At 67.9% G+C, this 102,180-nt stretch carries 92 protein-coding genes and 1 riboswitch; of the genes, 50 read left to right on the top strand and 42 right to left on the bottom strand.

Annotation, left to right across the window (positions count from 1 at the left end; translation table 11 throughout):
* On the bottom strand, positions 1 to 1,136 hold a 1,136-nt coding region (locus tag ACIQ67_RS02175), incomplete at its 3' end, for a choice-of-anchor I family protein (protein ID WP_397532709.1).
* A 130-nt stretch (positions 1,137 to 1,266) separates the two neighbouring features.
* On the bottom strand, positions 1,267 to 2,631 hold the full coding sequence (gene radA, locus ACIQ67_RS02170) for a DNA repair protein RadA (RefSeq protein ID WP_397532708.1): 1,365 nt from the start codon (positions 2,629 to 2,631) through the stop codon (positions 1,267 to 1,269).
* A 192-nt stretch (positions 2,632 to 2,823) separates the two neighbouring features.
* Between radA and ACIQ67_RS02165 the strand changes: the two genes are divergently transcribed.
* The 4 genes from ACIQ67_RS02165 (at position 2,824) to ACIQ67_RS02150 (ending at position 7,464) form a co-directional block, all read left to right on the top strand.
* A complete protein-coding gene (locus ACIQ67_RS02165) occupies positions 2,824 to 3,735 on the top strand; it encodes a hypothetical protein (protein ID WP_397532707.1) in 912 nt (303 codons plus the stop codon).
* A 130-nt stretch (positions 3,736 to 3,865) separates the two neighbouring features.
* On the top strand, positions 3,866 to 4,942 hold the full coding sequence (locus ACIQ67_RS02160) for a hypothetical protein (protein WP_397532706.1): 1,077 nt from the start codon (positions 3,866 to 3,868) through the stop codon (positions 4,940 to 4,942).
* A gap of 580 nt (positions 4,943 to 5,522) precedes the next feature.
* The gene (locus ACIQ67_RS02155) at positions 5,523 to 6,509 is read left to right on the top strand and encodes a hypothetical protein (protein ID WP_397532705.1); all 987 of its coding nucleotides are present in this window, start codon (positions 5,523 to 5,525) and stop codon (positions 6,507 to 6,509) included.
* 16 nt (positions 6,510 to 6,525) lie between these two features.
* Positions 6,526 to 7,464 carry a hypothetical protein gene (locus ACIQ67_RS02150; RefSeq protein ID WP_397532704.1) on the top strand — a complete coding sequence of 313 codons (939 nt, stop codon included), beginning with the start codon at positions 6,526 to 6,528 and terminating at the stop codon, positions 7,462 to 7,464.
* Between the two features lie 40 nt (positions 7,465 to 7,504).
* Here the strand turns inward: ACIQ67_RS02150 and ACIQ67_RS02145 are convergent, their stop codons facing one another.
* On the bottom strand, positions 7,505 to 9,133 hold the full coding sequence (locus ACIQ67_RS02145; RefSeq protein WP_397532703.1) for an ABC transporter substrate-binding protein: 1,629 nt from the start codon (positions 9,131 to 9,133) through the stop codon (positions 7,505 to 7,507).
* 105 nt (positions 9,134 to 9,238) lie between these two features.
* Positions 9,239 to 10,066 carry a hypothetical protein gene (locus tag ACIQ67_RS02140; RefSeq protein ID WP_397532702.1) on the bottom strand — a complete coding sequence of 276 codons (828 nt, stop codon included), beginning with the start codon at positions 10,064 to 10,066 and terminating at the stop codon, positions 9,239 to 9,241.
* A 142-nt stretch (positions 10,067 to 10,208) separates the two neighbouring features.
* Here ACIQ67_RS02140 and ACIQ67_RS02135 point away from each other — a divergent pair, with 142 nt between their 5' ends.
* On the top strand, positions 10,209 to 10,838 hold the full coding sequence (locus tag ACIQ67_RS02135; RefSeq protein ID WP_397532701.1) for a LysE family transporter: 630 nt from the start codon (positions 10,209 to 10,211) through the stop codon (positions 10,836 to 10,838).
* 52 nt (positions 10,839 to 10,890) lie between these two features.
* Positions 10,891 to 11,799 (top strand): DMT family transporter, encoded by a 909-nt coding sequence (locus tag ACIQ67_RS02130; protein ID WP_397532700.1) that lies wholly within the window; start codon positions 10,891 to 10,893, stop codon positions 11,797 to 11,799.
* On the opposite strand, the gene arfB is transcribed toward ACIQ67_RS02130, so the two are convergent.
* From arfB to alr, 3 genes are read right to left on the bottom strand one after another with little or no spacing between them, the layout of a single operon-like run.
* The gene (arfB, locus tag ACIQ67_RS02125; RefSeq protein ID WP_397532699.1) at positions 11,762 to 12,172 is read right to left on the bottom strand and encodes an alternative ribosome rescue aminoacyl-tRNA hydrolase ArfB; all 411 of its coding nucleotides are present in this window, start codon (positions 12,170 to 12,172) and stop codon (positions 11,762 to 11,764) included. The two genes, ACIQ67_RS02130 and arfB, sit on opposite strands and share 38 nt — an antisense overlap.
* The gene (locus tag ACIQ67_RS02120) at positions 12,172 to 12,675 is read right to left on the bottom strand and encodes an acyl-CoA thioesterase (RefSeq protein ID WP_397532698.1); all 504 of its coding nucleotides are present in this window, start codon (positions 12,673 to 12,675) and stop codon (positions 12,172 to 12,174) included. Before ACIQ67_RS02120 ends, arfB begins: the two co-directional genes overlap by 1 nt.
* A 26-nt stretch (positions 12,676 to 12,701) precedes the next feature.
* Positions 12,702 to 13,805 (bottom strand): alanine racemase, encoded by a 1,104-nt coding sequence (alr, locus tag ACIQ67_RS02115; RefSeq protein ID WP_397532697.1) that lies wholly within the window; start codon positions 13,803 to 13,805, stop codon positions 12,702 to 12,704.
* 150 nt (positions 13,806 to 13,955) lie between these two features.
* Between alr and lplT the strand changes: the two genes are divergently transcribed.
* Positions 13,956 to 15,233 (top strand): lysophospholipid transporter LplT, encoded by a 1,278-nt coding sequence (gene lplT, locus ACIQ67_RS02110; protein ID WP_397532696.1) that lies wholly within the window; start codon positions 13,956 to 13,958, stop codon positions 15,231 to 15,233.
* A 129-nt stretch (positions 15,234 to 15,362) separates the two neighbouring features.
* Here the strand turns inward: lplT and ACIQ67_RS02105 are convergent, their stop codons facing one another.
* The gene (locus ACIQ67_RS02105; protein ID WP_397532695.1) at positions 15,363 to 16,289 is read right to left on the bottom strand and encodes a hypothetical protein; all 927 of its coding nucleotides are present in this window, start codon (positions 16,287 to 16,289) and stop codon (positions 15,363 to 15,365) included.
* A 262-nt stretch (positions 16,290 to 16,551) separates the two neighbouring features.
* On the opposite strand from ACIQ67_RS02105, the gene ACIQ67_RS02100 reads away from it, so the two are divergent.
* Together ACIQ67_RS02100 and ACIQ67_RS02095 are read left to right on the top strand one after the other, a co-directional pair.
* The gene (locus tag ACIQ67_RS02100; RefSeq protein ID WP_397532694.1) at positions 16,552 to 17,418 is read left to right on the top strand and encodes a DMT family transporter; all 867 of its coding nucleotides are present in this window, start codon (positions 16,552 to 16,554) and stop codon (positions 17,416 to 17,418) included.
* 33 nt (positions 17,419 to 17,451) lie between these two features.
* The gene (locus ACIQ67_RS02095) at positions 17,452 to 17,940 is read left to right on the top strand and encodes a glutathione peroxidase (protein WP_397532693.1); all 489 of its coding nucleotides are present in this window, start codon (positions 17,452 to 17,454) and stop codon (positions 17,938 to 17,940) included.
* Positions 17,941 to 17,957: 17 nt separating this feature from the next.
* On the opposite strand, the gene ACIQ67_RS02090 is transcribed toward ACIQ67_RS02095, so the two are convergent.
* Positions 17,958 to 18,635 (bottom strand): Crp/Fnr family transcriptional regulator, encoded by a 678-nt coding sequence (locus ACIQ67_RS02090; RefSeq protein WP_397532692.1) that lies wholly within the window; start codon positions 18,633 to 18,635, stop codon positions 17,958 to 17,960.
* 66 nt (positions 18,636 to 18,701) lie between these two features.
* Between ACIQ67_RS02090 and ACIQ67_RS02085 the strand changes: the two genes are divergently transcribed.
* The 6 genes from ACIQ67_RS02085 (at position 18,702) to ACIQ67_RS02060 (ending at position 28,242) form a co-directional block, all read left to right on the top strand.
* Complete coding sequence (locus ACIQ67_RS02085; protein WP_397532691.1) at positions 18,702 to 19,838, top strand: DUF2332 domain-containing protein; 1,137 nt, start codon at positions 18,702 to 18,704, stop codon at positions 19,836 to 19,838.
* 113 nt (positions 19,839 to 19,951) lie between these two features.
* Positions 19,952 to 21,268: a glutamate carboxypeptidase gene (locus ACIQ67_RS02080; RefSeq protein ID WP_397532690.1), complete on the top strand. Its 1,317-nt coding sequence runs from the start codon at positions 19,952 to 19,954 to the stop codon at positions 21,266 to 21,268.
* A gap of 81 nt (positions 21,269 to 21,349) precedes the next feature.
* Positions 21,350 to 22,543 (top strand): aromatic amino acid transaminase, encoded by a 1,194-nt coding sequence (locus ACIQ67_RS02075; protein ID WP_397532689.1) that lies wholly within the window; start codon positions 21,350 to 21,352, stop codon positions 22,541 to 22,543.
* Positions 22,544 to 22,789: 246 nt separating this feature from the next.
* A complete protein-coding gene (locus ACIQ67_RS02070) occupies positions 22,790 to 24,052 on the top strand; it encodes a D-amino acid dehydrogenase (RefSeq protein WP_397532688.1) in 1,263 nt (420 codons plus the stop codon).
* Between the two features lie 3 nt (positions 24,053 to 24,055).
* Positions 24,056 to 25,282: a hypothetical protein gene (locus ACIQ67_RS02065; protein WP_397532687.1), complete on the top strand. Its 1,227-nt coding sequence runs from the start codon at positions 24,056 to 24,058 to the stop codon at positions 25,280 to 25,282.
* Between the two features lie 218 nt (positions 25,283 to 25,500).
* Positions 25,501 to 28,242, top strand: a complete 2,742-nt coding sequence (locus tag ACIQ67_RS02060) for an EAL domain-containing protein (RefSeq protein WP_397532686.1) — start codon at positions 25,501 to 25,503, stop codon at positions 28,240 to 28,242.
* 31 nt (positions 28,243 to 28,273) lie between these two features.
* On the opposite strand, the gene ACIQ67_RS02055 is transcribed toward ACIQ67_RS02060, so the two are convergent.
* Positions 28,274 to 31,135: a TonB-dependent receptor domain-containing protein gene (locus ACIQ67_RS02055; RefSeq protein WP_397532685.1), complete on the bottom strand. Its 2,862-nt coding sequence runs from the start codon at positions 31,133 to 31,135 to the stop codon at positions 28,274 to 28,276.
* A 247-nt stretch (positions 31,136 to 31,382) separates the two neighbouring features.
* Between ACIQ67_RS02055 and dacB the strand changes: the two genes are divergently transcribed.
* Together dacB and ACIQ67_RS02045 are read left to right on the top strand one after the other, a co-directional pair.
* Positions 31,383 to 32,837: a D-alanyl-D-alanine carboxypeptidase/D-alanyl-D-alanine-endopeptidase gene (gene dacB, locus ACIQ67_RS02050; RefSeq protein WP_397532684.1), complete on the top strand. Its 1,455-nt coding sequence runs from the start codon at positions 31,383 to 31,385 to the stop codon at positions 32,835 to 32,837.
* Between the two features lie 62 nt (positions 32,838 to 32,899).
* On the top strand, positions 32,900 to 33,679 hold the full coding sequence (locus ACIQ67_RS02045) for a substrate-binding periplasmic protein (RefSeq protein ID WP_397532683.1): 780 nt from the start codon (positions 32,900 to 32,902) through the stop codon (positions 33,677 to 33,679).
* 21 nt (positions 33,680 to 33,700) lie between these two features.
* Here ACIQ67_RS02045 and ACIQ67_RS02040 read toward each other — a convergent pair whose 3' ends face one another.
* Positions 33,701 to 34,741 (bottom strand): LD-carboxypeptidase, encoded by a 1,041-nt coding sequence (locus ACIQ67_RS02040; RefSeq protein WP_397532682.1) that lies wholly within the window; start codon positions 34,739 to 34,741, stop codon positions 33,701 to 33,703.
* Between the two features lie 71 nt (positions 34,742 to 34,812).
* On the opposite strand from ACIQ67_RS02040, the gene ACIQ67_RS02035 reads away from it, so the two are divergent.
* Entirely contained in the window at positions 34,813 to 35,655 is an 843-nt protein-coding gene (locus ACIQ67_RS02035) for a hypothetical protein (RefSeq protein ID WP_397532681.1), read from the top strand.
* Positions 35,656 to 35,660: 5 nt separating this feature from the next.
* Here ACIQ67_RS02035 and ACIQ67_RS02030 read toward each other — a convergent pair whose 3' ends face one another.
* The 13 genes from ACIQ67_RS02030 to ACIQ67_RS01970 all read right to left on the bottom strand — a co-directional run bounded on the left by ACIQ67_RS02030 (position 35,661) and on the right by ACIQ67_RS01970 (position 51,882).
* Complete coding sequence (locus tag ACIQ67_RS02030; protein ID WP_397532710.1) at positions 35,661 to 36,263, bottom strand: M15 family metallopeptidase; 603 nt, start codon at positions 36,261 to 36,263, stop codon at positions 35,661 to 35,663.
* The gene (locus tag ACIQ67_RS02025; protein WP_397532680.1) at positions 36,263 to 37,162 is read right to left on the bottom strand and encodes a LysR family transcriptional regulator; all 900 of its coding nucleotides are present in this window, start codon (positions 37,160 to 37,162) and stop codon (positions 36,263 to 36,265) included. The genes ACIQ67_RS02030 and ACIQ67_RS02025 overlap by 1 nt, the downstream gene beginning before the upstream one ends.
* 151 nt (positions 37,163 to 37,313) lie before the next feature.
* Positions 37,314 to 38,072: a class II aldolase/adducin family protein gene (locus tag ACIQ67_RS02020; protein ID WP_397532679.1), complete on the bottom strand. Its 759-nt coding sequence runs from the start codon at positions 38,070 to 38,072 to the stop codon at positions 37,314 to 37,316.
* 277 nt (positions 38,073 to 38,349) lie between these two features.
* Positions 38,350 to 39,231, bottom strand: a complete 882-nt coding sequence (locus ACIQ67_RS02015; protein WP_397532678.1) for a hypothetical protein — start codon at positions 39,229 to 39,231, stop codon at positions 38,350 to 38,352.
* 413 nt (positions 39,232 to 39,644) lie between these two features.
* A complete protein-coding gene (gene speB, locus ACIQ67_RS02010) occupies positions 39,645 to 40,607 on the bottom strand; it encodes an agmatinase (protein ID WP_397532677.1) in 963 nt (320 codons plus the stop codon).
* A gap of 38 nt (positions 40,608 to 40,645) precedes the next feature.
* Positions 40,646 to 41,524 (bottom strand): N-acetylmuramoyl-L-alanine amidase, encoded by an 879-nt coding sequence (locus tag ACIQ67_RS02005; RefSeq protein WP_397532676.1) that lies wholly within the window; start codon positions 41,522 to 41,524, stop codon positions 40,646 to 40,648.
* Positions 41,521 to 42,474 (bottom strand): N-acetylglucosamine kinase, encoded by a 954-nt coding sequence (locus ACIQ67_RS02000; RefSeq protein ID WP_397532675.1) that lies wholly within the window; start codon positions 42,472 to 42,474, stop codon positions 41,521 to 41,523. The genes ACIQ67_RS02005 and ACIQ67_RS02000 overlap by 4 nt, the downstream gene beginning before the upstream one ends.
* Positions 42,475 to 42,499: 25 nt before the next feature.
* Positions 42,500 to 44,053: a glycoside hydrolase family 10 protein gene (locus tag ACIQ67_RS01995; RefSeq protein WP_397532674.1), complete on the bottom strand. Its 1,554-nt coding sequence runs from the start codon at positions 44,051 to 44,053 to the stop codon at positions 42,500 to 42,502.
* Complete coding sequence (locus ACIQ67_RS01990) at positions 44,035 to 45,171, bottom strand: acyltransferase family protein (RefSeq protein WP_397532673.1); 1,137 nt, start codon at positions 45,169 to 45,171, stop codon at positions 44,035 to 44,037. Before ACIQ67_RS01990 ends, ACIQ67_RS01995 begins: the two co-directional genes overlap by 19 nt.
* Positions 45,168 to 46,472 carry an MFS transporter gene (locus ACIQ67_RS01985; protein ID WP_397532672.1) on the bottom strand — a complete coding sequence of 435 codons (1,305 nt, stop codon included), beginning with the start codon at positions 46,470 to 46,472 and terminating at the stop codon, positions 45,168 to 45,170. Before ACIQ67_RS01985 ends, ACIQ67_RS01990 begins: the two co-directional genes overlap by 4 nt.
* A gap of 136 nt (positions 46,473 to 46,608) precedes the next feature.
* Entirely contained in the window at positions 46,609 to 47,499 is an 891-nt protein-coding gene (locus tag ACIQ67_RS01980) for an N-acetylmuramic acid 6-phosphate etherase (RefSeq protein WP_397532671.1), read from the bottom strand.
* A gap of 80 nt (positions 47,500 to 47,579) precedes the next feature.
* Entirely contained in the window at positions 47,580 to 50,402 is a 2,823-nt protein-coding gene (locus ACIQ67_RS01975) for a TonB-dependent receptor (protein ID WP_397532670.1), read from the bottom strand.
* A 184-nt stretch (positions 50,403 to 50,586) separates the two neighbouring features.
* Positions 50,587 to 51,882: a sensor histidine kinase gene (locus ACIQ67_RS01970; RefSeq protein WP_397532669.1), complete on the bottom strand. Its 1,296-nt coding sequence runs from the start codon at positions 51,880 to 51,882 to the stop codon at positions 50,587 to 50,589.
* Positions 51,883 to 51,981: 99 nt separating this feature from the next.
* Here ACIQ67_RS01970 and ACIQ67_RS01965 point away from each other — a divergent pair, with 99 nt between their 5' ends.
* Positions 51,982 to 53,664 (top strand): phosphoethanolamine transferase, encoded by a 1,683-nt coding sequence (locus tag ACIQ67_RS01965; protein ID WP_397532668.1) that lies wholly within the window; start codon positions 51,982 to 51,984, stop codon positions 53,662 to 53,664.
* Positions 53,661 to 54,359, top strand: coding sequence for a phosphatase PAP2 family protein (locus ACIQ67_RS01960; RefSeq protein ID WP_397532667.1), 699 nt, complete (start codon positions 53,661 to 53,663; stop codon positions 54,357 to 54,359). The genes ACIQ67_RS01965 and ACIQ67_RS01960 overlap by 4 nt, the downstream gene beginning before the upstream one ends.
* Here ACIQ67_RS01960 and ACIQ67_RS01955 read toward each other — a convergent pair.
* On the bottom strand, positions 54,319 to 55,020 hold the full coding sequence (locus tag ACIQ67_RS01955; RefSeq protein ID WP_397532666.1) for a substrate-binding periplasmic protein: 702 nt from the start codon (positions 55,018 to 55,020) through the stop codon (positions 54,319 to 54,321). The two genes, ACIQ67_RS01960 and ACIQ67_RS01955, sit on opposite strands and share 41 nt — an antisense overlap.
* 150 nt (positions 55,021 to 55,170) lie before the next feature.
* Here ACIQ67_RS01955 and ACIQ67_RS01950 point away from each other — a divergent pair, with 150 nt between their 5' ends.
* Positions 55,171 to 56,535 carry an MATE family efflux transporter gene (locus tag ACIQ67_RS01950; protein WP_397532665.1) on the top strand — a complete coding sequence of 455 codons (1,365 nt, stop codon included), beginning with the start codon at positions 55,171 to 55,173 and terminating at the stop codon, positions 56,533 to 56,535.
* On the opposite strand, the gene ACIQ67_RS01945 is transcribed toward ACIQ67_RS01950, so the two are convergent.
* Positions 56,502 to 57,464, bottom strand: coding sequence for a LysR substrate-binding domain-containing protein (locus tag ACIQ67_RS01945; protein ID WP_397532664.1), 963 nt, complete (start codon positions 57,462 to 57,464; stop codon positions 56,502 to 56,504). The genes ACIQ67_RS01950 and ACIQ67_RS01945 overlap by 34 nt on opposite strands.
* Positions 57,465 to 57,592: 128 nt before the next feature.
* Here ACIQ67_RS01945 and ACIQ67_RS01940 point away from each other — a divergent pair, with 128 nt between their 5' ends.
* The 9 genes from ACIQ67_RS01940 (at position 57,593) to ACIQ67_RS01900 (ending at position 66,110) form a co-directional block, all read left to right on the top strand.
* Positions 57,593 to 57,850 (top strand): hypothetical protein, encoded by a 258-nt coding sequence (locus ACIQ67_RS01940; protein WP_397532663.1) that lies wholly within the window; start codon positions 57,593 to 57,595, stop codon positions 57,848 to 57,850.
* Positions 57,847 to 58,224 (top strand): nuclear transport factor 2 family protein, encoded by a 378-nt coding sequence (locus ACIQ67_RS01935; protein WP_397532662.1) that lies wholly within the window; start codon positions 57,847 to 57,849, stop codon positions 58,222 to 58,224. Before ACIQ67_RS01940 ends, ACIQ67_RS01935 begins: the two co-directional genes overlap by 4 nt.
* A gap of 101 nt (positions 58,225 to 58,325) precedes the next feature.
* Complete coding sequence (locus tag ACIQ67_RS01930; protein ID WP_397532661.1) at positions 58,326 to 59,288, top strand: ABC transporter permease; 963 nt, start codon at positions 58,326 to 58,328, stop codon at positions 59,286 to 59,288.
* A complete protein-coding gene (locus ACIQ67_RS01925) occupies positions 59,285 to 60,112 on the top strand; it encodes an ABC transporter permease (protein ID WP_397532660.1) in 828 nt (275 codons plus the stop codon). Before ACIQ67_RS01930 ends, ACIQ67_RS01925 begins: the two co-directional genes overlap by 4 nt.
* Positions 60,109 to 61,098 carry an ABC transporter ATP-binding protein gene (locus ACIQ67_RS01920; RefSeq protein ID WP_397532659.1) on the top strand — a complete coding sequence of 330 codons (990 nt, stop codon included), beginning with the start codon at positions 60,109 to 60,111 and terminating at the stop codon, positions 61,096 to 61,098. The genes ACIQ67_RS01925 and ACIQ67_RS01920 overlap by 4 nt, the downstream gene beginning before the upstream one ends.
* Positions 61,095 to 62,102, top strand: coding sequence for an oligopeptide/dipeptide ABC transporter ATP-binding protein (locus ACIQ67_RS01915; RefSeq protein ID WP_397532658.1), 1,008 nt, complete (start codon positions 61,095 to 61,097; stop codon positions 62,100 to 62,102). Before ACIQ67_RS01920 ends, ACIQ67_RS01915 begins: the two co-directional genes overlap by 4 nt.
* Positions 62,103 to 62,146: 44 nt before the next feature.
* The gene (locus tag ACIQ67_RS01910) at positions 62,147 to 63,655 is read left to right on the top strand and encodes an ABC transporter substrate-binding protein (RefSeq protein WP_397532657.1); all 1,509 of its coding nucleotides are present in this window, start codon (positions 62,147 to 62,149) and stop codon (positions 63,653 to 63,655) included.
* A 7-nt stretch (positions 63,656 to 63,662) separates the two neighbouring features.
* Positions 63,663 to 65,174: an amidase gene (locus ACIQ67_RS01905; RefSeq protein ID WP_397532656.1), complete on the top strand. Its 1,512-nt coding sequence runs from the start codon at positions 63,663 to 63,665 to the stop codon at positions 65,172 to 65,174.
* A gap of 498 nt (positions 65,175 to 65,672) precedes the next feature.
* Positions 65,673 to 66,110, top strand: a complete 438-nt coding sequence (locus ACIQ67_RS01900; protein ID WP_397532655.1) for a hypothetical protein — start codon at positions 65,673 to 65,675, stop codon at positions 66,108 to 66,110.
* 316 nt (positions 66,111 to 66,426) lie between these two features.
* On the opposite strand, the gene ACIQ67_RS01895 is transcribed toward ACIQ67_RS01900, so the two are convergent.
* Entirely contained in the window at positions 66,427 to 66,822 is a 396-nt protein-coding gene (locus ACIQ67_RS01895) for a type II toxin-antitoxin system VapC family toxin (RefSeq protein ID WP_397532654.1), read from the bottom strand.
* Positions 66,819 to 67,064, bottom strand: a complete 246-nt coding sequence (locus tag ACIQ67_RS01890; protein WP_397532653.1) for a FitA-like ribbon-helix-helix domain-containing protein — start codon at positions 67,062 to 67,064, stop codon at positions 66,819 to 66,821. Before ACIQ67_RS01890 ends, ACIQ67_RS01895 begins: the two co-directional genes overlap by 4 nt.
* 349 nt (positions 67,065 to 67,413) lie before the next feature.
* Between ACIQ67_RS01890 and ACIQ67_RS01885 the strand changes: the two genes are divergently transcribed.
* Both ACIQ67_RS01885 and ACIQ67_RS01880 read left to right on the top strand, forming a co-directional pair.
* Positions 67,414 to 68,079 (top strand): hypothetical protein, encoded by a 666-nt coding sequence (locus ACIQ67_RS01885; protein ID WP_397532652.1) that lies wholly within the window; start codon positions 67,414 to 67,416, stop codon positions 68,077 to 68,079.
* 121 nt (positions 68,080 to 68,200) lie between these two features.
* A complete protein-coding gene (locus tag ACIQ67_RS01880) occupies positions 68,201 to 68,830 on the top strand; it encodes a PleD family two-component system response regulator (protein WP_397532651.1) in 630 nt (209 codons plus the stop codon).
* A gap of 25 nt (positions 68,831 to 68,855) precedes the next feature.
* Here ACIQ67_RS01880 and ACIQ67_RS01875 read toward each other — a convergent pair whose 3' ends face one another.
* The gene (locus ACIQ67_RS01875; RefSeq protein WP_397532650.1) at positions 68,856 to 69,230 is read right to left on the bottom strand and encodes a hypothetical protein; all 375 of its coding nucleotides are present in this window, start codon (positions 69,228 to 69,230) and stop codon (positions 68,856 to 68,858) included.
* A 149-nt stretch (positions 69,231 to 69,379) separates the two neighbouring features.
* Between ACIQ67_RS01875 and ACIQ67_RS01870 the strand changes: the two genes are divergently transcribed.
* The 3 genes from ACIQ67_RS01870 to ACIQ67_RS01860 all read left to right on the top strand — a co-directional run bounded on the left by ACIQ67_RS01870 (position 69,380) and on the right by ACIQ67_RS01860 (position 75,063).
* Positions 69,380 to 71,785 carry a penicillin acylase family protein gene (locus tag ACIQ67_RS01870; RefSeq protein WP_397532649.1) on the top strand — a complete coding sequence of 802 codons (2,406 nt, stop codon included), beginning with the start codon at positions 69,380 to 69,382 and terminating at the stop codon, positions 71,783 to 71,785.
* 174 nt (positions 71,786 to 71,959) lie between these two features.
* Entirely contained in the window at positions 71,960 to 73,522 is a 1,563-nt protein-coding gene (locus ACIQ67_RS01865; protein WP_397532648.1) for a methyl-accepting chemotaxis protein, read from the top strand.
* A 65-nt stretch (positions 73,523 to 73,587) separates the two neighbouring features.
* A complete protein-coding gene (locus ACIQ67_RS01860) occupies positions 73,588 to 75,063 on the top strand; it encodes a ComEC/Rec2 family competence protein (RefSeq protein ID WP_397532647.1) in 1,476 nt (491 codons plus the stop codon).
* A 430-nt stretch (positions 75,064 to 75,493) separates the two neighbouring features.
* On the opposite strand, the gene ACIQ67_RS01855 is transcribed toward ACIQ67_RS01860, so the two are convergent.
* The 5 genes from ACIQ67_RS01855 to ACIQ67_RS01835 form a co-directional block, all read right to left on the bottom strand.
* Positions 75,494 to 77,101 (bottom strand): methyl-accepting chemotaxis protein, encoded by a 1,608-nt coding sequence (locus tag ACIQ67_RS01855; RefSeq protein WP_397532646.1) that lies wholly within the window; start codon positions 77,099 to 77,101, stop codon positions 75,494 to 75,496.
* Between the two features lie 157 nt (positions 77,102 to 77,258).
* Positions 77,259 to 77,903 carry a histidine phosphatase family protein gene (locus tag ACIQ67_RS01850; protein ID WP_397532645.1) on the bottom strand — a complete coding sequence of 215 codons (645 nt, stop codon included), beginning with the start codon at positions 77,901 to 77,903 and terminating at the stop codon, positions 77,259 to 77,261.
* A 56-nt stretch (positions 77,904 to 77,959) separates the two neighbouring features.
* Complete coding sequence (locus ACIQ67_RS01845; RefSeq protein ID WP_397532644.1) at positions 77,960 to 79,165, bottom strand: TIGR04552 family protein; 1,206 nt, start codon at positions 79,163 to 79,165, stop codon at positions 77,960 to 77,962.
* Between the two features lie 135 nt (positions 79,166 to 79,300).
* Complete coding sequence (locus ACIQ67_RS01840) at positions 79,301 to 79,948, bottom strand: glutathione S-transferase family protein (RefSeq protein ID WP_397532643.1); 648 nt, start codon at positions 79,946 to 79,948, stop codon at positions 79,301 to 79,303.
* A 33-nt stretch (positions 79,949 to 79,981) separates the two neighbouring features.
* Entirely contained in the window at positions 79,982 to 80,977 is a 996-nt protein-coding gene (locus ACIQ67_RS01835) for an XdhC family protein (RefSeq protein ID WP_397532642.1), read from the bottom strand.
* A 267-nt stretch (positions 80,978 to 81,244) separates the two neighbouring features.
* On the opposite strand from ACIQ67_RS01835, the gene ACIQ67_RS01830 reads away from it, so the two are divergent.
* The 7 genes from ACIQ67_RS01830 (at position 81,245) to ACIQ67_RS01800 (ending at position 89,033) form a co-directional block, all read left to right on the top strand.
* Positions 81,245 to 81,715, top strand: coding sequence for a (2Fe-2S)-binding protein (locus ACIQ67_RS01830; RefSeq protein ID WP_397532641.1), 471 nt, complete (start codon positions 81,245 to 81,247; stop codon positions 81,713 to 81,715).
* A gap of 13 nt (positions 81,716 to 81,728) precedes the next feature.
* Positions 81,729 to 84,083, top strand: coding sequence for a xanthine dehydrogenase family protein molybdopterin-binding subunit (locus ACIQ67_RS01825; RefSeq protein WP_397532640.1), 2,355 nt, complete (start codon positions 81,729 to 81,731; stop codon positions 84,081 to 84,083).
* Positions 84,084 to 84,105: 22 nt separating this feature from the next.
* Complete coding sequence (locus tag ACIQ67_RS01820; protein WP_397532639.1) at positions 84,106 to 84,894, top strand: FAD binding domain-containing protein; 789 nt, start codon at positions 84,106 to 84,108, stop codon at positions 84,892 to 84,894.
* A gap of 279 nt (positions 84,895 to 85,173) precedes the next feature.
* A complete protein-coding gene (locus ACIQ67_RS01815) occupies positions 85,174 to 86,097 on the top strand; it encodes an AAA family ATPase (protein ID WP_397532638.1) in 924 nt (307 codons plus the stop codon).
* A complete protein-coding gene (locus ACIQ67_RS01810) occupies positions 86,087 to 87,307 on the top strand; it encodes a VWA domain-containing protein (protein WP_397532637.1) in 1,221 nt (406 codons plus the stop codon). Before ACIQ67_RS01815 ends, ACIQ67_RS01810 begins: the two co-directional genes overlap by 11 nt.
* The gene (locus ACIQ67_RS01805; RefSeq protein WP_397532636.1) at positions 87,298 to 87,855 is read left to right on the top strand and encodes a CoxG family protein; all 558 of its coding nucleotides are present in this window, start codon (positions 87,298 to 87,300) and stop codon (positions 87,853 to 87,855) included. Before ACIQ67_RS01810 ends, ACIQ67_RS01805 begins: the two co-directional genes overlap by 10 nt.
* An 80-nt stretch (positions 87,856 to 87,935) precedes the next feature.
* Positions 87,936 to 89,033: an acyltransferase family protein gene (locus tag ACIQ67_RS01800; RefSeq protein WP_397532635.1), complete on the top strand. Its 1,098-nt coding sequence runs from the start codon at positions 87,936 to 87,938 to the stop codon at positions 89,031 to 89,033.
* Positions 89,034 to 89,064: 31 nt separating this feature from the next.
* Here ACIQ67_RS01800 and ACIQ67_RS01795 read toward each other — a convergent pair whose 3' ends face one another.
* The 4 genes from ACIQ67_RS01795 to ACIQ67_RS01780 all read right to left on the bottom strand — a co-directional run bounded on the left by ACIQ67_RS01795 (position 89,065) and on the right by ACIQ67_RS01780 (position 91,414).
* Complete coding sequence (locus ACIQ67_RS01795; protein WP_397532634.1) at positions 89,065 to 89,664, bottom strand: lipocalin family protein; 600 nt, start codon at positions 89,662 to 89,664, stop codon at positions 89,065 to 89,067.
* Between the two features lie 76 nt (positions 89,665 to 89,740).
* Positions 89,741 to 89,935, bottom strand: coding sequence for a DUF2892 domain-containing protein (locus ACIQ67_RS01790; protein WP_397532633.1), 195 nt, complete (start codon positions 89,933 to 89,935; stop codon positions 89,741 to 89,743).
* A 115-nt stretch (positions 89,936 to 90,050) separates the two neighbouring features.
* Positions 90,051 to 90,731, bottom strand: a complete 681-nt coding sequence (locus ACIQ67_RS01785) for a Crp/Fnr family transcriptional regulator (protein ID WP_397532632.1) — start codon at positions 90,729 to 90,731, stop codon at positions 90,051 to 90,053.
* Entirely contained in the window at positions 90,731 to 91,414 is a 684-nt protein-coding gene (locus tag ACIQ67_RS01780) for a helix-turn-helix transcriptional regulator (RefSeq protein ID WP_397532631.1), read from the bottom strand. The genes ACIQ67_RS01785 and ACIQ67_RS01780 overlap by 1 nt, the downstream gene beginning before the upstream one ends.
* Positions 91,415 to 91,468: 54 nt before the next feature.
* Between ACIQ67_RS01780 and ACIQ67_RS01775 the strand changes: the two genes are divergently transcribed.
* Positions 91,469 to 92,020, top strand: coding sequence for a GNAT family N-acetyltransferase (locus ACIQ67_RS01775; protein WP_397532630.1), 552 nt, complete (start codon positions 91,469 to 91,471; stop codon positions 92,018 to 92,020).
* A 47-nt stretch (positions 92,021 to 92,067) separates the two neighbouring features.
* On the opposite strand, the gene ACIQ67_RS01770 is transcribed toward ACIQ67_RS01775, so the two are convergent.
* Positions 92,068 to 92,397, bottom strand: a complete 330-nt coding sequence (locus ACIQ67_RS01770; RefSeq protein ID WP_397532629.1) for a TfoX/Sxy family DNA transformation protein — start codon at positions 92,395 to 92,397, stop codon at positions 92,068 to 92,070.
* Entirely contained in the window at positions 92,394 to 92,783 is a 390-nt protein-coding gene (locus ACIQ67_RS01765; RefSeq protein WP_397532628.1) for a VOC family protein, read from the bottom strand. The genes ACIQ67_RS01770 and ACIQ67_RS01765 overlap by 4 nt, the downstream gene beginning before the upstream one ends.
* Positions 92,784 to 92,930: 147 nt before the next feature.
* Here ACIQ67_RS01765 and ACIQ67_RS01760 point away from each other — a divergent pair, with 147 nt between their 5' ends.
* From ACIQ67_RS01760 to ACIQ67_RS01750, 3 genes are all read left to right on the top strand, one after another.
* Positions 92,931 to 94,271 carry a M16 family metallopeptidase gene (locus ACIQ67_RS01760; protein WP_397532627.1) on the top strand — a complete coding sequence of 447 codons (1,341 nt, stop codon included), beginning with the start codon at positions 92,931 to 92,933 and terminating at the stop codon, positions 94,269 to 94,271.
* The gene (locus tag ACIQ67_RS01755) at positions 94,268 to 95,731 is read left to right on the top strand and encodes a M16 family metallopeptidase (RefSeq protein ID WP_397532626.1); all 1,464 of its coding nucleotides are present in this window, start codon (positions 94,268 to 94,270) and stop codon (positions 95,729 to 95,731) included. The genes ACIQ67_RS01760 and ACIQ67_RS01755 overlap by 4 nt, the downstream gene beginning before the upstream one ends.
* Positions 95,732 to 95,735: 4 nt before the next feature.
* Positions 95,736 to 95,898, top strand: a riboswitch (yybP-ykoY riboswitch).
* A gap of 29 nt (positions 95,899 to 95,927) precedes the next feature.
* Complete coding sequence (locus ACIQ67_RS01750; RefSeq protein WP_397532625.1) at positions 95,928 to 96,509, top strand: TMEM165/GDT1 family protein; 582 nt, start codon at positions 95,928 to 95,930, stop codon at positions 96,507 to 96,509.
* Between the two features lie 115 nt (positions 96,510 to 96,624).
* Here ACIQ67_RS01750 and glpK read toward each other — a convergent pair whose 3' ends face one another.
* Positions 96,625 to 98,205 carry a glycerol kinase GlpK gene (glpK, locus tag ACIQ67_RS01745; RefSeq protein WP_397532624.1) on the bottom strand — a complete coding sequence of 527 codons (1,581 nt, stop codon included), beginning with the start codon at positions 98,203 to 98,205 and terminating at the stop codon, positions 96,625 to 96,627.
* A 198-nt stretch (positions 98,206 to 98,403) separates the two neighbouring features.
* On the opposite strand from glpK, the gene ACIQ67_RS01740 reads away from it, so the two are divergent.
* Genes ACIQ67_RS01740 through ACIQ67_RS01725 form a run of 4 tightly spaced genes read left to right on the top strand, consistent with a single transcriptional unit; the run spans position 98,404 to position 101,943 of the window.
* On the top strand, positions 98,404 to 99,504 hold the full coding sequence (locus ACIQ67_RS01740) for an MlaE family ABC transporter permease (protein WP_397532623.1): 1,101 nt from the start codon (positions 98,404 to 98,406) through the stop codon (positions 99,502 to 99,504).
* A complete protein-coding gene (locus tag ACIQ67_RS01735) occupies positions 99,504 to 100,265 on the top strand; it encodes an ABC transporter ATP-binding protein (RefSeq protein ID WP_397532622.1) in 762 nt (253 codons plus the stop codon). Before ACIQ67_RS01740 ends, ACIQ67_RS01735 begins: the two co-directional genes overlap by 1 nt.
* Positions 100,262 to 101,296 (top strand): MlaD family protein, encoded by a 1,035-nt coding sequence (locus ACIQ67_RS01730; RefSeq protein WP_397532621.1) that lies wholly within the window; start codon positions 100,262 to 100,264, stop codon positions 101,294 to 101,296. The genes ACIQ67_RS01735 and ACIQ67_RS01730 overlap by 4 nt, the downstream gene beginning before the upstream one ends.
* Positions 101,297 to 101,322: 26 nt before the next feature.
* Positions 101,323 to 101,943 (top strand): membrane integrity-associated transporter subunit PqiC, encoded by a 621-nt coding sequence (locus ACIQ67_RS01725; protein WP_397532620.1) that lies wholly within the window; start codon positions 101,323 to 101,325, stop codon positions 101,941 to 101,943.
* A 113-nt stretch (positions 101,944 to 102,056) separates the two neighbouring features.
* On the opposite strand, the gene ACIQ67_RS01720 is transcribed toward ACIQ67_RS01725, so the two are convergent.
* On the bottom strand, positions 102,057 to 102,180 hold a 124-nt coding region (locus ACIQ67_RS01720), incomplete at its 5' end, for a transposase (protein WP_143329487.1).

The following is a 102,180-nucleotide window of genomic DNA, read 5'->3' as shown; positions in this document are numbered from 1 at the left end:
TTGGCGGTGATGCGCAGGCGGCCCAGGTTGGAGTCCAGGATCAGGTTCGCGGCGTCCGGGAACACGCTGGGGTCCAGGCCGGCGCTGCAATGGCTGCGCACGCGCGTCTCATCGCTGTAGCCGGGCCAGTCGGCGCGCGCCTCGCCCTCGTTGGCGGTGATCAGGTAGCGCTTGCCATTGACGCTGAACTGCGCAATCGCATCCGGCTGGTACATGCCCTTGACCGGGTAGTTGGCAATCTTGATCGCCGGCGTGCCGCTGTTGGTGTTGTTGCCGCCATCCTCGTCGCTGGCATCCAGGCCCATGCCGGTCAGGCTGTGGTCCTTGAAGCCCAGGGCCTTGATGGCGGTGACCTTGGCCGCGGCGATGTCGACGATGGCGATGGCGTTGTTCTCCTGCAGCGTCACGTAGGCCGTCTTGCCGTCGTCGCTGATGGCGATGTATTCGGGCTCCATATCCTGCGCGGCGTTGGCGCCGGGGCCGAAGATGCGCACGCCCTGGGCGCGCAGCGCGGCTTCCTGGCCGATGAAGGCCTTGAAGTCGGCCGTTACCGCCGTTGGGTTGTTGCCGCCGTTGACGGTGATGATGCTGATCGAGCCTTCCGGATCGACCGAGTCGGCCTGGCCATAGCTGTTGGGCTCGCCCTCATTGGCTACCAGCACCATCTTCCCGTCGGGCGTGAAGGTCAGCATGTCGGGCTGGGCGCCGACCTTGACGCTGCCCAGCAGGCGCAGGTCGGCGGCGTTGTAGAAGGCCACCGTGCCGGGGCTGGTCTTGGGCTGGGCCTCGATGGCCACCGCCACCAGGCCGTCATGCACCGCCACGCTGTTGACTGCCCCGCCCAATGCTGAGACGTTGATCGTGCTGATGCGCTTGGGCTGGGCCGGGTCGGACAGGTCCACCACGTCCAGCGTGCCGTTGGCGCCGTTGACGATGAACAGGCGCTTGCTGCTGGCGTCGTAGGCTGTGATCTCGGCCGCGCCCGCAGCGCCGCCGTCGAAGCCGCCGATCTTGGCCAGGCTGAGGCTGACCGGCGTCGCTTCTTCAATCTCGTCGTCGCCGCCGCCACAGGCGCTCAGCAGGGCTGCGCTGCCGAGCAGGGCGGCGCTGAGCAGGTGCAGCGGGCGGGGGAGCATCGGGCGGCGTGTCGATTGGGTAGGCATGGCGAGGTCGCGGTACGGCAGAGTTGAAGCAACCCGCGATGGTCAACGCCCGCCGTGACGGCGCTGTGACAAGACCTGCCAGCGGCCCTGCCGGCTGCTGTGCTCAGCCCTGGCTGCGCAACAGGGCGATGGCGTCCTCGATGCGCTCGACCGCATGCACGGTCAGTCCTTCGATGGCCTTCTTCGGCACATTGGCCTTGGGCACCACCGCCACGCTGAAGCCCAGCTTGGCGGCTTCCTTCAGCCGCTCCTGCCCGCGCGGCGCGGGCCGCACCTCGCCCGCCAGACCCACCTCGCCGAAGGCGATGAAGCCCTTGGGCAGTGCCTTGCCGCGCAGCGAGCTCTGGATCGCCAGCATCACTGCCAGGTCAGCCGCCGGCTCGCTGATGCGCACGCCGCCCACAGCGTTGACGAATACATCCTGATCATTGGTCTGCACGCCGGCATGGCGGTGCAGCACCGCCAGCAGCATGGCCAGGCGGTCGCGCTCCAGGCCCACCGACAGGCGCCGCGGGCTCGGCCCGCCGGCATCCACCAGCGCCTGCAGCTCCACCAGCAGCGGCCGCGTGCCTTCCAGCGTCACCAGCACGCAAGAGCCCGGCACCGGATCGCCGTGGGTGGAGAGAAAGATCGCGCTCGGGTTGGCCACGCCTTTCAAGCCCTTGTCGGTCATCGCGAACACGCCGATCTCGTTGACCGCGCCGAAGCGGTTCTTGATCGCTCGCACCAGCCGAAAGCTGCTGTGGGTGTCGCCCTCGAAATACAGCACCGTGTCGACGATGTGCTCCAGCACGCGCGGGCCGGCAATCGCGCCTTCCTTGGTCACATGGCCCACCAGAACCATCGCGCAGCCGGTGGCCTTGGCGGTTCGGGTCAGCTGCGCCGCGCATTCACGCACCTGCGCCACCGAGCCGGGCGCGGAGCTGAGCTGTTCGGAGTAGACGGTCTGGATCGAATCGATCACGCAGAAGGCCGGTGCCTCCGCTTCAATGGTGGCGAGGATCTTCTCCAGGCTGATCTCGGCCAGCACCCTCACCTGGCTGCCTGTCAGTCCCAGCCGGCGTGCCCGCATCGCCACCTGCGCACCGCTTTCCTCGCCGGTGACATACAAGACCTTCAGCCCTTGCGACAGCGCATCCACCGCCTGCAGCAGCAGCGTCGATTTGCCGATGCCCGGGTCACCGCCGATCAGCACCACGCCACCGGCGACGATGCCGCCACCGAGCACGCGGTCCAGCTCTTCCAACCCGGTGGGTGTGCGCTCGAAATCGCTCGCCTCGATCTCGCTGAGCGTCGCCACCGGCTGGCTCTTGGCCAGCGCCTGGTAGCGGTTCTTGCCCGCGCCGCCGCTCTCGGCCGGGCCTTCGATCAGCGTGTTCCAGGCGCCGCAGGCCGGGCATTTGCCCAGCCACTTGGCGCTGGTGCCGCCGCATTCGCTGCAGGTGAAGAGTGTTTTTTCCTTGGCCATGGGGGCGAATTGTGAGGCCGCGCGAACACCGGCAGCTGAGCCGGCCAGCGCTCAGCGATGCAGATGCGCCACTCCAAGGTGGGATGGCCCGACGAAGGCGATTTGAGCTAACGTCAATCCAGCATTCCCTCACTCAATCCCCTGATTCTTCTCTTGCGTATGCGTCTGCGTTCTTGGCTGGCAGTGAGCTCCGTGCTGATCCTTGTCCTGTTCGGGGCCATGCTGCTTTCTTACTTCCGCCCGGGCGTGGAGCTACGGTTCAGGGCGCCGGGCGACGCTGCAAAACCGGTCATGGCGCCCTCCGTGCTGCGGGCACCTTCGCCCGAGGCTCAGCAGGCGAGCAAGCCGCTCGAATCCAGTGCCCCGCTGGTCGATGCGGCCCCTGCTAGGGACTCGGAATTCGTGGCGGGAGAGGCCTTCACGATCGGCTCCGAGGGCTATGGGCCTCATATTGAGCGCGCTTGGCGGGACGGGGGTGCGCGCCAGGCGGCGGAGGCGGCAGAAATGCTGAGCACCTGCGGGAACAGTGCGAACACCCTGAAGGCAGCCTATAGCCTCCCGGATAGCTCCGGAAAGAGCGGCTTCGTCGAGCTCATGGAGGCCGAAGCGCGCCGCTGCCAGACGGTCACTGCAGCCATGCAACAACTGGAACAGCCGCTGTGGGCGCGTGCAGCTCAGGGGCGGCAGGCTGCGGCGGCTGCACGCAATTGGACCTGTTTGGTTCATCCGAAGAACCCTTGCAGCCTTGGCGATCCTGTCGCACCGGAAGTCAAATCTCAGGCCGTGACTCTGATGCAGCAAGCCTTGGATTTCGGCGACCGGAAAGCCTTGGAAACAGCAGCCTCTCACTCAGGCAAGGCCTTGTTCGCTGATCCGGTTCTATGGCGCGCTCACCAATTGGCTGTTGCAGAACTCGACCGTCGTGAAGGACGCAAGCCGACTCAGTCGATCGAATTTGAGTATGGCGGCATGCGTATGCGCACTGCGACGGCGCACGAGTTTCTCCTGCACAAGAACCTGGGGTTTTCTGCGGACGATGAAGCCAGGGCGGCTGCCTTGTCCAAAGCCATTGTTGACCGGTTTCCGCCTGCCAAGCGGCCGTGAGCTGCGGCACGTTCAAGCGGGGCTTCGGTTGATACGGGCTCTGGAAGACGATTCAGCAAAGTGCTACCTGGGCTGTGGGCGCCCAGGGGTAACCCTTCCTTCCTCAGCGGGGTGGTTGCGCGCAAGTCAGTTGGATAAGCTGACTGAGCCGTTGCGCGCCTGCGCTGCCAGCGACGTGCCGACGGGAATTTGCGACCTCATGAGAATGAAGAATACCTTTCGCGGTGCGACCTACCTGGGCCTGGCCTTGCTGCTCGCGGCGACAGTGATCGCCAAAGTGGCGGTTGAGCTTCTCAGCGCTGACGAGATTCGAGCGCCGACCGCTTCTGGTGCGGAGCGCGTCGTGTTGGCAGGCGTTGTGCCAGCGGGGGGCTCCTCGCCTATGCCGCTGAAGGCGCCGAGCACGGTTGAGACCCACTCGGTGCAAGGCAAGTCGCCCGCGGCACGCCCTGTCTCAGCTGCGGAACAGGCGGAACTCACCGCATGGCTTTCTTCGCTGACCAGTCTGGGGAAGGATGGCATCGGAGCTGAAGGCGTTGGGCCTCACATCGAACGTGCGTGGAGCGAAGGCGGAGGCAAAGAGGCCCTGCAGGCTGCGACGATGGTGCGGGCCTGTGGCCACATCGAGAGCTCGGTTGATTCCCTCTATCGGGAGTCTGATTCTTCACAGCCGCACTGGCGGGGGTACTTGGAGTCAAAGCTGGCTGACAGTCGGCGCTGCCAAACCTTGACTGATGAGCTGCGTCGGCTTGAAACCCAGTTGTGGGAGCGCGCGGCCAGGGACCGGCAGTCAGGGGCAGCGTCCTCACTGTGGTACTGCGTCCAGTCGGACGAGAGCAAGTGCGGCAAGCAGGAGCCGCCCACGCCGCAGCAGCGAGCGCAAGCCAAAGAATTGCTGCTGCAGGCGCTGGAATTCGGTGACCGGCATGCCTTGAACATGGTGGCATCGCACGCTGGCAAGAGCTTGTTCGTCGACGCGGTGCAGTGGCGCGCCCACCAGATCGCCGTTGCTGAGCTGGACCGTCGCGCCGGACGTGTGCCTGACCCACAGCTGCAGGGCGTGAATGATGGCGTGAGTTGGCGACTGCCCACGGCCAAGGAGTACCTCCTGCGCCTCAATCCAGGATTCTCGGAGGCGGATGAAAGCAAGGCCTCCGCCTTGGCCAAGGGAATCGTTGACCGGTTCCTGCCTGCCAAGCGGCCTTGAGCTGAAGCCTGGTCCGGCAGATTCTTCGCTCAAGAGGCTTCTTGATAGCGAAGGAGCAACGCGCCGAGGAACGGGGTGGCGTCACGGGACAGCTGCCACCCAGGGGCAACCCTTCCTTCCTCAGCGGGGTGGTTGCGCGGAGCTCGAATGGATAAGCTGACGGTGAAGTTGCGCGCCTGGGACTGTCACCTTGAATGACTAGGCTCAGCTTCGGATCTTTCCTGCTCAGAAATGTTGAACAAGGAATCCTTCAGGCTTTTCAGATGAACATGAACCAGCGCTTGGAGGAAACACTCCGTCGCCTGCGGGAGGCGCGAGAGCGTCAGAGGGCAGAGTGCGAGCAGGAGGCCGCGGTCTGTCGGGGAGTTGTCGATGGGCAGAACAGCGGTGCAGTCTCGAACTGTGCCCAGGTGAGTATCACAGTCGGGGTACCCTCCGCTTCGACTACGTTTACGCTCCCCGCGCCAGCCCCTATTGAGTCAATGTGTGTTTCTGGCGCAACGGCGGTGAAGAATTCCGGCTTGAACCAATGCGCCTCAGCTTACGGAAGCTGCTTGGCCCGAATCCGGCCGTGATGCCCATGCAAGCCGTTCGAAAAGTGGCGCAAGGGGCGGGGTTGTTCCTCGCGCTCATCGGCATGCTCTGGCTCTTCGACGGGCTCAAGGTCGAGGTATCGGGTCTCGGGGTGGCGGGTCAGGCACCAGCGGCGCCCTTGGATCGCGGCTTGCCTAACGTCGATGCTGCAGCGGGGCGGGATTCGCCTGAAGCTGAGAAGGCCGGGCCAGTCGCTGCGGGCGGTTCGTCTGCCCGGCCATTGCCGCCGAGCAACGATGAATTGGAATCCACGCGGGGCGAAGTCGTCACGATCGGCTCCGAGGGCTATGGGCCGCATATTGAACGCGCTTGGCGGGAGGGGGGCGCCAAGGAAGCTGCGAAGGCTGCTGAAATGCTGCGGACTTGCCAGTCAAGTGGCGATGCAGTGAAGCATTCCTACGCGCTGGAGACCAGCAAGACCAGTGGCGTTAGTGCCCAGGACAAGGTCGCATGGATTGAGTTCATGGAAAAAACAGCGCGTCGCTGCCAGACGGTCACCGAAGAGCTTCGGATGCTGGAGCAGGCGCTGTGGGTGCGCGCAGCGCAGGGCAAGCAGCCCTCTGCCGCTGCTTGGAATTGGCGGTGCTTGAGCAATCCCTTGTTTCGGTGCGGAATGTCCGGCCCGGCTACCGCGGAGAGGCTGGAGCAATCGAAAGGCTTGGTGCAGATCGCCATCGCCGATGGCGATATCGAAGCACTCAGGCTGGCAGACTTCGCGTCGCAACAGCCGCTGTTTGATGATCCTGTTCAGTGGCGGGCTCATCAGATCGCCATTGCTGAACTGGACCGCCGTGCAGGACGTGCGCCCAGCCCGCCGCTGCAGGGCGAACATGAAGGCGTGCGCTGGCGCACGCTGACGGCGCACGAACGGCTGCTGCAGAAGCACCCGGGGTTTTCTGCGGACGATGAAGCCAAGGCAGCCGCCTTGTCCAAGGCCATTGTTGACCGCTTCCCGCCTGCCAAGCGGCCTTGAGCTCGTGAAGCGTTCGATGCAGACCGCTGCCGCTGCCCTGCTGCTCATCGCAGCGGGGGTCCTTGCCTGGCGCAGCACGCTTGAACACCCGATGCCGCCAGGGCTGGCCGCGCGCTCGTCCGGTCTGCCACCAGCAGCGGCGGCTGCCAGCCAGGCAGCCGGGCATGAAGTCGACACCTCAGCACGGGCCTCCGTGGCGCGCGAGGCGAGCCCGGCACCGCCGGACCCGGCTGCAAGCCCGGCTCAGGCGGTGCGAAGCGGGCCGCTGGAAACATGGCCCATGGGTCGCCGGATGGTGGGCACCGAGGGTTTCGGGCCTCACCTTCGCGAGGTCTGGGAGCAGGGGGATCCAAGCGAGGCCAAGTACGCTGCAATCACCCTCCACATGTGCCGCGGTTTCGAGGCCAGTGCCGGCCGCCTCCATCAGCAGGCGCCTGTTGGGTCGGATGTTCTCGCCGGCTTCCTGCAGCGCTGCCAGAGTCTGACGGTGCAAGACCGGGCCTTGGAGGGCGCGCTGCTGGAGCGTGCCGCGCGCGCCCAGGCTCCCGGCGGCGCCGCTGGATTCTACGACTGCGTCCATGTGATTGAGGTGTGCGCCATGACGGTGCGGTCGCCCAACAAGGAAAAGCTGGCGGATGAGCTGCTGATGGCCGCGGTGGGTTTGGGGGATCGACAAGCGCTGGATGCGGTTGCGCTGTTTGCCGGTGAGCGGCTCTACGCCGATGCGGTGCAGTGGCGCGCCCACCAAATCGCTGTGGCAGAACTGGACCGCCGCGCAGGGCGTGTGTCAGCGCCGCCGTTTGGATGGGACAGCGAAGGCGTGCGCTGGCGCACGCTGACGGCGCACGAGCAGCTGCTGCACAAGCATCCGGGGTTTTCTGCGGAGGATGAGGCCAAGGCGGCCGCCTTGTCCAAGGCCATTGCGGAGCGCTTCCAGGCCGCCCGGCGGCCCTGATGAGGCCGCGCCAGCTGTAGCGGCCGGCGCCCGGCCCTGCTCAGCGCGCTGGCCGTGCCTCTTGCATGCGCACCCAGCGCAGCTCGATCGAGTCACTGGGCCATTGCACCGCGCTAACTTTTTTGCTCATCGCCCAGTTCAGTGTGCGGCGGTACAGCGGGATGTAGGGCAGGTCCTCGGCAGCCAGGCGTAGCACGGTGCTGACCATCGCGCGGCGGCGGGTCAGGTCGGGCTCGGTGCGGATCTGGTCGATCAGCACGTCCAGCTTCGGGTTGCTGTAGCGCCCGGCGTTGAAGGTGCCCAGGCCGCTGCGGTCATGGCTGCGCAGCAGCGCGTTCAGTGAAGCCCAGGCGTCGGGTATGGGCGTCCAGCCGTACTCGACAAAGCTGGCCGTGCCCTGGCTGAGCTTGGGGAAGAACTGGTTGGTGGGGCTGCTGCGCAGCGTGGTCTTGATGCCGACCTGGGTCAGCATGGCGCTCATGGCCTGGCAGGTGTTCTCGCGCCAGGCCACGTTGACGCAGTCCAGCGTCACGCTGAAGCCGTTCGGATAACCGGCCTCGGCCAGCAGCGCGCGCGCCCTGGCCGGGTCGTAGGGCAGGCGCCGGTCCAGCTCGGCCGGGCTGCCGTCCACCAGGGTCGACAGGAAGGCGCCGGTGGGCGTGCCCTGGCCGCGCAGCACCTTGTCGATGATCAGCGGCATATTGATGGCGTGATAGACGGCGCGGCGCACGCGCAGGTCCTTGAAGGGGTTCTTGCCCTTCACATCGCTGAACTCCAGCTCCTCGCGCGCGTGGTCGAAGGTCAGGTATTGCTGGCCGATGTCGGGCATCTGCAGCAGCGTGATGCGCGGGTCGGCCTTGAGCCGGTTGACATCCTGGAAGGGCGGGTCCAGCACCAGGTCCACCTCGCCCGAGGCCAGCGCGGCCAGACGGGTCGCATCGCTCTTGATCGGCACGAAGCGCACCTCTTGCAGATTGCCGTGGCGCTTGGCATCGGCCCAGCCCCACCAGCTGGCATGGCGCTTGAGCTGCAGCGCCACGTCGGGCTGGTAGCTGTCCAGCCGGAACGGGCCGGTGCCCATGGCATTGCGCACGGTGTAGGTTTCCTGCTTGCCGTTGAAGTCCTGCGCGCGCATCACGCCATGGCGCTCGCTCCAGGCCTTGCTCATCATGCCGATGAAGGGCAGCTTCTCGGGCAGCACCGCATCGGGCGCTTCCAGCTGGATTTCGATCGTGCGTTCATCGATCTTCTTGACCGCCTTCACGCCCTTGAGCTGGAAGGCGCGTTGCGAGGGCGGGGCCAGCGTGCGCTCCAGCGAGAACACCGCATCGTCGGCGGTGAAGGGGCTGCCGTCATGGAACTTGACGCCCTGGCGCAGCGTGAAACGCCAGCTGGTGGGGCTGTTCATCTGCCAGGCGGTGGCCAGTGCGGGCTCCAGCTGGTACTTCTCGTCGCGGCCCACCAGGGATTCATAGACCTGGAACGCCACCCGCGTGTGATACAGCAGGGCCAGCGCATGCGGGTCCATCGTCTGCGGGTCGAAGGCGCTGGCGATGCGCAGGGTCTGGGCCTGGGCCGTGGGCAGGGCCAGCAGCGCAGCAGCCAGCAGGGTGCCGCTCAGGCGGCGCAGGGTGCGGGTGCACAGGGCATGGACAACAGCAGCGGTCATGAGGGCTGACTCCGGGCAGCAGCGGTGGGCGCAGTGTAGGGAGGCGCCGCCGTCGCGGGCTCGGGTCTTGCCCGGGGGCGCAGGCCGGTCAGCGGCCCTGCGGCATCAGCCGCCACGCAGCAGCTTCAGCGCATGCGGCAGCGACTGCGCCTGCGGCACCCAGTGGTCCAGTGTTGCGCCCAGCAGCACACCGCACAGCAGCATCGCCAGCGCGGCCTTCCAGGTGTGGCTGAAGGCGTGCCTGAGCCAGCCTTCGCGGCGGCGGCGCCAGGCAAAGCCGCCGGCCAGGCCGGCCAGCGCCACCTCCAGCACCACCGCCATCAGCACATCCACGCCGAACAAGGCGAACACGCCCAGGCCCAGCATTGTCATCATTAGCGCGCCGATGGCCAGCACCACCAGCAGCGGCACGATCACCACCGCGCCTTCGTCGGCGCCGTCCAGCGCCTTGGCGCCGATCTTCAGCGTGTGGCTGGCTACTTCGGTGGCGATCTCGCCTGCGCCTTCGCCGGCATCGGCAAAGCTGGCGGTGGCGCCGCCGCCGCCGAAGTCGCCGCCACCGCCGGCCTCGAAGCGCGGCAATGGGGCGCTGCTGCCTCCGCCGCGCGGCAGCGGCAGATCCGGCAGCAGATCCAGCGCATCCGCGGCATCAGGGCCGGCGTCTTCATTGCTCAGCAAATAGCCGGCCCACAGGCGCAGCAGGCCCAGGTAGATCAGATAGGCCAGCGGCAGCGCCATTGCATAGCGCAGCGCCAGCGACTCGATGCCGGCTAGGCGCAGCAGCAGGCCGGTGCCCATCAGGCCAGCCAGCGTCAGCAAGGCGATCAGCGAGACATGCAGGCGCAGCCAGCGCTGCTGCTTCAGACGGGCGCGGGTCTGTTCGACGAAGGTACGCTCGCGGCGCGCCAGCGCGGACGGAGTGGATGGGTTCATGGCTGAAGGCTCCCTGGCTGGCGCATCGTGGGCTGCGCCTTGCGCACGACTGTAATGCCGGCGTGCGCCTGTCCGGGCATGGGCGTGCTACAACCCCCGCTCGCGCCGCCGCTGTCGGGCGGGCGCCTGGAGTGCATATCTCATGGAATTCTCTGTCTGGCTGGCGTTCTTCGCGGCGTCCTGGGCCATCAGCCTCTCACCCGGCGCTGGCGCCATCGCGGCGATGAGCTCGGGCCTGAACCACGGCTTCCGCCGCGGCTACTTCACCACCTTCGGCCTGGTGCTGGGCATCCTGACCCAGATCCTGCTGGTCGGCCTGGGCCTGGGCGCGCTGATCGCCACCTCTTCGCTGGGCTTTGCAATCATCAAGTGGGCCGGCGTGGCCTATCTGGTGTGGCTGGGCGTGCAGCAGTGGCGCGCGCCGGCCAAGCCCATGGTGGCCTCCAATCTGGATGCCAGCGTGGTGACGCGGCGCCAGCTGGTGTTGCGCGGCTGGGTGATCAATGCGCTGAATCCCAAGGGCACGGTCTTCATCCTGGCCGTGGTGCCGCAGTTTCTGGACCTCAAGCAGAGCCTGCTGACGCAATACCTGGTGATCGGCGCCACGCTGTGCTTCACCGATCTGGTGGTGATGGCTGGCTACACCGCGCTGGCCGCGCGCGTGCTGAGCGCGCTGCGCTCCGAGCGCCAGATCCGCCTGCTGAACCGCAGCTTCGGCTCGCTGTTTGTCGCCGCCGGCCTGCTGCTGGCCACGTTCAAGCGCGCGGCCTGAGCCCGCTGTCTTTACTGATAGGCGGGCCGCCTGCGGGCGGCCCGATTCTTTGATGCCTTCTGCTTCCCAACAACGCTGGCTGTTCTGGCTGCCCACTCTGATCTGGGCCAGCACCTGGCACGTCATCCTCTACCAGCTCGACAGCGCGGTGCCGGTGCTCAATTCGGTGGCCTGGCGTTTTGCGCTGGCGGCCTTGATGCTGGCCGCCCTGGCGCGCTGGCGCGGCGAGGCGCTGCTGGCGCTGCCGCGCTCGGCCCATGTGCTGATGCTGGCCACCGGCATCGTGCAGTACAGCGGCAACTACTGGTCGGTCTACGAGGCCGAGCGTCACATTCCCAGCGGCCTGGTGGCTGTGCTCTTCTCGCTGATGGTGTTCGGCAATGCGCTGTCGGGCCGGCTGTTCTTCGGCCAGTCGGTGACGCGGCGCTTTCTGCTGGCCTCGGCCGGCGCGGTGGCCGGCGTGGCGATGATCTTCTGGCCCGAGATCGCCGCCACCGGCGCGCGGCCGAACGCGCTGCTGGGCCTGGGCTTGGGCCTGCTGGCGGTGCTGTGCGCCTGCATCGGCAATGTGCTGACTTTGACGCTGACCCGGCGCAATCTTGCACTGGTGCCAGTGCTGGCCTGGAGCATGGGCTATGGCGCGCTCTTCCTCACGCTGGCCTCGCTCGCCAGCGGCGCCGGGCTGCACTTCGACGCGCGGCCCAGCTATCTGCTCTCGCTGCTCTACCTGTCGGTGTTCGGCTCGGTGGTGGCCTTCGTGCTGTATTTCAAGCTGGCCCAGGCGCAAGGCGCGGCGCGTGCGGCGCTCACCGGTGTGGTGATCCCGGTCATCGCGCTGCTGATCTCGGCGCTGTTCGAGGGCTGGCAGCCCACAGCGCTGTCGCTCAGCGGCATGGGCCTGAGCCTGATCAGCCTGTTTGTCGCTACTCGCCCGAGCGCACCCGCCCCCGCCCGGCCTTGACGCCGCTGCGCAGCGACTTGCCTTGCAAGCGGCGCTGCTGCGAGCCATAGGTCGGCTTGGTCGCCTTGCGGGGTTTGGGCGTGTGGGCCACGCTCTGCACCAGCTCGACCAGGCGCGCGATGGCGTCGGCGCGGTTGCGCTCCTGGCTTCGGTGCTCCTGGGCCTTGATGACGACAACGCCATCGCTGCTGATGCGCTGGTCGGAGAGCTGCAGCAGGCGCTGCTGGATCACCTCGGGCAGGCTGGACGCACGGATGTCGAAGCGCAGATGCGCGGCGGTCGAGACCTTGTTGACGTTCTGGCCGCCGGCACCCTGGGCGCGCACGAAGCTGAAGTCCAGCTCCGCCTCGCTGGGCAGCCAGTCCAGCCGCATCAGGATGACGACGGCGACGCGGCTTCGGGCGCGCGCAGCTGGCGGTGGCGCTGCTCCAGCTCCTGGCGCAGCTCGCGCCGCACCTTGGCGGCCGCCCAGCGGCGCTGCTCGTCGGGCGTGGCGGGCTTGAGCGGCGGCACGGCCACAGGCTTGCCGGCGTCGTCCACCGCCACCATGGTGAAGAAGCAGCTGTTGGCATGCCGCACGACTTGGCTGCGGATGTTCTCGGCCACCACCTTGATGCCGATCTCCATCGAGCTGCTGCCGGTGAAGTTGACCGAGGCCAGCAAGCTGACCAGCTCGCCCACATGGATGGGCTGGCGGAACATCACCTGGTCGACCGACAGCGTCACCACATAGCGCCCGGCATAGCGGCTGGCGCAGGCATAGGCGGCCTGGTCGAGCAGCTTCAGTATGGTGCCGCCGTGCACATTGCCGGAGAAGTTGGCCATGTCGGGCGTCATCAGCACCGTCATGCTGAGCTGGTGGGCGGGCAGGTCCATGGCGTGCTCTGGTTTTCCGTGTGTGATCAGTCGACCGTGCTGACCGGCACGCGCCGCGCCAGCGCGCACATCAGCTCATAGCCGATGGTGCCGGCCGAGCGCGCCACCGCGTCGATGGGCAGATGGCGGCCGCGCGGCCCCTGGCCCCACAGCGTCACTTCGCTGCCGAAGCGGACCTCGGGCAGATCGGTCAGGTCGACGCTCAGCATGTCCATCGAGACGCGGCCCACCGTCGTGGTCGCCAGGCCGTCCACCAGCACCGGCGTGCCGGTGGGGGCGTGGCGCGGATAGCCGTCGGCATAGCCGCAGGCGACGATGCCGATGCGCATCGGCTTGTCGGCGGTAAAGCTGGAGCCATAGCCGACGGTGTCGCCCGGCTGCAGGTTCTGCGTGGCGATGATCCTGGAGCGCAGCGTCATCGCCGGGCGCAGATCCCAGTGGGCGTCGTCGTGTTCAGGGAAGTCGGGCACGCCGCCGTAGCTCATGATGCCGGCGCGCACCCAGTCGCTGCGCACGCGGGTCGCATGGCGCAGCGTGGCGGCGCTGTTGGCCAGGCTGCGCTCGCCGGGCAGGTCGGCGGTGAGCTCGTCGAACAGCGCCAGCTGATGGGCGATGCCGTCCTGGCCGAAGCGCTGCGCGTCGGCGTCGGAGAAATGCGTCATCAGCGAAATCTCGTCCACCTGGGGCAGGGCGTTGAGGCGGTTCCAGGCGCCGCGGAAGGCAGCCGGCGCAAAGCCCAGGCGGTTCATGCCGCTGTTGAGCTTCAGAAAGACACGGTGCGGCTCGTGCGTCTTGTGCATCGCCAGCCAGTCGATCTGCTGCTCGCAGTGCACCGCATGCCAGAGCTTGAGGCGTGAGCAGAGTTCCAGATCACGAGCCTCGAAGCAGCCTTCCAGCAGCAGGATAGGGCCGCGCCAGTCGAGCTTGCGCAGGCGCTGCGCCTCGTCCAGGTCCAGCAGCGCGAAGCCGTCGGCGGCACGCAGGCCTTCAAAGGCGCGCTCGATGCCATGGCCGTAGGCGTCGGCCTTGACGACGGCCCAGACCTTGGCGTCCGGGGCACTTTCGCGCGCGCGCGCCAGGTTGTGGGCCAGGGCAGTGGTGTGGATCAGGGCTTCAATCGGACGTGGCATGGCATGGATTGTGTCATCCGCCCCAGGCGCGGGCGGCCATGAAAGCACTGCATGCTATAAACCCGCCGCAGCTCGTGCCCGCTCCGGGCGCCGGTCCTGATCCTTTTCCGCCAACCCGCCGCCGATGAGCCGCAGTACCCCGCAGGGCAGATGAAAAAAGGTTTCTACACCATCATGGCGGCGCAGTTCTTCAGCTCGCTGGCTGATAACGCGCTGTTCGTCGCTGCGGTCGAATTGCTGCGCACCTCGGGTGAACCGGAATGGCAGCGCGCCGCCCTGGTGCCGATGTTCGCGCTGTTCTATGTGCTGCTCGCGCCCTTCGTCGGCGCCTTCGCGGATGCGGTGCCCAAAGGGCGGGTGATGTTCGTCTCCAACAGCATCAAGGTGGTGGGCTGCCTGCTGATGCTGTTCGGCAGCCATCCCTTGCTGGCCTATGCCATCGTCGGCCTCGGCGCCGCGGCCTACTCGCCGGCCAAGTACGGCATCCTCACCGAGCTGCTGCCGCCTTCGCAGCTGGTCAAGGCGAATGGCTGGATCGAAGGCCTGACCATTGGTTCCATCATTCTGGGCGTGCTCTTGGGCGGACAGCTGGTGGGTGCGCATGTCGCGCCCTTCCTGCTGGGCCTGGACCTGCCGATGATCGACACCGGCATCGATACCGCACCCGAGGCGGCGATCGCCAGCCTGGTCGGCTTGTATGTGGTGGCGGCGCTGTTCAATCTGCGCATTCCGCGCACCGATGCGGCGCTGCAGCCGCTGGACGGCGGCGTGGTCGGCCTGGTGCGCGATTTCATGTCCTGCAATTCGCGCCTGTGGCAGGACAAGCTGGGCCAGATCTCGCTGGCCACCACCACGCTGTTCTGGGGTGTTTCGGGCAATCTGCGCTACATCGTGCTGGCCTGGGCCGCTGCGGCGCTGGGCTATGGCACCACCCAGGCCTCCAGCCTGGTCGGCGTGGTGGCCATCGGCACCGCGGTCGGCGCGGTGGTGGCCTCGATGTACATGCGGCTGGACAAAGCCACCAGCGTGATCCCGCTGGGCATCGCGATGGGCCTGTTGGTGATCCTGATGAACGTGATCAGCAATGTCTGGGTCGCCGCGCCCTTCCTGATCATGCTGGGGGCCATCGGCGGCTTCCTGGTGGTGCCGATGAATGCACTGCTGCAGCACCGCGGTCACAACCTGATGGGCGCGGGCCGCTCCATCGCCGTGCAGAACTTCAACGAGCAGGCCTGCATCCTGGGCTTGGGCGCGCTCTACGCCGGCCTGACCAAGTTCGGCATGTCGGCCTTTGGCGCGATCAGCATCTTCGGCGTGGTGGTGGCGGGCACGATGTGGCTGATCCAGCGCTGGCACCGCAATAACTGCGTGCGGCACCCCGAAGAGTTGGGGCGCCTGCTGAAACTGGCGCGCTCCGACCACCACTGAGGCGGCTGGTGAAGGCCAAGGCCGCTGGCCTTGGCACTGTGCTCGGTCCGGCCTCAGCCGCTGCGCTTGCAGGCGCAGCGTCCTTCGGCAGGCGTCGCACAGTGCGTCTGCACTGTGCTCGGTCCGGCCTCAGTTCTTCTTCTTGCCGGCGCCGGGCACCGGGCCGCGCAGCACCGCCTCGATATGCTCGCTCCAGGCCCGGCCGATCTTCAGCGAGCCGCTGTGGTTGAGGTGGATTTCGTTGTGCCAGTCGCCACTGATGCCGGTACTGCCGGGTGTGGCCAGCGCCAGTGGCACGGCGGTTGAGTCGAACACCTTCAGGCCGGGGAAGTTGACCGGGTCGGCCGCCAGGCTCTTCAGCAACTGGGCCAGGTGCACCACCATCAGCCGGCTGACGGCGGCCCAGTCGGCGGCGGGAATCGCATAGGCCTTGAAGGCCGGATACAGCCAGGGGCCGGATTCCGGTGCGCCGGCCGGGCGCGGCATCGGCACCGCATAGCAGTGCATGAAGACCGGCTTGCCGCGTGAAGGCCCCTGGTCGCGCAGGCTCAGCAGATGGCTGATGTTGCTGCGCAGATAGGCGGCATAGGTCTGCCAGCCTGGCTCCGAGAAGTAGCGCGCCACACCGGCGGAGGGCGGCCCCCATTCAGTCTGGTGGCGCAGCAGGCGCAGGTGCAGCGGGGTCAGGTCTTGCTGATTGGGCGCGGGCGGATGGGCAGGCACCTTGGCAGCGTCGATCAGGTCGTTGCCGCCGACCGACAGCAGCACACCGTCCCAGACTGGGGCGTCGTCAGCGCTGAGCAGCCTGACGAAATCTGGCGCGGCTTCCAGGTCGACCATATGCTCCAGCGCGTCGCCCTGGCCGGCGCAGTTGACCGCCATGACGGGCTGCGCGAACACCAGTTCCTGCAGCAGGTTGGCGTGTGCACTGAGCTTAGCCGCGGCGGTGGAGAACCACGAATCGCCTTGTGCCAGCAGGCGCCAGCGGTAGGTCTCCAGGGAAGGCGCCGAGGCTGACTGCAAGTCTTGCGGCGTGTAGCAGACCAAGTGATTCAAGAGAGAGCCCCCATCGGTGATGCGTGGTTCGATCAAGACTGCTGCAGTCCAGCAGCGCGCGGCAGGCCGATTGGAATGCCAAGTCCGGCCGTTTCGCCATGCTATAAACCCTGGGCATTGTGAGCCGGCAATGTCACAGGTCCGCGTCAGTTTCTGACACCTTGTTGCGGCCGGCCAACCACCCCCATCGATCCCTCTTGCAGGCCTGTTTGGCCGGTCTTTTTACGCGCCCGCCGGCCGTGCCAGGGCGCTGCCGCAGCCCATGGCCTATCTCGCGCTTGCCTTCAACGCCCTGGTCTGGGGACTGTCCTGGTGGCCGTTCCGGCAGTTTCATGCCGCGGGCCTGCACCCCTTGTGGACCACGGCACTGCTGTACAGCCTGTCCTTGCTGGTGATCGCCGTGAGCTCGCGCGGCGCGCTGGCCGAGCTGCGCCGCAGCCCTGCGCTGTGGGTGGTGATGCTGGCGGCCGGCACCAGCAACACCTGCTTCAACTGGGGCGTGGCCACCGGTGATGTGGTGCGGGTGGTGCTGCTGTTCTATCTGATGCCGCTGTGGGCGGTGCTGCTGGCCCGGCTGATTCTGGGCGAGCAGCTCACCGCGCTGGCCCTGGGGCGCATGGCCTTGGCGCTGGCCGGGGCGGCCACCGTGCTGTGGCCCGAAGGCGGCGGCGTGCCGCTGCCGAGCAGCCTGCCGGACTGGCTGGGCGTGGCGGGCGGGTTTGCCTTTGCGCTCAACAACGTGATGCTGCGGCGCGAGGCCGCGCGCGATGCACGCGCCCGGGCGCTGGCCATGTTCAGCGGCGGCGCCATCGTGGCTGGCCTGGCTGCGCTAGCGCTGTCGTCCAGCGGCCTGAGTGCCTGGCCCAGCCTGCCGGGCTGGCTCTGGGCCATTCCGGTGGCTGCTGTGGCACTGCTGTTCTTCCTCTCCAATCTGTCCCTGCAATATGGGGCAGCGCGTCTGCCGGCCAATGTGACTGCGGTGATCATGCTGATCGAGGTGCCGGCCGCGGCGATCTCGGCGCTGTGGCTGGGCGGTGGCAGCCTGGACGGCAAGACCGCCATCGGTGGCCTGTGCATTCTGGCTGCCGCGTTGCTGGCAACCCTTGAGCGACGTCCGAGCGGCCATTGAGCTAGCATCCGGCGCCTGACAAGGACGGACACCATGAGCCAAAGCATCTACGATTTCAGCGCCATCTCCATCGACGGCAAGCCCGCTGATCTGGCGGCACAGCGTGGCAAGGTCATGCTGATCGTCAACACCGCCAGCGCCTGCGGCTTCACGCCGCAGTTCAAGGGCCTGGAGCAGCTCTGGCAGGACTACCGCGAGCAGGGCCTGGTGGTGATCGGCTTCCCCAGCAACGAATTCGGCGGCCAGGACCCGGGCAGCAACGAGGAGATCGCCTCCTTCTGCGAGATGAACTACGGCGTCAGCTTCCCGATGATGGCCAAGGTCAAGGTCAACGGTGCCGAGGCGCACCCGCTGTGGCAGTGGCTCAAGTCCGAAAAGTCGGGCTTCCTCGGCACCGAGGGCATCAAGTGGAACTTCAGCAAGTTCCTGGTGGGCCGCGACGGCCAGGTGCTCAAGCGCTACGCGCCGACCGATGCGCCCGAGAAGCTGCGCAAGGACATCGAGGCGGCGCTCAAGGCCTGATCCATCCGCAGCACCTCTCAGGCGCGCACCCACAGCCGCCCGTAGCTATGCCGCAGGCGGCCTTCGCCCACCGCCTGGCGCAGCAGCTGGTTGATGGTCTGGCGCGAGACATTGGCCAGCGCCGCCAGTTCCGCCTGCGTGGCGGCCAGGGCCAGCCACCCCTCTGCATCCGGCTCGCCCTCGGCACGCTCGCGGCGCAACTGGGCGAGCGCCAGCTGCATGCGCTCGGCCGCGCCGCTGTGGCGCGAGGCCTCCAGCAGATGCAAGGTGCCGTCATAACGCCGTGACAACTCGGCCAGCATAGCGCGGGCGAAGCCCGGCACCTCGTCCATCAGGTAGCGATAGGCCTCGGGGCCGAACACCCACAGCCGGCTGGCCTTGCTGGCCAGCGCCTCGTAGCGCGAAGGCAGGCCGGCGGCGAAGGCCGAGAGGCCGAAGAAGCTCGGCGGCTGCACATACTCCAGCACCGACACGCTGCCGTCCGGCGCGCCGAAGCGGGTCTCGATCTCGCCGCGTTGCACCGCATAGAAGGCCTGCACCGGCTGGCCTTGGGCAAACAGCACGCCGCCGCGTCGCAGCGAGCGCTGGGCCACCAGCGCAGCCAGCGCCTGCAGCGCGGCGGGCTTGAGCGCCAGCTGCGCGAAATTGGCCTGCAGCAGCCGCTGCAGCTCGGCCGCTTTGCTGTCGTCGCCCATGCGCGTCGCTCTGTCAATGTCGTGTGCCTGACATTCTGCCCGGCGCTTCGCCCTTAGGCTGGCGCCATGCAGATCAATCACGCAAGCCTTCCGGGCGCGGCCGACAGCGCAGCGCTGCGGACCTGGGCCGCCCAGTACCGCCGCTTTGCCGAGCAGGAATGCACCGACGATCCGCTCTACGTGGCGATCTGCCGGGCCATCGCCGACACGCCTGAACTGCTGGCGCTGATGCAGCATGCGCCCGGCCAGCAGGCGCGGCCCAATCTGCTGCTGGCGGCGCTGCATGAGCGGCTGCTGGTGGGTGTGCCGCATGCGCTGGCGAGCTACTACCCCAGCTGCGGCGGCAGCCGCGCGCCGGATGCCGAGTTGCCGGCCCTGCTGCTGGACTTTGCGAGCCAGGAGCAGCCAGCGCTGATCGCGCATCTGCGCGGGCGCGCCACCCAGACCAATGAGGTCGGGCGCTGTGTCGTGCTTTGGCCGGCGCTGAATCACATCGCCCGCTGGCGCGACGCCGACCGTCTGGCGCTGTTCGACTTCGGCTGCAGCGCAGGCTTGAACCTGGGTGTGGAGGAATATCGTTATGACTACGGCGTCTTCCAGCACGGCGCGCCAACGCCTGCACCCCTTTTGATCGCGTGCGAGTGGCGCGGCGATGCGCCAGCGCCCAGGGCAGCACCCTGGCGCCTCGTGGCGCGCCAGGGCGTGGATCTGGCGCCAGTCGATGTGCAGGACCCGGCGGCGGTGCGCTGGTTGCAGGCCTGCCTGTGGCCGCATGACCGCGTGCGCGCCGAGCGGTTGGCGCAGGCCGTGAGCTTGGCGCGCAAAGCCGCGTATCCACTGCGCCAGGCGGCGGATGGCCTGGCCGTGCTCGAGCAGTGGCTGGCTGAGTTGCCGGCAGGCGTCCAGCCAGTGTTGCTCAACTCCTGGGTGCTGGCCTATTTCGACGCGCCGACGCTGGCTCTGCACCGCGAGCGCGTGGCCGGCTTGATGCGCCGGCATGGTTTGCTGTGGCTCAGCGCCGAGGCCCTGGCTCTGCGGCCGCCAGCCTTGGCCCAGCCGCCGTTGCCGCAGGACTACCAGCCGGGATCAAGCAGCCTGTGGACCCTGCAATGGGCCGATGCCGGTGGCGCGCTGCAGCAGCAGGCGCTGGCCTGGTCGCATCCGCACGGCCGCTGGCTGCAGTGGCTGGCGCTGCCGCCCTGATCGTCCGTAGCGGTGGGCGCTGTGCGTTCGAACCTGGGTCAATCCAGGGTGGTCGGCCCGCCGCTGCCGGCTAGCATCGAGGCGTCACCATCATCGATGCGAGGCTTGTCGCCATGTCCCACCTTTCGTTTCATCGGCCGCGCCGTCTGGCGCTCGGGCTGCTGTCGGCCTTTGCCCTGACGCTGCCGCTGCTGGCCCAGGCCCAGGCGCCGAGCCTGGAGACCTTGCGCGGCCTGGCCGCACAGGAGAAGCCGGCCCTGTTGAAGACCATGAAGGAGCTGGTGGAGATCGAGTCCGGCAGTTCGGACCGCGAGGGCCTGGACCGCATCGCCGCCTATATCAGCGCGCGGCTGCAGTCCTTGGGCGGCAAGGTCGAGCTGATCGAGCCGCCGGCGGCCGATCACTACAAGATGTTCGACACGCCCGAGAAGCCGGGGCGCATCGTCAGGGCCAGTTTTACGGGCCGCGGGAGCAAGAAGATCCTGTTGCTGGCGCATATGGACACGGTCTATCCGCGCGGCATGCTGGCGCAGCAGCCCTTCCGCGTTGAGGGCGATAAGGCCTATGGTCTGGGCATCGCCGACGACAAGCAGGGCGTGGCCGTGATCCTGCATACCGTGGCCCTGCTGCGTACGCTCAATGTGCAGGACTACGGCCTGCTGACGGTGCTGATCAATGGCGACGAGGAGATCAGTTCGCCGGCCTCGCGCAACACGATCACTCGCCTGGGCGGCGAACATGATGTGGTGCTGTCCTACGAGGGCGGCGGCGGTCCGGCCGGGCCCGACAGCCTGCGCCTGGCCACCAGCGGCATTGCCGCGGCCAACCTGCTGGTGAAGGGCCGCGCCTCGCATGCTGGCGCAGCGCCGGAGCGCGGCGTCAACTCGCTGTACGAGCTGGCGCACCAGGTTCTGCAGGCGCGCGACCTGTCCGACCGCAGCGTCGGCCGCCAGGTGCACTGGACGCTGGCACGCGCCGGCATCGTGCGAAACATGATCCCGCCGGCGGCCGAGGCTTCGGCCGACATCCGCGTCGACCGGGTGGCCGACTTCGACGGCATCGAGGCCACGCTGCGCGAGCGCATCAAGAACCGTCTGCTGCCAGAGTCCGAGGTGACGCTCAACTTCGAGCGCCGCCGTCCGCCGCTGCAGGCCACCGATGCCTCGCGCGCGCTGGGGGCGCATGTCAGCGCGCTGGCCCGGGAGCAGGGCATGAACCTGGTGGTGCGCGACACGCCCAGTGGCGGCGGCACCGACGCCGCCTTTGCCGCACTGGCCACCAAGGCGCCGGTGCTGGAAGGCCTGGGCCTGCGCGGCTTTGGTGCCCACACCACCGATGCCGAGTTCGTGCAGATCGACTCCATCGAGCCCAAGCTGGTGCTCAATCTGCGTCTGATCCTGGACATCGCACAGGGGCGTGCCCGCTGGTGATCCTGGGCAGCTGGAATGGGGCGTCGCGAGCGTGGCGCGGATAATGGGCGCCAACACTTGTTCAGCCCCGGAGACACCCCCATGTTCCAGCATGTTGACGCCTATGCCGGCGACCCGATCCTGAGCCTCAACGAGGCTTTCCAAAAGGACCCGCGGCCCGGCAAGATCAATCTCTCGATCGGCATCTACTTCGATGACGATGGCCGTATCCCGATGCTGGATTCGGTCCGCCAGGCGGAGCTGCAGGTGGTCGCCCAAGCCGGTGCGCGGCCCTATCTGCCGATGGAGGGCGCGGCCAACTTCCGCAGCGCGGTGCAGGGCCTGCTGTTCGGCGCCGAGCATCCGGCGCTGAAGGAAGGCCGGATCGCCACCATCCAGGGCGTGGGCTCCAGTGGCGGCCTCAAGGTTGGCGCCGACTTCCTGAAGCGCTACTTCCCCGACAGCGCCATCTATGTGTCCGACCCGACCTGGGACAACCACCGCGCGGTGTTTGAAGGTTCGGGCATCGAGGTCAAGACCTATCCCTATTACGACCCCAAGACCGGCGGCCTGCGCTTTGCCGAGATGCTGGCCTTCATGCGCAGCCTGCCCAGCAAGAGCGTGGTGCTGCTGCATGCCTGCTGCCACAACCCCACCGGCGTCGACCTGACCCCGATGCAGTGGGATGAGCTGATCCCGGTGCTGCAGGAACGCGAGCTGCTGCCCTTCCTGGATCTGGCCTACCAGGGCTATGGCGATGGCATCGAGGCCGACGCCTTCGCGGTGCGCGCGTTGCTGGACGCGGGCCTGTCCTTCTTCATCGCCAACAGCTTCTCCAAGAGCATGAGCTTGTACGGCGAGCGCTGCGGCGCGTTGTCGGTCGTGTGCCCGGATGCCGCGCAGGCGGCCAATGTGCTGGGCCAGCTGAAGTTCGTGATCCGCCGCAACTACAGCAACCCGCCGATGCATGGTGGCCAGATCGTTGCGCGCGTGCTGAGCGATCCGCAGCTGCGCATGCTGTGGGAAGGCGAAGTGGAAGAAATGCGCGAGCGCATCCTGTCCATGCGCAACACGCTGTTCGACGTGCTGTCGGCCAAGCTGCCGGGGCGCGACTTCCGCTACTTCCTGACCCAGCGCGGCATGTTCAGCTACACCGGCCTGACGCCGGCCCAGGTCGACCGGCTCAAGGACGAGTTCGGTGTCTATCTGGTGCGCTCGGGCCGCATGTGCGTGGCCGGGCTGAACAGCAAGAACGTCGAGGCCACGGCCAGCGCGATGGCGGCGGTTCTCGCCTAAGGCATAGGGCTCCTTTGGCCGGCCGTCGGCGAGACACCGCCGGCGCCCGTGCCGTCCAATCCAGCGCAGGCGGGATTGGAGCCACGGCACTCTCTCCCCCGGGGGGACCGGCTTGGGGCGGCCCGGCGCTCGGCCCGTGAGCTTCCCGCCGCATGTGCCAAAGTTATACGAAGCGCCTTTGCATTCATTGGCTCAAGGGTGCGCCAGTCCGTACCCTGCCGGAACTTTGGAAGTCCATGAGTCTGGATGAAGCACATTGTTGTCATTGGTGCGGGCGTCGTCGGCCTGACTACCGCCTGGGCCCTGCTTGAGAGAGGCCATCGCGTCACCCTGCTGGAGCGCGAAAGCGCCATCGCGGGCGGCGCCAGCCGTGCCAACGGTGGCCAGCTGAGCTATCGCTATGTCTCGCCGCTGGCGGATGCCGGCGTGCCCGTGAAGGCGCTGCGCTGGCTGCTCGATCCTGATGGGCCGCTGCGCTTCAAGCCCGAGGCGCGCTGGCATCAATGGCGCTGGATGCTCGACTTTCTGCGCGCCTGCCGCGCCCCGGTCAATGCCCGCACCACGGCCCGCCTGCTGGAGCTGGGGGCGCTGAGCCAGTCGGCCTTCGCCGAGCTGTGCCGCAGTGCCGGCATCGATGCTGGCGCCAGCGCTTTGCGTGCGCCCGGCAAGCTGGTGGTCTACCGCAAGCCGGCCGAGTTTGCGCGTGTGGCAGCACGGACCCGCGCCCTGGGCACCGACTCGCCCGAGCAGGCATTGAGCCATCAGGAATGTGTGGCGCTGGAACCGGCCTTGGCGCACAGCGACGCTCAGCTGGCCGGCGGCATCTTCACCGCGGGTGAGGCGGTGGCCGATTGCCACGCGGTGTGCCTGCAGCTGGCCGAGCGCCTGCGCAGCCATGGCGGCCTGGCCGGCATCGTGCAGAGCGAGGCACGCGGCTTCGTGCTCTCGCAGGGCCAGGCCGTCGCGCTGAAGACCGATCAGGCAGAGATCGCTGCCGATGGCTTCGTGCTCGCCGCCGGCCTGCAGAGCCGCGGCCTGGGCAAGAGCGTGGGCCTGAACCTGCCGATCTATCCGCTCAAGGGCTACAGCCTGACGGCGCCGATCAGCGCGCAGCACCGACCGCCCGAGGTCAGCGTGACCGACTTCGAGCGCAAGGTGCTGTATGCTCGCATCGGCGATCAGCTGCGCGTGGCCGCGATGGTGGATCTTGTGGGCGACGACCCTTGTATCGATCCGCGCCGCATTGCCTCGCTGCAGCGCGCGGTGCGGGCCATGTTCCCCCAGGCTGCCGACTATGACCACGCAGCCAACTGGGCCGGCCTGCGACCGGCCACGCCCAGCGGTGCGCCGCTGCTGGGTGCCACGCCGGTGGGCAATCTGTGGCTCAACGTCGGCCATGGCGCGCTCGGCTTCACCTTCTCCTTCGCCTCGGCCCGCATCGTGGCCGAGCTGATCTCGGGCCGTGCCAGCCCGATGAAGCTGGAAGGCCTGCAGCTGGCCGCGGCCTGAGCCATGAGCTTCGATGCGCAGACTCTGGCCCAGGCGCTGCGGCACGCCGTGCTGGCCCAGCGCTTCGAGCAGACCGAGGACAGCCTGTGCGGCGGCACTGCCATCGAGCACTTCCCCAGCATCGATCTGGCGGTGGCCGCCTTCCCGGAGGGCGCTGCGCCCGTGTTCGCCAATGTGCTGTTCTCGCGCGAGCACCCGCAGGGCCTGGTGGCTCAACTGGGGGCCGATGCCGGCTCTCCCCGCAATCTGAGCTATCTGGCCGATCAGCAGGATGCCCAGGGCCGCTCCATCGCCTGGCTGCCGGGTGCTGACTGGTCGCAGCTGAAGTGGCAGCCGCTGTGCGGGCAGGGCGGGCATCAGTTTGTGTCGCCTTATCCCGCCTCGCTGATCAAGCTGATGGTGCTGGTGGGCGTGGCGCGCCTGGTCGACGCCGGCCGCAGCGACTGGGGCAAGGCCGTGGCGTTTGAAGGCCGTCGGCGCGCGCTGCGCGACTGGGCCTTCGACATGACCGTGATCAGCTGCAACCGCTCGACCTCCGCCCTGGTGGCCCTGCTGCACAGCTGCGGCGCCATCCGGCGCGAAGGGCAGCTGGAACTGCACAACGAACTGCACGACTGTTTCCGCGCCTATGGGCTGCCGGGCCTGCGACTGGCCCACACCCGCCCCGATGGCGGCTGGGGCAATGCGGCGGGTGCCGGTGTCGGCTGTTTGCACATGACTGCGTGGGACGCGCTACGCCTGCTGTGGCTGCTGGACCGCGCCGCGCCGCCGCCGCCCTGGCTGCCTGCGGGCACACCGCCGCTGTTGTCGGCCGCCAGCCAGAGCGAGCTGCTGTATTGCCTGCAGGAGCAGGGCCTGCATGAAATCCTCTCCAGCAGCGTGCTGGCCGGTCTGCCAAACTGGGTGCCGGGCCTGCCGGCGCGGCTGCCGCTGCGCTGGCTCGGGCGGGATGGCGGCGCGCAGGTCGGGCCGCACCGCTTCCCGGGCGATCTCTCGGCACAGACCGGGCTGGAACTGGCGTTTGCCCACAAGACCGGCAACACCGAGAACTACGGCGCCGATGCCGGCATCGTGCGCGGCATCACGCCGCTGAACCGGCACTACCTGATTGCCTTTACCAGCAATCTGGGCCGCCGCTATGTGACGCAGCCGGGCTGCGTCAGCAACTGGCGGCTGCCGGCGCTGGGTGCGGCCATCGATGCGCATCTCTGTCGACTGATGCCCCCCTGATCCTCCTCCTGATGCCCTGATGTCGCGCTGAGCGGGTTCGGCCGCAGCGCCTGGGCAGCGCATGCGGCCTGCCAGGCGGCGATGCGAGCCTGTCCGGGCCTGTGGCGTGTCCGCCCCGGTCCCCGGCCGGACGCCCGGGTCGGGGACGGGAAGGGTTATGCTGAGCCAAGCCCTAGCAGGCTGGGATGGACACCCGACCCGCGCACTGGGGAGCGTGAATGCCCGTTTTCGCGAGTTCCCTGCGTCAACTGCTTGTGCGGCACAGTGGGCAGCTGCGCCGACCGACCGTGGCGCTGATCAGCAGCATGGCCTGCCTCGTGGTGATGATCGCGCTGTTTGCCGCGTTCACGCTCAGCAACTCGCATCAGCAGAACCTGCAAGAAAACGCAGACGCGACGCGGAATCTGGCGACCTTGGTCTACACCGATGTGCAGCAGTCCATCGGCGGGGTGGACCGGGTCGTTCAGGTCAGCGCCAGGCTGCTGGAGGGTGAGCCGGAGCTGATCACTGCCAGCGGGCGCTTTCTCGAGGATTTCGTCGAGCGTCAGAAGCATCTGCGTCCGGAGATCGCCGGGATCTATCTGACGGACCCTCGTGGCCTCATCGTGTTTCCGCGCCAGCCGCCGGCGGCCAGCCCTTGGAGCGTCGCCGATCAGCCCTACTTCCAGCATCTGCGATCAGTGCCGGACACTGGCGTGGCCATTGCCGCGCCGGCCGACGCGCGTTTCGGCAGTGAGCCGATGATTGTGTTGGCCCGAGCCTTCAAGGACCGGCACGGCAGCCTTGCAGGAACCGTCATTGCGACCTTGCCAACCAGTCGATACCACCGGCAGATGGCCGGTTTGCGACTGCGCTCCGGCGATGTGTTTGCCTTGTTTGACAAGGACCGGCAGTTGGTCTTCCGATTCCCGCTGCCGAACCCAAGCGAGTCGCTCGTGGGCGGCGTCTGGAGCGCGCCCACACCCTTGGGCCAGATGCTGGACCAGGGCCTGCGCCAAGGCATGTTTCGCGCTTTGTCGCCATCGGAGGGTGTCGACCGCATGTCGGCGTTCCAGCTCTTTGACCACTTGCCGCTGGGCTTGCTGGTGCAGGTCAGCACCACGGAGCAGATGCAGGCCTGGCGCAGCGAGCTGAACCGGACAGCCGTTCTGGTGCTCGCTTTCGTGGCCTTTGTTGCGCTGCTGACCGGGATGATTCTGAAGTCATGGAAGCGTCAGACCGAGGAACGCAGGCTGACCGACATCATCATCGACTCATCGCCGGTCGCCATCTACACCCGCGACCCGCAGGGCCGTGTCACCCAGTGGAACGCGGCCAGCGAAGCGCTGTTCGGCTGGTCTGCTGCAGAGTCGCTGGCCAGGCCCTTGCGCGGCTTCTCTGAGCAGCAGCAGCAGGAGTCGCGAGCATTGCAGCAACGCGTCCTCGCCGGCGAAACGATCCATGGGCTGGAGTTGACGCGCTTGAGGAAGGACGGCGCCCTGGTGGAGCTCAGCGCCACGATGGCGCCGCTGCAGGACAGCGAGGGGCGCGTGATGGGCGTGGTCTCCATCGCAACCGACATTTCAGAGCGGCGTCGCGCGGAGTCGCGCGTCGAGCACCTGGCCTATCACGATGTGCTCACCGGTCTGCCCAACCGTGCCCTGCTGAAGGACCGCTTCGCGCAAGCCGCCGATCTGGCGAGTCGCAGCCAGACCATGCTGGCCCTGGTCTTCATGGACCTGGACAACTTCAAGACGATCAACGACTCGCTCGGCCATGCGGTCGGCGATCAGCTGCTGCTGCAGCTGAGTGAGCGTCTGATCGGCTGTGTCCGCAGCAGCGACACCGTCTGTCGCCACGGCGGAGACGAGTTCCTGATGCTGCTGCAGAACCTGGCTGACGTCGAAGCGGTCTCAGCCACGATCGAGAAGGTTCAGGCGCAGGTGCGGAGGCCCTTTGTGGTGGACGGACATGAGCTGAGCTGCTCGCTGTCCATGGGCGTTGCGATGTTCCCGGCGGATGGCACGGACTTCGAAGCCTTGCTCAGGGAAGCGGACATCGCGATGTACCAGGCCAAGGATGGCGGCAAGGACATGGCGCGCTTCTTCGACCCGACTATGGACGTGCAGGCGCATGACCATCTGCTGATCCGCAACGGCTTGCGCACGGCGCTGGAGCAGCAGCACTTTGAGCTGCACTACCAGCCGCAGTTCGACCTGGACAATGGGCAGCTGACAGGCGTCGAGGCCTTGATCCGCTGGCGCCACCCCGAGCAGGGCCTGATCGCGCCGGGCCGCTTCATCCCGGTGGCGGAAGACAGTGGCTTGATCGTGCCCATCGGCGCCTGGGTCTTGCGTGAGGCCTGCCGACAAGCTGTCGCCTGGCGCGATGCGGGGCTCCCACCCATGACGGTTGCCGTCAACCTGTCGGCCATCCAATTCAAGCGTGGCCAGGTGGAGTGCGCGGTCAACGAGGCACTTCAGGCCAGCGGACTGGCGCCCGGCTGGCTGGAGCTGGAGCTCACCGAGTCCACCTTGATCCAGGATTCGGAGACCGTGCTGGCGTCGGTGATGCGGCTGAAGGCCATGGGCGTGCAGATTTCCATCGATGACTTCGGCACCGGCTACTCAAGCTTTGCATACCTGAAGCGTTTTGCGGTCGACAAGCTGAAGATCGATCAGAGCTTTGTCCGCAGCATCATGAGCGACAAGGATGACGCAGCCATCGTGCAGGCCATCATCAGCATGGCCAGGAGCCTGGGCGTCAAGTCGATCGCCGAGGGCATCGAAACCGGTGCTGTGGCGGACTGCCTGAAGGCGATGGGCTGCGACGAAGCACAGGGCTACTTCTTCGCCCGTCCGATGCCGGCGGCAGCCTTCGAGGCCTTCGCCAGCCACTACAGCAGCGGCCGGCCTGCTGCAGACCCGGACGCAGACCCGCACAGCAAGAAGCCCCGCCAGCTTGCGCCGGGCGGGGCTTGATCAGCCCGTTGGGCTGAGGGCTTGAGCGCGCTTACTTGAAGCTGTAGCTCAGCGAAGCGGTGTACGAGCGGCCGCGCGGGTCGGCCACACGCGGATCCCACGAGCTGCCGGCACCGGTGTCGGAGTCATAGGCGGCCGAGAACGGCGGATCCTGATTGAAGATGTTCTTCACGCCGAAGGTCATCGTCAGGTTCTTGATGCCGCGGTAGGTGGCCGAGACGTGGTGCAGCACATAAGGCTTCACATTCGGGTTCCACTCCGCCGGCTTGATCAGACCAGCAGCCACGCCTGGCAGCGCATAGTCCTTGTAGCCGGAGCGGTAGACCTGGGTCAGCCGGCCGGTCCAGTCGCCCTGGCTGACTTCCATGAAGGCGGTGTGCTTCCAGCGCAGACCCAGATCATTGGAGCGGCTGAACACGCCGATTTCGCTGCTGCCGAAGGGCTGGTTGGCGATCAGGCGCGACTTTTTCTTCAGCAGGTAGGCCACGTCGGCGCCCAGCGTCAGCTTCTTGCCATCGGCGGTCGTGTTGTAGCGGGTGCCGAACTCCAGGCCCGAGGTCTGGGTTTCGCCGGCATTGATCCAGCGCTGATCAATGGTCACCAAATTGCCCGCGCCATCGCGGATGAAGCGGTCGCTGAACAGTGCGTAGTTGTTGACCAAGCTGGTCAAGGTGAGTGCCTGGATGGTGCCGTCGCGCTGCACTGTCCACCAGTCGAGGTTGGCGATCAGGTTGGGCATGGGCTGCCAGACGATGCCCAGCGTGGCCTGCTTGGACTCCTCGGGGCCGAGATTGGACTTGCCGCCGAACAGCGTAGTCGGGGTGATCGACTCGCAGCCAGGCTTGGTCGGATCGACCTTAAGCGTTGGGCACTTGGCCGGATCGACCAGGTCCTTGCCGCTGTAGGCTGACTCGCTGACGCCGAAGAACACCTGGTTGAAGGTCGGCACGCGGAAGCCGGTGCTGTAGGAGCCGCGCAGCAGCACATCCTTGCTTGCCGTGAAGCGCGCCGAGACCTTGGGGTTCACGGTGCTGCCGAAGCCGGTGTAGTCGTCGCGGCGCAGCGCGCCGGTCAGCTCCAGGCTCTTGGTGACGGGTACCAGCAACTCGCCGTACACCGCTTTCACATCACGGCTGACAGGCTTGGGCAGCAGATTGGTGTTGTCGAAAGGCGCCAGGAAGATCGGCGTCTGCGTGGTGCGCTCGTCGCCACGGAACTGGAAGGTCTCGCGGCGCAGGTCCAAACCGACGGCGGCCATCACATCACCGGCTGGCAGCTTGTAGACCGGGCCGGAGGCCGAGGCATCGGCCTGCTTGAGCGTGAACTTGCCGCCATACAGCGTGGTGCCGGCAGCCGACTGCGCGGCCAGCGCGGCCAGTGCGGCGTCGGTCTGCTTCTGGCCCGGCAGTACGAAGGGGTTGAGCGTGCCGGCCTTGATCAGATCCATCAGGCCGGTGGTGTAGTAGTAGCCGCCGCCCAGCTCGCTCTGGGACTCGCTGTAGGCGCTCGACACGCCGGCCTTGTAGTCCCAGCTGCCCCAGCTGCCCTCCAGGCCCAGCATCGCGCGGCCGGTGTCCGAGGTGGTCGAGATCTCGCGGTTGCCACAATCAATGCAGCGCCAGCGGAAGGCGATCGGCGCGCCATAGTTGCCTGCGATGCTGGGGAAAACCTTGGCGATCTCGTTGAAGACGGAGTCGTAGGAGCTGCCCGTCCGCGGGTACAACACGTTGAACGTGGCGCTGGTGCTCAGGGCGCTGGTCGAAATCTGGTAGTGCGAGAAGCGCTTCTCCGACTCGGAGCGGCCGCGGATGAACTCACCGATCAGCAGGTTGTTGTCCCCCAGCTTCATCGTGCCGCGCAGCACCAGATTGGTGTTCTTCACCGGCTGCTGCAGCACCGCAGCACGGCCGGTGTCGTAGGCGCAGGCCCATTTGGCCGAGGCGACGTTCCACAGCACCTCGTCATAAGCACCGCCGCCATCCATGGCGCCGCATCCAGCCTGGCCGGGCAGGTCGAGCACGTTGATGCCGCCGCCCATCTGCTGCGTCGTGCCCGGTTGGATCGGGCCGGCGCTGGAACCCACCCGGTTCAGGATGGTGTTGAAGCCACTCACCGGGAAGACCGTCGCGTAGGGCGTGCCACGGGTATCGACCGACAGGCCGCGGTTGGGCTGGAAGGTGTTGACGAAACCGCGCTGGTCGCCACGCAGGGCCTTGGAGTCGCTGAGCATCAAGGTGCCCAGCAGGTTGAAGCCGTTGGTCTCCAGATTGCCCAGGCCGCCCACCAGCGAGGTGCGCGAGATATTGCCGCCGCCGCCTTCAGTGGCGTCGACAAAGGTGCTGACCTGCAGGCCGGTGTAATCGCGGCGCAGGATGAAGTTGATCACGCCGCCGATGGCGTCGGTGCCGTAGATGGCCGAGGCGCCGTCCTTCAGCACTTCAACCCGCTCGACGGCTGCGAACGGAATCTGGTTCAGGTCGACCGAGCCGCCATTCAGGCCGTGCGAGGCGATGCGGCGGCCGTTCAGCAGCACCAGCGTCGAGCTTGAACCCTGGCCGCGCAGATTGGCCGAGGAGCTGCCGTTGTTGCCGCGGGCCGAGCCGGCCGCCACGTCGGCGTTGGAGGCCAGGTTGTCCATGCCGTTGCCGTTGATGTTCAGGTCGGCGATCAACTGCTCGACCGTGACGATGCCCGACTTCTCCATCTCGGCACGGGAGATGACCTGCACCGGCAGCGCACCCTCGGCGGCGATGCGCTTGATGCTCGAGCCCGTGATCTCGACACGCTCGACCTTCTGTGTCGGTGTAGTGCTCTGCTGTGCCAGCGCGACGCCTGCAAGTTGGGTGCTCAGGCCGATGAGGGCCAGGCTGCGGGCAAGGGTGGTGAGTTTCACGGTGCTTCTCCTGCGGTAGGTCGGGTGTGGCGCGGCTGGCGCCCCAACGATTGGATGATCTGAATCGGCTTTTCTGTTGCCGTTCATCATCCAGCACGTGGCGTGCCGAACGGGATAGGGCGGTCACCCATTTGTTGCGTCGGGCACGATGAATGCTTGTCGCGTCCGTATAACCTGGCGGAATGTGAAGGGCCTGCCGCCCGATCGGCTCGCATAAAGTCACGGCCTCAATCGCGGAGAAAGCTTGATGGAGACTCATCGTCGCGTCGGCCAGTGGGCCTGCTTGCTGGCCCTCGGCCTGGCGCTGAGCGGCTGCGCCAGCTGGCGTGCGATACCCGCACTTCCGCTGCCGGTGCAGCAGGCCTTGGCCAAGGCCGACATGCCGGAAAGCGCCTTGGGCATCGTGGCCTATCCGCTGGATGACCCGGCCCAGCGCCTGCAGCGCCGTGCGGACGATTCGATGCAACCGGGATCCACCATGAAGCTGGTCACCGCCGTGGTGGCGCTGGACACGCTGGGTGCCACGCATCGCGGCCGCACCGACTTGCTGGTGGACGCGCCGATTCGCGATGGCGTGCTGGACGGCCCGCTGTACCTGCGCGGCGGTGCCGATGCCGAACTGGACTGGGGCGCACTGGCGACCCTGCTGCGCCGGCTGCGCGATCAGCATGGCCTGCGCGAGATCCGCGGCGGCCTGGTGGTGGACCGCGGCCTGTTCAACCCAAGCCGGCTGGACATCGGGCAGCCGCCTTTCGACGAGACGCCCGAGTTTCCCTACAACGTCATTCCGGACGCGCTGCTGCTGAACGGCAATCTGCTGCAGATCCAGCTGCAGGCGGACGCAGCACGCATCGAGGCGCGCAGCTTCCCGGCGCTGCCGGGCCTGCGCGTCGACGCCAGTGCCATGCGCCTGAACGAGCGCCCCTGCCGCGACTGGGAAGCCGAGTGGCAGCTTCCGCGCGTCACGCAGGACGCCAGCGGCGTCACCGTGGCGCTGCAGGGCGGCTTTCCACGCCAGTGCCGCATCGAGCAGGCGCTGAACCTGGTCGATCGGCAGTGGCTCACGGCGGCCGCGCTGCGCCAGATCTGGAGCGAACTGGGCGGCACGCTCAGCGGCCCCGAGCTCGAAGGCCGCACACCGGCCGGCGCGCGGGTGCTGGCGACGCATCTGGACCGGCCGCTGGGCGAGCTGATCAATGGCGTGATGAAGCGTTCGGACAACCCGCTCACCCGCCTGATCTATCTGCGCCTCGGTGCCGCCAGCGCCCAGCCCGGAGAGGACAGCGCCGCCGCCGCCGAGCGCCGCGTCAAGGCCTGGTTCCAGGCTCAGGCGATCCCGGTCGAGGGCCTGGTGATGGACAACGGCTCGGGCCTGTCGCGCGCCGAGCGCGTCACGCCCAGGCAGATGGAGGCGCTGCTGCTGGCGCTGCGCAGCAGCCGCTACGCCCCCGAGTTGATGGCCAGCCTGCCGCTGGCCGGCGTCGATGGCACGCTGAGCCGGCGCCTCAAGGGTACGGCCGCCGAAGGCCGGGCGCGGCTGAAGACCGGCACGCTGCGCAATGTGGTGGGCCTGGCCGGCTTCGTCACCGATGCGGGCGGGCGCAGCTGGCTGCTGGTGGCTCTGCTGAATCACGAGCAGGCCTCGGCCAAGGGACGCCCGGTGCTGGACGCGCTGGCCGAGTGGGTGGCCTCGCAGCGCTGAGGCCGGGCGCCGGCCTAGGCCCTTGCTATGCTCCGACGCCAAGTGGCAGGCAGGGAGCATCGATGCGCAAGGGTGTTGCGAGTCTTGTGTTCGGGGTCGTTTTTTTCGGCAAGGCGGTGGCCGCAGGGGCCGCAGCGCCGCTGAATTTCGTCACCGAGCCCTTCCCGCCCTACACCTATGCCAGCCAGGGCCAGGCGGCGGGGCCGATGGTGGACGTGCTGCGGGCCGTCTGTGCGCAGCTCAAGCGTGCCTGCCAGATCGAGGTGCTGCCCTGGCGCCGCGCGCTGGCGATGGCCGAGCGCGGCGAGGTCCACGGCATCTTCACCGTCAGCAGCACGGCTGAGCGCCGGCAGCACTTCCATGTCTCAGCGCCCGTCATCGATGCGCGCTACACCTTGTTTGCCCAGGCGGGCGATGACTTTCGCCTGGGCGCGGATCGCCGGCAACTCAAGGGTCGGACGATCGGCGTCTACGGCCCCTCGGGCTCAGCCCTTGCGCTGGATGAACTGATGGCCGGCGTGCCGCAGGTGAACAAGTCCGTCGAGCCCGACAACACCACGGTGCTGCGCAAACTGGCGGCCGGGCGCTACGGGCGCGAGGGTCTGGCGCTGGTCAATGAGGCCGTGGCGCTGGAACTGATTCGCGACGAGAGCATTGCAGGCCTCCAGGCAGCGGGCACGGTCAAGCAGTTCTCGTACAGCTTCGGGCTGGGCCGCAGCCGCTTTACGGCCGAAGAAGCGCGGCGCTTCGACGCCGAGTTGGGCGCCTTGTGCCGCAGCGGCCGCACCGCGGCCTTGCTCAAGCCCTACGCGCTGCCCGCCTCGGCCTGCAGCCGCCATTGATCTGCCTGCCCGGGCTGGGCTTCAGCGCACCACGGGCTGCAGGATCTGCAGCGTGCCGGCGTCGGCGTCGATCTCGGCCAGGGCGCCCACCGGAATGGTGAACTTGCGGCGGATATGGCCGATCATCGCGCCGCGGTAGACGGGCACATTCAGCGGCAGGAAGTAGTCGTCGAACACCTCGTCCAGTGTGTGGCTGGCAAAGCCGTCGCCGGGTTCGCATTTGGTGAACTTGCCGATCACCACGCCGCTGAGCTGGCCCAGCGCGCCGCACAGGCGCAGCGTCGACAGCATGCGCTCGACGCGGTAGATGTACTCGTTGATCTCTTCGAGAAAGAGGATGGCGCCGCGGCAGTCGGGGAAATAGGGCGTGCCGGCCAGCGAGCTCAGCACCGCCAGATTGCCGCCCACCAGGATGCCGCGCGCGCGGCCGCCGCGCAGCGTCGTGATGCGGTCGTCCTTCTGCACCAGGTTGTCGCCGCGCTCGCCCGTGGGGTTCTTCAGCAGCGGCGCCTGGCCCTGCATCACCAGCGCGCGCCAGTGCGCCACCGAGAAGGCGTTCCACTCCGATTCAGCCACCGGCGCATGAAAGGTCACCAGGCCGGTCTGGCGCTGCATCGCATTGATCAGGCAGGTGATGTCGGAGAAGCCGCCAAAGTACTTGGGCTTGGCGGCGATCAGGCGGTAGTCCAGCTTGTCGACGATGCGGTTGCAGCCCGAGCCGCCCGTCATCGCCACGATGCCGTCGACCGAGTCGTCGGCGAACATGGCATTGAGGTCAGCGGCGCGCTGCTCATCGGTGCCGCCGAACTTGCCCCAGCGTGCGCGCAGATTCGGCGCCTCGCGCACCTTGAAGCCCAGGGCTTGCAGCGCCTCGGTGGCGATGGCATAGGGCTCGCGCTCGAAGGTGGCCTTGGCCGGACTGACCAGGGCCAGCGTGTCGCCGGGCTGCAGGCGGCGCGGCAGCAGCATGGGCGTGCGCGCAGCCACAGCCGGTGTGTTGGCAAGGCCCATGACCGTGCCCAGGCCCATGGCCTGGGCGAGTTGGCGGCGATTCAGCTTCATTGGTGACAGTCCCTTTTTTGCGGCAGGGTGCAGCTTGTGAGCACGAGGCACTTTCGTGCAGACTTGCAGGCATGCCCAGCCCCGCTGTGAGAAGTCTCGTTCTTCCTCTCGCTCTTCCACTGCTCCTGACACTGCACACGCCGCTGGCGGGTGCGCAGCCGGAATGTCCCGAGCGCATCCGCGTGGTCTACATCGACGCGGCGGCCGAGCCATTTTTCCGCGGTGTCGGTCAAGCCATCCCGGAGCCGCCCGGCTTGTTCGTCGAGTGGACGCGCAATGCTTTGCAGCGGCTGGAGTGCACGTCTCGAGCCAGCTTCGAGCGCCTGCCTCCAGGGCGGATTGCGCATCTGGCGCCGAACGAGGGCCAGGGTTTCGATCTGTTGCTGGGCGTTGCCCAGAGCTCGCCGCTGGCCGAGCTTTTGCGCATGCCGGCGGCCCCGTCGAGCCCGCAGGCCGACTTGAGCGTCGCCTGGCAGGAGTTGTTCCTCTATGCACGTGCCGATGACCCACCCGAATGGGATGGCAACCGGCTCAAGCTGAAGGCCGGCCAGTCGATAGGTGGAGCGGCGAACACGGTGATGGCTGCCGTTGTCGCCTCGCGAGGCTGGCCCCTGGAACCGGCGGCCAACCACGAGACGGCGCTGCGAAAGGCCCTGGCTCGACGAAGCGCGGCGGTGCTGCTGCCCACAGCCTATGTCGACCAGCGCATCGCGCGCCAGGACCCGAGCGTGGCCGGCCTGGTCAAGCTGACGCCGGCCGTGCTCAGCGAGCGTTACTACGCGGCGGCCACTGCTCACTTCCATCGCCGGCACCGCGACTTCGTGCATCGCTTCTGGGTGGAAATGTGCAAGCAGGGCAACGCGCTGCGGGCCAAGCCGCTGAGCTGCCCCCTGTCCGCCCTGCAGGACAGCTGATTGCGTCACAGCACTCGCGGCAGATCGCGCCGCACCGCTACACGGTCGCCGAAGTCAAAGTGCCACCACTCGGTCTTGATGCCGTCGAATCCGGCCTGGCGCATCGCCGCGCGCAGCCAGCCGCGCTCCCGCAGATGCTCGGCCGTCAGCAGGCCCAGGGCCAGATGCTCGGCCTCGTGGTCGGGGTGCGAGGGCAGGCTCATCTCGTCAAAGCCGGTGCCCATGTCCACCTCGTGCCCGGCCGCGTTGAGCAGCGTCACATCCACCGCCATGCCGAAGCTGTGGATGGAGCCGCGCTCGGGGTGGGCCAGATACAGCGTCAGCGGCGTGCCCTGCAGCTCGTCCCACAAGAGTTCCTGCACGCGCTGCGGGCGCAAGGCATCCAGCACCAGCAGGCGGTAACCCTGGCGGTGTGAGGCCAGCCAGGCGGCGGCATTCTCCAGCGCATCGGCCGCTTCACGGCGCAGGTAGCTGCAGTCCAGGCCACCGTAGATGGCACGGCCGACGAAGTTGTCGCGCGTGGCGTAGCGCAGATCCACCTCGACGCCGACCAGGCCGCCCAGCGCGCGGAAGTCGGGGTGGCGAGGCACGTCCTCGCAGTCAATCATCACGTCAGGCTCTCCAGGTTCTTCTTGGCGGCTTCGCTCAGATAGCGCACCAGGCGGCGCGCTGTCTGCGCCAGCGGCGCATTAGCGGCGGTCAGCAGATACAGCTGCACCGGAATCATCGGCGCCAGCGGGCGCAGGCGCACGCGGCTGCGGTCGGCGCTGGCGGCGGTGAAGGGGTCGACCACCGTCATGCCCACGCCGGCTTCCACCAGGGTGCGCGCCAGCTGGTAGGTCTGCACGGTGATGCGGCTCGCCGGCTTGGCGCCCTGCGCCTCGGCGGCATTGGCCACCATATTGCCGAGCGGATCGTCCGCAGCCATCGCCACCAGCTCGGTTTCGATCTGATCCAGCGGCAGAGGCCCTTCGCCGCGCGCCTCGGGGCTGCCCAGCGGGCACAGCGCCATCATCGGGCCGCTGGCCAGGGTCTCGACCTTGATGCCGGGGTGGCGCGGGTCCTGCAGCGACAACGCCAGATCGGCTTCGCCCAGCAGCAGGGCCGAGACGATCTCGCGCGTGTGGTTGGTGGACAGCTGGCAGTGGCTGTTCGGGAAGGCACGGGTCCAGGGCGTCATCGCGGCCGGAATCACGGCCGTGCCCAGCGTCGGCGTGGCCATCAGGCGCAGCTGCTCGCTCTCGCCGCTGCGCAGGCTGGCGGCCAGGCGGCGTATCGACACCAGATCTCGGTTGAGCTTGTCGATCTCGACGAAAAGGCGCTCGGCCTCAGGTGTGGGATAGAGCTTGCCGCGCACGCGGTCGAACAGCGGCATGCCCAGCTGCAGCTCGCAGTGCTGCAGCACCTTGGTGACGGCCGGCTGCGAGATGTGCAGCAGCTGCGCGGCACCGCTGATGGTGCCGGCCTGCATGACCGCATGGAAGACTTCGATATGACGCAGGCGCATGGTGTCGGACAGGGGGACTAGGCCCCACGAGCGCTGGTGCGGCGGAGGGCCGATTGTTCAGAGCGCGGGGCCTGGCCCGCAACTGAGAAGTCCTGACCCACGCATAACCTTGCCTTATGGCCTGGCCAGTATGCCGCAGCGAGAACGGGCCCTAGTCGCGAAAGCCCGGGTCCAGCCGGTCCAGCTTGCGCAGCAGGGCCGGCCAGGCGAAGGCGCCGCCCATGCCGCCGGTCTGCACCTTCATCGCCTGCGCGGTGCCGGTGACGATGGCCGGGTTCACCGCGATCAGCTCTGCCCCGCCAGCCTGTGCCGCCACCTGGATCTGGCAGGCGCCCTCGAACACGTACATGGACAGGAAGGCATCGGCGATGCTGTGCCCCACGGTCAGCAGGCCGTGGTTGCGCAGGCACAGGAAATTCTTGTCGCCCAGATCCGCCTGCAGGCTGGGCTTCTCCTCGGGGCGGAAGGCCACGCCCTGGTAGTCGTGATAGGCCAGTGAGGCCAGCACAAAGGTGCTCTGCTGCGAGATCGGCAGCACGCCGCCGCGCTGCGCCGCCACCGCCACGCCGGCGCGGGTGTGCGTGTGCAGCACGCAGCCGGCGTCCTCTCGCGCTTCATGGATGGCCGAATGGATCACGAAGCCGGCCGGGTTCACCGGGTACGGGCTGTCATGCAGCTTGTTGCAGCCCTGGTCGACGCGGATCAGGCTGGATGCAGTGATCTCGTCGAACATCAGCCCGTAGGGGTTGATCAGGAAATGGTGCTCAGGCCCCGGGATGCGCGCGCTGATGTGCGTGAAGATCAGATCGCTCCAGCCATACAGCGCCACCAGGCGGTAGGCCGCGGCCAGGTCGACGCGCAGCTGCCATTCCTCGGGGGAGACCTGGTTTTTCAGGGTCGGACTGTTCATCGGCGGGCTCCTGTCGAATGGGATGGATCAGCCGAATGTAGGCGTGCTCTGCCGGCGGGGCTGCAATTTTGGCGACAGCCCGGTAGGTTGGAGTGAGCCCCGCGAACTCCAACAATCTTTGTGCCGCAAGGCGACGCTTGATGCGGGCGGGAATGTTGGCGAATGAATGATTGAATGCCTGGGCGCGGCATTGGGGGAGCGTTGGAGTTCGCGGGGCTCACTCCAACCTACGAGCTGAAGCTGGATCGTCCGGCGCGCCCTGGTAGGTGGCCCATTTTCAAAGCCGCTGCCATTGCGAGACCTTGGGGTTGAAGAAGCCCGACTGGGTATAGGCCTTGCGGATTCGGCCTTGCTGGCGCAGCAACTGCAGGCCGGCATCCAGCGCTGTTTTCAGCTCTTGCTGGCGCGGATCCTGGCGCGAGATCAGGTAGTGCCGCGTGCCTTGCATGCCAATCTTGATGCCTGGAATCGGAACCATGCTCACCTCGCCTACTTTCAAAGACAAGTCGGCCGTGGGCTGGAAGGGGGCCAGCAAACAGTCGGCCCGTCCAGCCGCCAGCATTTTGGGCATCAGCTCCCAATTGGTGACGTGCTGCCTTCGCTCGAAACCCAGGCGGTCGAGGGTGCGCCAATCCACCACCCAGTTGCGATTGGACAGCACGCGCAGGCCTTGCAAGTCCTCCAGGTTCTTGGCGGCCAGAGCCTGCCGATTGGAGGGTAGGGTGTAGAGACCCACCTCAAACTCTCCCTGGTTCAGCACGGGTGAACTCAAGCTCAGGTTGGATTCCGCGCCGATGATGTCTTCACTCCAGTAACTGGTCGCGCTGCAGATGGCACGCCCCGAGCCGATCTCGCGCAGCAGGCGTTCGCCGGTGGGCATGTTCAGGAAGTGCAGGCTCTGAGTCCACCCCCCGGCATGCAAGGCCTGATGCAAGAGCAGGACTTCTGCCACATCGCGGCGTGAATGAGGCCCGCCGAAATCCGTGATGCTCAGCGGATCACGCGAGCCCAGAAAGCGCTGAAAGTCGGCGAGCACATCGGCTGGCCCGGCGGAAAACAGCGTCTCCCGTTCGGGCTCGGCGCCCACAGGCGCGGCGCTGTAGAGCGCAGGCAGGCATGCCGCTTGTAGCAGGCGCCGCAAACTCTGTCGGCGATTCAATGGCGCTGTGAAATGCGAGCGTGCCCCTTGGGGTCCTGGAAAGCTGTCCACAGAATTTGGCGAATAAGGTGTTGGCGTTGTACCCCGAGAGATTCCGAGTTCAGCATCTAAGACTGACGCCTCGCCTACGGATTGTGGCGGAATGTGCATCGGTGGGCGTGCCGTGGTTCGGCGTGCTGTAGACCCACCTCAGAATGAGGACAAGTACCGTGGCCAGCGATAAAGCCCAGTAGGTTGGAGTGAGCCCCGCGAACTCCAACGGTCTTTGTGCGGCAAGGCGATGCTGGATGCGGGCGGGAATGTTGGCGAATGAATGATTGAATGCAGGGGCGCGGCATTGCGTCGCGTTGGAGTTCGCGGGGCTCACTCCAACCTACCAGCTGATGACGCGACCTTGTGCGGGCTTGGCAGCCTCAGGCCCTGCCTGCGCGGCCGGTGGCCTGCGCCACCATCCGCCCGCACAGATACGTCCACACAAACTGGGCGGCCGCATAACTCGTCAGTTCCGCGTGGTCATAAGGCGGTGCCACCTCCACGCAGTCCATGCCGACGAAGTTCAGCGCGGGCGAGAGTTCTTCCAGAATGCTCAGCACCTGGTTGGTGCTCATGCCGCCGGGCTCGGGCGTGCCAGTGCCGGGGGCGAAGGCCGGGTCCAGGCAGTCGATGTCCAGGCTCAGGTACAGCGGCGGGTGGCCATGCGCGGCCATGCGCGCTTGTATCTCGTCCAGCACCGGTGCCAGCTGCGCGGCGCTCTCCAGGCCGCGCAGGCTGCGGGCGTCGAAGATCAGCCCGCCCTGGTCGCGCACATAGTCGCGCGCGGCGCGCTCGCCGGCCGAGCGGATGCCCAGCTGCACAAAGCATTCCTTGATGACCAGGCCTTCCTGGATCGCCTCATAGACCCAGGTGCCGTGGCCGCTTTCCTCGCCGAAGTGGTCCACCCAGGTGTCGCAGTGCGCGTCGAAATGGATCACCGCCAGCGGCTGGCCGAAGTGCGCCTTGTAGGCGCGCAGCAGCGGCAGCGTGATCGAGTGGTCACCGCCCAGCCAGGCCATGTGCTGGCGGGCGATCAGCGGGGCGATCAGCGGCGCCATCGCGGCGCGCATGTCCTTCAGGCTGGTGTTGGGCAGCGGCAGGTCGCCGTGATCGGACAGCAGCTCCTCGGGCGTGCAGTCGAACAGCGGATGCGTGCCGTCGCACAGCATGTGGCTGGCTTCGCGGATTGCGCGCGGGCCGAAACGCGCGCCGGGCCGGTTGGTGACGCAGCCGTCCCAGGCGATGCCGGCCACGCCATAGGGGCGAGGTGCGGCGTCGGTGGCGGCGCCGGCAGCCGGCACCTTCATGAACTGGCTGTTGCTGAGGAAGGCGAAACTGCTCATGGCTGGGGCTGCTCTCGAAGCGCGGGTGTTGCTGTGGCTTACCAGCGCGAGGTGTACGGCCGCACCGGCGTGGTGGGTGCATTCTTGCTCATCACCATGCCGCCTTGGGTGGTGGCCACGTCCAGCAGCGCGGCGGTTTCGGCGTCGAGCTTGCCGTCGATATTGCTGGGCCGGTACTTCATCTGGAAGGTGCTGATCACCTCGCGGGTCAGCGCGTCCAGTTCGCCATGGCGCGGCACGTTGTAGCCCACCTGCGAGAGCCGGGCCTGCACCCAGGCGGTGTCGGGCAGCGGGCCGGTTTCGTAGATGGCGCGGCGCACGGCCACCTGGGTGGCTTCGGGCCAGGCGATCAGGCCGGCCTCGTGAAACTGGCGCCAGGGGAAGTTGGGGCCGGGGTCCTGCTTGCGGCCGGGTGCGATGTCGGCATGGCCGACGATGCGCTCAGGCTTGATCTGGTGCCGCGCCACGATGTCGCGGCTGAGCTTGATCACCTCGTCGATCTGCGCCTGCGGGAAGGGCGCGTAGACGCGGCCGTTCGGCGTGTCCACAAACCCGGCGTTGACGATCTCGATGCCGATCGAGGCGGCATTGAGGTTGCTGTGCCCGGCCCAGAAGCTGGGGCCGGCATGCCAGGCGCGGCGATTCTCGTCCACCAGCAAATAGGTCTCCACCGGCTGGTCGCGCACCAGATAGTGGCTGCTGACGCGGCCGCCGGTGGTCAGCACCTTGAGCGACTTTTCATGGTCCAGCACCGTGTAGTGCAGCACCAGGAACTGCGCACGGCTGTCCTGGTTCTCCGAGGTGTAGCGGGTGTTGATGCGCAGCACATCAGGGCCGGTGGCGCAGCCGCTGAGCGCCAGCAGGCCAGCCAGCACGGCGGTGAGGGAGAGGCGTGTCTGGGTCATGGTCGTCGTCATGGTGATGAGCGTCGCGCTGCCAGCTGGGCGGCGGTCTTGTGGGGTTCCAGTTGTTGCAGGCGCAACTCTATGCCCAGCGGGGCCAGCGCCGCGGCCAAGCCCTCATGGATCAAGGGGTGCAGCAGCAGCGCGCGGCCGGCGGCCACCACCGGGCGCGGGCCGAAGCGCCGCGCCAGCGCCAGCGGCAGCCGTGCCAATTCCTGGCCGGCGCGCCGCAGCAGGGCCTGGGCCTGGGCATCGCCCTCATGCGCCGCCGCGGCCACCGCCAGCGCCAGCTGGCCGATGGCGCCACGCTCGCCGCCATAGACGAAGGCGCGGCTGCTGGCCCAGTCGCTGCCGCCCAGGGCTGCAAACAGGTGGCGGGCCAGGGCCGACTGCGGCCAGCTGTCCGGCGCTTCGTCCTCGGCCCGCCACACGGCAGCCAGCGCCTCGCGCGCGATCCAGTAGCCGCTGCCCTCGTCGCCCAGGATGGGGCCGCGTCCGCCGGCGCGCTGCATGTCGCCCTGCGCATCGATGAAGGCAGCAATCGCGCCGGTGCCGGCATAGACCAGATAGCCCTCGCCCGGCTCGAAAGCGGCGCGGTAGGCAATGTCCATATCGCTGCCGCAATGCGCCAGCCGCGGCGCGATGCCCAGCGCGTTGGCCAGCTGCTCGGCCATCGCCAGGCCCGCGCTGGCTTCGCCCAGGCCGGTGATGCCGCCATACAGCGCGCCAGGCCGGCCATGGGGCAGCACGGCTTCAGCCAGCAGCTGGCTGGTCTGCGCCAACTGCACACGGCCGGCTCCGCTGGCCAGTTGCAGGCCGCTGATGCCGGGCACCGAGCCCTCGGCGACCAACTGCCCGTCGGCGTCGCTGAGCGCCCAGCGGGTTTGCGTGCCGCCGGCGTCCAGGCCCAGGCCTGGCCGATGGGGCCGAGGCAGGCGTGAGTCCGGGCGAGCAGCGGTCAGCATGATGGGGCGGCCGGGCGTGCCGTGCTCAGGTTGGCAGGAGATAGGCCGTGCGTGGCCCTTCGTTGCCGACGCGGTCCAGCGCGCTGACGAGCACCGCATCCACGCCTTCGCTCGCCACGCGCAGCTCTTCGCCCGCTGGCGCATGGAACTGCCAGGCGCCGCCGCGGCGCAGCCACAGCGCATAGCGGGTCACCGGCTTGCTGCCGGCACCGGGCTGCAGCGTGAGGCGCAAGACCTGACCCTCACGGGCCACGGCCAGCTGCGCGGCGGCGGGCGCATCGGCTTCCAGCCACGGTGTGGCCGGCACCAGGGCAGGCTCGGCGTAGGCCTTGGCTTTCAGCGCGTCCGCGATGCCACGGCGGTTCTGCGTCAGCGCCACCATGCTGAAGTGCAGATGGCCGCTGCCGGGCGCCTTCTCGCGCACCAGTGCGATCTGCGCCTCGATCTCCTCGATCGGCCAGCTCTCCGGCTTGTCGGTGATGCGGCTGGTGAACAGGCCCGCCCAGACATGGCGGCCCTGAGGGTTCTGCGCGCGCCAATAGTCCAGCAGCGGCGCAAAGGCCTGCGGCGTCTGCGCGCGCGGCCAGTAGAGCTGGGGCGCCAGATAGTCCATCCAGCCTTCGCTGAGCCAGCGCTCGACGTCGGCATAGAGCTTGTCGTACTGGCTGAAGCCGGCAATGCCGGGCGGCCGCAGCGCCGGCTTGCCCAGGCCGAAGGGGCTGATGCCGAAGCGCACCCAGGGCTTGATCTGGCGGATCTGCGCGTGCAGGCGGCGCACCAGCTCATCGACATTGCGGCGCCGCCAGTCGGCGCGGCCGAGCGTGCCGCCGCCCTGCAGATAGCGCTGCCAAGCAGGATCGTCGGGGAAGTCGATCTCGGCCTTGCTGGCCGGGTCCTGCACCGGGTAGGGGTAGAAGTAGTCGTCGATGTGAATGCCGTCCACGTCATAGCGGCGCAGCACATCGGCGAACACCGCCAGCGTGTGCGTGGCGGCATCGGCTTCGCCGGGGTCGATCCACAGCTGGTCGCCATAGCGCTTGACCCAGGCGGGCTGGGTCTGGCTCAGGTGGCTGGGCGCCGGGCCCGACTTGGCGGCGCTGGGGCGGGCGCGGAAGGGGTTGAACCAGGCATGCAGCTCCAGGCCGCGCGCATGCGCCTCGCTGATCCACAGGGCCAGCGGGTCGTAGCCGGGCGACTGCCCCTGCACGCCGCTGAGAAATTCGCTCCAGGGCTCCAGCGCCGACTCATACAGCGCATCGGCGCTGGTGCGGATCTGCAGCACGATGGCGTTGAGCTTGAGCGCCACCGCTTGGTCCAGCATCGCGCGCATCTCGGCCTGCTGCTGTTCGGCCGGCAGGCCCGGTTTGCTGGGCCAGTCGATATTGGCCACCGTGGCCACCCAGGCGGCGCGGAACTCGCGCGGCGCGGCCGGCACGCCGTCCAGCAGCTCGGGCGCTGGCCGCAGCGCGGGCGCCGCTTCCGGCAGCAGCGTCAGGCTGCTGCAGGCCGACAGCGCGGCGCCCGCACCACCGGCCAGCAGCAGGCGGCGCCGGCGCGCATTCAGACTTTGATGAACCATTGCTTCTTCCACATCACCCAGGCCACGACATACATGGCAGACAAGAATCCCAGCGCATACAGCAGCGAGGCGTTCACCGGCGCCAGACCCAGCTGCTGGATTGGCGCATAGAGCAGGGCCTTCAGCGAGTGCTGGCCGTCGGGCTTGACGCTGCCCAGCAGCTTGGCCACCAGGCCCGAGAGCGCAAAGATGAACAGCGCGTTCATGCCGAACACCAGAAGCGGCTTGGCCAGCTGCGCCATGCGGGCACGCGCCAGCGGAAGCGGCATCGCATCCAGCAGCCAGTAGCAGCAGGCGAACACCAGCTGCGCCCAGCCTGCCATCGCGAACACATAGGACGGCGTCCACAGGTTCTTGTTGATCGGCATCAGCCAGGCATCCAGCAACTGGCCGATCCACAGGCAGGCAAGACCTGACACCATGAACCACATCGCCTTCTCGCCTGGCTCGCGGCGGCTCAGCAGCCACTGGCCGGCCAGCACGCCGAAGAGCTGGGTGGCGACGGCCGGCACGGTGGACAGCAGGCCCTCGGGGTCCCAGGTCTTGGCCTGTTTCCACAGATGGGCTTCGCCCAGCAGCGCGCGGTCGATGAAGGCGCCCAGGTCCTGGCCCGGCAGCAGCGCGCCCGTGCGCACGATGCCATCCGCACCCGGCACCGGGATCAGCAGCATGGCCGCTGCATAGGCGGCGAGAAGGCCCAGCGCCCAGACTAGCTGGCCGCGCCAGCCCCACCACAGCACGATGGGGGCGGCCAGTAGCGTGCACAGGCCCAGGCGTTGCAGCACGCCGGGAATGCGCAGCTCGGCCAGGTCGAAGGCCGGAATCCAGTTCAGCAGCAGGCCGATCGCGATGATGGTGGCGGCGCGGCGGGCGGTCTGCGCCAGCAGCCTCAGCTTGTCGTCGCCCATCGCCGCGCGGCGGCCCAGGCTGATGGGCATAGCCATGCCGCTGATGAAGACGAAGAAGGGAAAGATCCAGTCGGTGAAGGTCCAGCCATGCCAGGGCGCATGGGCCAACGGGCCATACATGTGGCTCCAGCTGCCCGGGTTGTTGACCAGCAGCATGGCCGCGATCGTGAAACCGCGGAAGGCATCCAGTGACAGCACGCGGGCGTTCATCGGGCCTCGGCCTCCTCATCGGTCTTCTTGCCGAACTCGGCCGGCACCTTGATCAGCGCGGCCACGGCAAACGAGGGCACCGTGGCGATCAGCACCCAGATGAAGAAGTTCAGATAGCCCAGCTGCTCCTGCAGCCAGCCGCTCCACATGCCGGGCAGCATCATGCCCAGCGCCATGAAGCCGGTGCAGATCGCGTAGTGCGCCGTCTTGTGCTCACCTTCAGCGACGTAGATCATCACCAGCAGGTAGGCGGCGAAGCCCAGGCCGTAGCCAAACTGCTCGAACGCGATGGCTGCGCTGATCAGCCACAGGTTGTCGGTCGGCCATGCCGCCATCATCACGTAGACGATATTGGGGACATTGATGGCCAGCACCATGGGCCACAGCGCCCTGCCCAGGCCGATGCGCGAGATGACCCAGCCGCCCAGCAGCCCGCCCAGGGTCAGCGCGCTCAGCCCCACCGTGCCGTAGGCGATGCCCAGCTGCTTGGTCGTCAGTGCCAGGCCGCCGGCCTCAAGCTTGTCCAGCAGAAAGGGCGTGGCCAGCTTCAGCAGCTGCGCTTCCGGGAAGCGGTACAGCAGCAGAAAAGCCAGGAACACCATGATGCCCGGCTTGCGGAAGAAGGCCGCGAACACGGCCAGGAACTCAGCCAGCCAGTGCTGCCCGGTCGGGCTAGGCGGCGTGTCCGCTGCGGGCCTGGGCAGGGCCCACTGGTGATAGGCCGCCATCGCGACGAAGAAGCCGGCCAGGATGAAGAACACGATGCTCCAGGCCGTCGTCATGCTGCCGGTGCGTTCCTGCAGCTCGCCAGCCAGATAGACCAGGCCGCCCTGGCCGCCGATATTGGCCAGGCGGTAGAAGGTGGAGCGCACGCCGACGAAGGCCGCCTGCTGGTGCGTCTTGAGCGCCAGCATGTAGAAGCCGTCTGCCGCGATGTCATGCGAGGCCGAGGCAAAGGCCATCAGCCAGAACATCGCCAGCGTCAGCTGGAAGAACTTGGGCGCCGGCACCGACAAGGCCACCAGCGCCAGGCTGGCACCCACCAGGAACTGCAGCACGGTGATCCAGCGCCGCTTGGTGCCGAAGATCTCGATCAGCGGCGACCAAAGCGGCTTGATCACCCAGGGCAGGTAGAGCCAGCTGGTGTAGAGCGCGATCTCGGTGTTGGAGACCTCGAGGTTCTTGTACATGATCACCGACAGCGTCATGACGACCAGGTACGGCATGGCCTGGCCGAAATAGAGGCTGGGAATCCAGGCCCAGGGGTTGCGGGTCTGCGGTGTCGGGAGGTGCTCGCTCATGCGGGTGTGGGCCTGCTGCTCGGAGGTTGGGCGGTGGGCGCCTGGCCGGTGGCCGGTGCGCTCACGGATGTTGGGTGTGTGGCGCGCATTCTCGGCCCCTTGTCAGGCCCGGCGAGCGCGCAGCCGGGCCGGGTTTTCACTCGGCCCGCGCCGCCAGTGCGGCGCGCACCCGGCCGCCGGCCAGCGTCAGGGCTTGCGTGGCGCTGGCCACATCCACGCCCAGGCGCAGCGCGACCACCGCGGTCTTGACGTGATAGCCGCACTGCTCCAGCACCGCGCGGGCCTGCGCCTCGTCCACTTCGGCGGCGCGCATGGTCAGCGCCACCGCACGCCGCACCAGCTTGGCGTTGGTGGCCTTCAGGTCGACCATCAGATTGCCGTAGACCTTGCCCAGCCGCACCATCAGCGCGCTGGAAAAGCTGTTCAGCGCCATCTTCTGCGCGCTGCCGGCCTTCAGCCGCGTGCTGCCCGAGATCACCTCGGCCCCGGTGTCCAGGAGCACACCGATCTCGGCCGCGGCCAGCACCGGCGCGTCGGCGTTGTTGGCAAAGCCGATGGCCAGCGCACCGGCGGTGCGGGCCGCGTGCAAGGCGCCCAGCACATAGGGCGTGCCGCCCGAAGCGGCCAGCGCCAAAAGCACATCGCTCGGGCCGGGCTGCAGCGCCTGCACATCGGCCGCGCCCTGGGTCTCGTCGTCTTCGGCACCTTCGACCGCCACGAACATCGCCGATTCACCGCCGGCCAGCACCGCCACCGCGCGCTCGCGTGGCCAGGAGAAGGTGGGATGCAGCTCGACGCTGTCCAGCACGCCCAGCCGGCCCGAGGTGCCGGCGCCGGCATACAGCAGGCGCCCGCCGGCCTCGATGCGCGGCAGTGCCGCATCCACCGCCTTTGTCAGCGCGGGCAGCGCGCGGCGCACTGCCGCCACCGCACCCAGCTGATCGTCGATCAGCACGCTCAGCAGCCGGGCGCTGTCGTACTGGTCGAGTTCGGTATCGCGCTCGCTGGGGGTTTCGGTCTTCAGCATGGGAGGCTAGGTAGCAGTCACAGTGAGGATACAGGCGGGGCCGCCGGGCATGGGCGGCTCCGCTTCGGGGCCTTGGCGAATCAGAACTTCGCGCGCAGGTTCAGGTAGTACTGGCGGCCGGACATGAAGTAGCCCTGGGGCAGCTGCTCCAGCCCGTCGTGGTAGTACTTGCGGCGCGGGTTGTTCAGGTTGTTGCCGTCCAGGCTCAGGCTCAGCGTGTCAGTGAGCTTGAAGTTCACCGAGGCCGACAGCGTGCCGACCGAATCTGCCCAGCGCTGCACATTGAACGGCGCCGCGGCCACCTGCACCCACTGGAAGGGCGAGCGGTGGTTCCAGGCCAGGCGCACCGAGTAACGCTGCGTCTCGTAGAAGCCCACCAGGTTGTAGGTGTGCTTGGAGCTGCCGACCATGGGCTGGGCGGGCGTGAAGCTGTCGTCCTCGGCGTCTACATAGGTGTAGTTGGCGCCGATGCCGAAGCCCGCACCGACCGGCAGTTCGCCCGCGATCTCGAAGCCCTTGACGCGGGCATCCACGCCGACCCGGGTCGAGGTGTCGAAGCTCTCCACTTTGTTGGTCAGCGGGTTGAACAGCGGCAGATTGGCGCGGCCGCGGCCAGCGTAGTCCTTCATGTTTTGCTGGAACAGGCCGCCCGACACGAAGGCGCGCGGAGCGAAGTACCAGCCCAGCGACACGTCGATGTTGTTGGACACGGTCGGCTTGAGCGCCGGGTTGCCGGTGGCGGTGGCGGTCAGCGGGCCCTTGCTGATGTCCTCGTTGGTCAGGCTGACGGCGCCGGCCAGCTCGCCGTAGTTGGGACGGCCCATGGTGCGGTTGATGCTGAAGCGGCCGATCAGGTCGCGGCTGAACTGGTAGCGCGCATTCAAGCTGGGCAGGAAGACGCGGTGCGTGGTCTCCACCACCTGGGGCAGGAACACGCCGTTGACCTGGGCATTGGTGGTGAAGGCGCCATCAACGCGGCAGCGCGGTGTGGTGGCTTCGCAGCCGAAGGCGCCCAGGCGCTGGTAGCTGATCGAGGTGACCTTGGTGCTGACACCGCGCACGCCCAGATTGCCGCTCCACTTGCCGGTCTCGAACTCGCTCATCAGATAGGCCGCCTGGTTGGCCTCCTTGATCGTGTAGGCGCCAGTCCAGTTGATGTTGGCAGGGTCCTGGTAGAGGAACTGTGCGTTGAAGGCGCGAATCTGCTCGGCCGAGAAGAAGGGGTAGGCGGTCGGGTAGTTGCCACCAAGGCCGTTGCCCTGTCCGGACGGGAAGCTGCCGGCCGGTGTGGGCAGCGTGGGCGCCACACCGTTGATCAGCGGCAGGCTGTTGCCCGAGCTCAGGCCGATCTGGCTGAAGCCACCATCGCGCTCGGCCTTCCAATAGATCAGGTTCTGCGAGAAGTCGCGCTGGTGCTGGGTGGCGCGCAGGCCGAACTTCAACAGGTTCAGCGGGCCCCAGTCGACGCGCTGCTCGCCGTCCAGGTGCAGATAGTCTTCCTTGTCCAGCGACTTGGGCGCATTGGTGCGTTCCTGCACCAGCTGGTAGTTCTTGATGTCCGAGAGGTCGATCTGCTTGCCCGCGGCGTCGTAGAAGGCGTACTCGGGCGCTTTGTCCGGGAAGATCTTGTACTTGAACTGATGCGGGTTGATCAGGCCCAGCTTGATATAGGGCTGGGCTTCGGTGACGCCGTCGCCGCGCGTGGTGCCGATGCGGCCCTTGATCTTGAAGCTGTCCGAGAAACGGTGCTCGCCTTCCAGGTCGAGGAACTGGCTGGTGGAGTGCGCGCCATCGCGCAGCAGCTGGTCCACCATCAGGCCCTGGGTCTGGGTGGTGCTGCCGGTCGGGCGGGTCAGCGTGGCTTCGGTCAGCACGCCGTCCACCACCTTGGCATCGCTGACCCGGTAGGCGCCGGTGCCCAGCGTGCCGATCATGCCGCTGACGGTGACATAGGGCGCCTTGTTGAAGTTCTCGGCGTCCAGGCGCGCGCTGAAGGCGCTCAGGTGTAGGTCGGTGTTCTTGGTGGGGCGCAGCTGCACGCCCAGGTAAGCGCCCTTGCGCTCGCGCACGCCCTGGAAGCTGGCGGCATTGAAGTTGGCCGGGAAGCGTACATTCAGCAGCGCCGGGTCGCCGGACGCGGTGGCGCCGGCCTGGCTGAAGAAGCCGCGCGAGAAGGTCTCGGCCGCATCACGCTGGATGTGGCGCTTTTCGGAGAAGCCCTGCACCAGCACGCCCAGATTGCGCTCCTGGTTCTGCCAGGAGATCAGGCCGCTGAGCTGCGGGTCCAGCTTGCCGGCGCGATCCGAATAGACCGCGCCCAGCGAGGCCTCGCCCACCAGCGGCTTGCGGAAATCCAGCGGCTTGCGCAGCTTCATGTCCACGCTGCCGGAGATGCCGCCTTCGATGGCATCGGCCTGGCCGTTCTTGAACACCGTCACCTGCCCGATCAGCTGCGAGGGCAGCAAGGCGAAGCTGACGCTGCGGGTGGAGGAGGCCTGGTCCGAGATGTGCCAGTCGCCCGAGCTGATCGCGTGGCCGTTCACTGTGAACAGGTTCAGGCTGGGCGGCACGCTGCGGATCGCCACGCGCTCGGCCTCGTCCATCGCCAGCGCATTGCCGGCCTGCACATTGACGCCCGGCACGCGGCTCAGCGCATCGCCCACGTTCTTGTCCGGCATCTTGCCCACGTCCTCGGCGCTGATCACCTCGACGTTGGTGTCGGCCTGCTTCTTGGCATCGATCGAGCGCTGCAGCGAGGCCCGGATGCCGGTGACTTCCACCGTGTCGAGCTGCTGCTTGGGCTTGGCCGGCGCGGCCGTCTGCGCCAGCACGGCCGGGTGGACGGACAGGAGTGCCAGGGCGCTGGCCAGGGCTACGGGATGGATCTTGAAGCGAGCTTGCATGGGGTCTCCGGGTATGGGTCTTGTTGCTGCGCCAGCCGGGCAGGCGGTATGCAGGTGGTACTGTCCCGCCAATCGGCCTGATCCGTGCATTGCGGTATGGTCATCAACCATGCCTGGGGGTTATGCGCCGGGCTTCGGGCGCATCGGCGGCACGCCGCATCGCGCGGCGGCTTTCGGCCTCGCCTCAGGCCAGACGCAGCTCGACCGCGAAACCCTGTTCGACCTCGGGAAGATCCAGCCCGCCGCCATGCGCGCGGGCCACCAGATCGGCCAGCAGCAGGCCCAATCCGCTCAGGCCCTGGGCCGGATCCACCGGCTCGCTGCCGCCCTGGCGCTGTGCCAGCAAGCCGCGACGCAAGGCCTCGCGCTGCTCCTGGCTGCAGCCGCGGCCATCGTCAAGCAGGCGCAGGGTCTGGGGCGCTGGCAGGCTGATGTGCACCTGCCGGGCGCCATGGCGCAGCGCGTTGTCCAGCAGGTTCAGCAAGGCCGCCGCCAGCAGATCGGGATCAGCCCGCAGCAGCGCCCCGGCTTCGACCTGCAGCTGCAGGCCTTCCACATGCAGACGGCTGCACAAGGCGGCCAGCGCCAGTGTCTGGGGCTTTGGCTCATCGCTGCTGCGGAACAGGCTCAGCAGCGCCGACACCACGCGTTGCAGCCGGTGGGCGGCTTCACGAACGCGCTGAAGACGCGGTTGCAGCGACGCGGGGGCCTCGCGCAAGGCCACGGCCAGCTGCACATCGATGCCGGCCAGCGGTGTGCGCAGGGCATGCGCCGCATGAGCCGAGAAGGCACGCTCGCTGCCCAGGCGCCGGGCCAGGCGCCGGCCGAGCGCATCGATGGCCTCGTGCATGGGCTGCAACTCCAGGCGCGCCGCCGGCCCGAGGCTGGCGCCTTGCTGCAAGGGATCGTGGCTGGCCAGGCGTTCCGACAAGGCCTGCAGCGGCGCCAGCTCATGGTTGACCTTGGCGCGCAGCCACACATGGCCCAGCAGCGCCACTGCCAGCGCGGCCAGCACCGTGCTGAGTGTCACTTCCATCGCGGCCTCGTCGCGCTCGTCACGGGATTGCGCCACATAGAGCATGCGTCCCGCCGGGCCTAGCGGCGTGGCGTGCACATGCCAGCCGGGCGGATCGCTGAAGCCGTTCTCAGGGGTCACGCGCCAGGCCAGGTCGGGCGCGCCGGCCGAGCGCAGCAGCACCCGCGCATCGGTGTCCACCAGTTGCCAGGCGAAGCGGTGTCCGCCATTGGTTTGCATCGCCGCCAGCGGCGCTTCCAGCTGTTGCGGCACCGGGGCTTCCGCCAGCGGACGCAGCACGCTGCTCAGCACCTCGGCCGAGGCCAGCAGGCTGTCGTCCAGCAGCTCGTCCGCTTCATGCCGCGCCGCCAGCCAGACCGCCAGCGCAATGCTCAAGCTGAACAGCAGCGACCAGCCCAGCAGTGCATGGGCCAGGCGGGTGCGGATGGAGGGCAGGGCTTGCATGTGGGTGGGCAGGGTGAGGCACGCTTGGGCAGCACCATAGCGCAAACCTGCAGCCCATTCTTAAGCCCGGCTTCAGTCTGCCGCTGCAAGATGCCATGGATGCAATTCCTGTCCCGTCGCTCTTCATCTGAAGCGCGCGCTCCCGCAGAGGAGCGGTTCACCATCACCGCGACCGTCGAGCAGGTGCTGCTGCTGGCCAGCCTGTTCTGGCTGCTCGCGGCCAACCGGCTGTTCTTTAGTGCGGCGCTGCGCGAGCGCAGTCTGACCGACCCCAGCGCCTGGGGCTTTGCCGCGGCGCTGGCGCTGCTGCTGCTGGCGCTGCATTTCCTGCTGCTGGGGCTGGTCGTGAACCGCTGGACGGTCAAGCCGGTGCTGGCGCTGCTGATCGTCGGCACCGCGTTCGCGAGCTTCTACATGCAGTCCTTCGGCGTCTATCTGGACCCGAGCATGCTGCGCAATGTGCTGAAGAGCGATGTGGCCGAGGCGCGCGAGTTGCTGTCCTGGCCGCTGGCCTTGCACCTGCTGCTGTATGCCGGCCTGCCGCTGCTGCTGCTGAGCCGGCTGCGCATCCGCACCCGGCCGCTGATCAAGTCGGCGCTGTGGCGCCTCGGCTGGATGGCGCTGGCGGCGGCGGTGGCCGTGGGCGCCATGCTGTCGGTGTTCCAGCCCTTCGCGTCCATGATGCGCAACCACAAGGAAGTGCGCTACCTCATGACGCCGGCCAACTACCTGTGGTCGCTGGCCGCGGTGGGCGCCGCCGAGGCCAAAGGCGCTGCGGCACCACGCCAGCCGCTGGGCCTGGACGCGCAGCCCGGCGCCAGCTGGGTCACGCATAGCAAACCGCGCCTGGTGGTGCTGGTGGTTGGCGAAACCGCACGCGCCGCCAACTGGGGCTTGAACGGCTATGCACGCCAGACCACGCCTGAGTTGGCGGCACTGCCCGCGGTGATCAACTTCCCGCAGGTCACCAGCTGTGGCACCAATACCGAGACCTCGCTGCCCTGCATGTTTGCGCCCATCGGCCGGCGCGACTATGACGAGGCCCGCATCCGCGGCAGCGAGTCGCTGCTGCATCTGCTGACGCGTGCCGGGGTCGGCGTGCACTGGCGCGACAACCAGTCGGGCTGCAAAGGCGTTTGCGATGGTCTGTCGCAAGACAATGTGATCGAGCTGAATCCGCCGGGCCTGTGCGCCGACGGTCGCTGCATGGATGAGGGCCTGCTGCTGGGCCTGGAGCAACGCCTGGCCGAGGCCAAGGGCACGCAGCTGCTGGTGCTGCATCAGCTGGGCAACCACGGGCCGTCCTACTTTCGCCGTTACCCGCCGGCGTTTGCGCGCTTCCAGCCGGCCTGCCAGAGCGATGAGTTGCGCAACTGCAGCCGCGAGGAAGTCGTCAATGCTTACGACAACGCGCTGCTCTACACCGATCATCTGCTGGCCCAGCTGATCCAGCGCCTGCAGGCCAAGGCCACTGAGGTGGACACGGCCGTGGTCTATGTCTCGGACCATGGCGAATCGCTGGGCGAGGCGAACCTCTTCCTGCACGGCATGCCTTACGCGATTGCGCCGGCGGTGCAGACCCAGGTGCCGATGGTGATGTGGTTCTCGCCCGGTTGGCAGCTTGCCGGTGGCCTGGATGCCGACTGCCTGCGAAAGCGCGCGGCCCAGCCGTTGACGCATGACCACCTGTTCCACAGCCTGATGGGCCTGCTGGATGTGCGCAGTGCGGTCTATGCCCCGGACTACGACCTGACGCGCGGCTGCCTGAGGCAGCCTTCATGAGTCGTGCTGCGCCGATGTTGCGGCGCGATCTGGGCTGGACCTTGGCGGCCCTGCTGCTGATCCTGTTGTGGGAGTGGAGCGGCCTGGACCTGGCCGCGGTGCGCCTGTGGGGAGGCGCCAGCGGTTTCGCCTGGCGCGAGGCCTGGCTGACCAGCAAGCTGCTGCACGAAGGCGGGCGCATGCTGGCCTGGGTCATCCTGGCGCTGATGGTGCTGGATGCCTGGCGTCTGTGGCTGGACGGCCCGAGCCGGCACGAGCGCGTGCAGGCCATTGCCGCTTCGCTGCTGGCGGTGCTGCTGGTGCCGGCGATCAAGCGCGTCAGCAGCACCAGCTGCCCCTGGGATCTAGCCGAGTTCGGGGGCGTGGCGCGTTATGTGCCGCACTGGCAGCTCGGTGTGCTGGACGGCGGCGCGGGCCACTGTTTTCCGTCTGGCCATGCGGCGGCGGGCTTTGCCTTTTTCAGCCTCTACCTGCTGTGGCGCGGCCACCGCCCGCGCCTGGCCCGCTGGATGCTGCTGGCGGTGCTGGGCCTGGGTGCCATCTTCGGCATGGCCCAGATGGCGCGCGGCGCCCACTACCCCAGCCACAGCATGTGGTCGGCCTGGCTGTGCTGGGTGCTGGTGTGGCTGGTGCAGAGTGCGCCGGGCTGGCGCTTCAATCCCGCGCGGGCCCGCCCTCGGCCTGAAGCGACTTGAGGGCCGTACCGAGCCGAGTGGCCAGCGCCGGCGGTGCCCTCTTGGCAACAAGCAGCAGCGCCGGGCGCTGGCTCAGCACTGCTACTGGGCCGAAGCGATCAGGCGGTAAAGCCGTCAGGGCCTGGTAATGCTGCAGCACCTCGCGCGTGGCACACAGCGCGTCCAGGCGCTGCAGATTCAGCATGCGCAGGCCGCTCTCGAAGCTGCTCAGGTCCTGCAGGCTGAAGTCGGGCTGCGGCAGCGAGGCCAGGTCCTGGCAGCCGCCGCGTGCGCGGCCGATGCGAAAACCGGCCAAGTCCTCGACCCGCCGGGCAGAGCGGCTGCGGCTGTTCAGCAGCACCGAGTCCACCATCAGCATGGTGCCCAGGGGTCTTGATACCTGATTCAGCGCGTCAGTCGCAAAGCTGATGCTCAGCAAGGCCTCACCGTTACCCAGGCTGGGCGCAACCCGGGCGAAGGGCACGAGGCGGATGCGCGGTTCCAGGCCGGCTTGCTTCGCGACGCGCGTGGCCAGGTCGACATACAGGCCCTTCGGCCTGCCATCGGCTCCGGCGCTCGCATAGGGCGCGATGTCGAACAGCGCGATGTCGATAGGCTCGGCGCTGGAAGACGCCAGCAGCACGAAGCCGGTCAGCAGGGCGGTGGCGAGACGCTTCAGCATGGAGATATGTGGTGGGGGTCTGATGCGATCGCCTGCAACTTTACGTCAGCGGCCTGCGGCGGCCCGCCCTTGGCTTGTCCGCTGCGTGAGGTGCGAGCCGAATGCCGGACTTCGGCCCGGCGCGCCGCGCAGCCCTTATGCTGCGCGCCGATGTCTGCCTCGTCCGCCCCGTCCGCGTCGCCGCGCGCCAGCCTGTTCAGCCTGTCCTGGCCGCTGTTCATCGAACTGCTGCTGGGCATTGCGGTGGGCCTGGTCGGTACGCTGCTGGCCGCGCGGGTGTCGGACAACGCCGGCGGCGCCTTTGCGCTGGCCAACCATGTGTCGGCCACGCTCTTCATCCTGTTTCGCATCATCGGTGCCGGCGTCAGCGTGGTGCTGACGCAGAGCCTGGGCGCCGGCCGGCGTGATCGTGCCGATGCGCTGGCGCGCGCCGCTTTAGGTGCCAGCAGCTGGATCGGCGGCATCACCGCGCTGGCGGCGCTGCTGCTGGCCGAGCCGCTGCTGCGCCTGATGAACGCGCCGGCCGAGGTGCTGCCGCTGGCCGCACCGTTGCTGATCGCGCTGGCGCCGGCCATGCTGCTGGACGCCTGGAATGCGTCGATGGCCAGCGTGATGCGTGCCCATCTGCGCACCCGCGACACGCTGGCCGTGCTGATCGCGATGCAGGTCTGTCTGCTGGGCCTGGCCGTGCCTGCGATGGCGAACCTGGGCCTGCCGGGCTTTGCGCTGGCGCTGGCTGTCAGCCGTGCGCTGGGCCTGGTGCTGCACCTGTGGCTGTGGGGCGCACGGCTGAACCTGCGGCCGCAGCGCAGCGACTGGTGGCGCCTGCCGCGTGCCGAGCTGGCGGCCATCCTGCACATCGGCTTGCCTGGTGCGGCCGAGAACATCGCCTATCGGCTGGCCTTCATGGTCAGCGTGGCAGTGGTCGGCACGCTGGGCGCACAGGCCCTGGCCACGCAGGCCTATGCGCAGCAGCTGATGCATTTCGTGCTGCTGTTCGGCCTGGCCACCGGCTTCGCGGCCGAGATCCTGGTCGGCCATCTGATCGGTGCCGGCCAGCTGCATGAGGCGCATCGCCTGGTGCGGCGTGCGCTGGCGCGCGGCCTGATCGTCAGCGTGGTGGTGGCCACCGCGGCGGCGCTGGCCTCGCCCTGGCTGATGCAGCTGTTCAGCCGCGATCCGGCGGTGATCGCGGCCGGTGTCACGCTGATGTGGCTGACCGTGCTGCTGGAGCCGGGCCGCACCTTCAATCTGGTGGTGATCAATGCCTTGCGGGCGACCGGCGATGCGCGGTATCCGGTGATGGTGGGTGCGGTCTCGATGCTGCTGGTGCTGGCGGGCGGCAGCTGGCTGCTGGGCATCAAGCTGGGGCTGGGCCTGCCGGGCGTGTGGATTGCCTACGCGGCCGACGAATGGATACGCGGCCTGCTGATGTGGCGGCGCTGGGCCCGGCACGACTGGGTGCCGCAGGCCCGCGCAACTCACCGGCGGCTGCGGGCGGCGCGCCTGGGCTGAGAGGCGGTGCTGGCCAGTTCGGACTGCAGCCAGTCGCGCAGCGCCAGCAGCGGCGGCCAGTCGGCCAGGCTGGGTGGGTAGACCAGGTGATAGGCCTGCGCCGCCGCGTGGCTGATGGCCAGCGGCGTCAGCTGCACCAGCCTACCTTCGCGCAGCGCGTCGGCAGCCAGGATCTCGCGCGCCAGCGCCAGGCCCAGGTCCTGCTCGGCGGCCTGCAGCATCAGCCCGGCATCGTTGAACAGTGCCACCGGCGTGACCTTGCGTGGCGCGCCAGCCAGCGCGAACCATTGCTCCCACAGCTCGGCGCTGCCCAGCAGCGGCTCGTCGCCGAAGCAGCAGGCGTCGACGCCGGCCTCAGGCAACTTCCGGCCGCGGCCTGCGGGGCTGATCCCCAGCCGGCGCGCAGCCGCCGGCGAGCCCACCACCACCAGCGGCACGGCGGTGCCGATCAACACCTCGGCCTGCAAGCCCGGCCAATGGCCGGCGCCCTGGCGGATCGCGGCATGCAGGCCTTCGCGTTGCAGGTCAGCCAGTTGCGCCGAGGCCTGGATCTCCAGCGCCAGCTCGGGGTGCAGGCCGCGCCAGCGCGCCATGCGCGGCAGCAGCCAGCGCTGCGCGAAGCTGGGCAGCACCGACAGGCGCAGGCTTTCGGGTGTCAGCCCGGCGGCATTGGCGGCGGCGGCCACGCCGCGGTCGAGCTGCTGCAGCGCCTGCTCGACGCCTTCGAGCAGGGCCTGGCCGGCGGCATTGAGCACCAGCCGGCGCCCGCGGCGCTCGAACAGCGTGTGGCCCAGCTGGGTCTCCAGTGCCTTCAGCTGGTGGCTCACCGCACTGTGGGTCAGATGCAGCTGTTCGGCTGCGGCGCGCAGGTTCTGCAACTGGGCGATGACGCGGAAGGTCGGCAGCGTGTGCAAGGGCAGGCGTGACATGGCGGGATGGTTTGGCTGGTTAGTATTTTCGACCAAGTTGGCACAAAACAATCAATTCCATTGTCCAGCAAGCCCGCCTAATCTGAGCGCACCTGCCTGAAGAGCAAGACCATTCAAGGAGCGCCGCCATGAGTACCGCCATAAGTACCGATACCTTTGCCAGCTACTGCTGCTGCTGCCCCAGCCATTGCCCCAGCCTGATCGCCACCTGCCGGCCCTGGCTGCAGCGTCTGCGCGAAGGCCTGGCGGCCATTGCGGGTCGCCTGCTCGCAGCGGGGCGGCCAGAGCCGGAACCCGTCACGGCATTGGACGCCCGGATGCGGCGCGACATTGGCTGGTGCAGCGAAGTGCCGCCGGTGCGCCGCCACCCTCGCGAGCTGTGGTGAGCGCCACAGCCGGGGCGGCACAAGCCGCCGCCATCGCGCTCGTGCAGCGCCAGCTTGATGCCTACAACGCACGCGACCTGATCGCCTTGCTGGACTGCTATGACGTCGATGCCTGCCAGTACGCACTGCCGGCAACGCTGCTGGCACGCGGCCGCGCAGAGATCGCTGCGCGCATGGCGCAGCGCCTTGAGGACCCGGCGCTTCAGGCGCGGCTGCTGCAGCGCCAGGTGCTGGGCAATTGCGTGGTCGACATCGAGCAGGTGACGCAGCGCTTCGACGACGGCCTGGGCTGGATCGAGCTGCTGTGCATCTACCAACTGCGCGAGGGACGCATTGCCAGCGCCAGCTTCGCCTTCGGCAGCCGGGTGTCGTAGCGCGCCGACGAGCCCTTCCTGAAAAGCGCAGAGAATCGCGCCGGGCACTGCAGGGCGAGCATGGACAGGCGAATCGACACAGCGGCGCGGGGACGCAAGGCATGAGCGCCTTTCTGCTCAGGCGCGCGCTCACCCTGCTGCTGACGCTGCTGGCCACCTCTGCCCTGGTGTTTCTGGTGCTGGAGATCCTGCCCGGCAATGCGGCCGAGTTGCTGCTGGGTCCCGATGCCGCGCCCGAGGCGGTGGCCGCGCTGGCTGACAAGCTGGGCCTGAACCAGAGCGCCTGGACCCGCTATCTGCAGTGGCTGTGGGGCCTGCTGCGCTTCGAGCTGGGGGATTCCTATGCCTATGGCTCGCCGGTGGCCGAGCTGATCGCCGAGCGCCTGGCGCTGACCGTGCCGCTGGCGCTGCTGGCGATGGTGCTGACCACCGTGCTGGCGTTGAGCATGGGCGTCTATGCCGCCGCGCGCCACCGCCGCGCCGGCGATATCGGCATGATGGTGTTCAGCCAGCTGGGCATCGCGATTCCGAATTTCTGGTTTGCCATTCTGCTGATCCTGCTGTTCGCGGTGAAGCTGCAGTGGTTCTCGGCAGGCGGCTTTCCGGGCTGGAGCGAGGCGCAGGGCGGTGGCTTTCTGCAGGCGCTGCAGGCTCTGCTGCTGCCCGCCGTGGCGCTGGCGGTGGTGCAGGCGGCCATCCTGTCGCGCATCACGCGCTCGGCCATGCTGGAGGTGCTGCGCGAGGACTTCATGCGCACCGCGCGCGCCAAGGGCCTGAGCGCGCGCCAGGCGCTGTGGGGCCATGGCCTGCGCAACGCGATGATTCCGGTGCTGACGGTGATGGGCCTGCAGTTCGCCAACCTGCTGGCCGGCACCATCGTGGTGGAGAACGTGTTCACGCTGCCGGGGCTGGGTCGCCTGATCTTCCAGGCGATTGCCAACCGCGATCTGGTGGTGGTGCGCAACTGCGTGATGCTGCTGGCGGCGCTGGTGGTGATCGTCAACTTCGTGGTCGATGTGCTGTATGCGCTGATCGACCCGCGCATCAAGACGGCGGCGCTGTGAGAAGGGCGCTGCGTCATCCCAGCTTCGTGGCCGGCGCGCTGCTGAGCCTCGCGCTGCTGGTTGCGGCCGCCTTGTCGCTGCTGTGGACGCCCTGGCCCACTGACGAGATCAATATGGCCGCCAAGCTGCAAGGCCCCAGCGCGGCGCATTGGCTGGGCACCGATGTGCTGGGGCGCGACATCGCCAGCCTGCTGCTGGCCGGCGCGCGCAGCTCACTCCTGGTGGGCCTGATCGCGGTGGGCATCGGCCTGACGGTGGGAACGCTGCTGGGCCTGTGGGCGGCAGCGCGGCGCGGCTGGGTCGAAGAAGCGCTGATGCGCCTCACCGACTTCGGCTTTGCCTTCCCGGCCATCCTGCTGGCCATCATGCTGACGGCGGTCTGGGGGCCAGGCATGGTCAACGCCATCATTGCCATCGGCCTGCACAACATCCCCACCTTCGCCCGCATCACCCGTGCCAGCGCCCGCCAGCAATGGGCGCGCGACTATGTGCTGGCCGCGCGCGCCTGCGGCAAGGGAGCCTGGCGTATCAGCGTCGAGCATGTGCTGCCGAATATCGCCGCGGTGCTGATCGTGCAGGCCACCATCCAGTTCGCGCTCGCCATCCTGGCCGAGGCGGCGCTGTCCTATCTGGGCCTGGGCACGCAGCCGCCGCAGCCCAGCTGGGGCCGCATGCTGGCTGAGGCGCAGAGCCTGATCTTCCAGGCGCCGATGCTGGCGGTCTATCCGGGCCTGGCCATCGTGCTGGCGGTGCTGGGCCTGAACCTGCTGGGCGACGGCCTGCGCGATCTGTTCGACCCCCGGCTGGCGAGGGCGCGGCGATGAGTGCGCTGCTCGATGTGCGCGATCTGCGCGTGCAGGTGTCGGCCGATGCTGGCCCGCTGGATGCCGTGCGCGGCCTGTCCTTCACGCTGGCACGCGGCGAGACGCTGGGCCTGGTGGGCGAGTCGGGCTGCGGCAAGTCGCTCACCGCGCTGGCGCTGATGGGCCTGCTGCCGGAAGGCGCCAGCGCCAGCGGCCAGCTTCGCTTTGCCGGTCAGGATGTGTTGGCCATGCCCGAGCATGAACGCTGCGCCTGGCGCGGCCGCCGCATGGCGATGATCTTCCAGGAGCCGATGACGGCGTTGAATCCGCTGCATCCGGTGGGCCGCCAGGTGGCAGAGCCGCTGCGCCTGCATCTGGGCCTGAGCCGTGCGGCTGCCGAGGCCGAGGTGCTGCGCCTGCTGGAGCGCGTCGGCCTGCCCGATGTGAGGCGCTGCGCGCAGGCCTATCCGCATGAGCTGTCCGGCGGCCAGCGCCAACGCGTGCTGATCGCGATGGCGCTGGCCTGCGGCCCCGAACTGCTGATTGCCGACGAGCCCACCACCGCGCTGGACGTCAGCGTGCAGGGCCAGATCCTGGACTTGCTGGCCGATCTGGTGGCTGAGCGCGGCATGGGCCTGATCCTGATCTCGCACGACCTGGGCGTGATCGCCGAGAACGTGCGGCGCCTGATCGTCATGTACGCCGGCATTGCGGTCGAGAGCGGGCCGACCGCGGCTGTGTTCGCGCGCATGGGCCATCCCTACACGCAGGGCCTGTTCGCCGCGCGTCCGCGCCTGGGCGGGCCGCGCCGCCATCTGCCGACGATTCCCGGCAGCGTGCCGGCGCTTTCCGCCATGCCGGCCGGCTGCCCCTTCGCGCCACGCTGCGCGCTGGCCACGCTGGGCTGCGGCCTCGGGATGCCGCCACTGCACGCGCTGGATGACACGCATGCGGTGCGCTGTCTGCATCTGGAGCAGTCCCTCGGCCGTGCGGAGTTGCAGCGATGAGCAGCGGCGGCAACACCACCATGCCTTTGCTTGAAGTGCGGGCCTTGAGCCGCCACTACCGCCTGCCGCGGCCCTCGCTGTGGCAGCCGGCGCCGCGCCTGCAGGCTCTCAGCGACATCGGCTTCGTGCTGCCGGCCGGGCGGTCATTGGGCGTGGTGGGCGAATCGGGTTCGGGCAAGAGCACACTGGCGCGCGCGGTGATGGCGCTGGACGAGCCGCAGACGCATGGCGGGGGGCAGGTCTTGCTGGACGGGCAGAAGCTGCATGCGCTGTCGCCCGAGGCGCTGCGCCAGGCACGCCGCCAGTTCCAGATGGTGTTCCAGGACCCCTATGGCTCGCTCGACCCGCGCCGCCGCGTCGGCGCCATCGTGGCCGAGCCACTGGCCGCGTTGCTGCGTCTACCCGCCGCCGAGCAGGCCGCGCGTGCGCTCGACAGCCTGCAGGCGGTGGGCCTTTCCGCGGCCGATCTGCACAAGTATCCGCATGAGTTTTCCGGCGGCCAGCGCCAGCGCATCGCGATTGCCCGCGCGCTGGCGACACGCCCGCGCCTGATCGTGGCCGATGAGCCGGTCAGCGCGCTGGACGTGTCGGTGCAGGCCCAGGTTCTGAATCTGCTGCTGGACCTGCGCCAGCGCCTGGGCCTGAGCTTTCTGCTGATCAGCCACGATCTGGCTGTGGTTGACCATGTCTGCGACGAGGTGCTGGTGCTCTACCAGGGCCGCGTTGTGGAGCAGGGCACGCCGGCGCAGCTGTTCCGCGCAGGCGCCCACCCCTACACACGCCTGCTGGTGGACGCGGTGCCGCGCGTCGCGGTGCCCAAGCCGAGCCAGCCGCGGCGGCGCCATGTCGCGCTGGCGCAGGACCCTGCAAGACCTGATCCCCAAGTTGGCGGCTGCGCCTTTGCCGCGCGTTGCCCTCGTGCCAGCGCGCGCTGCACGGCGGAGCGGCCGGTGCTGGCCCCGTTGCAGCCCGGCCATCAGGTGGCATGCCATCATCCGCACTGATCGCAACAGCCTGGCGCGCCCGCGCCAACCCGGAGGACCCCCGCATGTCATCGCCCTTGACCAAGAGAGCCCTGCTGCTGGGCACCGCCACCGCCCTGTTGCTCAGCGTCGCCCATCTGCCGGCTCAGGCCCAGGGCCGCGCCAAGGACACGCTGGTGATCGGCATGACGCTGGAGCCGCCGGGCCTGGACCCGACCGCCGGCGCGGCTTCGGCCATCGCCGAGGTGGTGCTCTACAACGTCTTCGAGACGCTCACCAAGATCGGCGCTGACGGCCGCCCGCAGCCGCTGCTGGCCGAGCGCTGGGAGGTCTCGCCGGACCTGAAGACCTTTACCTTCAAGCTGCGCCGCGGCGTCAAATTCCACAACGGCGAGCCGCTGGACGCGGCCGCGGTGAAGTTCTCCTTCGAGCGCGCTGCTGGCGAGAAGAGCACCAACAAGGACAAGCGCCTGTTCAGCAATATCGCCTTCATCGGCACGCCGGAAGCGGATACGGTGGTGATCGGGCTGAAGACCATCGAGCCCGATTTCCTGTTCCTGATCGGCCAGGCCACGGCCATCATCGTCGAGCCCAAGAGCGCCGCCAGCAATGCCACCCAGCCGGTGGGCAGCGGCCCTTACCGGCTGGAGCACTGGGCCAAGGGCGCCAGCATCACGCTCGCACGCTGGGACGGCCATCGCAACGCGGCGGCCGTCAAGACGCGGCGCGTCAGCTTCCGCTTCATCAGCGAACCGGCGGCCCAGGTGGCGGCCCTGCTGGCGGGCGATGTGGATGCCTTCCCGCGCGTGGCGGCGGCGCGCAGCCTGGCGCAGTTCAAGGCCGACAAGCGCTTCCAGGTCATCGTGGCCGGTTCGCGCGCCAAGACCATCCTGGCGATCAACAACAAGAAGGCGCCGCTGAATGATGTGCGTGTGCGCCGCGCCATTGCCGCGGCGATCGACCGCAAGGCCATCATCGAGGCCGCGGCGGACGGCTTCGGCGTGCCGATCGGCAGCCACTATGTGCCGGGCGCGCTGGGCTATGTGGACACCACCGGCCTCAATCCCTACAACCCCGACAAGGCGCGCGCACTGCTGAAGGAAGCTGGCGTGGCGCTGCCGCTGGAGCTGACGCTGAAGCTGCCGCCGCCGCCCTATGCGCGCCAGGGCGGCGAGGCCATCGTGGCCCAGCTGGCCCAGGTGGGCATCCGCGCCAAGATCGAGAACATCGAGTGGGCGCAGTGGCTGTCGGGCGTCTATGGCAGCAAGGCCTACGACCTGACGCTGATCTCGCATGTCGAGCCTTTCGACCTGGGCAACTTCACCAAGCCCGGCTACTACTGGGGCTACGAGAGCGCCGAGTTCAATAAGCTGTTCGATCAGATCAGCAACGCGCCGCGCGAGAGCGAGCGTGCCCGCCTGCTGGGCGATGCGCAGCGCCTGATTGCGCGCGATGCGGTGGCCGCATGGCTGTACCAGCCGCAATGGATCACCGTCGCCAAGCGCCAGGTCAAGGGCTTGTGGACGGACATGCCGATCTTCGTCAACGATGTGGCGGGTTTGAGTGTCGAGTGAGGCGCCGATGAGCGCCGCTCTGCACGAACTATCCGCACAAGCGCTGCTGGCCGGCTACCGCAGCCACGCCTTCTCGCCGCTGGAGGTGGCGCACAGCGTGCTGGCCCATGTCGAGCGCTGGGAGCCGCATCTGCGTGCGCTCTATGCCTTCGATGCCGATGCGGTGCTGGCGCAGGCGCGTGCCAGCGAGACGCGCTGGATGAAGGGCGCGCCGCTGACCGCGGGCGGGCTGACGCTGGACGGCGTGCCGGCCACGCTGAAGGAAAACATCGCCAGCCGTGGCACGCCGGTGCCGCTGGGCACGGCCGCCACCGAGCTGGCGCCGGCGCTGGAAGATGCGCCGCCGGCCGCGCGCCTGCGCGAAGTGGGCGCGCTGCTGCTGGCCAAGACCACCATGCCCGACTACGGCATGCTCAGCTCGGGCCTGTCCAGCTTCCACCCGCTGACGCGCAACCCCTGGGACCTGAGAAAGAACCCGGGCGGCTCCAGCGCCGGGGCCGGCGCTGCTGCGGCGGCCGGCTACGGCCCGCTGCACGTGGGCACCGATATCGGCGGCTCGGTGCGCCTGCCGGCAGCCTGGTGCGGCATCTTCACGCTCAAGCCCAGCCTGGGGCGGATTCCAATCAAGCCGGCCTTTGCCGGCCGCGTGGCCGGGCCGATGACGCGCACCGTCAGCGATGCCGCCCTGCTGATGGCCGTGCTGAGCCGCCCCGACTGGCGCGATGCGATGAGCCTGCCCGCGCAGGAGCTGCCTTGGCTGGATCTGGACGTCGAGCCGCAGGCGCTGCTGCGCGGCAAGCGCATCGGCCTGCTGATGGATGCCGGCTGGGGCCTGCCCGTGCAGGCCGAGACTGCTGCTGCGGTGCAGGCCGCCGCGCGCCTGTTCGAGCAGGCCGGCGCCTGCGTGCAGCCGCTGCCGGCGTTTTCGACCCGCGCGATGATCGACGGCCTGGACCGCTTCTGGCGCCTGCGCTCCTGGCTGGACATCTCGGCTCTGCCGCCTGAGCGCCAGGCGCGGGTGCTGCCCTATATCCGAGAGTGGGCGGCTGGCGGCGCGGGCTTGAGCGCGGCCGATCTCTACCAGGGCTACAGCCAGATGGCGGCGCTGCGCGACGCGGCGGTGGCGGCCTGCCAGCCCTTTGACTACGTGCTCTCGCCGGTCAGCCCGGTGGCCAGCTTCCCGGCCGAATGGGCCGGCCCCACCAACGACCCGGCACGGCCGCTGGAGCACATCGCCTTCACGCTGCCCTACAACATGAGCGAGCAGCCGGCCGCATCGATCAACTGCGGCTGGGGCGCGACGGACGGCCTGCCCATCGGCCTGCAGATCGCCGGGCGGCGCTTTGACGATGTGGGCGTGCTGCGCATGGCGCGCGCCTTCGAGCAACTGCGCGGGCCGCAGCGCGATTGGCCGCAGGCGCCGCAGGCGCTTGGGGACGTGGTGGTGGATGACGAGGACGACGTGCCACTGATCCGCCGCTCAAAGCCGATGGCAAATCGCGGTCGGCTGGGCTATTGATGAGGCGCGGCACTGCCGCTTGACTGGGTTCAAAGAGGGCGTTTGCAACTCAAGGGTCTGCGTGTCGTGGTTGAGGGCGGCTCCTCGGGCATCGGCGCAGCCATCGTGCGTGCTTTAGCGACCGAAGCCTGTGATGTGGCGTTATGCGCGCGTGACCCGGGTCGCGTTGAGGCGGCACGGCGGGATTCGATCATTGCATTTTTTGTTCACGCTGCGCGGCAAGGACCAAGTGAACACAAAGTGGCAGCTGTTCTGCCTGGTGCACAACATCGAGAAGCTGGCCAGAAGCGGGTGGAGACGGTGATGAGGGCGGCGCTGGGACGCGGGCCAGGCGCTCACGGAGCCCTCGAATGCGGGTTCGGCCGGGCTCAAGGTCACACGAAGACGCGCACAATGCCTGCTATGGAATCAACCCGCCCAAATCACCTCACGTCAGCCGCATGGACCACGCCTGCGGCTGCTCGAGGGATTTCAGGACAGCTTCGTTGAGGCGTCACAGTGAAGTTTGTGCCTTCCGCTGCGGCTCTATTCTTGGCGTTTGGAGCTGGCGTTGCCGCAGCAATCGCGCCCAAGGGTGATTTCTTCATGCCGAACTTCCTGACATTCTGGGGATCGCAACTTGTCGTACTTGCGTGCCTTGCAGTGTGTCGGCCTCGTGCTGAGGTGGTTGCTGGCGTTTCGGTAGCACTGACAATCTACCTCGCTGCATTCAACTACTGGAACATGTCCCGCGCGCATCCGGAATCAATGGCTTGGCTGGGCTACTTCTTTTCGCTTCCCGGCGCTGTCATTGGTGCGGTGGCTGCGAGGTACCTTTCGCCTGGCTTCTCTCGCCCGCTTCTTGTCGGGTTGGTTTCGTCAGCGATGGTTCTTGGCGGCATTGCCATCAACCAAGCCTTGGTATGCAGTAGCTTGATGTACTGCGGAGCAACGTAAATGGTGCAGCCGCCCGACCAGGCTACAGGGACTTCCCACCGTTTCAAGCTCCAATAGCAAGCCCTGACCCTTCGGAGTTCTTTCCATTTCTAGGCCTGTGTTCTGAACAGCGGCAACGCGACGAGGAACAGACGGAACATCTACAAACGGACTTGCTGTGGACCGAGCCGTCGCCCCAGATGCGAACCGTTCAGCAAGCCCCTGTTCGTTCGTCGTTGTTGGCTAAGAGTGCTGGGTGTTCAACGGAAGTGTTATCGGGTTCACCTGCTGCCGCGCCGCCTTGCGTTTGCGTTCAAGCGGACGCGTACGTCTAGCGTCATCCCTCAGAAAGAGCGATGGCTCGCTTTGGAAACGCTCGGAGCAGCTTCTTGTCCATGGTGACCAGCTTGGTATCGAGCTTCATCGCAAGCGCAATGAACTCGCAGTCGTATGCGGAGCAATCGCTATCCCGCACCAGTTCGAATACAGCCGAGTACTCGACTTCGAACTCCGCACCTTCAAGCAAGCTTTCTGCCTCTCGCTGCAGGATGATTGCTTGCTCAAAGGAGATCGCCTTGCGTCGCATGTACCCGGCCAAGATGTTGCGGAACTCGCTGCGCCAGAGGATAGGCGATGCCCAATCGGGGTCTTGCTCAAGCAATGCTTCAGCTGCAGCTGTGTATTCGCCGGGCAAATACAAGTACGCGAGCACGTTCGAGTCAACCACGATCATGGCCTGTCCTCGCGCTTTGCCGCATCAATGTCACGTGCGCGAAATTTCCCGGCCGGCAGGGCTGCCCGCAACTCGCGAGCCCGAGCAATGCGCTCGCTCGGCATCATCTTGGTTGGTAGCAATACCGACTCAAGGCACACGATAGCCTCGCTGTTCAAGCTTCGGCGGTGCATTTCTGCAGCAAGCTTCAACCGGTCGTACAAGGCGTCGGGGATATTCTTCAATGTCAGGGTCGTGGGCATGTTGCTCTCCATTCGTCCATCCAATTTGGAACCATTATGGTTTCTGTTGAGTGGCCCGGTCAAGGCGCTGCGGGCTCAGCTGTCTACGAAGCGTTCCCACCGTATCAAGCGCCAATTGCAAGACCTGACGCCGTAAGTGCGGTGCTGTCGAGCGGGTGGGCCTGGTGAACGCAGCGCTTGCCCGAACCCACCCCGACTCGGGTATCTTCTCGATGGACGACTTCCCTTTCTAGATGGCAGCTGAATGATGACTTCGAGAACCACCAGTCTTGGCGCACTGCCGCCCTTTGCCCGAATGTGGGAAGTCGCTTCGTATTCCTTCGTTCGTTCGCAACGCTGAGCAAGATTGATGTGGAAGTTTCTGGCCGGCCTGGCTTGTGGCGCTCTGCTTGGCGCGCTGCTGACTGTCTACCTGAGGCCAGCCGCGCAGGAGGGTGGCGGTGTCAACCTGATCGCGGCGCCAGCCGCCCTGCCGGTGCAGGCGGGTGGTGCCACAGCCGCATCGGCGCCCTGGGTGCCCGGTACGGCGATGCCTCCCCCGTCAGCTGCGCCACGGGCGGCCAGCGGGGCCGAGCCCAGGCCCAAGCCTGCGGTGGCCGCCGCGGCGGTGCTGGCGCGTCCGGCTGATGGCGTCAGCCAGGAACACGCCGATCTGCTTCGCGATGCGCCTTCGGTGGACTCCGTTCTGAAGTCCATGACCGAGCTCCACCAGCAACTGGGCGCCGAGGCCCGCGACCACAGCTGGGCGCATGAGCTTGAGACTCAGCTGCGCCAGTACCTGCAGCGCAAGGCGCCGGCGCCGGAGTTCGAGATCATGACGGTCGAATGCCGTCAGACGCTGTGCCAGCTGCAGGTGTTCGGCAACGGGCCGGAAAGCCGTGACCGCTGGGATGCGCTGTTCCGCGCCATGCAGCAGGAGACCTGGTACGCGGCTTTCGGAGGCAGCCAGACCTCCAGCGCCACCGTCAACGGCCGCAGCGTCATCTTTGTTTTCCTGAAACGCAAGAAACCCTGAGTCCGGTTGGGAGACTTGCCACAAACAGGGTCTTGATCACGCATTTCCTCGATTGCGGCCCGGTCTGTGGTGGTAGATTGGCTCGCCTCGGCCAGGCGGCCGATGTGCTGAGGACGATGCCATGCCCTTCGAATTGCCCGAGATGCTGAACCACTACCTGCTGCCGCTGCTGATTGCAGTGCCGCTGGCCATCGTCGTGCTCTTCATCAGCAGCCGTCGCGGCGACGAGGCCGATCGCCTGTCGCAGCCGCCTGCCGATTCCGATCTGCCCAGCCAGCCACCGGTGGCGCTGCAACGTGCGGCCAGCACGCCTGTGCCGGCCAGCCCGGCACAGCCCACCCAGCCCACCCAGCCCGCCGCTCCTGCTTCGGTGCTGCTGGTGGACGACTCCGCCGTGGCTCGTGCCAAGCTGGGCAAGTTGTTTGCAGGCGCCGGCTACCGTGTCACGCTGGCCAAGGACGGCGTCGAGGCGCTGGAGCAGCTGGCCCAGGCGCGCTTCGATGTGCTGGTCACGGATCTGGAGATGCCCAACAAGGACGGTTTCGAGCTGATCGCCGCCGTGCAGGGCAGCCTGGAAACCGAAGACCTGCCCATCATCGCGATCACCGGCCACGACGAGTTGCATGCCCGCGTGCATGAGATCCAGGGCCTGTACGGCCTGTTCAAGAAGCCCTGGAACGACCGCGAGCTGCTCAAGCGCGTCGAAGCCCTAGCCATGCTGCACCAGGCAACGGCTACGGCCAAGGCCTGAAAGCCCGCCGGGCTTCGGTTTTCTTTCAGCGGCTCGCCAACCACAGCGCCGGCACGGCCAGCACCAGGGCCAAGGCCAGGCCAGCCGTCAGCAGGCGGCTGCGCAGCTTCAGCGTTTGCACGGCTTCCACCAGACGCGCCTGCTGCTCGGCTAGCGATTCCAGCAGCGCTGCGCTCTCGGCCTGGGCCTGCGTCAGCTGGGCCAGCTCCGACTCCAGGTGCTGCACGCGCGTCAGCGCCTCAGGCAGGGAGGAGGGGGGCGCTGCGGGTTCGGCCGCTTCAGCCGCTTCCTTCTGGGTGCGCTTGAGAAGGCTGCGTGCGCCCTTGACAAGGGCTGGCGTTGCCTCGATCACGTCCGCCCAGGGGATCAGTTTCAGCGCGGTCATCCATGAGATGGCCATAGGTCAGGCAGCTCCTGCTTTGGTTGAATACTCAACGGTGCGCTGATTGTCAGCGCATTGCTCAAGGCCTGGCTCTCTGCGGGCCAATACCGGCTGGCAGAGCGGCGCCGCTGTGCTGCAATCAGCGCATAGAACGGAGACAAGCGCTGATGAAGAAAAATAAGAAGATCTGGAAGACCACGGGCTGGGCGCTGCTGGCATTGCTCCTTGTCGGCCTGGCTGGCGCCACCTGGCATCTGCGCGCCAAGCTGCCGCAGCGCAGCGGCGAGCTGCAGCTGACGGGCCTTAGCGCGCCGGCGACGCTGCGCTACGACGAGTTCGGCGTGCCCCATATCACGGCCGCCAATGAGGGCGACCTGTACCGGGCGCTCGGCTATGCCCATGCGCAGGACCGGCTGTTCCAAATGGAGATGGTGCGCCGGCTTTCGCGCGGCGAGCTGGCAGAGGTGCTGGGCGAGAAGCTGGTCGAGACCGACCAGCTGTTCCGCACGCTGGGCATCCGCGCGCATGCGGATGCCTATGCGGCGCGCGAGTTCGCCCGCGTCGACACGCCGGCCAAGAAGGCCTTGATGGCCTATCTGGACGGCATCAACCAGTACCAGGCCAGCCGCCCGGCGCCGCTGGAGTTCGAGCTGTTGGGCATCCCGAAGCGCCCCTTCACGCCGGCCGACACAGTCAGTGTGGCCGGCTACCTGGCCTACAGCTTTGCCGCCGCCTTCCGCACCGAACCCGTGCTGAGCCAGGTGCGCGATCAGCTGGGCGCGGACTATCTGAAGATCTTCGACCTGGACTGGCGGCCTGAAGGTGCGGTGCGCCAGGCCCCGCAACTGGCCGCTGCTGAATGGCAGGAACTGGGCCGCGTGGCGCGGCTCAGCCAGCAGGCGCTGGAGGCCGCCGGCGTTCCGGCCTATGAGGGCAGCAATGCCTGGCTGATCTCGGGCGCGCGCAGCGCCTCGGGCAAGCCACTGCTGGCCGGCGATCCGCATATCGCCTTTTCCCTGCCAGCGGTCTGGTGGGAGGCGCATCTGAAGGCGCCGGGCTTCGAGCTTTATGGCCACCACCAGGCGCTCAACCCCACCGCGCTGCTGGGCCACAACGCCAGCTTCGGCTGGAGCCTGACGATGTTCCAGAACGACGACATCGATCTGGTGGTCGAGACGGTGAACCCCGCCAACCCGGACGAGGTGATGCACAAAGGCCAGTGGGTGAAGCTGCAGACGCGTGAGGAGCTCATTGCGGTCAAGGGCAAGCCGGCCGTGACGCTGAAGCTGCAGCGCTCGCCGCATGGCCCCATCATCAACCGCATGCTCAAGGACAGCGCCGGCCAGCGGCCAGTCGCCTTGTGGTGGGCCTTCCTGGAAACCGAGAACCCGGTGCTGGAGGCCTTCTACGAGCTCAACCGCGCCGACACACTGGCCAAGGCCCGCACGGCGGCCAGCAAAATCCACTCACCCGGCCTGAACGTGATGTGGGCCAGCGCGGCCGGCGATATCGGCTGGTGGGCGGCGGCCAAGCTGCCCCAGCGGCCGGCGGGCGTGAATCCGAGCTTCATGCTCGATGGTGCCAAAGGTGAGGGTGATAAGCCGGGCTTCCTGCCGTTTGAGGCCAATCCGCAGGAAGAGAACCCGGCGCGCGGCTACATCATGTCGGCCAACCACCAGCCTGCTGGCGTCAGCGACATCCCGGGCTACTACAACCTGTGGGACCGGGCGCAGCGGCTGGACGAGTTGCTGCGCGATCCTGCCAAGCGCTGGACCCAGGCCGACAACCAGGCCGTGCAGCTGGATGTGCAGACCGGCTACGGCCCGCGCGTGCTGGCGCCGCTGCTGCCGGCTCTGCGTGCGTCGGCCGGCAGCGATGCCGAGCAGAAGAGCCTGGTCGAGTTGCTGGCCAGCTGGCGCGGTGATCACCCGCTGGATTCGGTCGCCGCCACGCTGTTCAACCAGCTGCGCTGGGAGCTGGTGCGTGCTGCCATGGCGGATGAGTTGGGCGAGACCCATTTCGAGAACTTGCGCCGCACCCGCGTGCTGGACCATGCCCTGCCGCGCCTGATGGCCGATGCCGGCTCACCGTGGTGGGATGACCGCCGCACGCCGGAGCGCGAGAGTCGCGACGACATCGTCAAGGCGGCCTGGGGCGCCACGCTGGCCCATCTGCGTCAGCTGCTGGGCGCGGACAGCCAGAGCTGGGCTTGGGCGCGCGCGCACACGCTGACGCATCAGCATCCGCTCGGCAGGCAGGCGCCGCTGGACAAGCTGTTCAACGTGGGGCCATTGCCGGTGCCCGGCAGCCATGAGGTGCCGAACAATATGGCCCAGATGCCAGGTCCGGCGCCCTGGACCGTGGTGTACGGGCCGTCGACGCGCCGCGTGATCGATTTCTCTGACCCCGCTCGCGCCCTGGGCAGCAACCCGGTAGGCCAGAGCGGCGTCTGGGGCGACGCGCACTACCGCGACCAGGCAGAGGCGCACGCCGAAGGCCGCTACCGCCGTCAGTACCTGTCCGAGCCGGATGTGGCGGCGGCGACCCGCAGCACGCTGCAGCTGCGGCCCTGAAGACCCCGGCGCTCCTCGGCGCCAACCCTGAAGCGGAATCGCAGGTCTGAGCCTGAAGTCCGGTGCAGTTGCCGCTTTACCTAGGCTCGACTAGCGAATAGAGTCCGTGCACATCGCCGGATCCAACAGCATCGCAGATGTGCTGCCGGCCAGGCTCTTCAGGGGAGTGTTGTCATGGTGATCGATGCAGTTCTTGCGCGCGTTCCCACCGTTCGTGCACGCCTGATCCTTCTGGCGCTTCTGCAATGCGCGCTGATGGCGCTGTTGGCCATCTCCGGCATGCGGATGCTTGAGAAGGCCAATGAGTCCTTGAGAACGGTCTACGACGACCGTGTCGTGCCGCTGCAGCAACTCAAGCAGGTGGCTGACATGTATGCAGTCAATCTGGTGGACACCACGCACAAGCTGCGCATGGGCAGCATGGATGCCGCTACGGCGCGCCGATTGGTCGATGAATCCGCCTCGGTGGTGGCGCGGGAGTGGGGCGCCTACCTGCAGACAGTGCTGGTCGATGAAGAGCGTCGGCTGGTCGCTGAGATCCAGCCGCTGATGGCGCGCGTGGACCGTTTGCGAAACCAGCTGCGCGATACCATCGCGACTCAGGATGAAGCGGCACTCGACCGCGTGGCCAGGGACGAGCTTTACCAGGCAGTGGACCCGCTGAGCGACAAGCTCAATGCCCTGGTGGCGGTACAGCTCGAGGTGGCAGCCAAGGAGTACCAGCAAAGCCAGCGGCGGCATGCCCAAGCCAGCGGCCTGGCCTGGCTGGGCCTTGCGGTGGCCTGCCTGATCGGCTGCCTATTCGCGGCCGTGATTAGCAGCCGCATCATGCGTTCCCTGGGGGCTGAGCCCGGCGCGGTGCGCGAGGTGGTGCAAGGCATCGCCCGCGGTGCGTTGAACCGACCGGTGGCCGTCGCAAGCGGCGATCAGATGAGCGTCATGGCCTTCATGCAGACCATGCAGCAGGGGCTGGCCGGCATGGTGCGGGAAGTGCGCTGCAATGTGGACGAGCTGCATGCCGCCTCAGGGCAGATCGCCCAAGGCAATCTCGATCTGTCCAGCCGCACTGAGGAAACCGCAGCGACCACCCAGCGTGCAACGGCGCGCCTGTCCGAGGTGATGGGGCGTCTTCAGCAGCGCATCGTCCATGCTGGCGAGGCGCGCGAGCTGGCGCAGGGCACGTATGTGGTGGCCGAGAAGGTGGGCGCCCAGATGGCCCGGACTGTCGAAGCGATGCAAGGCATCAACGTCGCGACGCGACGCATTGCCGACATCACCGGCGCGATCGACGGCATTGCCTTCCAGACCAATATCCTGGCCCTCAATGCGGCCGTCGAGGCGGCCAGGGCTGGCGAGGCGGGCCGTGGCTTTGCCGTGGTGGCGGCCGAAGTCCGCGTGCTGGCCCAGCGTGCGGCGGATGCCGCGCGTGAGATCAAGTCCCTGATTGCCGAGACCACCGGTCGCACCGAGTCGGGCACAGCCCAGGTTGAAGCCACCGGCCTGACCTTGCAGCAGATGGTGGCCGAGATCGAGCAACTCAGCAGTCTGATGCTCAGGCTCGATAGCAGCGCCGGCCAGGATGGGCACGACATCGATGAGCTGCAGCTGCAGCTGCAGGAGATGGACCGCGTGGCCCAGCAGAATGCGGCCTTGGTGGAGGAGATGGCGGCCTCCAGCGAGCAGCTCAAGGACCAGGCTGGCCGCCTGGCCCTGGCGGTGCACGTCTTCAAGGTCTGAGGGCCGGGCGTCTGCGCCGCGGCAGGCATGTGTGAGGTTCTCGGCGCAGGGACAAGGAGTCCATCATGGCCACGATCAAGTACATTGCCACTGACACCGCGCCGCTGTATGCGGCCGACACCGGCAGCAAGCTGCGCCTCGAACTGCTGTGGGGCGATCAGGCCCAGCTGCTGGAGCCCGGCGCGGCGCGCTCCAAGGTGCGGGCGCGTGGCAAGACAGGCTGGGTGGACAACAAGGCGTTGGGCGACACCTCGCTACTCGAGGTCTACATCATCGATGTCGGCCAGGGCGATGGCATCCTGGTTCGCACGCCCGATAGGCGCCATCTGATGATCGACGGCGGCTACAAGCGCTCGGCCCAGCCCAGCGGCAAGAACGCCGCCGACTTCGTGGACTGGAAGTTCGTCAAGGACTATGGGCTGGAGACGATCAAGCTGGACGCGATGATCGCCTCGCACTGCGATGCTGACCATTACGGCGGCCTGGCTGATCTTCTGGACGTGGCGCAGACCGATGAGCTGGATGCCAAGGCGGTGCAGGTCGAGGCCTTCTATCACGCAGGTGTGGGCTGGTGGGTCAACCCTGCCACCAAGCAGCGCTGGCTTGGCAGCACCTCGACCGACAAGAAATGGCTGACCCAGCTGATGGGTGCACGGACCGCCATCATGGCGTCGCTCAAGCCCGAAGCCCAGCCGCGCCTGCAGGGCGAGTGGGCCGATTTCATGGGCCATGCGTGCAAGGCCCGGACCGCGGCCGGCACGCCAACGCCGCTGCGCCGGCTCAGCCATAAGGACCAGTTCCTGCCCGGCTTCGACGGTGCTGATGGCGGCGTGGCGGTGCGCGTGCTGGCGCCGGTGGAGCGGCAGGTCGAAGGCAAGCCGGCCTTGCGCAGCTTCGGCAGCGCGGCCAGCAAGAACACCAATGGCAACAGCGTGCTGCTGCGTCTGGACTACGGCCGCTCACGCATCCTGCTGACCGGCGATCTGAACACCGAGAGCCAGCGCGCGCTGCTGGACGACTATGTGGGCGCACGCATGGAATTCCAGTGCGATGTGGCCAAGGCCTGCCACCACGGCAGCGACGATGTCAGCTATGAGTTCCTGGCGGCGATGCGGCCGGCGGTGACAGTGATCTCCTCGGGCGACAGCGAGGGGCACGACCATCCACGGCCCGCCATCGTGGCCGCCAGCGCCACCACCGGCCATCTGCAGGTCGAGGGCGACAAGCTGCTGACGCCGCTGATCTACTCGACCGAGATCGCCCGCAGTATCCAGCTCGGCCGGCCGCTGCGCCTGCGCGCGCCCGATGGCCATGTGCACGAAGGCGCCGACCTGGCTGCGCTGCGCGTCGAGGCTTCGGTCACCAAGCCTGGCGACCTGAACCCCAGCAAGGTGGAGCGTTCGATGGGATCTACGCTGGTGGTGGCGGGCCTGATCTACGGCCTGGTAAACATCCGCACCGATGGCGAGACCATTCTGTGCGCGACGCTCAATGAGGCCGACCACAGTTGGCAGCTGCGCAAGCTGAAGTCGCGCTTCTGAGCGCTGGCGCCTTTGTGCCTTGTCGGCGCAGCGGCGCACGCAGATTGGTCGCTGGTGCACCAGCCTGAGGCAATTCAGCCGCGCAGCGGGGGGCAAAAGCTGGCACGAAAGCTGCTCATACAAGAGCATTGTTGGACCAGTTGTCTCCTCCACTGCCCAAAAGAGTGGATTCAGCCCGGGGCTTTGAAACCCCCGGGCTTTTTTTGTTCGCGGCCCGACCCTGCAGGGCTGCGTCTTGGCGCCGCGCTCAGGCCTTGGCAGCGGGCCCCGTCATCATTGCCCGCCGCGCCACGGCAACTGGTTGGTGCGTTAATGCGGGTACGGGTGCGCAAGGCGCAGCAATTGGTTTCCTGACTGTGGGCGCAGGCTTGTGGCTGGCGGCGGGTATGGTGAGGCAGCCAGCTGGCAGCTAACTTGTTTTTGGAGCGGGTTAGGCGACTGCGATCGGCGTGCGCTCGGCGGTGGCCGGCTGCAGGCGCTGCGGGCGCGAATGGCCGCTGCTGCGTGCGAGCTTGAAGAAGGCCACGGTGTCGACCAGCTGTTGGGCCTGCGTTTTCAGGCTTTCGGCGGCGGCGGCGCTTTGCTCCACCAGCGCTGCGTTCTGCTGCGTGGTGCGTTCCATCGTGGTGACCGCCTCGCTGACCTGGGTCACGCCGGAGGCCTGCTCGTCGCTGGCGGTGCTGATTTCACCCATGATGTCGGTGACGCGCTGGATCGCAGTGACGATCTCCTGCATCGTCACGCCGGCTTGGTCGACTAGGCCCGTGCCCCACTCAACGCGTTCGACGCTGACGCTGATCAGGCTCTTGATCTCGCGCGCCGCCTCGGCGCTGCGGCTGGCCAGGCTGCGCACTTCCGACGCGACGACCGCGAAGCCGCGGCCATGCTCGCCGGCCCGCGCCGCCTCCACCGCCGCGTTCAGCGCCAGGATGTTGGTCTGGAAGGCGATGCCGTCGATCACACCGATGATGTCGCCAATGCGGCGCGAGCTTTCGCTGATACCTTGCATGGTCTGCACCACCTGGCTGACCGTGTCGCCGCCGCGCGCGGCCACGCTGCTGGCGCCTTGGGCCAGTTGATTGGCCTGGCGGGCGTTGTCGGCGTTCTGGCGCACGGTGGAGCTGAGTTCTTCCATCGACGCGGCTGTTTCTTCGAGCGTGCTGGCCTGTTCCTCAGTGCGGGCTGAAAGGTCGTTGTTACCCATCGCGATCTGGGCCGATGCGGTGGCCACGCTTTCCGAGCCGGAGCGCACCTCGCCAACGATGCGGATCAGCGTCTGCTGCATGGTCGCCAGCGCCTGAACCAGGCGGGCCACTTCGTCTTTGCCCTTGCTTGTGAGCGTGCGGTCGAGCGAGCCCCGGCTGATCGCCTCCGCCACCTGCACCGCCTCGTCCAGCGGACGGCTGATCGAGCGGGTGATGAGCCAGGCCAAAGTCACGCCGATCGACGCGGCCAGCAAGGTGCCGATACCTAGACTCCATTCCGCCCGGCGGGCCTGGGCCACGAGTTCATCTTGCTCAATGGCGGCGATGTCGTGGTTGTGCTCGATCACCTTTGCCAGCGAGGCCAGATAGACATTGGCCTTCGGGCGCAGCTGTTCGTTGAGCTCTTGCGTCACCTCCTCACCCGCTTGCTTGCGCGCCAAGAGTGCGCTGCGGCTCTCGGTGTAGGCCTTGCGGGCTTTGGCGACGTCGGCGAGCAACTGGCGGCCCTTGTCGTCCTGTAGCGACTCCAGCAGCTTGAGCGTTTCGTTGATCTGCTTGGAGGTCTCGGTCATGTCCTTTTGCAAGGCCGCCTGATAGGCCGCGTCCTCAGCATAGAGGCTGGCCTCGGTGCGGATCCAGTTGATGCGGATGCCTGCGCTCCACTGCTGCGCGAGATCGGCGCGTTTGGCTTCGGTCTCGGCCGCTTCACGGCCTTCAGTCTCAAGGTGCCGCAATGTCACGATGCCGAAGCTGCTGACGACGATCATGATCAGCAGCGTCAAACCGAAAGCCAGTCCCAGCCGTGGCCCGATGCGAATGTTTTGCAGGTTCACGATGCAGCCCTCCAAAATGCTCACTCCTCAATCTGACTTTATCAAATTGATGATTAAGAGCACTAAAACAGCTGGATTGCCCTGATTTGTGATAAATAGTTCACTCTGATTGGCTTTTGTTATCAGTTATCAAAGCGCCAGCAAGGCGCGCAGTGGATCAGGGTGTGTGTGGCGCTCTCAGGTGCGCATCGTCGGCCCAGACCAGCAGCTCCAGCGTCAGCGCTTGCTGCATCTCATCCGGCCCGGTCAGCCGCACGCGGTTGATGCCCGTGTTGGGAATCGCGCATTCGCGCGGGCCGTGCAGCGACAGGCTCATGGCGCTGCGCCACACCATGTCCAGCACGCCGCCATGGGTGACCACAGCCACGCGCTGGCCGAGGTGGCGCTCAGCCACCTCATGCAGGGCGCGGGTCACGCGCGCATGGAAGATATGCCGGCTCTCAGCCCCGCCGGGCAGCGCGTAGCTCGGGTCATGCTGGACCCACAGCGCAAACTCGGCCGGATGCTTGACGCGAATCTCGTCAAAGCTCAGGCCTTCAAGAATGCCGAAGGCCTGCTCGCGCAGCGCGGGCATCAGATGGGGCTCCAGGCCATGCCGCTGCGCCAGTGGCGCCACCGTCTGCCGCGCGCGCAGCAGGTCGCTGACGATCAGCGCGTCGATCGGCTCGGTCGCGAGGCGATCACCCAGGCGCTGCGCCTGTTCAAGGCCGAGCGCGTTCAGCGGTACATCGATCTGGCCCTGGAAGCACTGTCGGCGGTTCCAGTCGGTTTCGCCATGGCGGATCAGGATGAGTTCGGTCATGCCGACATTGTGCCGGCGGGCCGTGACCCGGGCGTGTCGGCACCGCGGCCAAGGTTTCAACAGGGCTGGGCTTGCAGCCAGGCCAGCAGTTCCGGGCCCAGCACGCGCCGTCTGGCGGTTTCCACCTGGCGCTGCTTGTAAGCCTCATGGCTGGCGGCGCCTTGCTGGCTTTTCTCGAAGCTGGCGGCGTCCAGCAACTGGATCTCGTAGGCAAAGAAGAAGCTGATGTCGCCGCTGCTGGCGATCAGGCCCTCATTCAGGCCTTCGAGCTGGCCCTCGGCATTGGCATTGCGCTCATGCGTGCTGCCCAGCTCGGCGGCAGGCAGATGGATCATCTTGCGCACCGTGAGTTGCAGGCTCTGGAAATCGGCCGCGCTGTGGGGGTTGTCGCGCTGGGCCTGGGCTTGCGAGATGGTCGCCAGTTCCTGATCCATCTGTTGCAGCAGGGCCTGGGGATAGTCCTGGCTGCGATCGATCTCGGCCCGGTGGCGGGTGAACACCTCTTTGGCAGCCAGCAGGTCCACCAGCGTGTTGCGGGTGCGGCTGATCTCCAGATTGGTCAAGGTCACCAGATGGGCGCGGCGCAGCAGGTCCAGTGCCAGCAGGCATTCGATGCGCGTGTTGAGTGTCAGCCGCACACCCAGGTGGTCGTGGATGTCCGCCGCCACATACTCGGGCTTCTGCAGCAGCTTCAACAGGATGCTGTGGCGGCCCTTGTTGCGCTTGCGGTCCACGTGGACGAGCGGCAGGCAGATGCTGCCGTCGCTCAGGTACTGGTGCTCGCCTTCGACCCTGATCACCTCATCCAGACCCGCGAACACCTGCTGTCGTATGGCGGCAAAGTGGCGCAGCTTGAGGCTGTTGTCGATGTAGAACAGGCCGTGCATCACCTTGAGCACGGCGCAGGCCCACAGCCGGCTCGGTTCGAAGCGGTGGCTGCGCTGCGAGGCCAGCACCAGCAGCTGCAGCGGCTGGCTGTCGTCGTCAAGCTCGGGCGGCAGCAAGGGCTGCTGGGCCGGGCTGAGGAACTGCTCGCGGACAAAGGCCAGCGCCTCGCGCTGGATGCGGCGCAGATAGTCCAGCACGCCGGGCTGCTCGATGTCGTAGCCATACTCGCGGGCAAACTGGCGCGCATCGACCAGATTGCGCAAAGCCAGAGCGCCCAGGTCGATCACCGAAACGCCGCGCGCGATCGCGTTCAGGTAGGTCCAGTTCAGCGAAAAGCGCTGTGCGGTTTTCAGCGAGGCCTGCAGATCGTGCATGGGGCGTGTCCGGCTTGCGGTGCGTGCCCAGCATAGCGCGGGGCGGGCTCAGCTGCTCGGGTGGTATCGCCGTGCGGCCACGCGGCACTTAGATTCGCGTCGGGATGTCCGCAGGGGTCATCCCTTGGTCGGATCTCAGACCCAAGGCTGGGGCAGACCTTCGGCGGCGAGCATGCGCTGCACGGCCGGGCGCTCCAGCATGCGCTGCAGGTAGGCGCCAAGCTGCGGCAGGCCGCGCGCCGGGCGCTCGAAGCCACGGGTCCAGCGGCACAGCATGAAGACCATCGCGTCGGCGATGCTGTAATCCTCGCCCAGCAGCCAGGTGCCCTGGTGGCGAGCCAGCTGCGTCTCGATCTGATCCAGCAGCTCACCCACCTTGGCCACCGCGCGTGCCTTCACCTCGGCCGCACCGGCGTCGTTACCTTCGGCCACCCAGCGCTCAGGGTAGAAGTAGTTGATCAGCGCTGGCTGCAGCGTGTTGGTCAGCCATACCAGCCACTTGTAGAGATGCGCGCGCTCGGCCGTGCCGAGCGCAGGAATCAGCCGGCCCGCCGGATGGCTGTCGGCCAGGTGCAGCAGGATGGCCGCACTCTCGTACAGCACCAGATCGCCGTCCACCAGCACCGGGATCAGGCCGTTGGGGTTGAGCTTCAGATACTCGGCCGATTTGTGTGCGTTGTTGGCGCGGTCCACCTGGACCAGCTCGAAGGGAACGCCGAGCTCCTGCAGCGCGATATGGGGAGCCATATTGGCGTTGCCGGGGCCGTAGTGCAGTTGGATCATGGGAATGCTCAGAAAGTGTTCGGGGTGGCGGGATCAGAGACTGCAGCCGGCGTCGACACCGGGAAGCGATTCACGCTGGGCGCTGACGCTGACGCCATAGCGTTCGGCTGTCATGTGCGCCAGGATGGCCAGCGCGATCTCGGGCGGCGTGCGCGCGCCGATATGCAGGCCCACCGGCCCGTGCAGACGCGCCAGCTGCGCGTTCGTCATGTCGAAATGCTCGGCCAGCCGCGCCTTGCGCTTGGCCTGGTTGACGCGCGAGCCGATGGCGCCCACATAGAAAGCCGGGCCCTTCAGCGCCTCCATCAGCGCCAGGTCATCGAGCTTGGGGTCGTGGGTCAGCGCCACCACGGCCGTGTGGCCATCGGGCGCGAAGGCCTGCACTACGTCGTCGGGCATGTCGCGGCTCAGCGTGGCGCCGGGGATTGCGGGCTGGTACTCGTCGCGCGGATCGCAGACCAGCACCTGGTAGTCCAGCGCCAGCGCCATGCTGGCCAGGTACTCGGTAAGCTGGCCGGCGCCAATGATCAGCAGCCGCCATTGCGGGCCGTGGTGGGTGGTCAATGCCGCATCGGACAGCTGCACCACATCGGCACCGGCTTGCGGGGCGGAGAGCGTCACCGCGCCGCTTTGCATGTCCAGCCGGCGTTGCACGCGCTCGCCGCGCGACAGGCGCGCGAGCAGTTCGTCCAGCAGCGAATCCTTGTGCAGGGGTTCCAGTACCAACTCCAGCGTACCGCCGCAGGGCAGGCCGAAGCGCTGTGCGGCTTCTGCGCCGACGCCATAGCGGATCAGCTCGGGTTTGCTCAGCTTCAACGCGCCTTCGCGCAGCTTGGCGACCAGATCGTCTTCGATGCAGCCGCCCGAGACCGAGCCGGCGATCAGCCCGTCATCGCGCACCGCCACCACCGCGCCCACAGGCCGCGGAGCCGAACCCCAGGTGCGCACGATGGTGCCCAGCACCACGCCGCGCCCCTCGGCCAGCCAGGCCGAGACCTGGCGCATCACCTGCAGATCGACGTTGTCCATATGGGCGGACTTTAGCGAGTTCAAGCATTGAAGGCGCAGAAGATACCCGATGCGCCACTGCTTCGCTGCGGTGCACAAGAACCCGGGTCAACCCGAAGGGGAAGCGCCGCCTTGCACCGCATGGCCACGCTCAGCCACCAACCCGGTGCCGGTTTGCCCCATGTATGGGCATACAGGCGGGTAAACGGTAGATGGCGCACAAGCGGCACAGCGTGGAACATCGGCGTCCGGTCGTTGATCGATTGACACCTATCAGGAGACAAGCGCATGAGCCACAAGATAACGCTCAAGATCAACGGCAAGACGGTCACGCGCGAAGTCGCGGCCGACCGCTTGCTGGTGCAGTTGCTGCGGGAGGACCTCGCTCTCACCGGAACCCATGTGGGTTGCGACACCGGGCAGTGCGGCGCCTGCACCGTGCACCTAAACGGCCGTGCGGTGAAGGCCTGCACGATGCTGGCGCTGCAGGCTGAGGGCGGCGAGATCACGACCATCGAAGGCCTGGCGGCACCCAACGGCGAGATGCACCCGATGCAGGCTGCCTTCAAGGAATGCCACGGCCTGCAGTGCGGTTTCTGCACGCCCGGCATGGTGATGAGTGCGGTCGACCTGGTGCAGCACCACAGCTGCGGCAGCGAGCACGAGATCCGCGCCGGGCTGGAAGGCAATATGTGCCGCTGCACCGGCTATCAGAACATCGTGCGCGCCGTGCAGCTCGGCGCGCAGGGCATGAAGTGAGGAGGGCGCTGACATGAACGCACCGCAAGCAGGCCTGATCGGCCAAAGCGTCAAGCGCCGCGAGGACGCGCGCTTCCTCACCGGCCGGGGCCAGTACACCGACGACATCGTGCTGCCGCGCCAGACTTTTGCCTACTTCCTGCGCTCGCCTTATGCCAATGCGCGCATCAAGGGCATCAGCACCGAAGCCGCGGCTGCCGCTGAAGGCGTGCTGGGCGTCTTCACCGGCGAGCATTTCCGCGCGGTCGGAGGCTTGCCCTGCGGCTGGCTGATCAACAGCCTGGACGGCAGCCCGATGAAGGAGCCCAAGCATCCGATCCTGGCTGACGGCAAGGCGCGCTATGTGGGCGACCAGGTGGCGCTGGTGGTGGCCGAGACCTACGCGCAGGCCAAGGCCGCGGCGCAGCTGATCGAGGTCGACTACGAGGAACTGTCGCCGGTGGTCGATTGCGCCGACGCGCGCCTCGTGCCCGGTACCGTGCATGACGAAGTGCCTGACAACATCTGCTACACCTGGGGCTGCGGCGACAAGGCCGCCACCGATGCTGCCATGGCGGGGGCCGCGCACATCACGCGGCTGGAGTTCCGCAACAACCGCCTGATCCCCAATGCCATCGAGCCGCGCGCGGCCAATGCGTCCTACAACCCCTCGGACGAGAGCTACACGCTCTATGTGGCGAACCAGAACCCGCATGTGGAGCGCCTCCTGATGTGCGCCTTCGTGCTGGGCATCCCCGAGCACAAGGTGCGCGTGGTGGCGCCGGATGTGGGCGGCGGCTTCGGTTCCAAGATCTTTCTCTATGCCGAGGAGACCGCGCTGGTCTGGGCCTCGAAGCAGATCGGCCGGCCCATCAAGTGGACGGCCGACCGCAGCGAGGCCTTCCTGTCCGACGCCCATGGCCGCGATCACGCCACCGTGGCCGAGCTGGGCCTGGACGCGAAAGGCAAGTTCCTGGCGATGCGCGTGCACACCACGGCAAATCTGGGCGCCTACCTGTCCACCTTTGCGTCCAGCGTGCCGACCATCCTCTACGCCACGCTGCTGGCCGGCCAGTACACCACGCCCAAGATCTATGCCGAAGTGACAGGCGTGTTCACCAACACCGCGCCGGTCGATGCCTACCGCGGCGCCGGCCGGCCCGAGGCCACCTATGTGGTCGAGCGCCTGGTGGAGACCGCCGCGCATGAGTTGAAGATCGACCCCGCCGAGCTGCGCCGCCGCAACTTCATCACGACCTTCCCCTACGCGACACCGGTGGGCCTGACCTATGACGTGGGCGACTACGACGCCACGCTGCGCGAGGTGATCGAACTGGCCGACGTGGCGGGCTTCGAGGCGCGCCGCGCGGCGAGCGCGGCCAAGGGGCTGAAGCGCGGTATGGGCTATTCCACCTATATCGAGGCCTGTGGTCTGGCGCCCAGCAATATTGCTGGCGCCCTGGGTGCGCGCGCCGGCCTGTTCGAGGCGGGCGAGGTGCGCGTCCATCCCACCGGCAAGGTGACGGTGTTCACCGGCAGCCATTCGCATGGCCAGGGCCACGAGACCACCTTCGCGCAGGTGGTGGCCGACAAGCTGGGCATTCCTATCGACGATGTTTCCATCGAGCATGGCGATACCGGCAAGGTGCTGTTCGGCATGGGCACGTATGGCAGCCGCTCGCTGTCGGTGGGCGGAACGGCCATCGTCAAGGCGGTCGACAAGGTGATCGCCAAGGGCAAGAAGATAGCTGCCCATCTGCTGGAAGCAGCGGACACCGATATCGAGTTTCAGAACGGCGTTTTCAAGGTGGCGGGCACCGACAAGAGCGTGCCTTTCGCCTCGGTGTCGCTGACCGCATATGTGCCGCACAACTACCCGCTGGACAAGCTGGAGCCCGGCCTCAACGAAAACGCCTTCTACGACCCGACCAACTTCACCTACCCGGCAGGAAGCTATGTCTGCGAGGTCGAGATCGACCCCGATACCGGCGTGGTGCGGGTGGACCGTTTCACTGCGGTGGACGACTTCGGCAATGTGGTCAACCCGATGATCGTCGAGGGCCAGGTGCATGGCGGCATCGCGCAGGGCATCGGCCAGGCGCTGCTGGAACACGGCATCTACGACACGCACAGCGGCCAGCTGCTGACCGGCAGCTATATGGACTATGCGATGCCGCGTGCCGACGACCTGCCCAGCTTCACCGTCAAGACTTCCAAGGGGACGCCCTGCAGCCACAACCCGCTGGGGGTGAAGGGCTGCGGCGAGGCCGGCGCCATCGGCTCACCGCCGGCGGTGATCAACGCCATCTGCCATGCGCTGGGCATCAAGGACCTGCCGATGCCGGCGAGCCCGCACACAGTCTGGCAAGCCATCCAGGCCAATCGCTGATCAGCAAGGGAGAAGCACCATCATGAGTTTCACCTACCAACGTGCGGCCACGCTGGCCGATGCGGCGCGCAGCGCCGCGGCGTCTGCCGATGCCAAGCTGCTGGCCGGCGGCCAGAGCCTGATGGGCGCCGTCAAGCTGGGCCTGGCGGCACCTGAGGCACTGATCGATCTGGGCGGCCTGGCCGAGTTGCGCGGCGTGCGCGTCGACAAGGGCCATGTGGTGATCGGCGCGATGACCACGCATGCGACGGTGGCCGCCTCGCGCGAGGTGCAGCAGGCCATCCCGGCTCTGGCCGATCTGGCCGGCAATATCGGCGATCGCCAGGTGCGCAATGTCGGCACGCTGGGCGGTAGCCTGGCCAACAACGATCCGGCCGCCTGCTATCCGGCGGCAGTGCTGGGCCTGGGGGCCACCATTCACACCGACCGGCGCAGCATCGCAGCCGATGACTTCTTCAAGGGCCTGTATGAGACGGCGCTGCAGTACGGCGAGATCATCACCTCGGTGAGCTTCCCGGTGCCGCAGCAGGCGGCTTGGCAGAAGTTCAAGCAGCCGGCCTCGCGCTTCTCGCTCGTCGGCGTGTTCGTGGCCAGGTCGGCGGCGGGCGTGCGGGTGGCGGTGACGGGGGCCGGTGCCGGCGTGTTCCGCGTGGCGGCGCTTGAAGCGGCGCTGGCCAAGGATTGGAGCGAGGCGGCGGCGCGGGCCGTGAGCGTCTCCGATGACGGGCTGAACACCGATCTGCATGCATCTGCAGCGTATCGGGCGGCCTTGATTCCGGTGTTGGCGGGGCGCGCTGTTGCTGGGTCTTGAGGCTTCGGTGAGAGCCCGCCGGGATGTCGCCCCGGCAGGCGACTCACTTTCTTCTGCTGGCCCAGAAGAAAGTAAACAAAGAAGAGGGCCTGGACTGCGGTTGAGCAGTGCACATCGCTCGCGGAGCTCGACGCGCGCTTGTGAGCGAATCCAAACTGTAAACGCTCGATGGCCGACTTGTATGCCTGTGCGCCTGGGTACAGGCGCAGCTCAACAGCGGGCCTCTTGCCGACAGCGCAGCGTTGGTCCGCGCCTGGTGCTGCATCATCCGCCATTGCCATGAACGAACTCCCCGTCTCGATAGACGCCACCCTCGACCAGCTCCGCGCGCAGGGCTATATCGCCTCGCGCGACCTGGCGACCACGGTGTTCCTGGCGTTGCGCCTGCAGCGCCCGCTGTTCCTCGAAGGCGAGCCCGGCACCGGCAAGACCGAAGTGGCCAAGGCGCTGGCCGCGATGCTGGGCCGGCCGCTGATCCGGCTGCAGTGCTACGAAGGACTGGACCTGGCGGCGGCGGCCTATGAATGGAACTACGCGCGCCAGATGCTGGAGATCCGGCTGATGGAGGTGGGCAGCGCCGCCGGCGCCAGCCGCGAGGCGCTGGCGCATGAGCTGTTCAGCCGCCGCTTCCTGATCAGCCGGCCTCTGCTGCAGGCCATCGACCCGCTGCGCGAAGGGCCGGCGCCGGTGTTGTTGATCGACGAGCTGGATCGCGCCGACGAGCCGTTTGAAGCCTTCTTGCTCGAAGTGCTGTCCGACTTCCAGATCAGCATCCCCGAGCTGGGCGTCGTCAAGGCCAGCGAGCCGCCCATCGTGGTGCTGACCAGCAACCGCACGCGCGAGATCCACGATGCTGTCAAGCGCCGCTGCCTCTACCACTGGGTGGACTTTCCCAGTGCAGCGCGCGAGCTGGAGATCCTGCGCCTGAAGCTGCCCGGCATAGACGCGCAACTGGCGCGTCAGATTGTCGCCTTCATCCAGGGCCTGCGCACGCTGGACCTCTACAAGCTGCCCGGCCTGACCGAGACGCTGGAGTGGTCGCGCGCGCTGCTGGAGCTGGACGCGCTGGTGCTGGACCCCGAGACCGTGCGCTCCACGCTCGGCGTGCTGTTGAAGTACCAGGACGATATTGCCAAGCTGCAGGGCTCAGAGGCGGCGCGGCTGCTGGCGCAGCTGAAGGCCGAGACGGGGCATGATGGTTAGCGGACACGAGCCCGCCGCCAGCGGCAGCCCAGGGGTCGGACACCTTGCCGAGAACCTCGTCCACTTCGCCCGTGTGCTGCGCCAGGCGGGGTTGCCGCTGGGCAGTGATCGCGTGCAGCTGAGCCTGCAGGCGCTGCAGGTGGCGGGGCTGGCATCGCGCGCCGATTTCAAGGCCACGCTGGCGGCCTGTCTGGTGGACCGGGCCGAGCACCGAGCGCTGTTCGAGCAGGCGTTTCACATCTTCTGGCGCGACCCCGATCTGCTGGCGCGAGTAATGGCCATGCTGCTTCCGCAGGCCCAGGCCCAGTCTGGCATGCCACCGCCGCCCGAGAACCGGCGCCTGGCCGATGCGCTGTTCCCGCATGCGCCGGAGCCGTCGCCTCAGGACCGCCCGCCGGAGCAGCAGATTGAGGTCGATGCGCGCCTGAGCTGGAGCGAGCGCGAGCTGCTGCAGCACAAGGATTTCGAGACCATGACGGCCGAGGAATGGGCGCAGGCGCGGCGGCTGCTGGCGCGTCTGCAGCCCTTCTTCGAGACCCGACCGACGCGCCGCCATGCCCCCGCCACCAAGGGCCGTATGGACTGGCGCGCCAGCTTGCGTGCGATGGGCCGCAACGATGCACTGGCGCCGCCCCGCTTCACACGGCCGCGCGAGCGTGTCGCGCCGCTGCTGCTGCTGGCCGACATCTCGGGCTCGATGAGCCGCTACTCGCGCATGCTGCTGCACTTGGCCCATGGCCTGGCCAATCCGGCCGAGCGCCGCCACGCGCCGCGCGTGCACAGCTTCGTGTTCGGCACGCGGCTCACACCGATCAGCCGGCTGATGGCGCAACGGGATCCGGATCTGGCCGTGGCGGCGGTCAGCCAGCGCGTGGCCGATTGGTCGGGCGGCACCCGCATCAGCGAATGCCTGCACGAGTTCAACCGCCACTGGGCGCGCCGCGTGCTGAGCAGCGACACCACGGTGCTGCTGATCACCGACGGCCTGGAGCAGGGTGCCAGCGCCGAAGCCTTGGCCTTCGAGGCACGGCGCCTGCGCCTGTCCTGCAGGCGCCTTGTCTGGCTGAACCCCTTGCTGCGTTTCGAGGGTTTCGAACCCAAGGCCGCCGGCATCCGCGCGCTACTGCCCGAGGTCAGCCTGCATCTGCCGACCCACAACCTTGCCAGCCTGCAGGCGCTGGCTCAGCTACTCTCCACACCATGCAACTGAGCGGACAAGAAACCCTGCCCGTCACCCAGGCCCAGGCCTGGGAGGCGCTCAACGACACCGAAATGCTGAAGGCGGCGATCACCGGCTGCGAGTCGCTCACGCCCATCGGCGAGCATGAATACGAAGCGCTGCTGGCGGTGGCGGTCGGTCCGCTGAAGGCCAAGTTCAAGGGCCGGCTCAAGCTCTCCGAGCTGAACCCGCCGCGCAGCTACCAGATCGCCTTCGAGGGGCAGGGCGGGACCGCCGGCCATGGCAAGGGCGAAGCCAAGGTCTGGCTGGAAGTGCTGGGGCCGCAACAGACGCAGCTGCACTACTCGGTGGTGGCCAGCGTCGGCGGCAAGCTGGCGCAGGTGGGCTCGCGTCTGGTGGACATGGCGGCGCAGAAGATGGCCGGCGACTTCTTCGCCGCCTTCAACGCGGCCTTGCAGCAGCGCTATGCGGTGCAGCAGCTGCCGAGCGCGCCCGCGCTGCCGCCCAAGTCGGCCTGGCAGCGCTTCCTCGACTGGTACCTTGGCTGGCTAGGCCGCATCTTCACCGGCAAGGTCTGAGGCTGCGCGCCCTGGGCGCCTACCTACAATCGCGGCATCGCTGCTTTTTAGTCCTGCCCTGGCGGCAGTGCCTGCCGCTCATGCGCCCCCCTGTTTCCCAACGTCTGCTGCATGTCGACGCGCTGAAAGCCTTGGCTGCGCAGCTGATCGTGCTGCATCACCTGGCCGCCTATGGCCCAGTGGCGGATGCGGTGCAGTCGCTGTGGCCGGCCTTGATCGGCTTTCTGTACGACGAGGGCCGCATGGCCGTGCAGGTCTTCTTGGTGGTGGGCGGGTTTCTGAGCGCGCGCGGCCTGCTGCCTGACGGGCAGACGCTGCGTGGCGAGCCGCCGGACTTGCTGTGGCGCCGCTACCTGCGCCTGATGCTGCCCTTCATGGGTGCGGTGCTGCTGACGCTGTTCTGCTCGCTGCTGGTGGCGCGCTGGCTGCCCGAGCTGCTGCCGTCCTCGATCAGCGTTGCTCAGCTGGCGGCCCATGCCTTGCTGCTGCACGGTGTGACGGGTGTCGAATCGCTGACCGTCGGCGCCTGGTATGTGGCTATTGACCTGCAGCTGTTTGCGCTGATGCTAGGCCTGCTGTGGCTCGCCCGGGGCCGGCCAGCGGCGCCGGTGCTCGGCCCGCTGCTGCTGCTGGCCTTGCTGCTGGCCTCGCTGTTCTGGTTCAACCTCGATGCTGGGCACGACAACTGGGGCTGGTACTTCTTCGGCGCCTACGGGCTGGGCGCGCTGGTGCACATCATCGGCAAGCATCCCGGCCTGCGCGGCCGTCGTCTGCCAGTCGGGCTGGCATTGGGCCTGCTGGCGGGCGGCGCGCTGCTGCTTGAGTTCCGTGGCCGCATCGCGCTGGCGCTGCTGACGGCATTGATGCTGGCCGCGCTGCAGTGGCGTGCTGATCGGGGGGGCGCGTTGTTCGGCCCGGGTTGGCTGGCGCAACGCGCAGGCGCGTTGATAAACCATCTGGGCACGCACTCCTACGCGCTGTTCCTGGTGCATTTCGCGGTGCTGCTGCTGGTCAACGCGCTGTTCGAGCACCTGGCCCCGGAGCAGCCGTTCGCAGGCCTTTGGGCCATGCTGGCCGCCTGGGGCCTGAGCAATCTGGCGGCGCTGTTGTTCTACCGCTGGGTGGAGCTGCCCGCCTGCCGCGTCAACTGGCTGCCGCCCGGCTTTCGCCGCGCCTGAAGAGTTCGCGGCGCGCTTGCTCAGTGGTCGATCAACGCTCCGTCAGCGGGCGGCTCTGCGGCGTGCGCTGAAAGGCCGCCTTGTCGAAGCCCAGGCTGCCGGCCTTGTCCAGCAGGCGCTGCAGCTGCTCTTCGCTCATCGAGGGTTCGCGCGACAACACCCAGGCAAACTTGCGTCCCGGCTCGCCGATCAGCACCTGGCGGTAGTCACGGTCAAGATCCAGCACCCAGTAGTCGCCGTAGAAGGGCCAGAAGAAGGTCACGCGCAGCTTGGCGTTGGCGCTGCCCGCCACCACCTTGGCGTGGCCCTTCACATCGTCGATCTCACCCTTGGCGGTGCGGCAGCGGTTGATCACCTCCACCCGCTCGCCGTCCAGGCGGTAGCGCGCCTGGGTGTCGGCCACGCACTGCTTCTGGAAGCGGTTGGGCAGCAGCGCAATCTCGTACCAGGTGCCGGCATATCGGCCGAGGTCCACCGACTCAACGGTGGGCAGCAAGGCCGGCTGAGCCGCAAGGGCCGGACTGCCCGGCAGCGCCAGCGCGGCACCTAGCAGCAGCAGGGGCAGCCCGAGCCGCCGGGCCGTGGCAGGCAGCGAGGAAACAGGACGGGAAGAACTGACAGAGGCTTGCATGGTGCAGTGCTGCGGCAAAACGCCGTGTTGCGCGGGATCAATGCCCGCCAGTGCCGCACCATAGCAAGCCCGGCAATCACCTGTCCTTCATGGGGCAGGTGTTCATGCCCAGCAGCGGGTAGACCGGGCAGAAGCGGAACAGGCCGGTCAGCACCGGCACGATGCCGATATAGCCCCACAGGCCGATGGCGCCGGTGGTGGCGGCCACGATCAGGGCGGCGCCCACGGTCACGCGCAGGATGCGGTCGATGCCGCCAACATTGGTCTTCATGAGAGAGCTCCTTGTTCCATCGCTGGATGCCGCCCCGGCGGGGCGATGTCTGCACTGTCGCAGCGGCGCCCCTGCGGGTCTGTGACCTGGGTCACACAGGGCTGAATGCGCGCCCTCAGCCGCCGCCGGCCAGCGCGCGCAGCGCGGCCGGGTCGCGCAGCTCGATGCGCTCACGCCCGAGGCTCAGCCAGCCCTCGCGCTCGAAACGCTTCAGCAGGCGTGTGACGATCTCGCGCACCGTGCCCAGTTCGTCGGCCAGCTGCTGGTGTGTGGTCTGCAGCACGGCGCCATGGCCCAGCAGCGCGCCGGCCAGGCGCTGGTCGAGGCGCTGGAAGGCCACCGCCTCAGCCAGCGCCATCAGATCGGCGATGCGGTCGGCGAAGATGCCGAACACATAACGCCTGAAACCCTCGTGCTCCGTCCACAGCGCGAAGCCCAGCGGGTCCAGCAGCACCAGCTCGCAGGGCTCGGTGGTGATGCCATGCGCGGCCAGCGCCACCTGGCCGAACAGGCAGGAGGTGGACGCCACGCAGAGCTCGCCGCACTGCACGCGGTACAGCTCCAGCGAACGGCCGTTGGGCGCGCCGCGCGCCACGCGCACCTCGCCCGCCAGCACCAGCGGGAAGCCCTGGCAGGCCTGGCCCTCGTCAAACAGCAGGGTGCCTGGCGGCACCGTCATGGCCTGCGCATGGCTGGCCAGCACCGGCTCGCGCAAGGCCGCGGGCAGGGCGGCGACGGCCGGGTACTGCGCCATCAGGCGCTGGATCTGATCGGGGCTGGCGGCGGCAGGACTCATCAGCACTCCTGCGCACTGCGGCGCTGCATATCGACCAGGGTCTTGCCGGGCTCGTCGCGAAAGCGCTCGTCCAGCAGTTCCAGCGCCTGGATGCGGTCGACGCGGAAGCTGCGGAAATCCTGCCGCAGCTCGCACCAGGCGGCGAAGGTCCATACCGGGCCCCAGAAGAAGCAACCCAGCGGCCGCACGCGGCGCTCAGTCGGCGCATCGCTCAGATCCAGGTACTGCAGGCGCAGCAGGCACCGGCTCTCGGTGGCTTCGCGCAGCTGCATCAGGCGCTCGCTCATCGCCGCGTCCATGCCTGAGAGCGGCGCGTAAACCGCCAGGCTCTCGGCTGCTGCGCGGGCCGCTGGCGGCAACACCGCCATGATTTTGGACAGCGCCGCTTCAGCCGGCTCGCCCAGGCCGCGGTCCAGCTGCGGCCGGGCCAGCCGCACCACGGCCACCAGGGCCTGGGCCTCTTCCTTGCTGAACATCAGTGGCGGCAGGTCGAAGCCGGCGCGCATGCGATAGCCCACGCCGGCCTCGCCCTCGATGGGCACTCCCTGCTGTTGCAGCGCGGCCACGTCGCGGTAGACGGTGCGCGGCGAGACCTCCAGCCGCGCGGCCAGGAAGTCGGCGGTGGAAAGACGGCGTCCACGGATCAGCTGGACGATTTGGAACAGGCGGTCGGCACGGCGCATGGACCGCATTGTGGTGCAGCGCTGGCCCCGGCCGCGCGCCGCTAGGATGGCCGCATGCCGCCACGATTCCGCTCTGCGAGCCTTGACGACGCCGCCTGCCTGTCCGCGCTGGGCACCCAGGTCTTTCTGGAGGCCTACGCCAGCCAGGGCGTCACGCAGGCGTTGGCACGCGAGGTGCAAACCCTGTTGTCGGTGGAGGCCATCCAGGCGCAACTGAGCGAAGCCGGGCGCCTGTATGTGCTGGCCGAATCCGCTGAGCCCGATGGCGGTCTCGTCGGGTTCGCTCAACTCTGCCTGGGCCGGCGCCACGCGCTGCTGGGCGCTGCATCCGGTCTGCCGGTGATGGAGCTGGAGCGCCTGTACCTGCAGCAGCGCTTCACCGGGCGCGGCTGGGGCCGGCTGCTGCTGCAACAGGCCGAGCAGCAGGCTCGCATGCAGGGCGCCGGCCGCCTGTGGCTGAGCGCCTGGACGGGCAATCATCGGGCGCTGGGCTTCTATGCCCGCTGCGGCTATCAGCTGCTCGGGGAGGCCGTCTATCGCTTCGAGGACGCGGCCTATCCGAACAAGATCCTGGCCCGCACGCTGCAGGATCTTTCGGCGCCGTGAGTCCGCGCCGGCCTGTGCGCATCAGCCTTTCAGCTGGCGCCAAAGCCTCAGCCCTTGCCGCTGCCATCAAGGCCGCTTCGCTTGACCTGGCTCAGAGGCTGCCTGCGACCTGGCGCCAGCCCCATATCGTCCAGGCGCATGAGCGCTTCGCTGCGGCGCTCGCGTGCGATGTCGCGCCAATCGCGGTCTTCCTGCGCGCCCATCAGCGCATAGAGCAGGTTCAAGCCCGCCACCGGCCATTGGGCCTTCAGCTGCCGATAGAGTGCATAGGGCTCGGCCTGGCGCAGCTGCTCAGGCGACAAGATGCCGACTGCCGCCAGCTGCTCGCGACTGCGCGGCCCGAGTCCACGCCAGCCTGGCTCGGTGCGCGCCGTCATGCCATCGGCGTGCACAGCTCGACCAGGCTGCCGTCCGGGCAGCGCACATAGGCCACCGTCTGGCCCCAGGGCTTGGTGAGTGGCGCGGCCACCGCCTCGGCCCCGGCGCTCACCGCGCGCTCGAAGGCGGCCTGGACATCGGCAGTAGCCAGGCCGATTTCTATGCCCAGCGGGCGCGGGCTGGCGTCGGCCGCCAGATAGTCACAGCCCAGGCTGTCGCGCGCGGTCTCGTGCTGGCAGAAGGCCAGCGCCGTGGCGCCCGTCTCCAGCTCGCCGTAGGCGCCGGATTCATGCAGGAAGCGGCGCTTCAGCCCAAAGGCGCGCTCGAAGAAATCCAGCGAGGCGGCGACGTCGGCCACGTACACAATCGTGTAGGAAAATTTCATGACAACTCCAGGCACTGCACTCAATGGGCAACAGTGTGCCGCATGAGCCCCGTCCGGCGGCCGGATCGGCAGGCTGAGGCGCTTATGCTTGCGGGCATGACACGCACTCTCGGTCGGCGCCACTTCTGCCTTGCGGGCGCTTCGCTCATGGGGTCAGGTCTTGCGGTAGCGGCGCCGAAGCCGCTGCCGCAGGAAGCCTTGCTGCCGGCGCTGGTGTCGCGCCAACGCCAACTGGCCAATGGCCTGACGCTGCTCAGCCTGCCTGAATTTCAGCAGCCGGGCGGCAGCAGCGTCAGCGTGCAGCTCTGGTACCGGGTCGGCGGCAAGCATGACCCGCAGGGCCGCGCCGGTTTCGCGCATCTGTTCGAACATCTGATGTTCAAGAACACGCGCTTCATGGCGGCCGAGCAGTTCGACCGCATGACCGAGGATGTGGGCGGCAGCAACAACGCCTTCACCACGCCCGATGTCACGGTTTTTCACTGCCAGGTGCCGGCCAACCATCTGGAGGCGGTGCTGTGGGCCGAGGCCGAGCGCATGGCCAATCTGAATGTGGACCAGGCCAACTTCGACAGCGAGCGCGAGGTGGTCAAGGAAGAGCTGCGCCAGCGCGTGTTCGGCGATCCCTATGGCCCCCTGTTCCATGCCATTCCCGGGTTCGGCTACCAGAGGCATCCCTACCGGCGGCCGGTGGTCGGCGAGCTGGCCGAGCTTGAGGCGGCCACGCTGGACGAGGTGCGTGCCTTCCATGCCCGCCACTACCGTCCCGACAACGCCGTGCTGATCGTCAGCGGCCGCTTCGATGTCAGCCGTCTGGATGCGGCGGTTGATCACTTCTTCGGCAGCATCCGCGCGCCGGCTGCGCCGCTGCCGCGGCTGGACATCACCGAGCCGGCCCGCGAGCGCGACAGCGTGCACCGTGTCGCTGCGCTGCAAGCCCCCCAGCCTGCCGCAGCCCTGATCTGGCAGGGGCCGCCGCTGGCGCATGCCGATGGGGCAGCGCTGCGTGTGGCGGCAGCGCTGCTCGGCCAGGGCGAGTCGGGACGTTTCAATGAGGGCCTGATCTACCGTCGCCGTCTGGCCCAGAGCACCGGCTTCGAGCTGATGCTGAATGCCGACGCTGGCCTGATCGTGGCCCATGCCATTGCCGCCGGCCAGGCTCGGGTGACGGCGGAAAGCCTGGCCGGCGCGCTGCATCGCGAGGTGCAGCGCCTGGCCCAGGAGCCGCTGTTGGCTGAAGAGCTGGCCAAGGCCAAGGCGCAGCTGCTGACCCAGGCCTTGCTGGCCCGCGAGACGGCCGAGGGACGGGCGCTGGTGCTGGGCGAATCGCTGCTGCTGCGCGGCGACGTGCAGGCGGCCGAGCGCGAGTTGGCCGCCACCCAGATGGTCGGCGTCGTTGCGCTCCAGCAGGTGATGCAGCGCTGGCTGCTGCAGGCGCCGCGCCAGACCCTGCTGTACGAAAGCCGCAAGCCCGGGGTGATGACATGAGCGACGCCAATCTGCGTCGACGCAGCGCGCTGCTGGCGGGCCTGACGCTGCCACTGAGCGCACTGGCCCAAGGCTCTTTTGATCGCCCGCCGCCGCCCGGTCCTGCGCTGCCCTTGCCCCGACCCAAGCTGGCCGAGGCGCGCTTGCCCAACGGCCTGCGTCTGCTGGTGGCCGAACGGCGCGGCCTGCCGCTGGTCAGCCTGCGTCTGCTGCTGCCGGACCTGGGCAGCCTGGGCGACCCGGCGCCCAAGGCCGGGCTGGCGCAGATGCATCTGCAGCTGCTGGGCCGCGGCGCGGCGCGCGATGGCGAACCGCAGAACGCGGATGAGCTGGCCTTTGCGGCCGAAAGCCTGGGCGCCAGCCTGGAGCTGGACAGCGGGCTGCGCGCCGGCAGCCTGGGCCTGACGGTCGTTCGCAAGCATCTCGAGCCCGCGCTGGAGCTGCTGGCCGACCTGGTGCTGAATCCGCTGTTGACCGCCGATGATCTGGACCGTGTGCGCGAGGAACTGCTGGATGCCCGCGAGCAGCAGCTGGCGGATCCAGCCCAGCTGGCCAGCCTGCTGGCGCGGCGCCTGCACTGGGGCCAGAGTGCGGCCGGCCAGTTGCCCACGCCAGCCAGCCTGGGCCGCATTCAGCGCCGTGACCTGCTGGAGCAGCAGCGCCGCCTGCGGCCCGAGGCCAGCTGTCTGCTGCTGGCGGGCGACATCGACATCGAAGAAGTCCTGGCCCTGGCGCGCCAGCAGTTCGGCGATTGGCGCAGTGCTGCCGGCCTGCAGCCGGCTCGGCCGCCTGTGCTTCCCTCGCCGCTGCCGGCCCGCACGCTGCTGGTGGATTGGCCTGGTGCGGCACAGGCCGCCCTGGTGCTGGCGGCGCCGCATGCCGGCGCGGGCGAATTCGAAGCCGAGGCCCGGTTGGCACTGGCCGTGCTGGGCCAGGGCTATTCCTCGCGCCTGAACCAGGAGCTGCGCATCCGCCGCGGCCTGTCCTACGGAGTCAGCTGTGAGGCCGAATCGCTGGCTGGCGCCGGCCTCGTGCTGGCCGGTCTCCAGACGCGGCCAGCGCAGGCGGCCGAGGCGGTGGCGCTGCTGGGTGCCGAGCTGCTGCGCATGGGCCAGGAACCGGTGGCCGCTCCCGAATTGCAGGCCCGCCGCAGTGCCCTGCTGGGCGAGCATGGACGGCAGATGGAGACCACCGCCGGCCTGGCCGGCCTGCTGGCGCGCCTGGCGCTCGACGCTGCCGCGCCGGCGACGCTGGAGTCCTGGCCCGAGGCCTTGCAGGCGGTGCCGCCCGAGGCCTTGCAGGCCTACGCCAGCCGCCATTGGCGCGCCGACGCCTTTCGCCGCGTCATCGTGGCCGACCTTGCTGCGACCGGTGCCGGCCTGCGCCGCCTCGATCCCGACGCCTGGGTGATTCCGCGCCAGCGCCTGGACCCGGCCAGCCCCAAGCTTCGGCTCGGCTAGAATCGCGCTCGTCATTGGGGAGTAGTCGCGGCATTCGTACATGCCGGCCCGCGTCAACAGACTTGCTTCAGTTCCCGAAGCATGGCGCGCGCAGTGTCCGCACCTGGCAAGACCATTGACCATGCACTCGGGCAGCGGCCGCGGGGGCATGGTCGATGCTGGATCTTGCATTCAGGCCGCGGAGTGAACTCATCCCATGGAAGCCTTCCTCGTCTCCACCGGCCTCGTGGCCCTGGCCGAAATCGGCGACAAGACCCAGTTGCTGGCCTTCTTGCTGGCTGCGCGCTTTCGCAAGCCGCTGCCAATCTGCCTGGGCATCCTGATCGCCACCGCCGTCAACCACGCCGGCGCCGGCGCCCTGGGCGCCTGGATCACCACCCTGCTGTCACCACAGGCGTTGCGCTGGATTCTTGGCGTGGGCTTCGTCGCGATGGCCATCTGGACCCTGATCCCCGACAAGATCGACGAAGAACTCGAGGGCGGCGGCAAGTTCAAGCTGGGCGTGCTGGGCACCACCATCGTGGCCTTCTTCCTGGCAGAGATGGGCGACAAGACCCAGATCGCCACGGTGGCGATGGCGGCACGCTTCAACGATTTCTGGGCTGTGGTGGCCGGCACCACGCTGGGCATGATGATCGCCAACGTCCCGGCCGTTTTGCTGGGCGACCGCATCGCGCACAAGATTCCGGTGCGTCTGGTGCATGGCGTGGCCGCGGCGATCTTTGCAGTGCTGGGTGTGGCCACCTTGCTGGGCGCGGGGGAAGGGCTGGGGTTCTGAGCGGCGCCCAAGAGTCCGCTGCGCCGGCACCCGCCGGCCGCTGTGCATCGAGCGGATGAACGAGCCTAGCTGTGGCTCGGAAGTTCCTGCGCTGTCGAGCGCGGCCCGCGCCGCCTCAGTCGGCCACCGTCTGCCGCACGGCGCGTTCCCATCGGTCCATCAATTCAAGCGCTCGCTCGCGTGGCATCGTGGGATGAAAGACCCGCTCGGCCTGCCATTTGGACGACAGCTCATCGAGGCCGCCATACACGCCGCAGCTCAGGCCGGCTAGGTAGGCGGCACCCAGCGCGGTGGTTTCGGTCACCTTGGGACGCAGCACCGGGATGCCCAGCAGGTCGGCCTGGAACTGCATCAGCAGGTTGTTGACGCAGGCGCCGCCATCCACCCGCAGTTCGGTGATGCCTCCTACGGCGGCCGACGTGGCGGGCCGAGTGCCCGGCCGCTCCGAAGTAGGCCCGCGTCCCCCTGGGGGACCGTCTGGCATATCCGCTGGCCTAGCGGCCGACAGGTCTCGGCTCATCGCCTGCAGCAAGGCGGCACTCTGGAAAGCAATGCTCTCCAGCGCGGCACGCGCGATGTGCGCCACGGTGCTGCCGCGTGACAGGCCGACGATGGCGCCGCGCGCGTCGGCATTCCAGTATGGCGCACCCAGGCCGGTGAAGGCCGGCACGAACATCACGCCGCCGGAATCAGGCACGCTCTCGGCCAGGCTCTGCACCTCGGTGCTGGACTTGATCGCATGCAGGCCATCGCGCAGCCACTGCACCACCGCGCCACCGATGAAGACACTGCCTTCCAGCGCATAGGCAGGCCGGCTGTCATGCTGCGCGGCGGCTGTGGTGATCAGGCCATTGGCCGAAGTCTGGAAACGTTCCCCGGTGTGCATCAGCATGAAGCAACCGGTGCCGTAGGTGTTTTTGGCCATGCCGGCCTTGAAGCAGGCTTGGCCGAACAGCGCCGCCTGCTGGTCGCCGGCGATGCCGCCAATCAGTATCTCGCCGCCCAGATGCGCGGCTTGCGCGTTGCCGAAGCGGTGCGCAGAGGGGAACACCTCGGGCAGCACCGCGCGCGGGATGTCCAGCGCGGCCAGCATCGCATCGCTCCACTCATTGCGCCGCACATCGAACAGCATGGTGCGCGCGGCATTGCTGACATCGGTGGCGTGCACCTTGCCGCCGCTCAGTTGCCACAGCAGCCAGCTGTCCACCGTGCCGAAGGCCAGTTCGCCGGCTTCGGCCTGCGCACGTGCGCCGGGCACATGGTCGAGGATCCACTTCAGCTTGGTGCCGGAGAAATACGGGTCGATCACCAGGCCGGTGGTCTCGCGCACGCGCTCGGCCAGGCCGGGCTGCTCGCGCAGGCGCACGCAGGTCGGCTCGGTGCGGCGGTCCTGCCAAACGATGGCGTGGTGGATGGGCGCACCGGTCTTGCGGTTCCACACCACCGTGGTCTCGCGCTGGTTGGTGATGCCGATGGCGCGGATGTCGGCGGCGCGAAGTCCGGCCTTGCTCAACGCATCGCGGGCGCAGGCCAGCTGGGTCTGCCAGATCTCTATCGCGTCATGCTCGACCCAGCCGGGCTGCGGAAAGATCTGGCGGAACTCCTGCTGCGCCATCGCGACGACAGCGCCTTCGGCGCTGAACACGACGGCGCGTGAACTGGAGGTTCCCTGGTCGAGGGCAAGCAGATAGGTCATCGGGTGTCTCTTCAGCGAGGGGTCGATCAGGCAGGGGGTGGCCACTGCGCCAGGAGTTTATGAGCGGCGCCACACTCTGGGCGCGATTTCGGGCAGAGAATGCAAGCACTCTCCACCACGCCCCGCCCTCAGGATGCCTCTCTCGAATTTTGGCCCTGTTTCCGAGCAGCTGCGGTGCGGGTGGCCGGAGCGCTGGTCATGAGCGCCGAGCTGGCGCCAGCGACGGCGCTGTGGATCAGGCAGCCCGAGAGCCTGCAGCTCAAGCTCAGCGGCGACTGGCGCGGGCGGGCGCAGCTGCCCCCACCGCCGGAAGATCTGCCGACCGGACAGTTGCTGATGATAGAGACCAGCCAGCTAACGGAGTACGACAGTGGCCTTGCCGCCGCGTTGTGGGCCCTGGCCGCCGACCGGGGCCTGCGGCTGGATGTCGCCGGCCTGCCTGAGGGACTGCGCGAGGTGCTGCAGCTGGCGGGCGAGGGCGCGCCGCTGCGCCTGGTGCCGCCCGAAGGCCTGCTGTTGCAGATCGGCCGCCCGGTGGGCCTGCGGCTGCGGCGCGCGCGCACCACGCTGGTCTTCATCGGCGAGGTTCTGCAGGCCGCCGGGCGGGCCTTGCGCGGGCGCAGCGCGATGCGCCGCTCCGACCTGATGGTCCAGTTGCAGGCCACCGGCCCGGCCAGCCTGGGCATCGTGTCCCTGGTCTGCGGCCTGGTCGGGCTGATCATTGCCTATATGGGCGCGGCCCAGCTGCAGCGCTTCGGCGCGCACATCTACATGGCCGATCTGGTGACGGTGGGCGTGGTGCGCGAGGTGGCGGCGCTAATGACGGGGGTGATCCTGGCCGGCCGCGTCGGTGCGGCCTTCGCGGCGCAGCTGGGCAGCATGCAGGCCAACGAGGAAGTGGATGCGCTGCGCTCGATGGGCCTGAACCCGGTCGAGCATCTGGTGCTGCCGCGCGTGCTGGCGATGACGCTGATGGCGCCGCTGCTGACCGCTTATGCGGCGCTGGTGGGCTGTGCCGCCGGCCTGGCGGTGGCGGTGGGCATCTTCGATCTGGAGCCTTTTGAATACCTGAGCCGCTCGCGCGAGTCGCTGACCTTCGCGCACCTGGGCATCGGCCTGTTCAAGGGCACGGTCTACGCGCTGCTGGTCGCGCTGGCCGGCTGCCGCCAAGGCATGTACGCGGGCCGCAGCGCGCAGGCCGTGGGTGACGCCACCACCGCCGCGGTGGTGCAGGCCATCGTGTGGATCACGGTCGCCGCCTCGGCGCTGACCATCATGTTCCAGCAGCTGGACTGGTGATGGACAGCCAGACCACCCCGCCGCTGATCGAGGTGCGCGACCTGACGCTCGCCTATGGCGACAAGCTGGTGATGCGCGGTCTGAACTTTTATGTGCGGCGCGGCGAGATCCTGGTGCTGATGGGCGGCAGCGGCTGCGGCAAGAGCACGCTGCTGCGCGCGCTTATCGGCTTGCAGCCGGCGGCGCAGGGCAGCGTCAGCCATGCGGGCCTCGATCTGGCGCTGGCCGATGAGCGCGAGCTGGAGCGCCTGCAGCGCGGCTTCGGCGTGATGTTCCAGGCTGGCGCGCTGTGGAGCTCGATGAGCGTGGGCGAGAACGTGATGCTGCCGCTGCGCGAGTTCACCGCCTTGAGCGAGGCCGAGATCGAGACGGTGGCCCGTTTCAAGCTGGCGCTGGTGGGGCTGGACGGCAGCTTTGATCTGTCGCCGGCGGCGCTTAGCGGTGGCATGCGAAAGCGTGCCGCGATTGCCCGCGCCATGGCGCTCGATCCGCCGCTGCTGTTTTTGGATGAACCCTCGGCCGGCCTCGATCCGCTCAGCGCGGCGCGGCTGGACGAGCTGATCCTCAACCTGCGCGATCATCTGGGCACGACGGTGGTGCTGGTCAGCCATGAGCTGCACAGCATCTTCGCGGTGGCCGACCGCGCGCTGTTCCTCGATGCCAAGGAGAAGACCATGTCTGCGCTGGACAGTCCCCAGGCCCTGCTCGACCACGGGCCTCCGGGCGTGCGTGAGTTCCTGCGACGCGGAGTTCCGGCATGAGCGCGCCGGCGCGCAGGCGCAAAGGCAATCCGGCCCTGCTGGGCCTGTTCGTGGTCGGCGCGCTGGTGCTGCTATTCCTGGCCGTGGTGTTGCTGGCCGGCGGCCAGCTGTGGACGCGCAAGCAGGTGGTGGTGATGCACTTCGGCGGCTCGATCTACGGTCTGCAGGTCGGCGCGCCGGTGGTGTTCCGCGGCGTGCGCCTGGGCAGCGTGTCGGAGATCGGCCTGGCCTACGACAAGTCGGGCGACCGCGTGCTGATCCCGGTGCGCGCCGAGCTGGAGCGCCAGATGCTGCGCAATGTGGTGGGCGAGGGCGCTGACAGCGATCTGGCTGAGGCAATTCCTGCCCTGGTGCAGCGCGGCCTGCGCGCCCAGCTGGCCACGCAAAGCTTGCTGACAGGCCAGCTCTACATCGACCTGGACTTCCATCCCGAGAAGCGCTCGCTGCGTGTCGATGCCGGCCTGGCAAACGAAGTGCCGACCATCTCTACTGCCTTCCAGGAGCTGCGCAGCCAGGTGGAGGAGCTGGACATCAAGCGCCTGGTGGCCGACATCTCGGCCATCGCTGGCTCGACCCGCGCGCTGCTGGCCAACCCCGAGTTGCACCAGACCCTGCGCGATGTGGCCCAGGCCACCGCGCAGATGCGCGGCCTGATGGACAAGCTCAACCGCCAGGCCGATCCGGTGCTGAACAGTGCTCAGGGCGCGGCCGAAGCCACGCGTGTGGCGATGCTCGATGTCAGCCGCGCGGCGGCTCGGGTGGATGAGACCTTCAAGCGCATCGACACCGCTACCGAGGGCGTGGCCGCCACGATGGCACCCGACGCGCCTCTGGTGATGAGCCTGCGCCGCTCGGCCGATGAGCTGGCCGCCACCGCCGTTGCGCTGCGCGGCATGACGGCGGAGGATGCTCCTCTCAGCCAGAACCTGCAGCGCAGCCTGCAGGACATGGCCCGCGCGGCGCGCGCCTTGCGCGAGCTGTCGGAGACGCTCGATCAGCAGCCCGAGTCCATGCTCAAGGGCCGACGTTGAAGCAAAAGAAACCGGAGGAAGACATGATGTCCGATCCAGTCAAGTGCCGACTGAAGAGAGGCGGCTTCGCGATGTCGATGCTGCTGGCGCTGACGGCCTGCGGCAGCTCGCCGCCGGTGCAGCTCTACCAGCTGCGCGCCGATCCGCCGGCCGGCAGCGTCACCGCACCCGGCGTGAAAGCCGGCGAGCGCTGGGCGCTGGCCACGGTGCAGCTGCCCGACTACCTGGACCGCGATGCGCTGGTGATCCCCAGCGGCCGTGCCGGCTTGCAGGCCTTGCAAGGCCACCGCTGGGCCGAGCCGCTGCGCGACGCCGTGCCGCGCCTGCTGCTGGCCGATCTGGCGCGCCTGCGCGGCACCGAACAGGTCTGGCGCGCACCGGCGCCGCCTGGCGTCACAGTGGACCGCCAGCTTCGCATCGAGCTGCGCCAGTTCGAGGCGGCGGGCGAGCAGGCGCCGCGCCAGGTGGTGCTGTCAGCCCGCTGGGTGCTGGTCGATCCGGCCGGCCGGCTGGCGGCCCGCGTCGGCGAGACGCGGCTGGCAGTGGACACCGCCGATGCCAGCCCGGACGCGCTGGCCGCCGCGCATCGGCTGGCCCTGTGGCAACTGGCGCAGGCGATCGACAGCTGGGCTGGCCAGGCGCGCTGAATGAGCGCAGCAAACAGAAGCCAGCGAAGCGGTTCTGGCTAGGCGTCCTGGCGGAGACAGTACATGCAGGTACGGCAAGCCAGGGCAACGACGCCAGATGGCTTTTTTTGGGTTCATCGAGGATTTCCGGGGAAGGCGGCTCGGATTTTGAGGAAGAAGTACTCCTCGTCGCGGTAGCCATAGGCTCGTCGCTTGATGACCTTGATCGTGTTGTTGATGCCTTCGACGACGCTGGTG

The sequence above is a fragment of the Roseateles sp. genome (assembly GCF_044373315.1).
GTDB lineage: Bacteria > Pseudomonadota > Gammaproteobacteria > Burkholderiales > Burkholderiaceae_C > JACDQM01.
Note: the sequence above shows the minus strand (reverse complement) of the source record. Positions and strands in the feature narration are given on the sequence as shown.

Coding starts and splice junctions, on each gene's coding strand:
- radA (WP_397532708.1), bottom strand. CDS start 2,631: ATGGCCAAGGAAAAAACACTCTTCACCTGCAGCGAATGCGGCGGCACC.
- ACIQ67_RS02155 (WP_397532705.1), top strand. CDS start 5,523: ATGCAAGCCGTTCGAAAAGTGGCGCAAGGGGCGGGGTTGTTCCTCGCG.
- ACIQ67_RS02150 (WP_397532704.1), top strand. CDS start 6,526: ATGCAGACCGCTGCCGCTGCCCTGCTGCTCATCGCAGCGGGGGTCCTT.
- ACIQ67_RS02145 (WP_397532703.1), bottom strand. CDS start 9,133: ATGACCGCTGCTGTTGTCCATGCCCTGTGCACCCGCACCCTGCGCCGC.
- ACIQ67_RS02140 (WP_397532702.1), bottom strand. CDS start 10,066: ATGAACCCATCCACTCCGTCCGCGCTGGCGCGCCGCGAGCGTACCTTC.
- ACIQ67_RS02135 (WP_397532701.1), top strand. CDS start 10,209: ATGGAATTCTCTGTCTGGCTGGCGTTCTTCGCGGCGTCCTGGGCCATC.
- ACIQ67_RS02130 (WP_397532700.1), top strand. CDS start 10,891: ATGCCTTCTGCTTCCCAACAACGCTGGCTGTTCTGGCTGCCCACTCTG.
- arfB (WP_397532699.1), bottom strand. CDS start 12,172: ATGCGGCTGGACTGGCTGCCCAGCGAGGCGGAGCTGGACTTCAGCTTC.
- ACIQ67_RS02120 (WP_397532698.1), bottom strand. CDS start 12,675: ATGGACCTGCCCGCCCACCAGCTCAGCATGACGGTGCTGATGACGCCC.
- alr (WP_397532697.1), bottom strand. CDS start 13,805: ATGCCACGTCCGATTGAAGCCCTGATCCACACCACTGCCCTGGCCCAC.
- lplT (WP_397532696.1), top strand. CDS start 13,956: ATGAAAAAAGGTTTCTACACCATCATGGCGGCGCAGTTCTTCAGCTCG.
- ACIQ67_RS02100 (WP_397532694.1), top strand. CDS start 16,552: ATGGCCTATCTCGCGCTTGCCTTCAACGCCCTGGTCTGGGGACTGTCC.
- ACIQ67_RS02095 (WP_397532693.1), top strand. CDS start 17,452: ATGAGCCAAAGCATCTACGATTTCAGCGCCATCTCCATCGACGGCAAG.
- ACIQ67_RS02090 (WP_397532692.1), bottom strand. CDS start 18,635: ATGGGCGACGACAGCAAAGCGGCCGAGCTGCAGCGGCTGCTGCAGGCC.
- ACIQ67_RS02085 (WP_397532691.1), top strand. CDS start 18,702: ATGCAGATCAATCACGCAAGCCTTCCGGGCGCGGCCGACAGCGCAGCG.
- ACIQ67_RS02080 (WP_397532690.1), top strand. CDS start 19,952: ATGTCCCACCTTTCGTTTCATCGGCCGCGCCGTCTGGCGCTCGGGCTG.
- ACIQ67_RS02075 (WP_397532689.1), top strand. CDS start 21,350: ATGTTCCAGCATGTTGACGCCTATGCCGGCGACCCGATCCTGAGCCTC.
- ACIQ67_RS02070 (WP_397532688.1), top strand. CDS start 22,790: ATGAAGCACATTGTTGTCATTGGTGCGGGCGTCGTCGGCCTGACTACC.
- ACIQ67_RS02065 (WP_397532687.1), top strand. CDS start 24,056: ATGAGCTTCGATGCGCAGACTCTGGCCCAGGCGCTGCGGCACGCCGTG.
- ACIQ67_RS02060 (WP_397532686.1), top strand. CDS start 25,501: ATGCCCGTTTTCGCGAGTTCCCTGCGTCAACTGCTTGTGCGGCACAGT.
- dacB (WP_397532684.1), top strand. CDS start 31,383: ATGGAGACTCATCGTCGCGTCGGCCAGTGGGCCTGCTTGCTGGCCCTC.
- ACIQ67_RS02045 (WP_397532683.1), top strand. CDS start 32,900: ATGCGCAAGGGTGTTGCGAGTCTTGTGTTCGGGGTCGTTTTTTTCGGC.
- ACIQ67_RS02040 (WP_397532682.1), bottom strand. CDS start 34,741: ATGAAGCTGAATCGCCGCCAACTCGCCCAGGCCATGGGCCTGGGCACG.
- ACIQ67_RS02035 (WP_397532681.1), top strand. CDS start 34,813: ATGCCCAGCCCCGCTGTGAGAAGTCTCGTTCTTCCTCTCGCTCTTCCA.
- ACIQ67_RS02030 (WP_397532710.1), bottom strand. CDS start 36,263: ATGATTGACTGCGAGGACGTGCCTCGCCACCCCGACTTCCGCGCGCTG.
- ACIQ67_RS02025 (WP_397532680.1), bottom strand. CDS start 37,162: ATGCGCCTGCGTCATATCGAAGTCTTCCATGCGGTCATGCAGGCCGGC.
- ACIQ67_RS02020 (WP_397532679.1), bottom strand. CDS start 38,072: ATGAACAGTCCGACCCTGAAAAACCAGGTCTCCCCCGAGGAATGGCAG.
- speB (WP_397532677.1), bottom strand. CDS start 40,607: ATGAGCAGTTTCGCCTTCCTCAGCAACAGCCAGTTCATGAAGGTGCCG.
- ACIQ67_RS02005 (WP_397532676.1), bottom strand. CDS start 41,524: ATGACGACGACCATGACCCAGACACGCCTCTCCCTCACCGCCGTGCTG.
- ACIQ67_RS02000 (WP_397532675.1), bottom strand. CDS start 42,474: ATGCTGACCGCTGCTCGCCCGGACTCACGCCTGCCTCGGCCCCATCGG.
- ACIQ67_RS01995 (WP_397532674.1), bottom strand. CDS start 44,053: ATGGTTCATCAAAGTCTGAATGCGCGCCGGCGCCGCCTGCTGCTGGCC.
- ACIQ67_RS01990 (WP_397532673.1), bottom strand. CDS start 45,171: ATGAACGCCCGCGTGCTGTCACTGGATGCCTTCCGCGGTTTCACGATC.
- ACIQ67_RS01985 (WP_397532672.1), bottom strand. CDS start 46,472: ATGAGCGAGCACCTCCCGACACCGCAGACCCGCAACCCCTGGGCCTGG.
- ACIQ67_RS01980 (WP_397532671.1), bottom strand. CDS start 47,499: ATGCTGAAGACCGAAACCCCCAGCGAGCGCGATACCGAACTCGACCAG.
- ACIQ67_RS01975 (WP_397532670.1), bottom strand. CDS start 50,402: ATGCAAGCTCGCTTCAAGATCCATCCCGTAGCCCTGGCCAGCGCCCTG.
- ACIQ67_RS01970 (WP_397532669.1), bottom strand. CDS start 51,882: ATGCAAGCCCTGCCCTCCATCCGCACCCGCCTGGCCCATGCACTGCTG.
- ACIQ67_RS01965 (WP_397532668.1), top strand. CDS start 51,982: ATGCAATTCCTGTCCCGTCGCTCTTCATCTGAAGCGCGCGCTCCCGCA.
- ACIQ67_RS01960 (WP_397532667.1), top strand. CDS start 53,661: ATGAGTCGTGCTGCGCCGATGTTGCGGCGCGATCTGGGCTGGACCTTG.
- ACIQ67_RS01955 (WP_397532666.1), bottom strand. CDS start 55,020: ATGCTGAAGCGTCTCGCCACCGCCCTGCTGACCGGCTTCGTGCTGCTG.
- ACIQ67_RS01950 (WP_397532665.1), top strand. CDS start 55,171: ATGTCTGCCTCGTCCGCCCCGTCCGCGTCGCCGCGCGCCAGCCTGTTC.
- ACIQ67_RS01945 (WP_397532664.1), bottom strand. CDS start 57,464: ATGTCACGCCTGCCCTTGCACACGCTGCCGACCTTCCGCGTCATCGCC.
- ACIQ67_RS01940 (WP_397532663.1), top strand. CDS start 57,593: ATGAGTACCGCCATAAGTACCGATACCTTTGCCAGCTACTGCTGCTGC.
- ACIQ67_RS01930 (WP_397532661.1), top strand. CDS start 58,326: ATGAGCGCCTTTCTGCTCAGGCGCGCGCTCACCCTGCTGCTGACGCTG.
- ACIQ67_RS01920 (WP_397532659.1), top strand. CDS start 60,109: ATGAGTGCGCTGCTCGATGTGCGCGATCTGCGCGTGCAGGTGTCGGCC.
- ACIQ67_RS01915 (WP_397532658.1), top strand. CDS start 61,095: ATGAGCAGCGGCGGCAACACCACCATGCCTTTGCTTGAAGTGCGGGCC.
- ACIQ67_RS01910 (WP_397532657.1), top strand. CDS start 62,147: ATGTCATCGCCCTTGACCAAGAGAGCCCTGCTGCTGGGCACCGCCACC.
- ACIQ67_RS01905 (WP_397532656.1), top strand. CDS start 63,663: ATGAGCGCCGCTCTGCACGAACTATCCGCACAAGCGCTGCTGGCCGGC.
- ACIQ67_RS01895 (WP_397532654.1), bottom strand. CDS start 66,822: ATGATCGTGGTTGACTCGAACGTGCTCGCGTACTTGTATTTGCCCGGC.
- ACIQ67_RS01890 (WP_397532653.1), bottom strand. CDS start 67,064: ATGCCCACGACCCTGACATTGAAGAATATCCCCGACGCCTTGTACGAC.
- ACIQ67_RS01885 (WP_397532652.1), top strand. CDS start 67,414: ATGTGGAAGTTTCTGGCCGGCCTGGCTTGTGGCGCTCTGCTTGGCGCG.
- ACIQ67_RS01880 (WP_397532651.1), top strand. CDS start 68,201: ATGCCCTTCGAATTGCCCGAGATGCTGAACCACTACCTGCTGCCGCTG.
- ACIQ67_RS01875 (WP_397532650.1), bottom strand. CDS start 69,230: ATGGCCATCTCATGGATGACCGCGCTGAAACTGATCCCCTGGGCGGAC.
- ACIQ67_RS01870 (WP_397532649.1), top strand. CDS start 69,380: ATGAAGAAAAATAAGAAGATCTGGAAGACCACGGGCTGGGCGCTGCTG.
- ACIQ67_RS01865 (WP_397532648.1), top strand. CDS start 71,960: ATGGTGATCGATGCAGTTCTTGCGCGCGTTCCCACCGTTCGTGCACGC.
- ACIQ67_RS01860 (WP_397532647.1), top strand. CDS start 73,588: ATGGCCACGATCAAGTACATTGCCACTGACACCGCGCCGCTGTATGCG.
- ACIQ67_RS01850 (WP_397532645.1), bottom strand. CDS start 77,903: ATGACCGAACTCATCCTGATCCGCCATGGCGAAACCGACTGGAACCGC.
- ACIQ67_RS01845 (WP_397532644.1), bottom strand. CDS start 79,165: ATGCACGATCTGCAGGCCTCGCTGAAAACCGCACAGCGCTTTTCGCTG.
- ACIQ67_RS01840 (WP_397532643.1), bottom strand. CDS start 79,948: ATGATCCAACTGCACTACGGCCCCGGCAACGCCAATATGGCTCCCCAT.
- ACIQ67_RS01835 (WP_397532642.1), bottom strand. CDS start 80,977: ATGGACAACGTCGATCTGCAGGTGATGCGCCAGGTCTCGGCCTGGCTG.
- ACIQ67_RS01830 (WP_397532641.1), top strand. CDS start 81,245: ATGAGCCACAAGATAACGCTCAAGATCAACGGCAAGACGGTCACGCGC.
- ACIQ67_RS01825 (WP_397532640.1), top strand. CDS start 81,729: ATGAACGCACCGCAAGCAGGCCTGATCGGCCAAAGCGTCAAGCGCCGC.
- ACIQ67_RS01820 (WP_397532639.1), top strand. CDS start 84,106: ATGAGTTTCACCTACCAACGTGCGGCCACGCTGGCCGATGCGGCGCGC.
- ACIQ67_RS01815 (WP_397532638.1), top strand. CDS start 85,174: ATGAACGAACTCCCCGTCTCGATAGACGCCACCCTCGACCAGCTCCGC.
- ACIQ67_RS01810 (WP_397532637.1), top strand. CDS start 86,087: ATGATGGTTAGCGGACACGAGCCCGCCGCCAGCGGCAGCCCAGGGGTC.
- ACIQ67_RS01805 (WP_397532636.1), top strand. CDS start 87,298: ATGCAACTGAGCGGACAAGAAACCCTGCCCGTCACCCAGGCCCAGGCC.
- ACIQ67_RS01800 (WP_397532635.1), top strand. CDS start 87,936: ATGCGCCCCCCTGTTTCCCAACGTCTGCTGCATGTCGACGCGCTGAAA.
- ACIQ67_RS01795 (WP_397532634.1), bottom strand. CDS start 89,664: ATGCAAGCCTCTGTCAGTTCTTCCCGTCCTGTTTCCTCGCTGCCTGCC.
- ACIQ67_RS01790 (WP_397532633.1), bottom strand. CDS start 89,935: ATGAAGACCAATGTTGGCGGCATCGACCGCATCCTGCGCGTGACCGTG.
- ACIQ67_RS01785 (WP_397532632.1), bottom strand. CDS start 90,731: ATGAGTCCTGCCGCCGCCAGCCCCGATCAGATCCAGCGCCTGATGGCG.
- ACIQ67_RS01780 (WP_397532631.1), bottom strand. CDS start 91,414: ATGCGCCGTGCCGACCGCCTGTTCCAAATCGTCCAGCTGATCCGTGGA.
- ACIQ67_RS01775 (WP_397532630.1), top strand. CDS start 91,469: ATGCCGCCACGATTCCGCTCTGCGAGCCTTGACGACGCCGCCTGCCTG.
- ACIQ67_RS01770 (WP_397532629.1), bottom strand. CDS start 92,397: ATGACGGCGCGCACCGAGCCAGGCTGGCGTGGACTCGGGCCGCGCAGT.
- ACIQ67_RS01765 (WP_397532628.1), bottom strand. CDS start 92,783: ATGAAATTTTCCTACACGATTGTGTACGTGGCCGACGTCGCCGCCTCG.
- ACIQ67_RS01760 (WP_397532627.1), top strand. CDS start 92,931: ATGGGGTCAGGTCTTGCGGTAGCGGCGCCGAAGCCGCTGCCGCAGGAA.
- ACIQ67_RS01755 (WP_397532626.1), top strand. CDS start 94,268: ATGAGCGACGCCAATCTGCGTCGACGCAGCGCGCTGCTGGCGGGCCTG.
- ACIQ67_RS01750 (WP_397532625.1), top strand. CDS start 95,928: ATGGAAGCCTTCCTCGTCTCCACCGGCCTCGTGGCCCTGGCCGAAATC.
- glpK (WP_397532624.1), bottom strand. CDS start 98,205: ATGACCTATCTGCTTGCCCTCGACCAGGGAACCTCCAGTTCACGCGCC.
- ACIQ67_RS01740 (WP_397532623.1), top strand. CDS start 98,404: ATGAGCGCCGAGCTGGCGCCAGCGACGGCGCTGTGGATCAGGCAGCCC.
- ACIQ67_RS01735 (WP_397532622.1), top strand. CDS start 99,504: ATGGACAGCCAGACCACCCCGCCGCTGATCGAGGTGCGCGACCTGACG.
- ACIQ67_RS01730 (WP_397532621.1), top strand. CDS start 100,262: ATGAGCGCGCCGGCGCGCAGGCGCAAAGGCAATCCGGCCCTGCTGGGC.
- ACIQ67_RS01725 (WP_397532620.1), top strand. CDS start 101,323: ATGTCCGATCCAGTCAAGTGCCGACTGAAGAGAGGCGGCTTCGCGATG.